Source organism: Streptomyces sp. NPDC050534 (assembly GCF_044457745.1).
Lineage (GTDB): Bacteria > Actinomycetota > Actinomycetes > Streptomycetales > Streptomycetaceae > Streptomyces.
Genome location: NZ_JBITHF010000004.1, coordinates 36,302 through 149,598, shown reverse-complemented (window position 1 = coordinate 149,598; position 113,297 = coordinate 36,302). Strand labels below are relative to the sequence as shown.

Sequence of the window (113,297 nt, the reverse complement as noted above, 5' to 3'; positions counted from 1 at the left end):
GCCAGACCAGCCAGTCGTGCGCCCGCGTGACGACCAGGTCGACGACCCGCCGGTGGCCGCCGTCGGCGACGATCTTCTCCAGCATCTTCCCGATGCCGGGCGCGATCTCCTGGGCGTCCGCGCGCCGGGTGATCGCCTCGCCGACCACCGCCTGGACGTCCGAGTCGCGCAGCACGGTCAGCGCGCCCCGCAGGGCCGCCGACAGCTCCGCCGTGACCCGGTCCGCGTGCTCGGGTTCCGCGAGCCAGGTGCCGAGCCGGCTGCCGATGCCGACGGCGCGCAGACGCTGCCGTACCACGTCCTGCGAGAGGAAGTTCTCGCCGACGAACTCGCCCAGGGAGACGCCCAGCTGGTCCTTCTTCGTCGGGATGATCGCCGTGTGCGGGATGGGCAGGCCGAGGGGGTGGCGGAACAGGGCGGTGACCGCGAACCAGTCGGCGAGGGCGCCGACCATGCCGGCCTCGGCGGCCGCCGCGACATAGCCCGCCCAGGCGCCGGCGCCGGAGTTCTCCGCCCACTTGGCGAGGACGTACACCAGTGCCACGAACAGCAGCAGCCCGGTCGCGGTGAGCTTCATCCGGCGCACCCCGCGCTGCTTCTCCAGGTCGGCGGCGCTGAAGGTGGTCATAGCGCGCGCGGCCGCGGTGGGGGCCTTCCGGCCCCCCGCCACGGCCGGGCGGGCATGCTCTGCTACGGCACGCTCACCCGCTTCTTCACGATTCGTACGTTCCATCCACTCCACCCGTTCGTGATCCCCTGCACACATTGTCCCTTCCTGACCGACTCCTGGAACGAAACGAGAGTTCCCGGCGTCTGTCTGGACGGGGAAGTTCGCCATGAACTCCGGTGGCCCAAAGGGGGGTCCGGTTCAACTACCCCTCATCCCATGACGCATCATGGGGTGATCACATCGGAGCCTCGGGCTCCCACTCGTCCGAGGAGACCCGCACCGCATGACCAGGCGTCACGGTTATGCCCTGCTTTCCGCGATCATCGCCGTGATCGTGGGCCTATCGGCTGCCATATACCTCGGTGTAGCGGCTGACGACGGAAGCAACAGCAGCAACACCCTCACCGGGGGCCGCGCCCCGCACAACTCCGCCGCCCCCGCCTCCACCGGCACCTGGGTCGGCTCCTGGTCGGCGTCCCCGGCGGGCGCCGAGCCCGGCACCGAGACCGGCGGCATGGCGGGACGCTCGGTACGCAACGTCGTGCACGCGAGCGTGGGAGGTACGAGTGCCCGCATCACGCTGTCCAATCTCTACGGCCAGTCACCGCTGACCGTCACGCACGCCTCGATCGCCGTGGCCGTCACCTCCGACACCGCGGCGGCGAACGCCGACACCATGCGGCGGCTGACCTTCGGCGGCAGCCCCGCGGTCGTCATCCCGGCCGGCCGGCAGGTGCTGAGCGACGCGGTCCGCATCGTCGTCCCGCAGGGCAGCGACGTGCTGGTCACCACCTACTCCCCCAGCTCGTCCGGCCCGGTCACCTACCACCCGCACGCCCGCCAGATCTCCTACGTCGCGGCCGGCGACCGGACCGAGGACGTGACCGGCACCGGGTACACCGAGCAGACGCCGTTCTGGCGCTACCTCACCGCACTGGACGTACTGAGCAACCAGTCGGACGGCACCGTCGTCGCTTTCGGCGACTCCCTCACCGACGGCATAACGTCCGGCCTGGGCGCCAACCACCGCTGGACGGACGTCCTTTCGCAGCGGCTGCGCTCGGCGGTCGGGTCCGGCCAGGACCTGCCGCGCTACAGCGTCGTCAACCAGGGCATCAGCGGCAACCAGGTCCTCGCCGACGGTCTTGGCCGCCCCGCCGACAACCCCAGCGGCCTGCTGCGCTTCTCCCGTGACGCGCTCGCCCGGACGAACGTCAAGGTCGTCGTCATAGACCTCGGCGTCAACGACATCCTGCGCAACCCGCAGCTCGCCGACCCGGACAAGATCCTCGGCGGTCTGCGCACCCTGGTCCGCGAGGCCCACGCCCGCGGCATCAAGGTCGTCGGCGCGACCCTGATGCCCTTCCAGGGACACCGGGGCTACACCCCGGCCCGCGAGGCGGTACGCCAGCGGGTCAACGCGGAGATCCGCTCGGGCCGGGTCTACGACGCCGTGGTCGACTTCGACAAGGCGCTGCGCGACCCGTACAACCCGCGCAGGCTCCGCTCCGACTACGACTCCGGCGACCATCTCCACCCGAGCGACGAGGGCTACGCGAAGATGGCGGACGTCTTCGACCTGGACGACCTGAAGGGCTCGGCGCCGGCCGAACTGTAGGGAGGGCGGCGGCCGTTCAGTAGTCGCCGTAGTGGCGCCGGTGCCGTTCCTGACGGCGTTCCCGGTGCCGCTCACGCCGCTCCTCCTGCCGCTCCCGGCGATTCTCCTGGCGGTCGCGCAGCAGATCTCCGTGGCCCTCCAGCATCCTGCGGTGCGCGTCGTGCCTGTCGTCGCCGTAGTCCTCCTCGAGCTCACGCTCGGAGGCCCTGCGGTCCAGCTTCCCCTGGCGGCGCTCCTCCTTCAGCCGGCGCCGCTCCTCCCTGGTCAGCTTGCGCTCGACGCTGACGCCGCCCATCAGGGCGAAGCCGTTGACGATCACGCGCGGCGCCCCGGGCTCACCCGGCACGCCCGACTCCCGGTGGTCGAAGCCGCCCATGATCCCGATGCCGCGCACCACGACCTCGACGCCGGGCGGCACGATGATGTTGACCCCGCCCATGATCGCGACGCAGTTGATCTCGACCTCGCGGTCGGCGAAGTTCGCCTCGCGCAGGTCGAGCTCGCCGCCGCCCATGAAGGTGAAGCAGGTGAAGTGCTTGGGCACGGTCCAGCGGCCCCTGCGCTCGAACCCGGAGAGCACGGCGACCGCCCACGACGAGGACCCCTCGCCGCCGACGATCCGGCTCGCCCAACTCCCGCTCGGCTCGGGCTCCTTGACCAGCGACACATGGGGCGGCGTGCCCCCGCCGACCGGCAGGTCGCGGGTGATCGGCGTCAGCTCGCCGTACGTCCGCGCCTTGTAGGTGGCCTCCAGCCGCTCCTCGAACTCCTCCATGTCGAGACGGCCCTCCGCGAGGGCGTCCCGCAGGACCTCGGCGACTCGTTCACGGTCGGCGTCGGATGCCCGGAGCTCGGGGACTGCGGCGTCATCGGTCATGTACAGCAGCCTACGAGTTCACCCGGCCGGAGGCTACGAGACCGCTTTCTCCGTCCGCCCCGGTTCCGCGCCCGCGTACATCCTGGCGATCACGTCCTCGATGTCCGGTTCCCGCACCGAGAGGTCCGCCAGCGGGTACTCCGCTGCGATCCGGGCGACCAGCGCGGCCGCCGACTCCCCGGCCGGGAACGCCAGCCACTGCCGCGGCCCCTCCACCCTCACCACTCGCGCGGGTGCCGCGTCGATCGGCGGCAGCTCCCGTTCCAGGTCCACCACCAGGGTCCGCTCGCTCTCCCCCACCTCGTGCAGCCCGGCGAGCGGACCGTCGTACATCAGCCGCCCGTGGTCGATGACCATCACGCGCGAGCACAGCTGCTCGATGTCCTGGAGATCATGGGTGGTGAGCAGGACGGTCGTGCCCCTCTCGGCGTTCAACTCCCGCAGGAATCCCCGCACCTTGGCCTTCGAGATCACGTCCAGGCCGATCGTCGGCTCGTCGAGGTACAGCACCTCCGGGTCGTGCAGCAGCGCCGCCGCGATGTCCCCGCGCATCCGCTGGCCGAGCGAGAGCTGCCGTACCGGCACGTCCAGCAGGTCGGCCAGTTCGAGGAGTTCGACGCAGCGGTCGAGGTTCTCGCGGTAACGGGCGTCCGGGATGCGGTACATGCGGTGCATCAGCTTGTACGAGTCGATCAGCGGCAGGTCCCACCACAGCGTCGTACGCTGCCCGAACACCACCCCGATACGGTGCGCGAGCCGCAGGCGCTCGCGGGCGGGGTCGATGCCCGCGACCCGCAGCCGGCCTCCGCTCGGCGTCAGGATGCCGGTGAGCATCTTGATCGTCGTCGACTTCCCGGCGCCGTTCGGCCCGATGTAGCCGACCATCTCGCCGCGCGCGACGGTGAAGGAGAGCGAGTCGACGGCCCGCACCTCGCGCCGCTCCCGTTTCATGAACCCGGTCCTGCGGCGCACGTCGAAGACCTTCTCGACGCGGTCGAGTTCGATCAGCGCCTGCTCCGTCATGCTCAACTCCCCGTACTCCGATACGACCCGAGGCCCGCCCGCCATGCCAGGCCGGCCAGCGCACAGCACAACAGCGCCACCGGCGGCGGCGCGAAGGCCGCCCACGAGGGCAGATCCAGCGGGTACGGCCGCCCCAGCACATAGGAGGCCGGCACCCAGTTGACGAAGGCGAGGGGCAGCAGGAACGTCACCCCGCGCACGAAGTCCTTGCCGAACACCGTCGGCGGGTACTGCAGCAGCGTGGTGCCGCCGTAGGTGAAGGCGTTCTGCACCTCCGACGCGTCCTGCGCGAGGATCTGGAAGGACGCGCCCGCCACGAACACCGCGCAGAAGATCAACGCGCCGCTGACCAGCATCACCGGCACCAGCAGCACCTTCGCCGCACTCCAGTCGACGTCCACCGACGCCAGCGCCCAGCCCAGCACCAGCGTGCCCTGGACGATCCGGCCCAGGCGGCGCAGCGCGAAGTGGTCCGCGCCGATCTGCGCGAGCACCGGCGCGGGCCGCACCAGCAGGGTGTCGAAGGAGCCGTCGCGGATCCGGGCGCCCAGCACGTCCATCGAGCCGAGGACCAGGTCCGCGATGCCGAACGACGTCACCGACAGGCCGTACAGGAAGGCGATCTCGGGCAGCGTCCAGCCGCCGAGCGAGTCGACCTGCGAGAACATCAGCAGGATGCCGACGAAGTCCAGGCAGGTCACCAGCAGGTTGCCGACCACCGTGACCAGGAAGGACGTGCGGTACGTCATGGAGGACCGCATCCACATCCCCGCGATCAGCCCGTAGGCCCGCAGCCCCTCCCGCACGCGGTTCGCCTCAGCCACCCTGCACCACCACCCGCCGCGTCGCCGCCGACTGCATCAGCCGCCCCGCCCCCAGCAGCACCACCGCCCACACCGCCTGGAAGGCGTACGCCCGCAGCGGATCGGTCTCGCCCATCAGCACGTCGGCCGGCATCTGGAGCTGCGCGGCCCACGGCAGCGCCCGGACGATCTCGCCGAGAGCGCCGGGGAAGGCGTTGAGGGGCAGCACCATGCCCGAGAAGAAGATGCCGGTGATCATCAGGACCTGGTTGACGCCCATGCCGTCCAGCAGCCAGAAGACGCTCAGGGCCGCCAGATAGCGGATGCCGAAGCTGACGAGCATCGCCAGTACGAGGGTCACCAGGAACGCCGCCCAGGTGGTGATGTCACGCGGCAGCGCCATCGGGAAGAACAGCGCGCCGAACGTGAACGGGATCACGCCGCGCCCCAGCATCTGGAACACCGAGCGACCCAAGTCGCCCGCCAGCCACCACAGTTGGAGGTCGGCCGGCCGGTACAGGTCGACCGCGATCTCCCCGGTGCGGATGCGCTCCATCAGGTCCTTCTCGAACCCGCCGCCCTGGATGGCGAGCGTCGCGTACAGACACTGGCCGAGCCACACGTACGTGACGGCCTGCGCCTGGTCGTACCCTCCGAGGTGCGGCTTCTCGTCCCACAGCGCCAAATACGTGTAGACGAGGATGAGTCCGAAGACGGTGTTGGTGAACACCCCTGCGGCCGTGGCCGCCCGATACGTCGCGTACCGTCTGAAACCGCCCGCCGCGACGGCCGCGTACAACCGTCCCGAGCCCACGTCAGTCAACCTCCCGGACCTCTCGACACCGAAGCGCAGGAGCCTAGTCCGCTGGTAGTGACGCACGCCATGCATTTATGGGACCGGACGCGTGCCGCGATCCGGGAACGGAACGCATGGTGCGAGAGTCTTCAAGAGGGGGCGCAGAAGGCGTACGAGGGCGTACAGGAACGTACGACGCGAAACAGGAGTCCGGTACACAACATGAGCGACGAGCCGCAGCCGCAGCAGCCTGCCCAGGGCTGGGCACCGAGAGAGCCGCAGGCGGCCGAGGCACCGGGCCCGGGGGCCGGGGACGGCAAGCCGAAGCGTCCGAAGAGGACGGGCTGGCGGCGGCTGATCCCGACCTGGCGCATGGTGCTCGGCACCTTCGTCATCGGCGTCCTGTTGCTGATCGGCCTGTTCTACCTCGGCTACTCCCTGGTCAAGATCCCCCCGGCCAACGCCCTCGCCATGAAGCAGGCCAACGTCTACCTGTACGCGGACGGTTCACAGATCGCCCGCGACGGCGACGTCAACCGGGAGAACGTCTCGCTCGCGCAGGTCTCCAAGGCCGCCCAGCACGCCGTACTGGCCGCCGAGGACCGCGACTTCTACTCCGAGTCCGCGATCGACCCCAAGGCGATGGTGCGCGCCGCCTGGAACACCGCCACCGGCAAGGGCAAGCAGTCCGGCTCGACGATCACCCAGCAGTACGTCAAGAACTACTACCTGGGCCAGGAACAGACCGTCACCCGCAAGGTGAAGGAGTTCTTCATCTCGATCAAGCTGGACCGGGAGAAGTCCAAGGACACGATCCTCCAGGGCTACCTCAACACCAGCTACTTCGGCCGCAACGCGTACGGCATCCAGGCCGCCGCCCAGGCCTACTACGGCAAGGACGCCACCGGCCTCGACGCGGCCCACGCGGCCTACCTCGCCGCGCTGGTCAACGCGCCCAGCGAGTACGACGTCGTCGCACACCCCGAGAACAAGGCCGCGGCGGTGGCCCGCTGGAACTACGTCCTGGACGGCATGGTCAAGAAGGGCTGGCTGACCGAGAGCACCCGGGCCGGCCTGAAGTTCCCGATGCCGAAGCAGCAGACCGCCTCCACCGGCATGTCCGGGCAGCGCGGCTACATCGTCAACGCCGTCAAGGACTACCTCACCACGAACAAGATCGTCACCGCCGACGAGCTCGACAGCGGCGGCTACCGCATCACCACCACCCTGCAGAAGAGCAAGCAGGACGCCTTCGTGAAGGCGGTGAACGACAAGGTGATGTCGAAGCTCGACAAGAAGAACAACAAGGTCGACAAGTACGTCCGCGCGGGTGGCGCCTCCGTCGACCCGAAGACCGGCAAGCTCGTCGCGATGTACGGCGGCATCGACTACGTCAAGCAGTACACCAACGGCGCGACCCGCGAGGACTTCCAAGTGGGCTCCACCTTCAAGCCGTTCGTGTTCACCTCGGCCGTCCAGAACCACTCCGAGACGCAGAACGCCGAGACCATCACGCCCAACACCTACTACGACGGCACCAACAAGCGCCCCGTACAGGGCTGGAGCGGCAGCTACGCACCCGCCAACGAGGACGACCGCTCCTACGGCGACATCACCGTGCGCACCGCCACCGACAAGTCCGTCAACGCGGTGTACGCGCAGATGGCCGTGGACGTCGGCTCCGCGAAGGTGAAGCAGACCGCGATCGACCTCGGCATCCCCTCCGACACCCCGGAGCTGACCCCCACCCCGTCCATCGCGCTCGGTGTCTCCCGGGCCAGCGTGCTGGACATGGCCGAGGCGTACGCGACGCTCGCCAACCACGGTGAGCGCGCCACGTACACGATGATCGACTCGATCACCAAGGACGGCAAGGACGTCGTCGACCTGCCCAAGGCGCAGACCAGCCAGGCCGTCAGCCGCGAGGCCGCCGACACCACCACCTCGATCCTGCAGAGCGTCGTCGACAACGGCACCGCGACCGCCGCCCAGGCCGCCGACCGCCCCGCCGCCGGCAAGACCGGCACCGCGGAGGAGGACACGGCCGCCCTGTTCGCCGGCTACACGCCCGACCTCGCGACCGTCGTCTCCGTGATGGGCCAGGACCCCGTGACGGCCGCCCACAAGCCGCTCTACGGCGCGATGGGGCTGGACCGCGTCAACGGCGGCGGCCCGCCCGCCGAGATCTGGGCGCAGTACACCCGGGACGCCCTGAAGGGGAAGCCGGCGACGGACTTCGACCTCCAGCTCCAGGCAGGCGCCGAGGAGACCGCGCCGCCCGCCACCACCCAGCCGCCGCAGCAGCCGGGCACGGGCGGCCAGGACAACGGCGGCACGACCGGCAGCCCGACGCCCACCACGGGCGGCACCACCGACGGCGGCACGACCGGCGGCCAGTCGCCCAGCACCGGCGGCACCACCGACGGCACCACCACCGGCGGCACGACGAACGGCGGGACCACGGGCGACGGCGGGACGACCACCACGGGCGGCACGACCAACGGGGGCACCACGGACGGCGGCACCACGACCGGCACCACCGACGGGGGCACCACGGACGGCGGCACCACGACCGGCACCGACACCGGCGGTACGACGGTGGGCCCGGGCGGCCCGCAGACGACCCGCAAGCACTGACGCCTCAGCGACGCCTCAGTGCCCTGAGGTCGCCTTCAGCCCCACGACGGCGACCAGCAGCAGACAGACGAAGAAGATCCGGGCGGCGGTGACCGGCTCACCCAGCACCACCATGCCGAGCACCGCCGCACCGGCCGCCCCGATCCCGACCCAGACGCCGTAGGCGGTACCGATGGGAAGGGACTTGGCGGCGTACGACAGCAGCAGCATGCTGGCCGCGATCCCGGCGCCGGTGAGCACGCTGGGCACCAGCCGCGTGAAACCGTCCGTGTACTTCATCCCGATCGACCAGCCGACCTCGAGCAGACCGGCGACGACGAGCAGAACCCAGGCCATGACGGCACCTCCGAAAACGCGCGACTCACTGTCGGGGTGCGTCGTCTTTGCCTGCGTATCCCGGTACGGCGCGTCTCGTCGGGCTCCCTCAAAACTAGCAAAGCAACGACAAAAAGGGCTGGTGACGATGGTCACCAGCCCCTTCGGCCACTGCGTTGGCCGCGCTACAGATACAGGCCCGTCGTGTCCTCGGACCCCTCAAACCGGTCCGCGGCCACGGCATGCAGATCGCGCTCGCGCATGAGCACGTACGCCACGCCCCGGACCTCCACCTCGGCCCGGTCCTCCGGGTCGAACAGGACCCGGTCGCCGGGCTCCACGGTCCGTACGTTCTGCCCGACGGCGACGACCTCGGCCCAGGCCAGCCGGCGCCCGACCGCCGCGGTGGCGGGGATCAGGATGCCCCCGCCGGACCGGCGCTCACCCTCACCCGTCTCCTGCCGCACGAGAACCCGGTCGTGCAGCATCCGGATGGGCAGCTTGTCGTGCTGCGGGGTGCTGTGCTGGTTTCTGTTCGCGCTCACACCCTGAACCTACCTGTCCCCGCTCACTTCCGGCGCCGCCGGGTGCCGAGAGCGAGCAGACCCACGAGTCCGACGGCGACGGCCGCGACCGGCACGATCCGCTCCAGCCGGGGCGCGCCCTTCTCGTCGACGAACTGGGCCTTGACGTCGCTCACGACCTTGTTGACCCCGACGTACGCGCGCCCCAGCGTGTGATCGATGTTGGAGACGACCTTGGCCTTGGCGTCCCCCACGATCGTCTTCGGGTGCACCCGCACCCCGATCTCGTCGAGCGTCTCGGCCAGCACTGCGCGGCGGCTCTTGATGTCCGCCTCGATCTGCGCCGGGGTTCTGGTGTCCGACGTGTCCGCCACCGTAGGGCCTCCGAAGTCAGCTGGTACGTGATGCCGCATGTTCTGGACAGTCTGTCAGTTCCGCCCTCGCCTGCACCGTCAGGACCCCCGGTTACGCTAGCCCGATGAGCGAGCGACTCCAGCCCGGGGACGTGGCCCCCGACTTCACCCTGCCGGACGCCGACGGCAACGGCGTATCCCTGTCGTCCCACAAGGGCCGCAAGGTCATCGTGTACTTCTACCCCGCGGCCCTGACACCCGGATGCACCAAGCAGGCCTGCGACTTCACGGACAACCTCGACGTCCTGGCGGGCGCGGGCTACGACGTCATCGGCATCTCGCCGGACAAGCCGGAGAAACTGGCCAAGTTCCGCGAGAAGGAGTCCTTGAAGGTCACACTCCTGGCCGACCCGGAGAAGACGGTCACCGAGGCCTACGGCGCCTACGGCGAGAAGAAGAACTACGGCAAGACGTACATGGGCGTCATCCGCTCCACGGTGATCGTGGACGAGGAGGGCAAGGTCGAGCGGGCGCTGTACAACGTCCGGGCGACGGGCCACGTGGCGAAGATCATCAAGGATCTGGGGATCTGAGGACCCGACTTCCGCGTGGTGAGCGGCCCGCACCGGGGCGACCTGGCGCGGGCCGCTTCACGTTTCGAGCGTGACTGTCGGACAAGCGGTTCGTTACTCCGTACGAGCTGCGAACGAGCGGCCGAGACGGAGGGGTCTTCATGGGGGCGAGTGCGTACACGAAGGAGCGGCTGGAGGAGGCGGCTCGGGGGGCGCGGACGTTGTCCGAGGCGTTGGGGAAGCTGGGGGTGGATCCACAAAGTTCCACGCGGCAGTACGTGTGGGGGCGGATGAAGAAGCTCGGGGTGGACGTCTCGCACTTCGAGCCGGAGGGGGTCAAGTGGACGAGGGAGATCCTCCAGGCGGCGGTTTCGGCGTCGACGAACATCTGCGAGGTGTTGCGCCACCTTGGGCTCGAGGTGGTCGGCGGGCATCACACGCACATCAGCCGCCGAATCAAGGTGTACGGGATCGACACCTCGCACTTCCAGGTGCCTACCCAGCGAGTCAACGCATGGCGCCCCCGAACGCCAGAGGGCATGCTCGTCGAGCAGCAACCCGACAGGGCTCGACGTATCCCCAGTGATCGGCTCAAGTGGGCCATGGCCTCGACGGGCGTGCCCGAGCAATGCGCGATGTGCGGCGTGGAACCGGTTTGGCGGGGGCGACCGCTCCCGCTGGAGGTCGACCACATCGACGGCAACTGGCGCGACAACCGAATCGGCAACCTTCGGTTTCTGTGCCCCAACTGCCATTCCACGACGGACAGTTACCGAGGCCGCGGAAAGAGGACCGCCCGAGGCGGCGCTTCATGAGCAGCGGTGTGCAGTACACCCGGGAGCGGCTGTCCGAGGCCGCAGCGCAGTGTGCCGACATCGAGGAGGTCATCGCCTTCTTCGGCACCCGCCCATACGGCCAGCTTCGCGGCCATCTCTTTCGACGCTTCGACCACTTCGGGATCGACGTCTCGCACATGCCCCGTCGGAGAAGATCGAGGGCAACGTCTGCAAGACCGACCGCCGATGATTTGCGCCGCGCGGTCGAGGGGTCGACCTCCATCGCAGATACGCTTCGCGCCCTGGGAACGGAGCCGTACAACAGCAGACTGCGCACCCAGCTCCGCCGTTGGATCGCCGAGGACGGGCTCGACACCTCCCACTTCCTCGGACAGGCTCACCAACGAGGCAAGCCAGGCACCATTCCGCCGAGGCGCGCAGTGGACATCCTCATCCAGCACGACGGCAACCGTCGTACGCGAACTCACCTGCTGCGTAGGGCGCTCCTGGAGGTGGGCGAAGCGGAGGAGTGCGCCGAATGTGGAATCGGCCCCGAATGGCTCGGCAAGCCCATGACCCTGGAGGTCGATCACATCAACGGGGACTGGAGCGATGACCGGCGGGAGAATCTGCGGTTGCTGTGTCCCAACTGCCACGCGATCACCAGCACCTGGTGCAGGGGTGGCGACCAGCGGCGACCGCTCGCCGAGGGCCAGTAAGATGTACGCGGGGCCGTAGCCCAATTGGCAGGAGGCACCACTTTTAGGTAGTGGACAGTGCGAGTTCGACTCTCGTCGGCCCCACCTTCAGGGCGCGGCTCCCCACTGGGTGCCGCGCCCTTCGGCCTGCCTCAGCCCAACAGCTCCCGCACCACCGGCACCAGTGCCCGAAACGCCTTCCCCCGGTGGCTGATCGCGTTCTTCTCCTCCGGGCTCAGCTCCGCGCACGTGCGCGTCTCGCCGTCCGGCTGGAGGATCGGGTCGTAGCCGAAGCCGTTCGTGCCTACCGGGGCGTGGCGGAGCAGGCCCCGCAGCCGGCCCTCGACCACGCGCTCCGTGCCGTCCGGGAGGGCGAGTGCGGCCGCGCAGGCGAAGTGGGCCGCGCGGTGCTCCTCCGCGATGTCCGACAGCTGGGCCAGCAGCAGGTCCAGGTTGGCCTTGTCGTCGCCGTGCCGGCCGGCCCAGCGGGCGGAGAAGATGCCGGGGGCGCCGTTCAGGACGTCGACGCAGAGGCCGGAGTCGTCGGAGACGGCGGGCAGCCCCGTCGCCTGCGCCAGGGCATGCGCCTTCAGCAGCGCGTTCTCCGCGAAGGTGACGCCGGTTTCCTTGACGTCGGGGATGTCGGGGTAGGCGTCCGCCCCCACCAGCTCGTGGTTCAGGCCCGCGTCGGCGAGGATCGCCCTGAGTTCGGTGATTTTTCCGGCGTTACGGGTGGCGAGGATCAAGCGCGTCATGAGTTCCAGTATTCCGGTTCCCCGGGCCCGTCTCTCCCGAGCCCGTCCTCTACGAGGTGCACACCTTCGTCAGCTCGCCGGCCGCGTCCGTGACCGGGCTGATGTCGGGTGTGTTGTCGCCGTTCCTGACCGCCTTACGGACGTTGGCCACGGCCTTGTCCAGGTCGTCGACCGCCTTGTTGACGTCGGCGTTGTCGGTCTTGTCGCCGATCTTGTCGAGGTTCTTGTCGATGGAGGTGAGGGACTCGTCGAGCCGGCTCGGGTCGTTGGAGGCGTTCTCCACGGCCTGCTGGAGGTCGGTGACGCTGTCGGCGATGGTGTCGGCGGTCTGGACGCAGTCCAGCGCCTTGCCGACGGCGTCGCACCCGGTGGTGAGTCCCGCGGTCAGCCCGACGGCGGCCACTGCTGCGACGGCGATGGTGATACGGCGGCCTCGGCTCACGGCCATGACTGCGGTCCCTCCTGTCTCCAGGCCCCGGTGAGGCCCCCCGTACTGGTCGGGCGCACGGTGGTGTGCCGTGCGCCCGCATTCGTAGGGACGCGAGGGCGGGCGGCGGGGTTGCCCGCTGCCGCCGCCCCTCTTGGTGCGCCCTTTACCTTTCCAGGACGGTACCAAGTGCCTTCTGCTGGAGGACAGCGAGTTCCGTGCAGCCGGAAACCGCCAGATCCAGAAGGGAGTTGAGTTCGTCGCGGGCGAACGGCTCGGCCTCCGCGGTGCCCTGCACCTCGACGAAGCGGCCGTCGCCGGTGCAGACGACGTTCATGTCGGTCTCGGCGCGGACGTCCTCCTCGTAGCAGAGGTCCAGCAGCGGCACCTTGCCGACGATGCCGACCGAGACCGCGGAGACGGTTCCGGTGAGCGGCTGGCGGCCGGCCTTGATCAGCTTCTTGCCCTGGGCCCAGGCGACGGCGTCGGCGAGGGCCACGTAGGCGCCGGTGATGGCGGCCGTGCGGGTGCCGCCGTCGGCCTGGAGCACGTCGCAGTCGAGGACGATCGTGTTCTCGCCGAGCGCCTTGTAGTCGACGACGGCGCGCAGGGAGCGGCCGATGAGGCGGCTGATCTCGTGGGTGCGGCCGCCGATCCTGCCCTTGACGGACTCGCGGTCGCCGCGGGTGTTGGTGGCGCGGGGCAGCATGGCGTACTCGGCGGTGACCCAGCCTTCGCCGCTGCCCTTGCGCCAGCGGGGGACGCCCTCGGTGACGGAGGCCGTGCAGAGGACCTTGGTGTCGCCGAAGGAGACGAGGACGGAGCCCTCGGCGTGCTTGCTCCAGCCGCGCTCGATGCTGACCGGGCGGAGTTGTTGGGGGGTGCGACCGTCGATTCGAGACATGCCGACGAGCCTAGTCGTAGACGGAGAAGCGGAAAGGACCCCTACCGCGATGGAAGGGGCCCTCGTCCGTGCGCCGGTCCTGGTGGACCGGCGGCTCACATCATGTCTTCGATCTCCGCGGCGATGGGGTCCGCGTCGGTGCCGATGACGACCTGGATCGCGGTGCCCATCTTGACGACACCGTGCGCGCCCGCGGCCTTCAGTGCGGCGTCGTCCACCTTGGAGGCGTCGAGGACCTCGGTCCGCAGACGCGTGATGCACCCCTCGACCTCTTCGATGTTCTCGATGCCACCGAGCCCGGCAACGATCTTCTCAGCCTTGCTGGCCATGACGTCTCCTCACGCACAGTTGGCCCAACTTCACGAGCGATGGCGCCGTGCGTATCCAAAGATGGCGTCACAGCATCCCTATCGATCGTAACTGGTCTACACCACCTTGCAGGCGGTCGCCAACCCATGAGTGCCGACACCGAGATCTCTCCCGCCCGTCGCCGGTGGCAGTCGGCGTTCCAGGGCCTGCAGAAGATGGGCCGCAGTCTGCAGCTCCCGATCGCGGTGCTGCCGGCGGCGGGCATCCTCAACCGGCTCGGCCAGCCGGACGTGTTCGGGAACGACGGGTTGGGCTGGACGAACGTCTCCAAGGTGATGGCGGGCGCGGGCGGCGCGCTGCTGGACAGTTCGCTCGGTCTGCCGCTGCTGTTCTGCGTGGGTGTGGCCATCGGCATGGCGAAGAAGTCGGACGGCTCGACCGCGCTGGCGGCGGTCGCGGGGTTCCTCGTCTACTACGGCGTGCTGCGTCAGTTCCCCGAGGACTGCCCGGGCGGCACGAAGCTGCTCGCCGGGGTGGGCTGCCAGGCGACCGACGAGACGGTGAGCACCCTCACCTATCAGAACCCAGGCGTCTTCGGCGGCATCGTCATGGGCCTGCTGGCCGCGTATTTCTGGGCCCGATTCCACCGTACGAAGCTGGTGGACTGGCTCGGCTTCTTCAACGGCCGGCGGCTGGTGCCGATCATCATGGCGTTCGTGGCGATCGCCGTCGCGTCGCTGAGTCTGTGGGTCTGGCCGCCGGTCGGCGGCGCGCTGGAGAGCTTCAGCAACTGGATGAGCGACCTGGGCGCGTGGGGCGCGGGCGTGTTCGGTGTCGCCAACCGCGCGCTGCTGGTCGTGGGGCTGCACCAGTTCCTCAACGTGCCCATCTGGTTCCAGTTCGGCAGCTTCACCAAGCCGGACGGCACGGTGGTGCACGGTGACATCAACATGTTCCTCGCGGGGGATCCGAACGCGGGCCAGTTCACCTCGGGCTTCTTCCCGATCATGATGTTCGCCCTGCCTGCGGCCGCGCTCGCCATCACCCACTGCGCCAGGCCGCACCGGCGCAAGGAGATCGGCGGCCTGATGCTGTCGGTGGCCCTGACCTCCTTCGTCACCGGCATCACGGAACCGATCGAGTACTCGTTCCTCTTCATCGCCCCGCTCCTGTACGCGGTCCACGCACTGCTGACGGGTGTCTCGATGGCGGTGACCTGGGGCCTCGGCGTCCACGACGGCTTCAGCTTCTCGGCCGGGCTGATCGACTACGTCATCAACTGGAACCTGGCGACGAAACCGTGGGCGATGATCCCGATCGGGCTGTGCTTCGCCGCCGCCTATTACGTCGTCTTCCGCTTCGCGATCACGAAGTTCGATCTGAAGACGCCGGGGCGGGAGCCGGACGAGGAGCGCGAGGACGTCACGAAGGCCTGACAAGGGCCTTACGTCACAAGGGAGTTGGCCTCCGGACCCGCTGGTTCGGGGGCCTTCGTCATGCAACAGCGCGTAGCAAGCCGGTAACAGGAATCGCGGGTTCCTTTATGTCGACTTCATCTGCTACAACAGGTCTACACCACTGAGTGGTGTAGACCACCACCCGATGGAGGAAGTATATGAGCACCGCCACCGCGCCACCGGCGGCCCCCACGAAGAAGTGGAGCTCAGGCCTGTTCCAGGGCTTGCAGAAGATCGGACGCAGCCTTCAGCTTCCCATCGCCGTGCTTCCTGCGGCGGGCCTGCTCATGCGACTCGGCCAGCCGGACGTCCAGGCCAAGCTGCACCTTCCGACCGATGTCGCGAAGGTCTTCGCCGGTGCCGGTGGCGTCCTGTTCGACAGCTCGTTCGGTCTGCCGCTGCTGTTCTGCATAGGCGTGGCCATCGGCTTCGCGAAGAAGGCCGACGGCTCCACGGCGCTCGCCGCAGTGGTCAGCTTCCTGACCTACTACGCGGTGATCCACCAGTTCCCGATCAAGGACGGGCATGACGGCGCCACCTACACGGCCGTCGCCCCCTTCGGCGGCTTCTGGCAGAAGGGCCACGGGGTCGCGGAGGCCGCGACCTTCCAGAACCCGGGCGTGCTTGGTGGCATCATCATCGGTCTGCTGACCGCCGTACTGTGGCAGCGTTACCACCGCAAGAGGCTCAAGGACTGGCTCGGCTTCTTCAACGGCCGCCGGCTGGTGCCGATCATCACGGCCGTCGTCGGCGCCGTCCTCGGTGTCCTGGTCGTCCTCGGCTGGCAGCCCATCGGTGACGTCATCACCAACTTCGGCGAGTGGATGACTGGGCTCGGCTCCGTCGGCGCGGGCATCTTCGGCCTCGTCAACCGCGCGCTGATCCCGATCGGCATGCACCAGTTCGTGAACTCGGTGGCCTGGTTCCAGATCGGCGACTACACCAACTCCGCCGGCACGGTCTTCCACGGCGACCTGCCGCGCTTCTTCGCGGGTGACCCGCACGCGGGTATGTTCATGACCGGCTTCTTCCCGATCATGATGTTCGGTCTGCCGGCCGCCGCCCTGGCCATCGCGCACTCGGCCCGTCCCGAGCGCCGCAAGGCCGTGATGGGCATGATGATGTCGCTGGCGCTGACCTCGTTCGTCACCGGGGTCACCGAGCCGATCGAGTTCTCCTTCATGTTCATCGCCCCGGTGCTCTACGCGATCCACGCGGTACTCACCGCCGTCTCCATGGCGCTGACCTGGGCACTGGGCATGCACATGGGCTTCAGCTTCTCGGCCGGTCTCACCGACGTGTTCATCAACTGGGGCATCTCCACCAAGCCCTGGCTGCTCATCCCCGTCGGCCTGGTCTTCGCCGCCGTGTACTACGTCCTCTTCCGCTTCGCGATCACCAGGTTCAACCTCCCCACCCCGGGCCGCGAGCCCGACGAGGAGGTCGAGGACCTCACCAAGGCGTGAGTCCCGCTCGCAGGGCATGACGAAGGCCCCGGCACCGAGAAGGTGCCGGGGCCTTCGTGCGTGAAGGCGTCAGATCTCGTACGAGTGCCTCGGTGCCGCCAGTTCCACCGGCCCGGAGAAGACCTCGCGGGCGTCACGGAGGTTGGCCCGGGGGTCGGTCCACGGGGGGATGTGGGTGAGGACCAGGCGGCGCGCGCCGGCGCGGGCCGCCGTCTCACCCGCCTCGCGGCCGTTGAGGTGCAGATCCGGGATGTTCTCCTTGCCGTGCGTGAAGGCCGCTTCGCAGAGGAACAGGTCGGTGTCGCGGGCGAGTTGGTCCAGCGCGGGGCTGATTCCGGTGTCGCCGGAGTACGTCAGGGACGAGCCACCGTGCTCGACCCGGATGCCGTACGCCTCCACCGGGTGCACCACGCGCTCCGTGTGCACCGTGAACGGGCCGATCTCGAAGGTGGACGGCTTGACCGTGTGGAAGTCGAAGACCTCGCTCATCGAGGAGGCGGTGGGGGTGTCGGCGTACGCCGTGGTCAGGCGGTGCTCGGTGCCCTCGGGGCCGTAGACGGGGATCGGGTCGCAGCGGCCGCCGTCGTGGCGGTAGTAGCGCGCCACGAAGTAGGCGCACATGTCGATGCAGTGGTCGGCGTGCAGATGACTGAGGAAGATCGCGTCGAGGTCGTAAAGACCGCAGTGGCGCTGCAACTCGCCAAGGGCACCGTTGCCCATGTCGAGGAGCAGCCGGAAGCCGTCGGCCTCTACGAGGTAGCTCGAGCAGGCCGATTCCGCGGACGGGAACGACCCCGAGCAACCGACGACGGTGAGCTTCATGGAGCAGAAACCTCCGCGGGCGGGAACTTTTTCTGGCGGGAGACGGGGGTCGTGCGGTTCGTCGAGCGTAAGGCGCAAAACGCCCGGTCGCTCCTCCGGCAAGGGCTGTTGTGGGCGAACTCACCTGTGGTGTCACCGGTTCGGCTGGACCCTGGGGCGGTGCGGCGCCGGGGAGCGAGCACGGGTTCGACAGAGGGCGCGCGGCGCTCATCGCGCGCCGGTACCGTCGTCCGTATGGACACGTCATGGTGGCTCGCGCTCGCGGCGGTGGTGCTGCTCGCGCTGGTCGCCACGCTCGTCGACGGCTGGGGCCGGGGGCGGCGGCCCGCGGGACGCCGGACACGGCCGCCGGGCCGGCCGGGCGGCCGGAAGGGGACACGGCCGCGGCCGGCGGAGATCTGGTGGGCGAACGTGCCCTACGAGGACGGGCCCGGCGAGAAGGACCGGCCCTGTCTGGTGCTGGTGGTGCACGGGGAGCGGGCGACCGTCGCGAAGATCACCAGCAAGCACCACGACGAACGGTCCGGGGTGATCCCGCTGCCCCCGGGTGCGGTGGGCGACGCGCGGGGGCGCGCCAGTTTCCTGGAGACCGGCGAGCTCCGTGAGGTGCCGGTGTGGCAGTTCCGGCGGAGGGTGGGCGTGGTGGACCCGGTCCTGTGGGACCAGGTCCGTCACCTGGCGACGTGAGAGGGGCTACGCCCAGAGCTGGCCGTGCAGCGTCTCGATCGCTTCCTCCGTGGTCGCCGCGGTGTAGACGCCCGTCGACAGGTACTTCCAGCCGCCGTCGGCCACGACGAACACGATGTCCGCGCTCTCGCCCGCCTTCAGCGCCTTGTTGCCGACGCCGATCGCCGCGTGCAGTGCCGCGCCGGTGGAGACACCCGCGAAGATGCCCTCCTGCTGGAGCAGTTCACGGGTGCGGGTGACCGCGTCCGCGGAGCCGACCGAGAAGCGGGTGGTGAGGACGGAGGCGTCGTAGAGCTCGGGGACGAAGCCCTCGTCGAGGTTGCGCAGGCCGTAGACCAGGTCGTCGTAGCGCGGTTCGGCGGCGACGATCCTGACGTCCGGCTTGTGCTCGCGCAGGTAGCGGCCGACGCCCATGAGGGTGCCGGTGGTGCCGAGGCCCGCGACGAAGTGGGTGACGGAGGGGAGGTCGGCGAGGATCTCCGGGCCGGTGGTCGCGTAGTGCGCGCCGGCGTTGTCGGCATTGCCGTACTGGTAGAGCATCACCCAGTCGGGGTGCTCCGCGGAGAGTTCCTTGGCGACCCGTACGGCGGTGTTGGAACCGCCCGCGGCCGGGCTGGGGATGATCTCGGCGCCCCACATGCCGAGCAGGTCCCGGCGCTCCTGCGAGGTGTTCTCGGGCATCACGCACACCATGCGGTAGCCCTTGAGCTTCGCGGCCATGGCGAGGGAGATGCCGGTGTTGCCGGAGGTCGGCTCCAGGATCGTGCAGCCCGGGGTCAGCCTGCCGTCCTTCTCCGCCTGCTCGATCATGTACAGGGCGGGGCGGTCCTTGACCGAGCCGGTGGGGTTGCGGTCCTCCAGCTTGGCCCAGATCCGGACGTCGGCGGACGGCGACAACCGCGGCAGGCACACCAGAGGGGTGTTGCCCACCGCGGCCAGCGGGGAGTCGTAACGCATCCGGATCAGGCCATGCCGCCGGCCACGGCCGGCAGGATCGTGACGTTGTCGCCGTCGGCGACCTTGGTGTTGATGCCGTCGAGGAAGCGGACGTCTTCGTCGTTCAGGTAGACGTTGACGAAGCGGCGCAGCTCGCCGTTGTCCACGATGCGGGCCTGAATGCCCGTGTGCCGGGACTCGAGGTCGGTGAGGAGTGCGGCGAGGGTGTCCCCGTTGCCCTCCACGGCCTTCTGGCCGTCGGTGTACGTGCGGAGGATGGTCGGGATGCGGACCTCGATGGCCATGGCTGAGGGCTCCTGTCGGTGATTACGTCGGGTCAGTGGGCGCGCGGCGGCGCAGCGTGCGGGGTGTGCGTGGGTGCCGCGGCTCACGGCCGTACGGCGGCAGGGCAGCGTCAACAGATGGCGCTGGCGAGCCTGCACAGGTCGACGTGCAGCCGCGCCACGAGCAGCATGCCCGGCGTCTTGTCGCTCACGTCATGGAGAACCATGGGGTCATCGTATCGATTCCCGGTCGGCTGCCCTGAGTGTGATCTCACATCTCGGACGGTTTCCATCCGGGCTTCGAGATCAGTATGCCTCCACCACCGTGACCTCCTCCTCCGTGACCTCGCCCGCCACGATCCGGAACGAGCGGAACTGGAAGTCACCGAGGCCGTCCGCGTCGGCGGTGGAGACCAGGACGTAGTGGGCGCCCGGCTCGTTGGCGTAGGAGATGTCCGTGCGGGAGGGGTAGGCCTCGGTGGCGGTGTGCGAGTGGTAGACGATCACCGGCTCCTCGTCGCGGTCGTCCATCTCGCGGTAGAGCTTGAGCAGGTCGCCGGAGTCGAACTCGTAGAACGTGGGCGACATGGCCGCGTTCAGCATCGGGATGAAGCGCTCGGGGCGGTCCGAGCCCGCCGGGCCCGCGACGACGCCGCACGCCTCGTCGGGGTGGTCCTTGCGCGCGTGCGCGACGATCTGGTCGACGAGGGCCTGGGTGATGGTCAGCATGTTCGCCAGGATATGCAGAAGGGCCGCCCCGTACCGATGGGTGGTACGGGGCGGCCCGAATGCCGGACGCCGTGAGCGGTGCCGCAGCGGATGCCACGAGTATCCGCCGCGGCCGGCGTCCTCGGTGAGGGCGCGGGGTCGGGGGTCAGCCCACCTTCTCCAGCGTCGGCTCGCGCCGTTCCGTCACTGCGGGGTTGCGGGCCTTGAGCACCGCCCAGCCGATACCGAGGGCGACCGCCCAGCCGGCCATCACGAAGAGGCAGATCCGGGAGTCGGCGTCGTAGGCGATCAGGCCGGTGACGAAGAGCAGGAACGCGATGGCGATGTACGAGCACACCGCGCCGCCCGGGGCCGGGAAGGACGAGGCGGGCAGCCGGCCCGCGTCGACCGCGCGGCGGTAGAGGACATGGCTGACCAGGATCATCAGCCAGGTCCAGATGCCGGCCGCGGTGGCCACCGAGGTGACGTAGCCGAACGCCTTCTCCGGGACGACGTAGTTCAGGACCACGCCGATGCCCATGAAGAGCACGGAGACGGTGATGCCGAACGCCGGGGTCTTGGAGGCGGACAGCCTGCTGAAGACCTTCGGGGCCTCGCCGTTGTCGGCGAGGTTGCGCAGCATGCGGCCCGTCGAGTACATGCCGGAGTTGCAGGAGGACAGGGCCGCGGTGAGCACGACGAAGTTGACGATGCCCGCGCCGGCCGGGATGCCGATCACCGCGAACGCCTTCACGAAGGGGCTGACGCCCTCCGCGAACTGGGTCCACTTCACCACGCACAGGATGACGGTGAGGGCGCCGACGTAGAACAGCGCGATGCGCCAGGGCAGGGTGTTGATCGCCTTGGGGAGGGTCTTCTCCGGGTTCTCGGACTCGCCGGCCGTGACACCGACCAGCTCGACGGCGAGGTAGGCGAACATGACGCCCTGGAGCGTCATCAGGGACGAGCCGACGCCCTTGGGGAAGAAGCCGTCGAACTGCCAGAGGTTGGCGACGGAGGCGGTGTCGCCGGCGGCGCTGAAGCCGAAGGTGAGGACGCCGAGACCGATGACGATCATGCCGATCAGCGCGGTGACCTTGACCATCGAGAACCAGAACTCCAGCTCGCCGAAGAGCTTGACGGAGATCAGGTTGACGCCGAAGAGCACCACCAGGAAGACCAGGGCGGTGGTCCACTGCGGGACGGACGGGAACCAGTAGTTGACGTAGATCGCGGCGGCCGTCAGCTCGGCCATGCCGGTCACGACCCACATCAGCCAGTACGTCCAGGCGGTGAAGTAGCCGAAGAACGGGCCGAGGAACTCGCGGGAGTACTCCGCGAAGGAGCCCGAGACCGGGCGGTACAGGAGCAGCTCGCCGAGCGCCCGCATGATGAAGAAGATGATCACGCCCGCGAGGGCGTACATGAAGATGAGGCTGGGGCCGGCCTTGGCGATGTTCGCCCCGGCTCCCAGGAAGAGGCCGACGCCGACGGCGCCGCCGATGGCGATCATCTGGACCTGGCGGCTGCCGAGTCCGCGCTCGTACCCCTCTTCGGCCCGCTGCGGGGCCTCCTCGTTCTCGACCTGGGCGGAGGTCATGTGTGGTGCGCCTTTCTCCATGCCGACCCGGGCCTCTCGTCGGCCTCGGATCGGGTCTCGATCCCCCCGGATGATGGAGCTGGGCGGGTTTTGCGGACCCGCCCGTGCCTGGCCGGCGATCCGCCGGCTCGGTGGCGCACCCGGCCGAACATGGGTGGTGTTCGCCGGGCGGTCGTGAAGATTTATCACGGCCGCAACATTGATCACTGCTGTGTCATGTGGCACAGAACACAGGGAGAAGCGGACAAAGTTCGCCCGCGAAGGCATAGAAGGCCGCCGCGGTGATGTGATCGTTATCCGGATTTGAGCGTCCTCTGAGCGAACGCCCGAGGGCCTCACATCACGGCATCAGCGTCGAGACGAGCGTCTCCTGGAGGCCGCCCAGCCACAGGTACGCCATCACCATCGGCTTGCGCGGGTCCTCGTCGGGGAGCCGGTAGAGGAGGTCGGTGTCGTCCTCGTCGGTGATCTCCAGCCGGGAGCCGATCGCCAGGCGCAGGTCGTTGAGGGAGCTCAGCCACTGGCGGGACTCCTCCCCCGACAGCTTGAGGACCGCCCCGCCGTCGGCGGCAGGCGTCAGCGCGTCCAGGGAGCGGACGACCGCGAGCGCGTTCTCGCGCTTGCCGGCCCGCAGGTCGTTCTCGGTATAGCGGCGGAACTCGGCGGAGTACTCCCGCTGCTCCTCCGCGTCCTCCGGACGGGCGGGCGGGCCCTCGGGGTCGCTGTAGGCGTCCGGGAAGAGCCGCCGCAGCACCGGGTCCTTGGGGGGCTCGCTGGGGCCCTCGGCGAAGAGTTCGGCCAGCGGGTCGTCGGACGCGTCCTCACCGGGGCCGGGTCCGACGAGCTCGAGGAGCTGCACGGCCAGCGACCGGATGATGGAGATCTCGACGTCGTCGAGGGCGACGGCCGCGCCGCCGCCGGGGAGCGGTTCGAAGTGTCCTGGCATGAAGTGGGTTCGCTACTTCCGGTCCTGCTGGAGGGTGGCCCACAGACCGTAGCCGTGCATGGCCTGCACGTCGCGTTCCATCTCCTCGCGAGAGCCGCTGGAGACGACCGCCCGGCCCTTGTGGTGGACATCGAGCATGAGCTTGGTGGCCTTGTCCTTGGAGTAGCCGAAGTACGTCTGGAAGACGTACGTCACGTAGCTCATGAGGTTGACCGGGTCGTTGTGGACGATCGTGACCCAGGGGACGTCCGGCTCGGGTACGGCGGAGACCTCCTCCGCCGATTCGGTCCGTTCGATCTCAAGGGGAGCGGGTGACGTCACACTGCCCATGCTGCCATGGCCCCCACAAATCGTCACACTGACGCGAAGTGGGGTAGCATCTCCTGCCATGAACACAGCGGACCTAGGGCTGCCGGTGGACGTTCCCTCGACGGCGCTCTTCACGGATCAGTACGAGCTCACGATGCTGCAGGCCGCCCTCAGGGCCGGCACCGCGGAGCGGCGCAGCGTCTTCGAGGTCTTCACCCGGCGGCTGCCCGACGGGCGGCGCTACGGCGTCGTCGCGGGCACCGGGCGTGTCCTGGACGCCGTGGAGAACTTCCGCTTCGACGCGGGCGTCCTCGGCTTCCTCCGGGAACGGGGCATCGTCGACGAGCCGACGCTGGAGTGGCTGGCCGGCTACCGGTTCAGCGGTGACGTGTGGGGCTACCCCGAGGGCGAGGTGTACTTCCCGGGGTCGCCGATCATGCGCGTCGAGGGATCGTTCGCCGAGTGCGTGCTGCTGGAGACCGTGATCCTGTCGATCCTCAACCACGACTCCGCGATCGCCGCGGCCGCCTCCCGGATGTCCTCGGCCGCGGGCACCCGTCCGCTGATCGAGATGGGCGCCCGCCGCACCCACGAGCTGGCCGCCGTCGCCGCCGCGCGCGCCGCGTACGTCGGCGGTTTCGCCTCCACCTCCGACCTCGCGGCCGGCTTCCGCTACAACATCCCGACCGTCGGCACCTCCGCCCACGCCTTCACCCTGCTCCACGACCACGAGCGGGACGCCTTCCGGGCCCAGGTCGACTCGCTCGGCCGGGGCACCACCCTGCTCGTGGACACCTACGACGTCGCCGAGGCCGTCCGCACGGCCGTCGAGATCGCCGGGCCCGAGCTGGGCGCCGTGCGCATCGACTCCGGCGATCTGCTGCTGGTCGCGCACCGGGTGCGGCAGCAGCTGGACGAGCTGGGCGCCACCGGCACGAAGATCATCGTGACCTCGGACCTGGACGAGTACGCCATCGCCTCGCTGGCGGCGGCGCCGGTGGACGCGTACGGCGTCGGCACGCAGCTGGTGACCGGGTCCGGGCACCCGACGGCCTCGATGGTCTACAAGCTGGTCGCCCGCGCGGAGTCCGACGACCCGAAGGCGCCGCTGGTGCCGGTGGCCAAGAAGTCCACCGGCGGCAAGACCTCCGTCGGCGGCCGCAAGTGGGCCGCGCGGCGGGTGGACGCGGACGGGGTCGCGGAGGCCGAGGTCGTGGGCACGGGCGGGGTGCCGGCCGAACTCGCCGACCGGCAGCTGCTGGTCGAGCTGATCAAGGGCGGTGACGTGGTCTTCCGCGAGCCGCTGGACGTCGTACGCGACCGGCATGTGGCCGCGCTGGCCGGCCTGCCGCTCTCCGCGACCCAGCTCTCGCGAGGGGAAGCGGTGATTCCGACGGAGTACGCGACCCGCGGCTCGGGTAGCTGACAGCCAGTGACCGAAGGGGGGTGGCCGGGCGTGCACCCCCCCGCCCTCTCCCGCACCGCCCACGAAGTCTCTAGGCTCGAAGCTCACACACAGTCGAAGGACACCCGCATGCGCCGCGCCTTGATCGTCGTCGACGTCCAGAACGACTTCTGCGAGGGGGGCAGCCTCGCCGTGGCCGGGGGTGCCGACGTGGCCGCCGCCGTGACCGAGCTGATCGGACAGGCGGCAGGCTCCGGCTACCAGCACGTGGTGGCGACCCGCGACCACCACATCGCCCCCGGCGGCCACTTCGCCGACAACCCCGACTTCGTCCACTCCTGGCCCGCGCACTGCGTCGCGGGCACCGAGGGGGTCGGCTTCCACCCGAACTTCGCGCCCGCCGTCGCCTCCGGGGCGATCGACGCCGTCTTCGACAAGGGGGCGTACGCGGCGGCGTACAGCGGCTTCGAGGGGGCCGACGAGAACGGCGTCAAGCTGGCCGACTGGCTGCGCGCCCGGGACGTCGGCGAGGTCGACGTCGTCGGGATCGCCACCGATCACTGCGTGCGCGCCACCGCGCTGGACGGCGTACGGGAGGGCTTCCGTACGCAGGTCCTGCTCGAGCTGACCGCCGGGGTGGCCGCGGAGACCACCGAGCGGGCGCTCGAGGAGATGCGCGAGGCGGGCGTGGAACTCTCCGGAAAGCCCGTCGTGGCCTAGCCGCGGCCCGCCTGAGCCCCTAGCCGCGGCCCGCCTGGGCGGTGGCCGTGGGGCGCCGCAGGAGGGCCCTGATGGGGTGCCACAGCTCCTGGGGGAGCTCCGGTCCGGGCACGACACCGTTGTCAGGGGCCGTTCGCCATATCAGGCCGTCGGGGTGGTGCAGGACCGCGGTGATCTCGTCCGGCGTGGGCGGGGCGGCGTTGCCACGCAGATAGACCGCCCGCATGCCGAGGTTGCGCAGCCTGGTCAGGGCGCGCGCCCGGTTGCGGGCATGGACGAGGACACGGACGCAGCCCGTGCCGTCGGCGGTGGGTCTGGGCAGGTTCAGAGCCACCACCACGCTGCCGGTCGGCAGCTTGCAGAAACCTCCTGCGGCCATGCAGGTCACACCCCCGTGCGAGTCGGTGTCAATAAGCGAAGCACAGGACGCACCTAAACACGATCGGCGGCAACCCGCCAGGGGGTTGCCGCCGATACGCTTCTGACCTGCGGAAATGCCGACTACTTCACCGCGGGGCCGATCTCGACCTTGATCGTCGAGCCATCCTTGGCCTCCCGGACGATCTTGATCTTGGTGTTGGTGTCAGTGATCTTGACGCCACCTGTCGGGTTCGACGCGTCGTAGTAGGTGCTGGCGTGGTCGTCGAAGACCGGCACCCCGGACGATCCCTTGATCTTGGTCGCGACGTCCGCGCTGTGCAGCGTGATGCCGTCGGTCGGGTACCGGCTGAACGGCGAGTCGTAGGCCTGCATGCGGTTGCGCATCAGCTTGCCGTCGGACCACTTGAGCGCCTTCGGGTGCGAGTCGACCGGAAGGATCAGGCCGGTGCCCGGGTGCTCGGACGTGTTGTTGTCCGCCTGGGAGGTGTCCCACTTCCAGACCAACAGGCCGTTCTGGTACGGGTAGTGCTCCACCCAGTCCGGACGGGTCGTCGAGAAGCCGAAGTTGTACGGGCCGCTCTTCAGCGTCTTGTCGTACGACACGTACTGGCGGTTCTCGGCGATGTAGTACTGCTTGTAGTCCTTGGTGAAGGACGCGCCGATGCGGGAGAAGCCGTTCGCGGTCCAACCGGCGTCGGCGGCCTCGGCGTTGTCGGAGAAGACCGTCGCGCCGTCCGCGGTCACCGTGATCTCGTCGGCCGCGAAGCCCTTCTGCGCCACACCGCCGTCGGTCTGGTAGCGGAAGCGCAGCTGGACCTTCTGGCCCGCGTAGGCGTCGAGCGGGTACGACAGCTTCTTGTACGCGTCCACCGTGCCGGTCAACGCGGGCTTGTCGCTGCCGTCGCGCGGGATGGCCTGGCCGTCCACCGTGCCGTCCAGGGCGGTCCAGTTGGCGCCGCCGTCGGTCGACACCTCGGCGTAGAGGTAGTCGTAGTTGGCCTCGATGTCGTACCAGCCGTCGAGCGTGAGGGCGGCCGACTTCTTGCCGGTCAGGTCGACCTCACGGGTCAGCGTGTTCTTCAGGTCGTTGCCGCTGCCGCTCCACCACTGGGTCGAGCCCTGCGCCGGGGCGACGACCTCGGTGGTGACCGCCTTGTCGGGCAGCGAGACCACCAGGCCCTGCTTGTTCTTGGTGTTGTACTCGGCGACGCCCAGCGTCTGCTTCGCCTTCGTGCCGGCCTTCGCGGTGCCGTAGTCGAGCCAGCCGAGCTGGAGCTTGTCCCAGGCGTTCATGTCGCCCGGCAGGTCGCCGATGGCCTGCTTGCCGGTGCCGAGCCAGGAGCCGGAGGACATCAGGGTCCAGAAACCGGTGGAGTTGTCCCCGCCGCTGGTGTCGTACTCGTCGGGCAGGCCGAGGTCGTGGCCGTACTCGTGGGCGTAGACGCCGAGTCCGCCGTTCTCCGGCTGCATCGTGTAGTCGCCGACCCAGATGCCGGTGTCGCCGACCTGGGTGCCGCCGAGCTTGTTGCCCGTGGGGCCGGTGGCGCCGGCGTCGGTGCCGAAGGCGTACCAGCGGTGGGCCCAGATCGCGTCGGTGCCCTGCGCGCCGCCGCCCGCGGACTCGTCCTCGCCGGCGTGCACGATCTGGAAGTGGTCGATGTAGCCGTCGGGCTCGTTGAAGTTGCCGTCGCCGTCGTAGTCGTAGCGGTCCCACTGGTCGTACTGGGCGAGGTCCGCCTTGATGGCGGCTTCGGACTTGCCGGCCGCCTTCTGGTCGGCGACCCAGGTGTTCAGGCCGTCGCGCACCAGGTTCCAGGCGGTGGAGCAGGTGGTGGAGCCGCAGGCGTTGTTACCGTAACGGGCCTCGTTGTAGGGGACCTTGACCCAGTCGCTGACCTCGCCGTTCACCGAGTAGCGGCCCGAGGACTGCTTCTCGTAGTACTTCTTCAGCGACTCGGTCTTCTTGCCGGTGCCGAAGTAGAGGTCCTGGAAGTGCTTCTGGTTGTAGTCCGCCTGCCACGCCGTGGAGTTGTCCTTGGTGCGGTCGGGCGCGGCTATCTGGTTGTGCAGGGGGCCGGCGGTGCCGCCGTACTTCGGGTCCGTCTGGTCGCCGAACTCCGCCAGGATGGTGAAGATCTTGTCGGTCTTCTCCCGGCCCAGTTCGACGTACTTGCTGTCGCCCTTCCTGCTCTTGAGCTGGACGACGTGCGAACCGTTGCGGTCCTTGACCTGGGTCCTGCCCGATATGACTTCGCTCAGCGCCTCCTGGCGCTGAGCCTCCTGGGTCCTGGAGAGCGGGCCGTCGAGGTCGTGTTCCTTCATGCTGCTGACCGCCGCCGGGTCGTGGCGGTCCACGGTGGCGGACTTGGCCGGTTCGGCGGCCTGCGCCATGGCGAACGTCGAGAAGGTGGCGGTTGCCGCCGCGAGCGCGACCCCGATCGCGGTCGCTCTGAACGTCCAAGGTCTATGGGTCACTTGAGTTCCTCTTGGTCAAGGTGGCGAGTCAAGTGACGCAATTTGACTAGAGGTCGGTAAGAAAAGACAGACCTTGACTTGAACAGGACAAGTGCATTATGCGGAAGCGGAGTCCGCTTTGCGAACGCCGCGACCGGCGCGTTCGCCCGTCCACGTGGTGGACTCCATGACTCCGTGCGCCCCCTGTGCACCGGCACTGTTGGTTAGGTCACGCTTACTGTTCGTTCCACTCGGGCACACACGCGATTAGAGTCGGTTGGCGGACAGCCTTGAAACGGCGGAAAGCCAGGCCGACACCCCCGTGGACCCCCACTTCCGAGGACACGATTGCCATGCCTCGTCCGACGCCCTCCCAGCTCGTCTACGGTTCGTGCACCGTGATCTTCTCGACGCTCGCCATGCTGCTGCTGTCGCAGACGAGTTCGGGCGTCGGGATCGCCGTCATCGCCGTCGCCGCACTCGCCCTCGGACTCCTGGTCGCGATGACGGTGCCACTGCCCAGGACCAGGGTCGTCGCCGTGGAGCAGCCGGCCGAGAGGGAGACGCCCGTACCGGCCGCGGTCGGCACGGCGGCGTCCCGGCCGGTGCACGAGCGCGCCGCCTCCTGACGGCGTCCCGACCGGAGTCGCCCCGCACCCGCGTCAACGGATGCTGACCACCACCGTCTTGGCGGCCTTGTCGTGCAGGCCCTGCTTGTAGGGCCGGTCGAAGTAGCTCCAGCCACCGCAGATCGCGGTCCAGATGCAGGCGCAGCAGAACGCGAAGGGGAGCCACAGCACGGCCGCGCGGGCCAGCGAGGTCTGCACGGAGGGCGTGGAGCCGTCGTTGAGGTTGGCCACCCGCATGTTCAGCCACTTCTTGCCGAGCGTCTGTCCCGACGTGCTGGTCAGAAACGTGTCGTAGGCGATGTAGAGGACGGCCGCGACGACGGACTGCGCGAAGGACTTGCCGTACTCGATCTTGTTGCCGTTCACGCTGTACTCGTGCACGCCCATCGGCCAGGTGAGCAGCCAGACGACGATGCCGACCAGGATCATGTCGACGATCCGGGCCAGCGTGCGCTTGCCGCTGTCGGCGAGCGGGGGCATGCCGGCGAGCGGGTCGTTGGGGTAGGCGCCACCGCCGTAGGGATCACCGGCGATGTACGGACCGCCGCCGTGCGGCGGGGGCTGGCCCGGTGGCGGCTGCCCGCCGCCTCCCGGCGCGTCGTAGGGTGAGCCCGACCCCTGGCCAGGCGGGGGCTGCTTCCTGAACGGGTCGTCCTCCGGCGGCTGTCCGGAGCCCGGGGGCGGTTCGGTGCTCATGGCCCGAGTGGACCGCGAACCTCCGCGCCCCGCATCCGGCGAACGGCCGTCCGGAGTACCGAATCAGCTGATGCGTACGCCGTATGCGCTCATCCCGCGACGAACGTACCCGCCGCCTTGTCGTGCCAGCACTGGCGCCAGGGGCGGTCGAACAGGCACCAGGCGACGCCCACGACACCCACCACGAGCAGGCCCGTCACGCTGTACACGAGCCAGCGGCGCAGCGCCCCGCCGAAGGACGGCGGCTCGTGCCCCTCGATGTCCCGCACCTGGAGCCCGAGCAGCTTCTTGCCCAGGGTGCGGCCCCATCGGGCGGTCGGCAGCGCCTCGTAGAGGACGCCGAACAGCAGCAGCACGGCGAGCACGACGCCCAGGTACACCCCGGTCGTGCCGTCCACCAGCCATACGGTCACGGTCCGGCCGGAGAGCTTGGCCGCGTCGATCTTCTCGTCGACGTGGTCGAGCGCCTTGGTGCCCAGCGGTACGGCCGCCACGGCGGTGACGGCCAGGAGGACGACGGTGTCCAGAAGCCGGGCGGCCAGCCGCTTGCCGAGGGCGGCGGGGCGGGCCGCGGACTGACGGCGGGCGGCGGCCGTGAAGATGTCCTCGACGGGCGGCTTCCAGGGGGCGACCGGCTGCTCCTCCTCGGCGCCCGCGAGCCGGTGCACCTGCTGCGCCCAGGAGGACTGACCGCCGCCGGGGCCGCTGGCCATGGGTGCGGGGGCGGGCTGCCCCAAGGGGGCCTGGCCGGCCGGGGGTTGGCCGGCGGGAGGCTGTCCGGTCGCGGCGGGCCGGGCGCCGCCGGACTGCGGCGGGACCGTCGGGGGGGTCTGCTGGGGGCCGGAGAACCCGGGCTGTGCGGGCGGGGCGGCGGAAGGCTGGGCCTGCGACCCGGCGGCACGCTCGGCCGCCGCCTTGCCCGCGCCGAAACCGGGCTTCTGCGCGCTGTGAGCCTGCGCCCCGCCCTGCGCTCCCGTGCGCGGGGACACCGCGCGGAACGTCATGGTGCCCTCGTCACCCGCGGGGCCACCGGGACCGGGGATGCCGGGAGCGGCCGTGCCCTTGGCGCCCGCGGCCCCCGTCCCCGCGGACGGCGCCGTCGGCCGGCGGAAGACGAACGTGCCGCCGGAGTCCACGTCGCCGGAGCCCTGGTCCGCCGGCGGGATGCCGGCCGTGCCGTCCGTGCGGGCGGCCCGGCCGTCCGGCTGGGACGGAGGAGCGGCGGGCACGCGCGGGTCCGCGGCCGGCGGGGATCCCCAGGACACCCGGCGGTCCTGGTCGCCGCCGAAGCCGGACTGGTGGGCGGCGTCGGCGCCCCAGGCGGAGGCGGGTTCGGGACGGCCACCGTGCTGGGCCTCGGCCGGGGACGGTCCGGGCGCGGGGTCCTCGTCGAAGAAGTGCGGCCCCGTCTCCTCCACCGGAGGCGGGTGCGCCCCGGGCGGCGGCGCGAGCGACTCGCCGTCCGTCGGCGCCGGACGGCTGGTGCCCGGTACCCAGGCCGCGCCGTTCCAGTACCGGACATATCCAGGAATGGACGGATCCGGGTAATACCCCTCACGGGGCCTGTTGTCACCGGGGGCCGGGGTTGGGGCACTCATGTCCGTCGTCCCGTATCTGCTCGGGGGTGAATATGGGGGGTCCACATCTATCAGACCCGCTGCTCCCCCACCGCCAGTCCCGCCGGACCCACCCCTTTCCGGGCAACCCCGTGCACGGCCTTCACAGACCCGGAAAAAATAGTTCCCGCAACCCGCGTAATGATCGGGCGGGCTCCCCCTCTCTCCTCGTACGGGCCCACCGCGGGGCCCCGTACAGCTGCCCGAGAGAGGAACCGGACGCCATGCACTACACCGTGGTGGAACGCGAGCTGGAGCTCAGACTGATCCTGTCCCCGGGGCGCGGCGTCCCGGTCCCGGCGCGGCTGAGCTACCGCACCGACGATCCGTACGCCGTCCACGTCACCTTCCACATCAACTCCGAGAGCCCCGTGTACTGGACGTTCTCCCGCGAGCTGCTGGTCGAGGGGGTGTTCCGGCCGTGCGGGCACGGGGACGTGCGGGTGTGGCCGGCCAAGGCGGAGGGGCGCAGCGTCGTCCTGATGGCGCTGAGTTCACCCGACGGTGACGCCCTGCTGGAGGCGCCGGCCGCCCAGGTCTCGGCCTGGCTGGAGCGGACGCTGCGGGTGGTGCCCCCGGGGACTGAGGGCGAGCAGCTGGGGATCGACGACGCGCTCGATCAGCTGCTCGCCCAGTGACCCCACCGGGGCCGGATCAGAACAGCTTGCCCGGGTTCAGGAGGTCCAGCGGATCGAAGACCCGCTTGATCTGCCGCTGCATCTCCACCCCCACCGGGCCGATCTCGCGCGCCAGCCACTCCTTCTTCAGGACTCCCACACCGTGCTCGCCGGTGATGGTGCCGCCGAGTTCCAGGCCGAGGGCCATGATCTCGTCGAAGGACTCGCGGGCGCGCCGGGACTCGTCGGGGTCGGCCGCGTCGAAGCAGACCGTCGGGTGCGTGTTGCCGTCGCCCGCGTGCGCGACGACCCCGATGGTCAGCTGGTACTTCTCGGCGATCCGCTCGGTGCCCTCGAGCATCTCGCCGAGCCTGGACCGGGGCACGCACACGTCGTCGATCATCGTGGTGCCGCTGACGGCCTCCAGCGCGGTGAGCGACAACCGCCGCGCCTGGAGCAGCAGTTCGGACTCGGCGAAGTCCTCGGCGGGGACGACCTGGGTGGCGCCCGCCGCCTCGCACAGCGCGCCGACGGCGGCGAGGTCGGCGGCCGGGTCGGGGGTGTCGAAGGCGGCCAGCAGCAGGGCCTCGGTGGTCTCCGGCAGGCCCATCTGCGCCATGTCGTTGACGGCCTTGACCGTCGTGCGGTCCATCAGCTCCAGCAGGGACGGCACATGGCCGCCCGCCATGATCCGGCACACTGCGTCGCAGGCGGCGGCCCCCGACGCGAACTCGGCCGCCAGCACCAGCTGCTGCGGCGGCTGCGGCCGGAGCGCCAGGATCGCCCGTACGACGATGCCGAGCGAGCCCTCGGAACCGACGAAGAGGCGGGTGAGGTCGTAACCGGCGACGCCCTTGGCGGTACGGCGGCCGGTGGACATCAGCCGTCCGTCGGCCAGCACCACCTCCAGGCCGAGCACGTACTCGGCGGTGACCCCGTACTTCACACAGCACAGGCCGCCCGAGGCCGTCCCGATGTTGCCGCCGATGGTGCACATCTCCCAGCTGGAGGGGTCCGGCGGGTAGTACAGGCCGTGCTCGCCGACCGCGCGGGAGAGGGTGGCGTTGATGACGCCCGGCTCCACCACGGCGACGCGGTCGACCGGGTTGATCTCGAGGATCTTGTCCATCTTCGTCAGCGACAGCACGATGCAGCCGTCGGAGGCGTTGGCGCCCCCCGACAGGCCGGTGCGGGCGCCCTGCGGGACGACCGGCACGCGCAGTTCGGTGGCGGTGCGCATGACGTGCTGCACCTGCTCGACCGTGCGCGGCAGCACGACCACCGCCGGGGCGCCGGCCGGGCAGAAACTGGCCATGTCGTTGGCGTAGGAGACCGTGACGTCCGGGTCGGTCAGGACGGCCTCGGCGGGCAGACCGGCCAGGAGCCGGTCGGCGAGGTTCCCGTTCACCGCTGTGTCCTCGTCGCGACGCGCTTCGATTCGGCTCATGATCACAGGTTCGCACCCGGGGCCATCGGTGTGAACCCCGTCTACGGCACTGGACGTATGCCGGGATGTGCTCGTCGTACTGACGCACAGTGATCGCCATGGAGAAGCAAGCGGAGGCCGCCGGGCGGGCGCGGGGCAGAAGAGGCCGGCGGCTGCTGGTCGCCGCCGTCGCGGGGTGTGCCGTGCTCGGCGGGGCGCTGGCGCTGTGGCCCTGGCAGCGGCCGGCCGTGCGCCCGCCGGTCGCTCCGGCGCCGGGCGCGGAGGCGCTGACGGCGGTCACCGCGGGCGTGCCGGCCGCGCTGCCCGACCTGGCGGCGCTGATCGACGAGCGCGAGGCCCTGGTGCGCGCGCATCCCGGGGACGCGCGGTCGTGGGCGGTGCTCGGGGTGGCCTATGTCGAACAGGGGCGGCGCACGGCGGACGCCGGGAACTACCCGCGGGCCGAGCAGGCCCTGCGCACCTCGCTGAAGGTGCTGCCGCAGAAGAACGCGGCCGCGCTGGACGGCATGGCGGCACTGGCGAACGCCCGCCGCGACTTCCGGTCGGCGCGGACCTGGGGCGAGGCGGCGCTGAAGCTCGGCGCGAAGCGCTGGACGGCGTATCCGCCGCTGATCGACGCCTACACCGGGCTCGGCGACTACAAGGCGGCCAAGCGGACGCTGGACCGGCTGCTTGACCTGCGCACCGGGGCGGCCGTGCAGGGGGTCGCCGCGGCCGTCTACCGCGACCGGGGCTATCGCGAGGACGCGGCGGCCTCCCTGTCCGACGCGGCGGCGGCCGCGGCCCAGCCCGCCGAGCAGGCGGCGTATCTGGAGCGGGCCGGGGAGCTGGCCTGGGAGCGCGGGGATCTGGACGAGGCCCTGCGGCTCTTCCAGGCGGCGGTGCGCCTGGACCCCGACCAGCGGGCGGCGCAGGCCGGGCAGGGGCGGACGCTGGCCGCACTGGGCCGCACCACGGAGGCGCTGAACGCCTACCGGGTGGCCCTCGACAAGCAGCCCTGCCCCCAGTACGCGCTGGAACTGGGCGAGCTGTACGAGTCGCTGGGGCTGGAGCAGGCGGCCCGGGTGGAGTACGACCTGCTGCGCACCCGGGCGGCGGACGACGCCGCGGGCGGGATGGACGACGAGCTGGTGCTCGGGATCTTCGAGGCCGATCACGGGGACCCGCGGGTCGCCGTGCGCCGGCTGCGTGCGGAGTGGCAGCGCCAGCCCGGGATCGAGGTGGCCGACGCGCTCGGGTGGGCGCTGCACCGGGCCGGTGACGACAAGGAGGCGCTGAAGTTCGTCACGATCGCGACGGACCGGGCGCACGGGGGCGGCGTCCGCAGCGCGCCGTACTCCTACCACCGCGGCATGATCGAGCAGGAGATGGACCTGTCCGCGCCCGCGCGACGGCATCTTCAGGAGGCGCTGCGGATCAACCCGTACTTCTCGCCGCTCGCCGTGCCGCTCGCCCGGCAGGCGCTCGCGGCGCTGGGCGGGCCGCCCGACGAGCCGGTGCCCACGGGCACGCCGAGCGAGGACGACGTGGACAACAAGGCGCGCCGGCAGACCCGTTGAGTCAGACCGCGGCGGTGCCGATCAGGGCGTTGCGGGTGACGAGGGCGGCCAGCTGTTCCTCCCCGAGGCCATCCGTGCCCTCCGGGCGGCGCGGCAGGACCATGTAGCGGGTCTCGGCGCTGGAGTCCCACACCGTGATCTCCGTGCCGGCGGGCAGCTCGACGCCGAACTCGGCCAGCACGGCCCGGGGTTCGCGCACCACGCGGGAGCGGTAGGCCTCGGACTTGTACCAGCTCGGGGACGGGCCGAGCAGCCGCAGCGGATAGCAGGAGCAGAGGGTGCAGACGATGACGTTGTGCGTCGTCTCGGTGTTCTCGACGACCCGCAGGCGCTGGTACGAGCCCTCCATGAAGCCGAGTTCGCGCACGGCCGCGGTGCCGTCCGCCAGCAGCCGCGCCCTGAACTCCGCGTCGGTCCACGCCCGGGCGACGACCCGCGCGCCGTTCGCGGGCGACGCCCCGGACAGCGACGCGTCGATGATCTCGTCCAGCCGGGCGCCGGAGAGCACGCCCTTCTCCTCCAGCAGCGTCTCAAGGCGCCGCACCCGCTGCGCGATCGTCGCGTCCCCGTGGTCACCGCTCATCGGCTGCATCCTCTTCGTACGCTTCCAAGTAGCTTTCCCACAGGTCCAGTACGACGTGGTGGTCGCCCTCGCCCCACAGGTCGCGGGCCGCGAACCGGACCGCGTAGATCTGCTCGACCGGCGCGTCCCCGCGGCCCTGCGCGCTGACGTCGGCGAGCTCGGCCGGCCCCTCCGGTTCGACGACGACGCCCCGCTTGCCGCGGGCGTAGCGCGGCAGGCGGGTGTGGTGCGGCGGGTCGTGGAGGAAGGTGCGCACGGGCGTGCCCGGCGGGAAGCGGTCAGTCATCGAGCTCACCCGGCCTGATCACGCCCTTCTGCTCCAGCAGGGTGCGGACCGCGAGGAACCAGCGCTCGTAGTACGACGTCGAGAGGTACTCCGCCGGAGGCATCGACTCGATCGCGTCCCGGAACTCGTTGGTGTTGAAGATCCCCTGGGCGCGCAGGGCGTTGACGAGCCCGACCACGCGCGCCTCCCAGTCCGCGTGGAAGGGCTCCGCGTCGTCGCTGATGTCGATCGCGCCGAAATTCTGGACGCCGCCCACGTCGTTGATCCTGGCCATGCGGCAAGCCTACGGCCGGGCGGCCGCCGCGTCGTCCTTGACGAGGATCGAGAAGCGGCGCGCCCCCACCGCCCCCGACGCCAGGCCGAAGTACACCTTCGGGTCCGCGCCGCCGCGCACGGCCACGCCCTCCGGCTCGCGGTGGCTGAGCTGGTACCCGGCGACGGTGCGCTCCTGCTGGAGGAGCTCGCCGCCGGTCAGGGAGAGGCTGGAGAGGTACGCGTTGCCGCGCCCCGCCGCCGGGTTGGTCCTCGCGTCGTAGGCCGAGCCCGCGACCTGGTAGATCACGTCGCCGTGCAGGGCGTACCCCTGGAACGGGACCGCCGGATCGGGGTGCGCGCCCACCTGGGCGATGTCCGCGACCGGGTCGGCGTAGTGGCCGGCCACGAAGGCGTCCAGGTCCCAGACGCGGTAGCGCGGCCTGTTGGCCCTGTCCCGGTAGCGGACGGCGATGCGCCTCGACGTCATGCACACCGACGGCTGGTTGTTGATCGAGTCCGGCACCGGGCGGCGGACGGCGACCTGCGAACGGGTGCGCACGGCGCCGTTCTTGAAGTGGAAGCGGGCGACGCCCTGGCCGAAGCCGTTCTCGGCGTCGGCCTCGGTCCAGATCCAGGTGCTGCCGTCCTTGGCGTCGCGCTGGACGCCCATGCTGACGCCGTGACCGAACGCCCTCAGATACATATGGCCGAGCAACGCGCCTTTGTAATCGAGCCGGTTGAGACACAGGTCGCCCGCCGCGTGACCGCCGGCGGTGAGCTGAAGGACGTACAGGTGCCTGTTCGGCTCGTCGAAGGCGAACGACTGGAGCACCGTCGGCTCCCTGAGCGTGGCCTTCTGCCAGAGCCACCGCGCGGACGGTACGGCGAGATCGATCGCAGCGGACACTGGGCTCCCCTCGTGTCCTGCGGATGCCCCCGCGGCACCCGCAGGACACGAGGTTGTCAACGTCCGTTCAGCGGTGGCAAGTTCTGCGAACCCACAGGTTCCCCGCCGGCCTCACAGGTTGCCGCGCTTCTCCTGCTCCCGCTCGATCGCCTCGAACAGGGCCTTGAAGTTGCCCTTGCCGAAGCCCATCGAGCCGTGCCGCTCGATGATCTCGAAGAAGACGGTCGGCCGGTCCTGGACCGGCTTGGTGAAGATCTGCAGCAGGTAGCCGTCCTCGTCGCGGTCGGCCAGGATCTTCAGCTCGCGCAGCGTCTCGACGGGCACGCGGGTGTCGCCGACCCACTCGCCGAGGGTGTCGTAGTAGGAGTCCGGCGTGTTGAGGAACTCCACGCCGGCCGCGCGCATCGTGCGGACCGTCTGCACGATGTCGCCCGTGTTGAGCGCGATGTGCTGCACACCCGCGCCGCCGTAGAACTCCAGGTACTCGTCGATCTGGGACTTCTTCTTGGCGACGGCGGGCTCGTTGATCGGGAACTTCACCTTGAGCGTGCCGTCGGCCACCACCTTCGACATCAGCGCGCTGTACTCGGTCGCAATGTCGTCGCCCACGAACTCCTTCATGTTCGTGAAGCCCATGACCTTGTTGTAGAAGCCGACCCACTCGTTCATCTTGCCGAGCTCGACGTTGCCGACGCAGTGGTCGACCGCCTGGAAGGTGCGGTGGGCGGGCGGCGCGACGATCGGTGCCGCGGCGACGAAGCCGGGGAGGTAGGGGCCGTCGTAGCCGGAGCGTTCGACGAGGGTGTGGCGGGTCTCGCCGTAGGTGGCGATCGCGGCGAGGACGACCGTGCCGTGCTCGTCCTTCACCTCGTACGGCTCGGCCACCGAGCGGGCGCCGTGCTCGATCGCGTAGGCGTACGCGGCCCGGGCGTCCGGGACCTCGATGGCGAGGTCGACGACGCCGTCGCCGTGCTCGGCCACGTGCTCGGCGAGGAAGGTGCCCCAGGTGGTGTGGGGCTTGATGACGGAGGTGAAGACGAAGCGCGCCGAGCCGTTCTCCAGCACGTAGCTCGCGGTCTCGCGGCTGCCGTTCTCCGGTCCGGAGTAGGCGACCAGCTGCATGCCGAAGGCGGTGGAGTAGTAGTGCGCGGCCTGCTTGGCGTTGCCCACGGCGAAGACGACCGCGTCCATTCCCTTGACCGGGAAGGGGTCGGCCTGCCGGGCGGTGTCGGGAGTGTGGTGTGTGGTCTGCGTCATGTCGGCAGCCTGACCCCCGTACGCAAGGTGCGCAATAGTTTGCGGAACGGCTGGGCAACCTGCTCAGCGATAGGCCGGTAACCGCGGCCTTTCTGTACAGGATGACCACCCGATCGGGAGGCTGATGTGGCGATCGACCAGCTGGACGGCCGGATCATCGTGCTGCTGGCACGGGAGCCGCGGATCGGGGTACTGGAGATGTCCCGGCGGCTCGGAGTGGCGCGCGGGACGGTGCAGGCCCGGCTGGACCGGCTTCAGTCGAATGGCGTCATCCGCGGGTTCGGGCCCCAGGTGGATCCGGCCGCCCTCGGATACCCCGTCACCGCCTTCGCCACCCTGCAGATCCGCCAGGGTCAAGGGCCGGACGTACGGGCCCACTTGGCGACCGTGCCCGAGGTGCTGGAACTGCACACCACCACCGGCAGCGGGGACATGCTCTGCCGCCTGGTGGCCCGCTCCAACGCCGATCTCCAACGGGTCATCGACCGGGTTGTCGGATTTGATGGCATTGTTCGGGCCGCCACCGCCATCGTCATGGAAAATCCCGTTCCGCTACGGATCATCCCGCTGGTGGAGCAGGCGGCGGCGGAACCGGAGCGGACCTAGCCGACCCTGGGGTGAGCGCACGTGAGCTTCTGGGAGTATCTGAGCAGCCGTCACCAGCAGCTGCTCACGGACGCCTACCAGCACGCCAGCGCCGTCTTCCAGTGCATGGTCGTGGCGACCCTGATCGGCGTACTGATCGGGATCGTCAGCTACCGCACCGAGTGGGCCGCGAGCCTCGCGACCATGACCACCTCGACCATCCTGACCATCCCCTCGCTCGCCATGATCGGTCTGCTCATCCCGCTCGTGGGCCTGGGCGTGGCGCCCACGGTCATCGCGCTGACCCTGTACGGGCTGCTGCCCATCGTGCGCAACGCGATCGTCGGACTGCGCGGGGTCGACCCCTCCCTGGTGGACGCGGCGCGCGGCATCGGCATGTCACGGCTGCTGCGGCTGGTGCGCATCGAGCTGCCGCTGGCCTGGCCGCCGATCCTGACCGGCATCCGGATCGCCACACAGATGCTGATGGGCATCGCCGCGATCGCCGCCTTCGCCTCCGGCCCCGGCCTCGGCAACGAGATCTTCCGCGGCATCGGCTCGCTGGGCAGCAAGAACGCCCTCAACCAGGTCCTCGCGGGCACGCTGGGGATCGTCATCCTTGCGCTGCTGTTCGACGCCGCGTACGTCCTGCTCGGACGGCTGACCATTTCCAGGGGGATCCGTGCCTGACACCTCCGCCGGCCAGGCGGCCACCGGCGCGACCATCGAGCTCGACAACCTCTCCAAGCAGTACCCGGGCAACCCCGCGCCCGCCGTCGACAACGTCTCCATGGAGATCAAGGCGGGCGAGATCGTCATCCTGGTCGGCCCGTCCGGCTGCGGGAAGTCCACCACGCTGAAGATGATCAACCGGCTGATCGAGCCGACCGGCGGCCGCATCCGCATCGGCGGCGAGGACGTCACCGACATGGACCCGGTGAAGCTGCGCCGCAAGATCGGGTACGCCATCCAGTCGGCCGGTCTCTTCCCGCACATGACCGTCGCCCAGAACATCGCCCTCGTACCGAAGATGGTCGGCTGGCCGAAGGCCCGCATCAAGGCGCGGGTCGAGGAGCTGCTGGACCTGGTCGGCCTCGACCCGGCCGAGTTCCACGGGCGCTATCCGCGCCAGCTGTCGGGTGGTCAGCAGCAACGCGTGGGCGTGGCAAGGGCGCTGTCCGCCGATCCGCCGGTACTGCTGATGGACGAGCCGTTCGGCGCGGTCGACCCGATCACCCGCGACCACCTCCAGGACGAGCTGATCCGGCTCCAGCACGAACTGCACAAGACGATCGTGTTCGTCACGCACGACTTCGACGAGGCGATCAAGCTCGGCGACCGGATCGCCGTCCTGCGCGAGCGCTCGCACATCGCGCAGTTCGACACCCCGGAGGCGATCCTCACCAACCCGGCCGACGACTTCGTGTCCGGGTTCGTGGGCGCGGGGGCCGCGCTGAAGCGGCTGAACCTCACCCGCGTACGGGACGTCGAGATCACCGACTACCCGACCGTCACCCTCGACGACCCGCTCCAGGAGATCTTCAACCGGCTCCGCGGCAGCGGCACCAACGAGATCCTGCTGCTCGACAAGCGCCGCCGCCCCTACAAATGGCTCAGACGCGGCGACCTCATGCGCGCCCGCGGCTCGCTCGCGCGGGCCGGCACGCTGGTCAGCAACACGGTGAGCCGCGACGCGACCCTGCGCGACGCGCTGGAGGCGGTGCTGACCGACAACGCCGGGCGCGTCGCGGTCACCGGGCGGCGCGGCGCCTACGAGGGCGTCGTCGACATGGAGACCCTGATCAACTCCGTGCACGAGCTGCTGGAGGCCGACCGGCTCGAGGCGCTGGAGCACCAGCACGACCTGCAGGAGACGCGCTCCGCCCAGACGCACGCCGAGCAGGAGGGCCCCGGAGGGGTGGTGAAGGCGTGACCACCCCCGAGCTGGACGAACCGGAGGCGCGGGAGGAGACCGGCACGGCCGCGCCGCCTCCCCCGAGTCGCCCGAAGGCGCGCATCACCTGGCAGAAGCTGACCTTCCTGCCCAGTGTGATCGTCCTCCTCCTGCTCGCCACCTGGCTGTGGTTCCGCCAGGCCGACCTCGACCCCATCTCCGAGAACGCCCTGTCGAACGGCCAGGTCTCCAAGGCCCTGTGGCAGTCCGTCGAGCTGACCGTGATCTCCACCTTCTTCGTGCTGATCATCGCGATCCCGCTGGGCATCCTGCTCACCCGCAAGGCCTTCCGGAAGGCGACCCCGCTCGCCATGACGATCGCCAACATGGGCCAGGCGACCCCGGCGCTCGGCCTGCTGGCGCTGCTGGTGATCTGGCTCGGCACCGGCACGAAGGCGTCCCTGATCGGCATCATCGTCTACGCGATCCTGCCCGTGCTGTCGAACACCATCACCGGCCTCAAGGCCAACGACCCGTCGCTGCTGGAGGCGGCCCGCGGCATCGGCATGTCCTCGCTCGACGTGCTGAACAGGGTCGAACTCCCGCTGGCCGTCCCGCTGATCCTCGCCGGCGTCCGTACGGCCCTGGTCCTGAACGTCGGCACCTCGACCCTGGCCACCTTCGGCGGGGGCGGCGGCCTCGGCGTGCTGATCAGCACCGGTATCACCACCCAGCGGATGCCGGTGCTGATGCTGGGCTCGATCCTCACGATCGTCCTGGCGCTCCTGGTCGACTGGCTGGCCTCGCTGGCCGAACTCCTGCTGCGGCCACGCGGGTTGGAGGTCGAGGTATGAGACGGGCCACGGGCCTGCTGCTGGCCGGCGTGCTGGTGGCCGCGTCCGGCTGCGGACTGCAGAGCGGCTCCCCCATGGCCGACTCCGTGCAGCCCGGCACCGTCGGCGGGGGCGAGCCCCTCAAGGGCGCCCATCTGACCGTCACCTCCAAGGAGTTCACCGAGCAGCTGATCCTCGGCGCGATCATGGGCATCGCCTTCCAGGCGGCCGGCGCCGACGTCCTCGACCGCACCGGCATCCAGGGGTCCATCGGCTCCCGGGAGGCGGTCAAGTCCGGTGATGCGGACGCCGCTTACGAATACACCGGCACGGCCTGGATCACCTACCTCGGCAACAGCAAGCCGATCACCGACCCGCAGAAACAGTGGGAGGCCGTCCGTGACGCCGACCGGAAGAACGGCGTGACCTGGCTGCCGCCCTCCACACTCGACAACACCTATGCGCTGGCCATGAACCAGGCCAACTACAAGAAGTACGGCACGAAGACGCTGTCCGACGTGGCGGCGCTGGCCAAGAAGGACCCCGGCGCCGTGACCCTCTGCGTGGAGGGCGAGTTCGCCAACCGGGCGGACGGGCTGCCGGGCATGGAGAAGGCGTACGGGATGAGCATCCCGGTCAAGAACATCACCCAGATGGACACCGGAATCATCTACACCCAGGTGGCGAAGGGGAAGTGCACCTACGGCGAGGTGTTCACCACCGACGGGCGCATCAAGTCGATGAACCTCGTGGTGATGGCGGACGACAAGAGCTTCTTCCCCAACTACAACGTCGCACCGGTGATCAACACGAAGGCGCTGCAGAAGTGGCCGGCGATCGCCGAGGTCCTCGACCCCATCACGAAGAAGCTCAACAACAACGTGGCGCAGACGCTGAACGCGAAGGTCGACGTCGACGGGCAGGACCCGCACCAGGTGGCACTGGACTGGATGAAGCAGGAGGGACTGGTGAAGTCCGGCTGAGTCGGCCGGAGGGAACGGTCAAGTCCTGCTGAGTCAGCAGGAGGGAACGGGGCCCTTTCCGGTCTCCAGCGAGACCAGGGCCTTCACCGCGCCGTCCAGCGTCTTCACCGGGACCAGGCGCAGCCCCTTCGGCAGCTCGGACTTGGCGTCGGAGCACTCGGCCCTCGGCACCAGGAACACGGTCGCCCCGTCCCGGCGCGCGGCCTGCGTCTTCAGCGCCACGCCGCCGACGGCGCCGACCGTCCCGCTGTCGCTGATGGTGCCCGTACCGGCGATGGTGCGGCCGCCCGTGAGGTCACCGCCGCTGCCGTTGCCGTCGAGCTTGTCGATGATGCCGAGCGTGAACAGCAGCCCCGCGCTCGGACCGCCGACGTCCGCCAGCTTCAGCGTGACCTTGATCTTGTTGTCGCTGAGGTGCAGATAGTCCAGCGCGGCCTGGGTCGCCGCGTCCTGCGACTCTTTCATCTGCGCGCGGTTGTGCTCCTCGATCTGCTGGGTGGAGTCACCGCTCGGATAGACCGAGTCGCGCGGCAGCACGGTCCGGTCCGTGGCGAACCAGGCGCTGACCACGTCCTCCAGCGACACATGGGTGTCCGGACCGGTGGCCTCGATCGTCGTCATCCGCAGCTCCCCGCTGGTCGCCCGGGTCTTGGCACCCGAGATCGTGATCACCGGAGTGCCCTGGTTCTCTCCGAGCACATTCGCCGTCAAACCGGGCTGCGCCAGCGAGAACGGCAGCGGCGCGAACACCGCCGTGGCGATCAGAGCCACGACGGGAAGCGCGTATACGGCGAGGGCCTGGGGGCGTGTGAGGCGTGAGAGCACGGGATCAATCTAACGTGGCGGCGACATCCGGCCAGGTGCCGGTCGGCTCACGTACAGTCTCGCCGCCGCGCGGCGGTTTCGCTGCACCGCCGGACCCGCCAGTTCCCCCAGGAGCGCGGGGAACTGCGCGGCCGGTCGCGGGTGGCCCGTCGGCAGGAACCTGCAGGAACCTAGCGGAGTGCTTCCGCGACTTCCTTCGCGGCGTCGACCACCCGTGGTCCGACCCGCTCGGGCACCGCGTCGGCCAGCATCACCACACCGACGCTGCCCTCGACCCCCGTGACCCCCAGGAGCGGCGCGGCCGCCCCGCTGGCTCCCGCCTCCAGCTCCCCGTGCGTCAGTGTGTAGCCCGGCTCCGCCACCGGCCTGGCGCGCGCGGCGAGAATGGCCTTGCCCGCGGCGCCCCGGTCGAGTGGATGCCGGAACCCGGCCCGATAGGCCACGTGGTAGTCGGTCCAGGTCGGCTCGACGACGGCCACGGCCAACGCGTCCGCCCCGTCGACGAGCGTGAGGTGCGCGGTCGCCCCTATGTCCTCGGCCAGCGACCGGAGCGCCGGCAGCGCGGCCTCCCGTACCAGCGGATGTACCTGCCGGCCCAGTCGCAGTACGCCGAGTCCCACCCGGGCACGGCCGCCCAAGTCCCGTCGTACAAGGGCATGTTGTTCGAGCGTGGCCAGCAACCGGTACACCACGGTCCGGTTCACGCCAAGTCGATGGGAAAGCTCGGTGACGGTCAGCCCGTGGTCGGTATCGGCCAGCAGCTTGAGGACACGCAGTCCTCGGTCGAGCGTCTGAGAGGTCTCCGCGGTCACGACGCCCACTCCTCCAAGTGGTGAGGTCGGCGGACCTCCGCGCGGCAGTGCGTCACCGAGTCCCGTCAGTGACGCGCACAGAGGCCGCCGATCGGCCGGCGGCCCGGCCTGTACCGAGCCGCGTCGCTTCACGGCTGCGCTCCGCGGCGGCTCTGCCACGGGGCGTTTGCGTAGCGGGACAGTAGCGAAGGGAGTTCGCTCAGCGGAAGGCTCCGTCCAGAATCCGGGCACCGGTAAGGACGGACTACGTCCGTATGTCGTGATTCGTACGGGGCGCAACAAGCGGCTGCACCAGCATCCTGCGCCCCCCCTGACCAGGCGTGCGCCGGGTCAGCGCATCCGCGTGGCCCACTCCTGCACCTTGGCGATCCGCTGCTTCAGCTGCCCCGCCGTGGCCTCGGCGCTCGGCGGTCCGCCGCAGGTGCGCCGCAGCTCGGTGTGGATGACCCCGTGCGGCTTGCCGCTCTGGTGGACGTACGCACTCACCATCGTGTTGAGCTGCTTGCGGAGCTCCATCATCTCCTTGTGCGAGACGACCGGCCGGCGCTCGGCGGGCATCTCCAGCAGATCGGCCTCGGAGTCCGGCTTCTTGCGGCTGTGCGCGATCTGCCGCGCCTGCCGCTTCTGGAGGAGCAGCTGCACCTGGTCGGGCTCCAGCAGCCCGGGAATCCCGAGGTAGTCCTGCTCCTCCTCGCTCCCCGGGTGGGCCTGCATGCCGAACTCGGCGCCGTCGTAGAGCACCCGGTCGAAGACCGCCTCGGACTCCAGCGCCTCGAAGGCGAACTGCTCCTGCTCGCCGGTGTCCTCGTCCTGTTCCTTGTTCGCCTCCTCCATCTCCTGCTCGGATTCGGCGTACGGGTCCTCCTCGCCCTCCTTCTTGGGCTTGTCGAGGGCGTGGTCGCGCTCGACCTCCATCTCGTTGGCGAAGGTGAGGAGGTCGGGGACGGTGGGGAGGAAGACGGAGGCGGTCTCGCCGCGGCGCCTGGACCGTACGAAGCGGCCGACGGCCTGGGCGAAGAAGAGGGGCGTGGAGATGGTGGTGGCGTAGACCCCGACGGCGAGGCGGGGCACGTCGACGCCTTCCGAGACCATCCGGACGGCGACCATCCACCGGTCGTCGCTGCCGCTGAAGTCGTCGATCCGCTTGGACGCGCCGGCGTCGTCGGACAGGACGAGGGTCGCCTTGCTGCCGGTGATCTCGCGGATGAGCTTGGCGTAGGCGCGGGCGGAGTCCTGGTCGGAGGCGATGACGAGGGCGCCGGCGTCCGGGATGCCCTTGCGGACCTCGGTGAGCCGCTGGTCGGCGGCGCGCAGCACGCTCGGCATCCACTCGCCGCGCGGGTCCAGGGCCGTACGCCATGCCTGGCTGATCGCGTCCTTCGTCATGGGCTCGCCGAGCCGCGCGGCGATCTCGTCGCCCGCCTTCGTCCGCCAGCGCATGTTGCCGCTGTAGGAGAGGAAGATGACGGGGCGCACGACGCCGTCGGTCAGCGCGCTGCCGTAGCCGTACGTGTAGTCGGCGGCGGAGCGGCGGATCCCGTCGTTGCCCTCCTCGTACACCACGAAGGGGATGGGGTTGGTGTCGGAACGGAACGGCGTACCGGTGAGCGCGAGGCGCCGCGTGGCGGGCTCGAAGGCTTCGAGGCATGCCTCGCCCCAGGACTTGCTGTCACCGGCGTGGTGGATCTCGTCGAGGATGACGAGGGTCTTGCGCTGCTCCACGCGGTTGCGGTGCAGCATGGGCCGCACGCCGACACCGGCGTAGGTGACGGCGACGCCGTGGTAGTCCTTGCCGAGGGGCCCGGCGCTGTACTCCGGGTCGAGCTTGATCCCTATCCGCGCCGCCGCTTCCGCCCACTGCTTCTTCAGATGCTCGGTCGGCGCGACCACGGTCACCTGCTGCACGACATGGTGGTGCAGCAGCCAGGAGGCGAGGGTCAGCGCGAAGGTCGTCTTCCCGGCGCCGGGGGTCGCGACCGCGAGGAAGTCGCGCGGCTGCTCCTGGATGTACTTCTCCATCGCCCCCTGCTGCCAGGCACGCAGCTTGCTGGCGGTGCCCCAGGGGGCGCGGCCGGGGAAGGCGGGAGAGAGGTGGTGGGAGTGCGAGGCAGAGCTGGCGGCGGTGGTAGTCACGGTCTCCGGGGATATGGGGTCGGGCGGCTCGTTGTGACGAGAGGGTCTCTCGGCTACGGGGTCTTGGCTACGGGGTCTCGGCTACGTATGACAACCGGGCCACCCTACCGGCGGCCCCCCACCACCCACGCCCGGACGGGGCCGGGTCGGACTGGGGTGCGACTTACTTCACACCGCGCCGTACCGGCCGCCCCCTTTCATGAACGGCGTATGGCAGTCCCGTTGCGGCCCCCGCGATTCCCTTGAGCACCCTTCCCGGCCCGCCGTACGGTCGTCCCACCGAGCCCGGAGCGCATCACAACGCTCCGGTTCACCCGGCCGTGTGCCCGAGTGGTTCAGGGACTCGTCTGCAAAGCGAGTTACGCGGGTTCGATTCCCGCCACGGCCTCCGTTCTCAGCCCCAGATGTCGTAGTACTGGAAGCCGTTGCCGACCGAGAGGCGTGCGGCGAAGATGCCGGTGGTCGCCTGGGCGGTGCCCTTGTAGAGGTAGAGCGTGCCGGCGGGGGTGCGGGCCAGGAAGTCGGCGATGCCGTCGCCGCTGATGTCGCCCACCGCGTCGAAGGCGTTGTAGCCGGTCCAGGCGCTGCGCACCTTGATCCGGGAGGAGAAGGCCTCGGAGCCGGTCTTGCCGGTGCCCTTGTACAGGTACAGGTCGCCGGTGCTGGACTGGCGGGCCAGCAGGTCGGCCTTGCCGTCGCCGGTGAAGTCGCCGTGGCCGCGCACGGAGTTGTACTGGTTCCAGCCGGTGCGGACCGAGTAGCGGGTGCCGAAGGTGCCGTTGCCCTTGCCCGGGTAGACCCAGAGCGTGCCGCCGGAGTCCACCGACAGGAGATCGGGCAGGTAGTCGCCGTTGACGTCGCCCGGCGCGATGATCCGGGTGCGGGTCTTCCAGCCGGTGGCGATCTTCGTGTCGGTCCAGGAGCCGCCCGTGCGGGCGCTGTTGAGGACGAAGTGCTCCCAGTACACGTCACCGGTGGAACTCACCCGGTAGAGCAGGTCCTGGAGGCCGTCCCGGTTGAGGTCCGTCTGGACGACCGTGTTGACGCCGCCCCAGTTGCCCCAGGAGGCGCGGGCCCCGAAGGAGCTGCCGCCGGAGTCCTTCTCGTAGCCGGTCGCCGTGGAGTGCTCCCGGACGAAGATGTCGGCCCTGCCGTCGGCCTTCTTGTTGAAGGTGCTCAGGTTGGTGTCGTCGATCTGGGCGTAGGCGGAGCCGACGTAGGTGCTCATCCTGGTGAAGACGCTGTACTTGTCCTTCGCCGCGCAGTCGCCGTAGTAGCCCCAGGAGGCCACGCCGGCGATCCTGCCGCCCACCACGAGCGGGCCGCCGAAGTCGCCGTCGCACACCGCGCTGGTTCCGGTGTCGCTCCCGCTCTGGGTGCCCGCGCAGACCATCTTCCCCGCGACGAACGCGGTGTCGTAGGTGGCGGAGCAGGTGCTGTCGGACCGCAGGGTCAGTGAAGCCGTCCGCAGCGTCTGGGAGATGTCCTGGCCGGTGGAGCTGGTACGGCCCCAGCCGTAGACCTTGGCGCTGGTGCCGGCGGCGTACGAGGCGGTGTCGCCGGAGGTGACCATGCGGATCGGCGTGGCCTTGACCGGGACCGCCAGAGTGAGCACGCCGAGGTCGTCCCCGTCCCTGCCCGACTCCTTGTCCACCGGGTCGTACCCCGGCTGCCACCACTGGCGCAGCACGGCCGTGGCCTGACCGCCGTGCAGGTCCGTGGTGCCGGCGGCGTCGGTGGTGGGCAGCTGGTCGGTGCCGGTGACGACGGCGCCGTAGGACTGCCAGTCGTAGTTCCTGTTCTCGTTCCTGACGCAGCGGGCGGCGGTCAGGATCTTCGTCGGCGCCACCACCGCGCCGCCGCAGAGGAAGCTCACGTCGTCGCCGGTGTCGGTGGTGCCTCTGTCGTCGTGGTACCAGAGCTGAGCCATCCAGGGGGCTGTGCCGATGGTGGTCGTGGTGCCGCCGATGATCTTCGGATCCACGCCCGACGTGCTCGTACCGGAGCTCAGCGCCGACTTCTCGGTCGTCCCGCCCGCGACGGCGTCGCCGGCCAGGGCACCCGCCACGCGTTTCTCCAGAGTGGGGAGCGAGGGCGAGCCGATGACCGGCTTGACCGCCGGCGTCGGCAAGGCGGTGGCCGCACCGGCGGAGGAGGTCATCACCGCGGCGGCGACGGCCGCGGCGACGCCGGCGGCGGCCAGGGGCAGAGCGATGCGTATCCGGCGTCTGTGACGGCCGCCGGACGGGGTCGTGGTCACGAGGGTCCCCCCAGAGGAAACATGAGACGGAAGGGACACGAGGGGCGTCCCTTCCGTGTCAGCGCCGAAAGCCCGATCTTCGTCACCGCTCATTCACCAGGCATTTTCGGAGTGGTCACAGCGGGGTGGACCCCCGAAGGGGCTCAGTGATGTCGACCCTTGCTCGATCTATCGAGATTCGATAGATTCCCATCGTAACTCGATGGGATGGTGGGTCATGGGGAAGCTGGCCGTGCGTGCGCTGCGCGCCGTGCTCGTGGTGGTGCTCGCCGGCACCGTGTTCGTGCAGGCGGGGATGGTCTGGGCGCTGGCCGGCGGGAAGGACCAGGAGGACGGGTCGCTGCCGCTGACCTCGCTGCGCGTGATCACGATCCTGGGGATGGTCTGCGCCCAGGCCGCCCTCGTCTGCGTCTGGCGGCTGGTGACGATGGTGCGGCGCGGAACCGTGTTCTCCCACGAATCCTTCCGCTACGTGAACGGGGTCATCGGTGCGATCGTGGGGGCCGCCCTCGTCTGGTTCGCGGTCACGGCCGTCAATGCGCCGGGCCAGCGGGACGATCCGGGCGTCACCGTCATCATGGCCGGGATCGGCGTGGCCATCCTGGGGGTCGCGCTCATCGTGCTCGTGCTGCGGATGCTGCTCGCCCAGGCCGTCGCGCGCGACGTCGAAGCGGCGCGGATGCAGGCCGAGTTGGACGAGGTGATCTGATGCCGATCGCCGTCGACATCGACGTGATGCTGGCCAAGCGGAAGATGTCCGTGGGCGAGCTCGCGGACCGCGTGGGGATCACGCCGGCCAACCTGGCGGTCCTCAAGAACGGCCGCGCCAAGGCGGTGCGCTTCGCCACGCTCGCCGCCCTCTGCGAGGTTCTCGAGTGCCAGCCGGGCGACCTGCTGCGCTGGGAGGCCGACGGCGCCGCAGCGGGATGACCTGCCCCGGGGCGCGGCCGGGGTGCCGCGCCGCTCCCGTCACAGCACCCCGCACCCCTCGTCCAGGAACGCCCTCGTCCAGTAGTGGTGGGCCGGGGGCGTCGTCGTGGTGGCCGGGTCGATCGTCGACAGGGTGTGGATCATCGTGAGGGCCAGCTGGTCGTGGGCGTCGGTGGTCAGTTCGCCCGACAGGGTCGCGTCCATGGCCTTCTCGCGGTGGAGGAGCCAGAGGGTGAAGGCCAGCGTGGAGACGTCCGTGTTCAGCGGGTACAGGGCGGCTTCGGGCTCGCTCCAGTTGAGGACCTCGCCCGTGTCGCCGTCGACGACCAGGCTGTTGCCCACGACGAGGTGGCCGAGGCGGATCAAGTGCGCGGCCCTGCGCGGCAGCCGGGTGGGGTCGAAGCCCTCGGGGCCCTGGTAGGCGTAGTGCTCGGCCAGCGTCGGCAGGGGCACGTCCGTGTCGAGGTGGAGAAGGGTGTCGTCCTCCGGCAGTCCCGTCTCGCGCAGGAAGCGGCGGGTCGGCTCGTGCGTGAGCGTCGAGGGGAAGTCGACGTCCTCGAAGCGCCACATCCTGCCGGGGCCGAACTCCTGGTCCAGCAGGCGGGAGGGGAGGTCCAGGGCGAGCCCGGGGGCGGCGCCCGGGCCCGCCACCAGGGCGAGGGGGCGGATCAGGGCCGCCGCCTTCCAGAACGGCGGGACCTCGCCGCCCGTGCCCTCCTCGAACACCGCCAGCAGGTGGCGTGAGGCCTCCGCCGCCGCCTTCGGGCCGTAACGGCCGGCGTAGGAGGCGAACTGGCCCCGCAGTCCCGCCAGTTCGTCCGCCGCCGTCGCGAACCGCACCAGCGTGGTGAGGGACGGCGCGAGGGGGCGGCGGTCCATCAGGTCGGGGCGGTCGTACAGGAAGTACGTCGTCGTCACCGCGCCCGTCGCGCCGTCCAGCAGCACCGACTCCCCCGCGGTGCCCCGCGGATCGAGCAGGGCGCCTATGACCAGTTGGTCCCGCAGCTCCGCAGTCAGGCGTCCGCCGGTGTCACCCGTGGAGTCCCCGACCGTCCGCAGGCCCTGCCTGCACAGCTCCTCGAAGGTGAACAGGCGGCTGTCGCCCGGCAGTCCGGGCCCCGTCAGCCGGCGTCGCGTCGGCGTGTGCGTGACGTACGGATCGAGCTGGTCCTCGCTCAGGGTGATCGCCGCCATGGCGGCACCGGTCGTGCTCATTGCGTCCCCCGCGTGTGCTTGCCCACAGTCCCCGTGCGGGTCACGGCCGGGCGCGCGTCGTGACGCCGTACGGCCCGGGCAGCCGTTCCCCACTGCCCAGAACACTACGCCTCGCCACTGACAACGCCCTCTGATCACGGGACGCTCGGGACACCCTCGTCCGTTCCCTGTCGGCAAGGATCACCGGCACCGGCGAAGAGCCCTAGGTGAAGTACACGCCACCCAGCACGACAGCCAGCGCCGCCACCATGAACACCAGGACCCAGACCAGCAACTTGCCGACGCTGGGCGGAGGTTCGTAGCGAGGTTCCTCGGAGCCGGGTCCGGGTTCCGGGTTGGTCATCGATCCGTCACCACCGCTGCCTGGGGCCTTATCGGGAGGCGGTTCACCGGACGTCCCGTGGCGGCACGCACCGCGGAGGCGATCGCCGCCGGGGAGGTGACCACCGGCACGGCGCTGACCGCCTTGGCGCCGAAGGGGGCGACCACGTCGCGCTCCTCGACGAGCTTGACGATCCGGACGTCCGGGGCGTCCAGGGCGGTCGGGAGGGCGTAACCGGTGAGGTCCGGGTGACGGATCAGCCCGCGCGCGGTGCGCAGGTTCTCCGTCAGCGCGATGCCCACGCCCTGGGTGACGCCGGCCTCGATACGGGCGGCCAGCTGGGCGGGGTTGAGCACCCGGCCGACGTCCTGCGCGAGCGCCAGCTCCACGACCCGTACCGAGCCGAGTTCGATGTCCACGTCCACCACCGCGCGGATCGCGCAGAAGGCCATGCCCACGAACGCGTCGCCCTGGCCGGCCTCGTTCAGCGGCTCCGTCGGGTGGGGCCGGCACTGGGCGGTGGCCCACAGCTCCTTGCCGTCCATCGCCTCGGTGACGGTGGTCGACAGGACGCCGTCGTACGACGTGATCTTGCCGTCGGTGATCTGCAGCAGCTCCGTCGACATGCCGAACTTGTGGGCGAGAGGCTGCAGGAGCTGCGTGCGGACCATCTTCGCCGCGCGCTCCACCGCCCCGCCCGACACCCAGGTGTGGCGGCCGCGGCAGCCCGCGCCGGCCGGGGGCTGGTCGGTGTCGACGGGCGCGACGTGCACCTCATCGATGCCGAGGGTCTCCTGGACGATCTGGCGGGCCAGCGTGGTGAATCCCTGGCCGGTCTCGACGGCCGCGCAGAGCACGGTCGCCACGCCGTCCTGGACCTTGACCGTCGCCGTGGACACCTCGTCGGCGCCCTCCGTGCCCAGCATGTGCACCATGCCCAGGCCGTAGCCCACGCCCCGTCGCACGGCGCCCGGCTCACCCGCGCCCTCGGGGCCGCCCGGCAGCAGCCACTCGTCCTCGGGGGTGTCCTTGGGCAGCTCCGGCAGCGGGAAGTCCCGTACCGCCTGGAGGAGTTCGGCGACCGGCGCCGGGCAGGTCACCGTCTGTCCCGTCGGCAGGACGTCCCCGGTGGCCATGGCGTTGCGCAGGCGCAGTTCCGCCGGATCGATGCCCAGCTTCTTCGCGAGCTTGTCCATCTGCGCCTCGTAGGCGGCGCAGACCTGCATCGCGCCCTCGCCGCGCACATGGCCGGAGGGCGGGTTGTTGGTGCGTACGGCCCAGCCCTCGATGAAGGCGTTCGGGACGACGTAGGGACCGCAGGCGAAGGCCACGGCGGCGGCCAGGGCCTCGGCGGAGGTGTCGGCGTAGGCGCCCGCGTCGAGCAGGATCTGCGCCTCGACCTTCACCAGTCTGCCCTCGGCGTCGGCGTGGTGGCGGTAGCGCAGGAGCGTCGGGTGCCGGTGGGTGTGGCCGAGGAAGGACTCTTCGCGCGTCGCGGTGAGCTTCACCGGGCAGCCCGTCCTGAGTGCCAGCAGGCCGAGCGGGAGCTGGAAGCCCTGGTCCTCGCGGTCGGCGGTCGCGCCGGGCACACCGGTGACGACAATCTTGACGCGCTCGGGCTCGAGGCCGAAGCAGGCGGCGGCGGTGTCGCGGTCGGCGTGCGGGTCGGTGGAGGCCAGGTACAGCTCGACGCCGCCGTCGGGGCGGGGCACGGCGAGGCCGGCCTCGGCGCCGATGGGGGCCGGGTCCTGGCGGCCGATGCGGTACTGGCCCTCGACGACGATGTCGCCGGCCGCGTCCGGGTCGCCGTGGCGCAGCGGGATGTGCCGGATCAGGTTGCCGTCGGGGTGCAGCGGCTCGGCCTCGAAGGCCCGCTCGGGATCGATCACCGGGTCGAGCACTTCGTACTCGACGATGACGGCCGCGGCGGCCATGCGCGCGGTGTCGGGGTGGTCGGCGGCGACGGCGGCGATGGGCTCGCCGTGGTGGCGCACGACCTCGGAGGCGAACACGGGCCGGTCGGCGCTGCCGCGGCCGTAGCGTGCGTCGCCCGGCACGTCCTCGTGCGTGACGACGGCCCGTACGCCGGGCATCTCGCGCGCGTGGGTGGTGTCGATGGAGACGATGCGCGCGTGCGGGTGCGGGGAGCGCAGGACGGCGGCCCACAGCAGGCCCTCGGCCCACAGGTCGGCCGCGTACGGGAACGTGCCCTCGGTCTTGGCGCGCGTGTCCGCGGCCGGCAGGGAGACGCCGAGGCCGTGCGGCAGCGGCTCGGGGGCGGGTACCGGCTCCGCCGCGGTCGTCGCGGTCGCGGCTTCGTTGCTCACGCCTGGCCTCCGTCCTGGCCGTACGGCTGGTCGTGCGGTCCCGGCGCCGCCGGGGCACCGGGTGACTCGAACGCCGACGGGTTGACGCCGCCGGCTCCCGGGCCCGCCTGGTGGGGGATACGCGCCTCGTCGCCGTCGTGTTCGGAAGCGTCGCCCCCGGAGTGCGCCTCGCGTTCGGCGACGACCTCCTGGACGGCGTCCACGACGCCCCGGTAGCCGGAGCAGCGGCACAGGTTGCCGCACAGCGCCTGGCGGGTCTCCAGCCGGGTGGGTGCCGGGTTGCCCTCCAGCAGGTCGTGCACGGTCATCGCGATGCCGGGCACGCAGAAGCCGCACTGCACCGCGCCGCACCGGGCGAGCGCCCGCTGCACGTCGGACGGCTGCCCGTCGACGGCGAGTCCTTCGACCGTACGGACCTCGCTGCCGGCGGCGGTCACGGCGGGCACCAGGCAGGAGGCCACGAGCCGCCCGTCGACCTGCACGTTGCACGCCCCGCACTCGCCCTGCGAGCAGCCGTCCTTGGCGCCCGCGAGACCCAGGCGCTCTCGCAGCACGTACAGCAGCGACTCGCCGATCCAGGCGTCCGAGACGGGGCGCTCCACGCCGTTGACGCGCAGCACGTAGGAGGCGAGCGGGTGCTCCTCGCCGGGGAACGGCGGCGGTGAGTCGCCCTCGGCGTCCTGGCCGTCGGCGGACCGCGGGCCGGCCGAAGTCCCGGCGGACTCGGGCGCGTTGGGGGCGGCGGTTCCGGAGGCGGCGTCCGCCGCGGGCTCCGCGCGCCGCTCCACGGCCTCCTCAGGCGCCTCCGCGGGCCCCTCCGCCCCAGCGGCCCCACCGGGCCCGTGCGGGTCCTGTGCGGCCGCTACGTCGGCTTCGGCGGGCGTCTCGGCATAGGGGCCGTCGGCGGGCGCGTCCGCGTAGGGATCGCCGGTGTGCGGCCGCGCGTGGTCCTCGGCCTGGGAACGTGACGGGTCGGCGGTGTGTGACCGCGCGCGGTCCGCCTCGTGTACGGCCGGGTCGGGCTCCGCGGGCGGGCGGGCGGCGGGGCCGGGGCGCTGTGCCGCGTGCTCGTCGGGGCGGCCGCCGGGGTGCGCCGCGGGGCGCTCGTACGGGTGGCCCGCGCCGGTGGGGTTCTCGGCGGGCGCGTGCGCCTGCCCGGATTCCTCACCGGGCGCCACCTGCTCCTCGGCCTGCGGCTGCCCCCACTGCTGTCCCGCGCCGTCCGTCGCCCAGGGGGCGGCGGCGCCGCCCGGAAGCGTGGCGGGCGGCGTGCCGCCCCACTGCTGGACCAGGGACGAAGTGGTGAACTCGCCCGATTCGTCCGGAAGATCACCCCCGGCTACGGGGATCGACCACTGCCCGGTCACGTCGTGTCCGGGGGCGGACGCGGACTCGGCGCCCGTGCCCTCCCCGAAGTTCCACTGCTGGGTGGCCGCGGGGTTGTACGTGAACCGGTCGTCCGCCCCGTCCTGCGGCACGGCGTTCGGGTCGGGCCACCGGGCGCCGTCGGCGGGCGCGCCCCAGGCGCCGCCGGCGTTCGGGTCGGCCTCCGCGGCCGACTCCGGATCGGGCGTTATCTGCGGCGGTACGTAGCCGTGGCCGCGCGCGGCGAGCGGGCTGTCCTCGGCGGCCAGCAGGGCCTCGATGCCGCCCTCCGGGAGTTTCACGAAGGCGGTGGCGCCGTCGTCGTAGTCACCCTGGGGCAGCGGGTCCCAGCGTCCACCGCTGCGGGGCGTGCCCTCTCCGTGCTGGTCGTCGGTCACGACAGCGCCCTCCCCAGTGCTCGTCGGGCCAGCGCGGCGACGGTGCGCCGCAGGTGCAGTACGGCGGGCGGAAGCGGCTGCACGGTGCCGTCCGCCTCGGGGACGGGGTCGGGGATGCAGGCCGCGGCGACGTACTCCCCGAAGGCGTGCAACGCGTCCGGGACGATCGTGCGGCCGTTGTCCCAGTCGATGAGCCGGGCCACCCACTGCTCGGCGTCCAGGGGCCGCAGCGGCATCGGCGCTATGGCGCCCACGGCGCACCGCACTCCGCGCCGGGCGGGGTCGAGGACGAGCGCGATGGAGGCGACCGCGCGCCCGGGCCCGGTCCTGCCGGTCGCCTTCAGGAAGACCTGCGGCGCGTGCAGCAGCGGCACGCGCACGTACCCGATGAGTTCGCCGCCGCGCAGCATGTCCACGCCGGCCAGCAGGTGCGACACCGGGATCTCCCGGCGGGCTCCGCGCGGGCCCGCGATGATCAGTGTCGCCTCCAGGGCGGCCAGCACCGGCAGGGCGTCCCCGGTGGGGGCCGCCGAGGCGATGTTGCCGCCCAGGGTGCCCGCGTTGCGGATCTGCGGCGGGCCCGCGGCGCGTGCCGCGGCGGCGAGCGCCGGGATCAGCGCGGCGAAGTCGGGGCGGCCCATGCGGGCGTGCGTGAGCCCGGCGCCCAGCAGTGCGTGGCCGTCCTGGTACTGCCAGCCGCGGATCTCGCTGATCCTGCCGAGGCCGACCAGTGCGGACGGCCGGAGCTGCCCGGAGTTCACAGCGGCCATGAGGTCGGTACCGCCGGCCACCGGTACGGCGGTGGGCACGGCCGTGAGCGCCGCCACGGCCTCGTCCAGCGTCGTGGGCAGCGTGACGGCCTGCGCCGCCTGCGGTGCGTGTGTGGTCAAACCGGCTGCCCCTTCCCGCTGCCCCACCTGGTCCCACCTGTGTTGCCGTACGGTACGTGCTGACAGGGCGGACGTGGCAACTCTGGCACATCTTCGCAAGGGCCGAAGACAGGGGTCCACTAGGAGGCATTCGCCCACCTCACCAGGGAGATGGTCCGTTTTCGCACGGCATCACCGGTGCGCTCCGATTGGCACTCTTCGGTGATGCTTACGACGCTTTTGCCTTACCTGTTCGGAGGCCGGGTCACCTGTTCGGGGGCGCTCCCTCGATGGGCCGCCCGAGCACCCCGGGGCGCCGCTGCCAGGGCAGCGGACCTGACGGCGGCCGGTAGCCCACTCCCAGGGCGTCAAGTCGCCGGTAGTGCAAGGACATCCGCCGCTCGAAGCCGGCGAAGTCCCGCTCGGCCGGGGCGGGCAGGGCACTCCAGGCCACCTCCGCGAAGGCCGTGAGCCGCGGGTACGCCTGGTAGTCCACGCGCCCTTGATCCTCCATCACCTCGGTCCACACGTTGGCCTGCGTGCCGAGCACATGGCGGGCCTCGTCCTCGGTGAGCTGCGCGGGCACCGGCTCGAACCGGTAGACGTCCTCCAGGGTGCGGACGAAGCCGATCGGCACCGGCTCGTCCTCGCCCGGCGCCTGCCGGTGGTCCAGATACACGTACTGCTCGGGGCACATGACGACGTCGTGGCCCGCCCGCGCCGCGGCGATCCCGCCCGCGTACCCGCGCCACGAGGACACGGCCGCGCCCTTCGCGAGCCCGCCCTCGATGATCTCGTCCCAGCCGATGAGCCTGCGCCCGCGCGCGGTCAGCCACTTGTCGAAGTGTCCGACGAACCAGGACTGCAACTCGTCCTCGTCCGCGAGCCCGAGTTCCCTGATGCGGGCCTGCGCGGCCGGGGACTGCCGCCACTGGTCCTTGCGGCATTCGTCGCCGCCCACGTGAACGAACTCCGAGGGGAACAGCTCCAGCAGTTCCTCGAACACCCCCTCGTAGAAGCGCAGGGTGTTGTCGGTGGGGGCGAGTACGTTGGCGGAGATTCCCCAGTTGTCCCAGACGGAGAGGGCGGTGCCCTCCTCGGTGGATGCGGTGATGACGTCGGTGTTGCCGAGTTCCGGGTACGCGGCGATGGCGGCCTGCGAGTGTCCCGGTACGTCGATTTCGGGGACGACGGTGATATGCCGCTCGGCGGCGTAGGCGACGATCTCGCGGATGTCGTCCTGGGTGTAGAAGCCGCCGTGCGGCTTGTCCTCCCACAGCGGTGAGGCGCGGTGACCGATTTTCGTCCTGGCCCGCCATGAGCCGACCTCGGTGAGCCGGGGGTACCGCTTGATCTCGACGCGCCAGCCCTGGTCGTCCGTCAAGTGGAAGTGGAAGACGTTGAGTTTGTGCGCGGCCATCAGGTCGAGCTGGCGCAGGACGCCTTCCTTGGGCATGAAGTGCCGGGCCACGTCGAGCATGAGGCCGCGCCAGCGGAAGCGGGGGGAGTCCTGAATGTGCGTCACCGGCAGCCGCCAGTGCCGGTCCGGCAGGGGTGCGCGGCGGAAGGCGTCCGGGCCGAGCAGCTGCCGCAGCGTCTGCGCGCCCCAGAAGAGCCCGGCCGGGCCGCCGCCCACCAGGTGCACGGTGTCGTGCCGGACCATCAGGCGGTAGCCCTCCTCGCCGAGGTCCTTGGTGACCATCGGGTGGAGGTACAGCTGTATGGCGTTTGCGGCGGTGTCCCCCGCGTCCAGCGGGAATCCGGTGGCAGCACCGAGCACGCCGCGCAGCCACCGCTCGGTCGTCGCGGTGCCCTCGCCCGCCATCAGGCGGGTCTCGGGTCCGAGTGCGAAGTGGCCCGTGTAGTCGTGCACATGGCGGGGTGCGGGAATCAGATCGCTCACGTCAGTCCTTTACCGCTCCGCCCAGTCCGGAGACCAGCCGTCGCTGTACGAGTACGAAGAACACCAGCACCGGAATCGTCATCACCGTGGAGGCGGCCATGACCCCTCCCCAGTCCGGGTCGTCCGGCTTGTAGAACACCAGCAAGGCCATCGGCAGGGTCGACTGCGAAGTGTCGCTGATGATGAAGGACTTGGCGTACAGGAAGTCGTTCCAGGCGGAGATGAAGGAGAACACGCTCGTCGCCACGAGGCCCGGCAGGACGAGCGGGAAAAGGATCTGCCACAGAAATCGCGCACGGCTCGCGCCGTCGATGTACGCGGCCTCCTCCAGTGCCTCCGGGACCGCCTTCACAAACCCCCGCAGCATCCAGATCGCGAACGGCAGCGAGAAGGCGATGTGCGGCAGGATCAGCGAGCCGAGGGTGTTCAGCAGGCCGAAGTCCCGCATCTGGAAGAACAAGGGGATGGTGAGCGCCTCCACCGGCACCATCTGGGCCACCAGAAACATGATCAGCAAAGTGGTCCGGAAGCGGAAGCGGAATCGCGTCACGGCGGTCGCGGCGAGAAACGCGATGAACGCCGAGACGAGGACGACACTGCCCGCCACCACCAGGCTGTTGACGAAATACCGGCCGAAATCCTGCTGCCCGAACACGCGCCGGAAGGCATCCAGGGAAGGCGCGGTGGTCCACGGCCGCGGCTCGGCCGACTCGATCTCCGAGGCCGGTTTGAAGGCGCTCAGCACCATCCAGTACAGCGGGAAGGCGACGACGACCGCGATCAGCAGCGCCGAGGTCTCCGCCACGAGTCGCCCCGGGCGCCGCACACGCGCAAGCAGGTTCACAGCTCCTCCCCCTGGCGGCGCAGCAGCCGCAGGTACACCAGCGTCACGGCGAGCAGGGTCAGCAGCATCACCACGCCGATCGCCGAGCCCAGGCCGTACTGCGAGGACGCGAACGCCTGCTGGTAGGCGTAGACGTTCAGGACCAGGTTCTGGCCCGCGATGCCGCCGCCGCCCGTCATGACGTAGATCTGCGTGAAGACCTTGAAGTCCCAGATGACCGACTGGATGGTGACGACCGTCAGGATCGGCCGCAGCATCGGCGCGAGCACCGAGCGCCAGATGCGCCACTGCGAGGCTCCGTCGAGCGCGGCGGCCTCCAGCACCTCGGCCGGGACGGCGCGGATACCGGCGTACACCGTGACCATCACGAACGGGAAGGAGCACCACACCACTTCGAGCAGCACCAGGAGGAAGGCGCTCAGCCGCCCGTACGTCCACGAGTGGTCGCCGAGCCCGAGAACGCGGTTCACCGGCCCGAAGTCGGGGTCGAAGAGGAACAGCCAGACCGTCGAGCCCGTCACGGCCGGGGTCGCCCAGGCGCCCAGCGCGGCCAGCATCAGCGCCAGTCGCGGCAGCGCCCGCACCCGTGTGAGCAGCACCGCGAGCGCGCATCCGACGGCGAGCGTCGACACCACGCAGGCCGCCGCGAACAGCACCGTGGCCAGCAGCACCCGCCAGAACTCGCCGTCGGAGAACAGCGCCGAGTAGTTCCCGAACCCCTCGAAAGTGGTCGGCTCACCCCCGCTGACCTGTGCCTGGGTGTACCGGAAGAACGAGATCAGCCCGAGCTGATAGATCGGGTAGAGCAGCAGACCGCCGAGGACGACGAGGGCGGGCGCGAGATAGAGCCACGGAGCCGCCTGCCGCCGCCCGCTGCGGCGCTCCAGGGGGCGCGGGGCTGTGTTGAATGTGCGGCTGCCGCCGCGCGGGCGCGACACGCCACGAACAACCCGCACCCGCGAGCGAACCGCGGCCCCCGAGCTCTCGGGCGCCGTCATCCGGCGGAGCCGAACGCCGCGTCCATCTTCTTCGCCGCCTCCCCAGCGGCCGCGCCCACGTCCTTCTTCCCGCTGATGACCTCCTGGAGCATCGTCGGCAGGACCAGCTGGGAGTCGATCTGGGACCAGCCCGCCGAGGCCGGCACGAACTTGGTCCCGGCGGAGAGCGTCTGCGCGAAGGGCTTCACGTACGGCTGCTCGGCGGCGGCCTTGGCGCGGACGTCCGCGAACGTGGGCAGGAAGCCCATCGCGTCGAACATCTCGGCCTGCGTCTTCTTCGAGGTGAGCTGTTCCATGAGGTCGACGGCGAGCGTGCGGTGCGAGGTGCTCTTGAGCACGCCGATGTTGTTGCCGCCTGCGAAGGCGGGCGCGATCGACCCGGACTTCACCCCCGGCAGCGGCACGACCGCGTACTTGCCCTTGACCTTCCCGGCCTCGACGGCGGTGTGGCTGAAGTCGCCGCCGATCGCCATGCCCGCCTTGCCGGCCGCGAACGCGGTGATCGTGTCGTTGCCGCCCATGCCCGCGCACTTGGCCGCGGGGCAGTTGGCGTCGCCGAAGAGCGAGGTGTACGCCTTGATGCCCTTCTGCGCGGCCGCGCTGTCGATGGCGGAGGCGTACGAACCTCCCTTGCCGGTGGCGAGTTCACCGCCGTTGGCCCAGACGAAGGGCATCGCGCCGTACGTGTACGCGCCGCCGACGACGATGCCGTAGAGACCGGGCTTCGCCGCGTGGACCTTGCGGGCGGTGGACGCCAACTCGTCCATGGTTTTGGGGGGTTGGAGCCCCAGCTCCTTGAAGACGTCCGTGCGGTAGTACAGGGCGCGGACGCCGACGTAGTACGGGGAGCCGTACGTCCTGCCGTCGACGGTGACGGACGTCCTGGCCGTGGGGTCGGTGTCCTTGGACTCGTTCCAGGCGTTGAACTCCTTGGTCACGTCGAGGAGTCCGCCGTCCTTCACATAGCCGGCCGTGTCGGTGTTGCCGTACTCCATCAGGTCGGGCGCGGACTTCGGGTCGTTGAAGGCGGCCTTGACGCGCTGGGCCCGGGTCTCGACCGGGATGTACTCGACGTGGACCTTGGTGCCCCTGTGGGCCTTCTCGAAGCCGGCCACCACCGAGTCGACGGCCTTCTCCTTCGGCTTGTTGCCGACCTCCTGGAAGAGCCAGACCCGCAGCGTGCCGGTCTTCTCGTCCTTCTCGGAGGAGGAGTTGGAGGACGTCTGGGGGGCGCAGGCGGTGACGGCCAGGGCCGTGAGCAGGACGGCGAGACGTGGGGACGGCTTCATGGAGTGACCCTCCGGGCAGGCGTTGCAACATATGCAATGACGGTTTCGCTCTGCACAACACCACGGAGGCTAGGGATCACATGAACATGACCACAAGAGGTCTCAACCACTTCGTGACCGGCCGACGCATCCCCTGCAACGGCGGGCAGCACAAAGGCCCCCGAAGCGCGTCAGAACGCACCCCGAGGGCCTCGCCGTTCTCAGGCGGGAGCGAGCAGGACTACTTGTCGCCGCCCTTGCCCTTGTCGTCGCCGCCACCGGCGCCCATGGACTCGTAGATCTCCTTGCACATGGGACACACGGGGTACTTCTTCGGATCGCGGCCGGGCACCCACACCTTGCCGCACAGCGCCACGACGGGGGTCCCGTCGAGGGCACTCGCCATGATCTTGTCCTTCTGGACGTAGTGGGCGAAGCGCTCGTGGTCGCCGTCGCCGTGGGACACCTGTGGCGTCGGCTCAACGAGGGTCCCCGTACCAGTCCCGCGCTCGGGCTCAAGAGTGCTCATAAGTGCCAAGGGTACTGAAGGTCACCCGGATCAGTTGAGCGATGGGTCGTCCGGGTACGTGGCCACCATCGCCAGCTCGTTGCGCTGACGGCGCAGGACTTCGCGCCAGAGTCTTTCCGGTGACGGCGACGAGACATCGCCGGGCTCCGACTCGACGACGTACCACGCGCCCTCGACCAGCTCGTCCTCCAGCTGGCCGGGGCCCCAGCCGGCGTATCCGGCGAAGATCCGCAGGGAGCCGAGGGCCGAGGCGAGCAGCTCCGGCGGCGCCTCCAGGTCGACCAGCCCGATCGCGCCGTGCACTCTGCGCCAGCCCAGCGGCGCTCCGTCCGCGCCCACTCCGCCGGGGATGACCGCGACCCCCAGCGCCGAGTCCAGCGACACCGGGCCGCCCTGGAAGACGACGCCCGGCTCACCGGCGAGGTCCGCCCAGCCCTCCAGGATGTCGCCGACGTCCACGGGCGTCGGGCGGTTGAGGACGACGCCGAGGGAGCCCTCCTCGTCGTGGTCGAGAAGGAGCACCACCGCACGGTCGAAGTTCGGGTCCGCCAGGGCGGGCGTTGCCACGAGCAACCGCCCTGTGAGCGAGGACACCTCGGTCATGCCAGACATGATCCCGCATCTTGCCGAGGCTCGGGGAGGCAATGCGGGTAAGAAGGGTGATTGCAGCTCAGGGCGGAAGGATGCATCCAGGGCGCACAATGGGCACCGGTGACCCCATGTGCCCGGCCAGGAGCGGTTCGTGTTGTGACGAAGCTATGACGTAGCTGGGTGGGCCTTGGGCTTACAGAAGGGGGGTAGGCGGCGATTACCCTTTCCCTTCCGGCCCCTGTCCCACTCATCGGAACGCGAGATACATGACCGTCAACGGCTCTGACGATGTACTGCTTGTTCACGGCGGAACCCCGCTTGAGGGCGAGATCCGTGTCCGCGGTGCGAAGAACCTCGTACCGAAGGCGATGGTCGCCGCCCTGCTGGGCAGTGGACCGAGTCGGCTGCGCAACGTTCCGGACATCCGTGACGTTCGTGTCGTACGCGGACTCCTCCAGCTGCACGGGGTGACGGTCCGTCCGGGTGAGGAGCCGGGCGAGCTGGTGATGGACCCGTCCCACGTGGAGAGCGCGAACGTCGCTGACATCGATGCCCACGCGGGTTCGTCGCGCATCCCGATCCTCTTCTGCGGACCGCTGCTGCACCGCCTCGGTCACGCCTTCATCCCGGGCCTCGGCGGCTGCGACATCGGCGGCCGGCCCATCGACTTCCACTTCGAGGTGCTGCGGCAGTTCGGCGCGCGGATCGAGAAGCGGGCGGACGGGCAGTACCTGGAGGCGCCGCAGCGGCTGCGCGGCACGAAGATCCGGCTGCCGTACCCGTCCGTCGGCGCGACCGAGCAGGTGCTGCTCACCGCGGTGCTCGCGGAAGGCGTCACGGAGCTCTCGAACGCGGCCGTGGAGCCGGAGATCGAGGACCTGATCTGCGTCCTGCAGAAGATGGGCGCCATCATCGCGATGGACACCGACCGCACGATCCGCGTCACCGGCGTGGACAAACTGGGCGGTTACACCCACCGCGCCCTCTCCGACCGTCTGGAGGCCGCCTCCTGGGCGTCCGCCGCGCTCGCGACCGAGGGCAACATCTACGTCCGCGGCGCCCAGCAGCGCTCGATGATGACGTTCCTCAACACCTACCGGAAGGTGGGTGGCGCCTTCGAGATCGACGACCAGGGCATCCGGTTCTGGCACCCCGGTGGCCAGTTGAAGTCCATCGCACTGGAGACGGACGTGCACCCGGGCTTCCAGACGGACTGGCAGCAGCCGCTGGTGGTCGCCCTCACGCAGGCGACGGGGCTGTCCATCATCCACGAGACGGTCTACGAGTCCCGTCTCGGCTTCACCTCCGCGCTCAACCAGATGGGTGCTCACATCCAGCTGTACCGCGAGTGCCTGGGCGGCTCGGACTGCCGCTTCGGCCAGCGCAACTTCCTGCACTCGGCCGTCGTCTCGGGCCCCACCAAGCTCCAGGGAGCCGACCTGGTCATCCCCGACCTGCGCGGCGGCTTCTCGTACCTCATCGCCGCCCTCGCGGCCCAGGGCACGTCCCGCGTCCACGGCATCGACCTCATCAACCGCGGCTACGAGAACTTCATGGAGAAGCTCGTGGAACTGGGCGCCAAGGTCGAACTCCCGGGCAAGGCCCTCGGCTGATCCCGAACCCGTCACCCCCGGCCCAGGACCGCACCGCTCCCGGCTGGGGGTCCGGGGGTCATCCCCCGGAAAGACACAGCATGGAGAAGCTCGTGGAACTGGGCGCCAAGGTCGAACTCCCGGGCAAGGCCCTCGGCTGATCCCGAACCCGTCAGCCCTGGCCATGGAGAGCGGCTGACCCCCGTTCCTCGCGTACGACGATGGGGCGGCACCCGGAAGGGTGCCGCCCCATTGGCGTTTCTTCGCGCCGTGCATCGTCCGGACGTGCTACGCGCCGTACATCGTCCCGTGATGCACAGACAGCGGGGTCACTTACCCTTCGCGGCTTCCTTGAGCTTGCTGCCCGCGGAGACCTTCACGCTGTAGCCGGCCGGGATCTGGATCGGGTCGCCGGTCTGCGGGTTGCGGGCGGTGCGAGCGGCACGGTGGGTGCGCTCGAAGGTCAGGAAGCCAGGGATGGTGACCTTCTCGTCGCCCTTGGCGACGATCTCGCCGACGGTCTCGGCGAACGCGGCCAGCACGGCGTCGGCGTCCTTGCGGGTCACCTCGGCGCGGTCGGCCAGCGCGGCCACCAGCTCACTGCGGTTCATGTTGTTACTCCCGTGTTCTTCTTGCCGTTGAGGCGTGCCACGCGGCGGAGCCGCGAGTGGGCACGGTGAAGCCGATGCTGCCAGGGCCCCCGGTGAGGCCCCGGACCCGGGTCCGGGGTCAGACCCTCGCGCCCAGAGACGCATCCTGCCCCCACCTGCGGCGCGAAAGCCAATCCGGCACCCGCAGGAGTCGTGAGAACACCCTTGGGAGTCACACGAAAAGAGGGCCTGAGCCTGGCCGACACGATAAACGGCGGTCGCCAGGCCCTGCTTCCACGACGCGCCGGTGCAAGGCCTTGCCGTGGCGATACTCACAGCCTACGCACATCCGCGCCGAAGCCGCGATTACGACGCCGAAGCGGCCTTCGCCGCATCCCGCACCGCACCTGCCACCGCGCCCGCGACCTTGTCGTTGAAGACGCTCGGGATGATGTAGTTCGGGTTCAGCTCGTCCTCGCTCACCACGTCCGCCAGCGCGTTCGCGGCCGCGAGCATCATGTCCGTGTTGACCGTGCGGGACTGCGCGTCCAGCAGACCGCGGAACACGCCCGGGAAGACCAGCACGTTGTTGATCTGGTTCGGGAAGTCGGAGCGGCCGGTGGCCACAACCGCCGCCGTCTGACGGGCGATTGCCGGGTCCACCTCGGGATCGGGGTTCGCGAGCGCGAACACGATGGCGCCGTCCGCCATGGCGGCCACGTCGTCGCCGTCGAGGACGTTGGGGGCCGAGACGCCGATGAACACGTCGGCGCCGCGCACGGCTTCCTTCAGCGTGCCGGTCAGACCCTCGGGGTTGGTGTTGTCGGCGATCCAGCGCAGCGGCGAGTCGGCCCGGGCCGCGCGCAGGTCCTCGCGGCCGGCGTGCACGATGCCGTGGATGTCGGCGACGACGGCGTTCTTCACGCCCGCGGCGAGCAGCAGCTTCAGGATGGCCGTACCGGCCGCGCCGGCGCCGGACATCACGACCCGGATGTTCTCGATCGCCTTGTCCGTGACACGCAGTGCGTTCGTCAGGGCGGCGAGGACGACGATCGCGGTGCCGTGCTGGTCGTCGTGGAAGACCGGGATGTCGAGGGCCTCGCGCAGCCGCGCCTCGATCTCGAAGCAGCGGGGCGCGGAGATGTCCTCGAGGTTGATGCCGGCGAAGCCCGGGGCGATCGCCTTGACGATCTCGACGATGGCGTCGGTGTCCTGGGTGTCCAGGCAGATCGGCCAGGCGTCGATATCGGCGAAGCGCTTGAAGAGGGCCGCCTTGCCCTCCATGACCGGCATGGCGGCCATCGGGCCGATGTTGCCGAGGCCGAGCACCGCCGAGCCGTCCGTCACGACCGCAACGGTGTTCCGCTTGATGGTGAGGCGGCGGGCGTCCTCGGGGTTCTCGGCGATGGCCATGCAGACGCGGGCCACGCCCGGCGTGTAGATCATGGACAGGTCGTCACGGTTGCGGATGGGGTGCTTGGACTGCATCTCGATCTTGCCGCCGAGGTGCATCAGGAACGTACGGTCGGAGACCTTGCCGAGGGTCACGCCCTCGATGCCGCGCAGCTGCTGGACGATCTCGTCGGCGTGGGCCGTGGAACTGGCCGCGATCGTGACGTCGATACGGAGCTTCTCGTGGCCGGAGGCGGTCACGTCGAGACCGGTGACCGAGCCTCCGTGGGACTCCACGGCGGTGGTGATCTGGGAGACCGCGGTGCCGCTCGCGGGCACCTCCAACCGGACCGTAATGGAGTAGGAGACGCTGGGCGCCGTTGCCATGGCCGACTTCCTCTGCTTTCACCGTGACGCTGATATGCCGTCCGATGGTCGCACCTACTGTCGAGTAGGCGGTAGTCGCCCCGGATTGCGAACGTTTTGTTCACGGAACGAAGAGGCCCGCGTCACGTCGTGACGCGGGCCTCCCGCAGTTCAAGTGGCACCGACCCGCCATGCTCGCCTCGCGGCAAGTGGTCGCTCGTAGCGACGAAGGTTGGGCCCGGGGGCTTGGATCGAGCCGGTGCCACACCCAGGCTAACAAACAGATCCCGCAGGGCCATTCCCGTACCGCGACTTCATTCAGTTCTCATCGCGGAGCAGGTCGGGCACCCCTCGCGTGTCCGGCTCGTCGCGGTCGGCCGAGACGATCGTCAGCTGCTGGGTGGCCCGGGTCAGGGCGACGTAGAGCACGCGCAGGCCGGCCGGGGACTCGTCCGCGATCTCCGCGGGCGAGACGACGACCGTCGCGTCGTACTCCAGGCCCTTCGCCTCCAGGCTGCCCAGGGCCGCCACCCGGTCGCCGAGCCCGGCGAGCCAGCGGGCGGCCTCCTCCCTGCGCTGCATGGCGACGACCACGCCGACGGTCCCGTCGACGAGGTCGAGAAGCCGGGCGGCCTCCGCGCGGACGGTCTGCGCGAGGGAGTCCCGTACGGCGCCGGATCCGCCGCCGGTGGTCACGAAGCGCGGTTCGACCCCGGTGGAGCGGACGGCCGTCGGGGACTCGGCGCCCGGCATGGCGAGGGCGAGCACCTTCGAGGCCAGCTCGGCGATCTCGGCCGGGTTGCGGTAGTTCACCGTCAGCTGGAAGCGGCGGCGGGGGCGGGTGCCGAGTGCCTCGTCGCGGGCCTCGGCCGCCTCGTCCACGTCGGACCAGGAGGACTGGGCCGGGTCGCCGACGACCGTCCAGGTGGCGTGCCGGCCGCGGCGGCCGACCATGCGCCACTGCATCGGCGTGAGGTCCTGGGCCTCGTCGACGATGACGTGGGCGTACTCGGTGCGCTCCTGCGCCAGCCGCTCGGCCCGCTCGCGCTGGGACTCCTCGCGGACCGGCATCAGCTCCTCCAGGCCGGTCAGGTGGTCGAGGGGGTCCAGCTCGCGTCGCCTCTTCGGGCGGGCCGGGGCGCCGAGGATCGCCTGGAGCTCGTCGAGCATGGCGATGTCGTGCACCGAGCGGCCGTCGCGTCTGAGCGAGCGGGCCACGCGGCGGACCTCGCCGGGGTTGAGGATCCGGCGGGCCCAGCGGCCGAGGCGCCGCTCGTCCGCCATCGCCTCCAGCACGGCCCCGGGGGTCAGCTCCGGCCACCAGGCGTCGAGGAACTCGATGAAGGGGTCCTCGGAGGAGATGTCGTCGTCGAAGGAGGAGCGCAGTTCGGCGGCGAGTTCCGGGTCGGTGTGACGGGCGGCGGACCCCGACTGCTCCCACAGGGCGTCGAGCAGCAGCTTGCGGGCGCGGGGGCGCAGCAGGTTCACGGGAGCGGTGCCGCCGAGGGCGGCGCGGCGGATGCGTTCCAGCGCTTCCGCCTCCAGCTCCAGGCGGCGCCCGAAGGCGACCACGCGCAGCCGCCGGGGCGAGCCGTTCGCCTCCAGGGCTCCCCGCGCCGCCTTCCGCAGCACCTTGAGCATGCGGTACGAGCCCTTGGCCCGGGCGGTGGCCGGGGAGTCGTAGAGCGTGGCCTCGGCGCCGTCGACGAGCGAGCCGATCGCGCGGATGGCGACCTGGCCCTCCTCGCCGAGGGAGGGCAGGACGCCCTCGGTGTACGCGACCAGCAGCGGGGTCGGGGAGACGATGAGGATGCCGCCCGCGTAGCGGCGCCGGTCCTGGTAGAGGAGGTAGGCGGCGCGGTGCAGGGCGACGGCCGTCTTGCCGGTGCCGGGGCCGCCCTCGACGTAGGTCACGGAGGCGGCGGGGGCGCGGATGACCAGGTCCTGCTCGGCCTGGATGGAGGCGACGATGTCCCGCATGGTGTGGCTGCGGGCCTGGCCGAGCGCGGCCATCAGGGCGCCGTCGCCGATCACGGCCAGCTCATGGCCGTCGAGGACGGCCTTGAGCTCGGGGCGCATCAGGTCGTCCTCGACGCCGAGGACCTTGCGGCCCTTGGATCGGATGACGCGGCGGCGCACGACCCGGCCGGGGTCGACGGGGGTGGAGCGGTAGAAGGGGGCGGCCGCGGGCGCCCGCCAGTCGATGACGAGCGGCGCGTACTCGGAGTCGAGGACGCCGATCCGCCCGATGTGCAGGGTCTCGGCGATGTCGGCCGTGCCGTCCTCGCGCACGGCACCGTCGGCGGGTTCCACGGCGGTGTACGCGCCGTCGGGCCCCTTCTTCCCGTCCTTGCCGAGCAGCAGGTCGATCCGGCCGAAGAGGAAGTCCTCGAACTCGTTGTTCAGACGGTTGAGATGGATGCCGGCCCGGAAGACCTGGGCGTCCCGCTCCGCGAGAGCGCCGGGTGTGCCGACCTGGCCGCGCCGGGCCGCGTCGTTCATCAGGAACTCGGCTTCGTGGATCTTCTCCTCGAGGCGCCGGTACACCCGGTCCAGGTGTTCCTGTTCGACGCTGATCTCCCGGTCGCGACGTGAGTCGTGATCCGAGCCGACCGCGGTTTCCTGCTGAGCCTGAGCGGCCACCGGGCCCCCTTCTGACGTGCTGGGCAGCCGTCAACCGTACGCGAAGGGGACCCGGCAAAGCTACGTACCACTACGCGTCGATCTGCACGAGCTTCTTGCCGTCGAAGGTCATGACCTCGAAGTGGTCGATCTGGTTGGGCTGGAAGGCCGCGCCGCCCTGGGCGTAGAGGGGCAGCTTGGCCTCCGGTGCCTTGGCGTCCGGGATGCCGTAGCCCCACTTCGGGACCGACCAGGAGGACATCGTCTCGCGCTCGCCGTTCTTGCCGACGGCGATGAGCGAGCACTTCAGCGGGCCCTTGACGTTGCTGAGCTCGACGACGCCCCAGGTGCCCCAGTCCTTCTTCTGCATCGCCACGGTCGCCTTGACCTGGGTGGAGGCGTCGGTCGCCGTCACCTTGTCGGAGATGGTGCCGAAGGCCGCCTTGGCGCCGGCCGCCAGCGGGGTGGCCTGGGTGCCCGAGTCGTTGCCGCCGTTGGCCGCCATGACCGTCAGCGGGCCGCCGATGATCAGCGCGGCCGCGGCCGCCACGAGGTAGAAGCTCTTGCGGCGCTTCTGCGCCCGGCGCTCGGAGACCTCGTCGACGAGCTTCTCCGCGAGCCGTGGGCTGGGCCGTGCGGAGAGGGACTCGCCGATCGCGGGTGAACCGGTGCCCGGCAGGTCCGCCAGCGCGGCCATCATGGGCTCCATCCCGGCCAGCTCGTCGAGCTGCTGGGCGCACCATTCGCAGGTGGCGAGGTGAGCCTCGAAGGCGGTGGCCTCGGCGTCGTCCAGGATGCCGAGGGCGTAGGCACCGACCGTCTCGTGCTCGCTCGGGCCCGGAGATCCCATCATGGAGCCAGACATACCCGAACCACCTGTGCCGAATCCCTGGTTACCCCCGTAAACACTCATCACGCCGTCACCCCCCGCTCCTCCAGTGCCAGCTTCATCGACCGCAGGGCGTAGAACACCCGAGATCGCACCGTGCCACTGGGAATGCCCAGCGTCTCAGCCGCCTCATTGACCGTACGCCCCTTGAAATAGGTCTCGACGAGCACCTCCCGGTGGGCCGGGGTCAGGTCGTCCAGCGCGTCCGACAGCGTCATCAACCACAGCGCCTTGTCGATCTCGTCCTCCGCGGGGATGACCTCCAGCGGCGACGGATCGACCTCCTGCGGCCGGGCCTGCCGGCTGCGGTGGCCGTCGATGACGATGCGGCGCGCGACCGTCACCAGCCAGGGGCGTACCGATCCGGTCGCTCGATTGAGCTGGCCGGCATTCTTCCAGGCACGGATTAGCGTCTCCTGAACCACGTCCTCGGCGCGTTGTCTGTCTCCGGCCACAAGGCGGAGGACGTACGCAAGGAGAGGTCCGGCGTGCTCGCGATACAGGGCACGCATCAGCTCCTCATCTGGTTCCGAGGGCTGGGACATGCGATGTCGGGCCCTCGATCCACGTTCATTGGCCACGACGGAATCCTTGCGCACGCCCACCTCCGATGTCCGGGGGTTCCCCCAGCCGGTCGCTCGCCCACACGTACGGATGTGGTGCGCGCCATGTTCAAAGTGGGGTGACAGTTTTCTGCGGCGTGACGTGACGAGGGGGGACATGCGACCACATTCCCCCCGTGCGATCTTTACATTTCCGCCACACTGGCAAGATCCGGGCCGCTGCCCGTGTCACCCCTGAGGCAAACGGTGTGTAATCGAAATCACTTCGACAGCAGTCTCACACAAGCACCTCAGAAGCGACATACGGGGCATCACGCCCGGGCCAGAGCGGCCCTCCGGCGGTGCCGGGCCACCCTTTCGCGGTTCCCACAGACCTCACTGGAGCACCAGCGCCTCCTGCGCCCCCGGGACGAATCGACGTAGACGATCGGGCAGTTGTCGCCCTCGCACTGCCGCAGACCGGCCCGCGCGACGGGGTCGGTGAGCAGCTCCACGACGTCCCGGGCGATCGCTCCGAGCAGCTGCGCGCACTCGGGCGGTGCGTCCAACTCCCGTACGAGTGAACCGTCCTGGGTCCGTACGGCCCGCGGGGCGGGCGGTGCGACGCGGGCGGCCTCGTTCACCCGGGCGAGCGCGATGTCGTAGGAGGGGCGGGGCTCGGCCCCGAACCGGCCGCGGATCAACTCGTCCACGTGTCCCCGCAGTTCACGGAAGCCCACCAGCCATGACGCGTCGGCGTGGGCCAGCGGCGTGCCCGGCGGGGCGAGACCCGCCGCGGTGATCCAGGCGCGCAGCACCTCGAGGGAGTCGAACCGTTCCTCGGGATGGGTGGTCGCGAGGAGATCCAGGCAGATCCGCCCGGCGTCGAACCGCAACTCGTACGCGACCGTGGCCGTACCCAGTGCCATGTGCCTGTCACCGCCTGGCTAGGGGACCCGAGAGGGTGAAGAACCGATCCCTCTTACAGTGCATGCCCGTTCGCGCGGCCGGAACCCCCCGTACCGGCGGGTGGTGGACGGCTGCTGATGCGGGTGCGCGTCTCGGCGGTGTTCCGGGCCGGGCGCCGTCCGTCGACGGTGACCATGACGGCCCACAGCAAGAGCACGGCCTCGTACTGGGCGCGGCCACGGTCACCACGGGCCTGCTCGCCGGGACCTACGAGCGAGATCGTCGTCGAGCGGGACGTTGACGGCGAAGGTGGTGAGGAAGCCGAGGGGGGAACTTCCGAGCACCGGGGACGCGATCTCAGCCCGTCCGGCAGGTGAGGACGACGACCCTCACGTGTCCGCGTACTTCGCGTCCGCCGCCGGGTCCAGCGCCAGCCGATACCCCCGCTTCACGACCGTCTGGATCAGCTTCGGAGCCCCAAGTGCCGTACGCAACCGGGCCATCGCCGTCTCCACCGCGTGCTCGTCGCGCCCGGCACCGGGAAGCGCCCGCAGCAGCTCCGACCGCGCCACCACCCATCCCGGCCGCCGCGACAGCGCCCGCAGCAGCGACATCCCCGCCGGCGGCACGGGCTTGAGCTCGCCGTCGACGAGAACCGCGTGGCCGCGGATCTCCATGCGGTGCCCGGCGACGGGCAGAGAGCGGGCGCGCCCCGGCAGCTCCTGGCAGAGCAGCTGCACCAGCGGCCCGAGCCGGAACCGCTCCGGCTGGACCGTGTCGATGCCGTGGGCCTGCAGCGGCACCGCGGTCACCGGGCCCACGCAGGCCGGCAGCACGTCGTGGTGGAGGGCGGCGAGCAGCTCGGCCGTCAGCCCGCGCTCCTCGGCCCGGTCCAGCAGGGACACCGCGGCGGGCGCGCTCGTGAAGGTGATCGCGTCCAGACCGCGCGAGACGGCGGCGTCCAGCAACCGGTCCAGCGGCCCGAGGTCCTCCGGCGGCATCCACCGGTACACCGGCACCCCGACGACCTCCGCTCCCCCGGCCCGCAGCGACTCCACGAACCCGGGCAGCGGCTCACCGTGCAGCTGTACGGCGACCCGGCGCCCGTCGACGCCCTCCTCCAGCAGCCGGTCCAGCACCTCGGCCATGGACTCGCTCGACGGCGACCAGTCCTCCGTCAGCCCGGCGGCCCGGATCGCGCCCTTGACCTTGGGCCCGCGCGCGAGCAGCTCGACCTCGCGCAGCCGGCCGAGCAGCGCCTCGCCGAGCCCCCATCCCTCGGCGGCCTCGACCCACCCCCTGAAGCCGATGGCGGTCGTGGCCACGACCACGTCCGGTGCCAGGTCGAGCAGGTCCTTCGTCGCCGCGAGCAGTTCGCTGTCGTCGGCGAGCGGCACGATGCGCAGGGCGGGTGCGTGCACGACGGCGGCTCCCCGTCGCTGCAGCAGCGCGCCCAGCTCGTCGGCGCGGCGCGCGGCCGTCACGCCGACCGTGAAGCCGGAGAGCGGCCCGTGCCGGCCGGTGTCGGGTTGCTGCGGTTCGTCGTACATGGCTCTCGTCCCGAAGAGTCGTCGTACATGCAGTACGGCGGTACTGCCTGCATGCCGATCGAGCCTGTCAACGGTCCGTGACAGGCTCGGTTCGGCTTGATGTCGCCGGTGTTACGTCACACCTCGGCATAGCTGAGCTGCGGCTTCGCCTCTGCAGCGGCCGTTGCCGTGCTGCTCGCCGCCACCCTTCGAAGGTATACGGCCCAGGTGACCGCGAAGCAGAGCGCGTAGTAGGCGAGGAAGGCGACGAAGGCTCCGGTGCCGGAGCCGTAGGAGAGGAAGGACTGGCGGAAGGCCAGGTTGATGCCGACGCCGCCGAGCGCGCCGACCGCGCCGATCAGGCCCATCGAGGCGCCGGAGAGCCGGCGCCCGTACTTGGCCGCCTCCTCGCCCTCGAGCCCCTTGGCCAGGGCCTTGGCCTGGAAGATGCCCGGGATCATCTTGAACGTGGAGCCGTTCCCGATGCCGGTCAGCGAGAACAGGACCACGAAGGCGACCACGAACAGCGGCAGCGACTTCTGCATGCTGGCGGCGACCAGGACCGCGGTGGCGGCGGCCATGGCCACGTAGTTGAAGAGGGTGATCTTCGCGCCGCCGTACTTGTCGGCGAGCCAGCCGCCCACCGGGCGGATCAGCGAGCCGAGCAGCGGGCCGACGAAGGTGAGGTAAGTGGCCTGCAGCGGGGTGCGCCCGAACTGGTTCGTCAGCACCTGTCCGAAGGCGAAGCTGTAGCCGATGAAGGAGCCGAACGTCCCGATGTAGAGGACGGACATGATCCAGGTGTGCGGGTCCCTGGCGGCGTCCTTGGCCGCGCCGGTGTCGTTCTTGACGTTCTCGATGTTGTCCATGAAGGACGCGGCGAGGACGGCGGCGACGACGATCAGCGGGATGTAGATCCCGAGCAGTACCCGCGGACCGCCGCCGGCGCCGATGACCGCGAGGGCCACCAGCTGGATCGCCGCCACGCCGATGTTGCCGCCGCCGGCGTTGAGCCCGAGCGCCCACCCCTTCTTCCGCAGCGGGAAGAAGGCGTTGATGTTGGTCATGGAGGAGGCGAAGTTGCCGCCGCCGATGCCGGCCAGCAGGCCGATCCACAGGAAGGTGGAGAAGGAGGTCCCGGGCTCCATGACCGCGAACGCGGCCACGCTCGGGACGAGCAGCAGGCTGGCCGAGATGACCGTCCAGTTCCGGCCGCCGAAGACCGCGACGGCGAAGGTGTAGGGCACCCGGACGACCGCGCCGACCAGGGTCACCATCGACGTCAGCAGGAACTTGTCGGCCGGGGTGAGCCCGTACTCCGGGCCCATGAAGAGCACCAGTACGGACCACAGGGTCCAGATCGAGAATCCGATGTGCTCGGAGAGAACGGAGAAGAGGAGGTTGCGGCGTGCGACCTTCTCTCCGGTCTCCTTCCAGAAGGTCTCGTCCTCGGGATCCCACTGCTGGATCCAGCGGCCAGCGGCTTTCATGGCGCCTCCACGTGCTCCGGGGTGATGTCCCGAAGTTAGGGAGGCAGAGTTTCCGCGCTGTGGCACCGGGTGACCGGAAGGGAACGTTGCTCTCACCCCGCACGGGGGCGGGATGAGAGGTATCGCGCTCGTACGTTACGAACAGCTCTCAGCGCTGGGGCGACTGCCAGTTGGGGTTCTGCTGGGGGTAGGGCTGCTGCGGGGGGTACGGCTGCTGGGGGTGGGGCTGCTGCGGGGGGTACGGCTGCTGGGGGTGGGGCTGCTGCGGGGCGTACGGGCCGGGGGCCTGCGCGGGCGGGCCGTAGGCGGCCTGCGGCTGACCGTAGGGCTGGGCCGGCTGCTGGGGATATCCGTACGGCTGCTGCTGGGGCTGCGGCTGGCCGCCGTACGGCCCGTTCGCGAAGGGGTTGCCCTGGCCCGGCATCTGCGCCCCGGGCATCTGCATCCCCGGCATCTGGCCCGGCATCTGCATCCCCGGCGGCAGATACCGCAGCCGGCCGGTCTCGTCCGTCATCGGCACGAAGCCGGCGGCCTGAAGCCGTCGGGAGAACTTGGCGTTGCGCCTGCGGGTCACCAGCAGGCCGATGCCGAAGATGCCCATGAGGAGGACCCAGACGATGCCCGCGACGACGAAATCGAGGATCTCGCCGCCCGCCCGGACCCCGGCGACCGCACAGGCGGCGGTGACACCCAGCGCCCCGTACCCCATCCGCTTCTCGGCGTTCTTGCCGGTGAGGTCGAACTGGATACGGGCCTTGAGGAGTTCGACGGCGTCGGGAACGAGCGGCGGCAGGGACACCCCGTCCGCGGCGTTCGGATACTGCGCCCAGTTCTGCGCCGCCCGCGCCCGCGCCTGCGGGCTGGGGTCCGGCACGATCATCATCTTCAGCTGGTTGTTGCGCGAGCCGGTGTGCCGGGCGTCCAGGTACTCGTAGCCGAACTGCTGGGCGATGAAGGCGAGTCGGGAGAGTTTCTTCACGGACGCCATCGGACTGGTGAGCTCGACGGGCTCCCCGCCGGCCATCAACCGCAGCATCTTCTGCGTCTGCCGCTTACTCATCGCTCCTGCTCCCCCGTGGGCACGCTGTTCACTTCAGCAACGCGAGCAGTCTCCCACGGGGTTGGGCGGGCGCGACGTCGCGGGCGGTCCGCTTGACCCGGCCTTGACCACTCAGGCCTTGTGCCGGTTCCCGCCCCGCTTCGCCCCGTTCGGCCACAGCCGGGGACTCCGCTTCGCCGCGATGTCCTCGATCCAGCCGAAGGAGATGATCGCCAGGCCGATCAGGGGCCAGACGAGGACGAACATCCAGAGCATGTAGGTGGAGTCGAGGGTCGCGGAGGCCCGTTCGCTCTGCATGAAGGGGAGGTTGTAGGCCTGGTCGATGATCGGGACCGTGGCCATGATCAGCAGGTTGTGCCAGAGGTAGATGGTGACGGCCCGGTTGTTGGCCAGGGTCACCAGCCTGTCCCACTTCGCGAGGCGGCCCGGGAGTTCCTGCCAGGACGGCGAGTACTGGAGCAGGATCACGACGAAGCCGAAGGACCAGGTCGCCTGGGCCAGCGGGATGTCGTTGAGGTCCCAGCCGTCGGGGCCCAGATGGCCCGACGCCCACCACAGGCCGAAGGCCATCACCAACGTCGCGCAGGAGACGGCGACATAGCGCGGGATGCGCTGGAGCATTCCCTCGTGGTGGGCGAAGCCGAGCACCCAGCAGCCGCCGTAGACGGTGAAGTCGGTGATCGCGTTGCCGGTCTCGCCGGGAATGGACACCAGGCCCGTGCCGACGATCGCGGTCAGGCCCAGCGGGGCCAGCAGCGTCGCCCAGGGCACGCGCCGGAACGCCCACAGCAGCAGGGGCGAGGCGACCACGAACCACAGGTACGCCCGCAGGTACCACAGCGGGCCGCACGCCTGCACCGCCCAACTGTCCTCCAGCAGGCCCGACTTGGAGCCCAGGTGCCAGGGGTAGGGCGGAGCGCCGATCGGGACGATGTAGTTGAAGAGGTCGACGATGCCCCAGGTGCCGCCGGTGTCCGGGTCCTTCACCGGGTTGTAGCCGCCCGCGAACATCATCACCAGCACCACCGCGCTGAACGCCCACAGCGGCGGCAGCAGCCTGCGCAGCCTGCCCCGGATCACGCTCGCCGCCGGGCGGCTCAGCGACCGTGCCATCAGCGAACCCGCGAGCGCGAACATCACGCCCATGGAGGGGAACAGCACCGACAGCCAGGCCCAGCCGAACAGGTGGTAGACCACCACGCGGACCAGCGCGATCGAGCGCAGCAGGTCGAGATAGCGGTCCCGGCCCGGCTTCTTCGCAGCAACCGGAGCGGCCGGAGCAGGGGCGGGGGGCGGCGCCCCGGGCCGGGCCGGCCGCTGCTGCTGCTGCTGCTGCGGGACGCCGTACGACGGTGTCGACTCCGGGGTCCCGGTCGTGTATCCGTGGGTCATGCCACGGGCCTCCGATCACTGCTGCGCGTCCGCTGGGACGGCACCGGGCCGCCGGGTGCCTCCACGACACCCGTGCGCCGCAGCTTCTGCCAGCGCAGGCGGCCTCCGGTGAGCGCCGTGATCCAGGACTGGAGCAGCACGACGTACATGAGCTGGCGGTAGAGGATCTGCTGCAACGGCAGCGAGATGAGATGGGTCATGCGTTCGCGGTCGAGGCGGAAGGCGTACGCCGCGCAGACCGCCTGGACGGCCAGCACGCCGAGCCACGCCACGATCGTCTTCTGCGTGGGGCCGAACACGACGCCGTAGATCAGGAAGATGTCGATGAGGGGCGCGAGCAGCGGGGCCACGACCATGAACATCGCGACCAGGGGCAGGCCGACGCGGCCGAAGCGGCCCGAGGGGCCCTTCTCCACGAGCGCCCGCCGGTGCTTCCAGATCGCCTGCATGGTGCCGTACGACCAGCGGTAGCGCTGCGACCACAGCTGCTGGACCGTCTCCGGCGCCTCGGTCCAGGCCCGCGCGTTCTCGGCGTAGACGACGCGCCAGCCGTCGCGGTGCATGGCCATCGTGATGTCGGTGTCCTCGGCGAGCGTGTCGTCGCTCATGCCGCCGACCCGCTCCAGCGCCGAGCGCCGGAAGGCGCCGACCGCGCCCGGGATCGTCGGCATGCAGCGCAGGATGTCGTACATCCGGCGGTCGAGGTTGAATCCCATCACGTACTCGATGTGCTGCCAGGCGCCGATCATCGAGTTCCGGTTGCCGACCTTGGCGTTGCCCGCCACCGCGCCGACCTTCGGGTCGCCGAAGGGCTGCACCAGCTCCCGGACGGTGGCCGGCTCGAAGACGGTGTCGCCGTCCATCATCACGACGATGTCGTGACCGGCGTTCGCCAGGCCGCGGTTGAGGGCGGCCGGCTTGCCCGCGTTCAGCTGGCGGACGACCCGGACGTTCGGCAGGCCCATCGCCTCCACGATGCGCGCCGTGCCGTCACTGGAGCCGTCGTCGACGACGATCACCTCGATCGGGTGCTCGCTCGCCATCAGTGAACGGACCGTGTTCTCGATGCACTTGGCCTCGTTGTACGACGGCACCAGCACCGACACCGGTTCGGTGACCGGCGGCCCCCAGCTGAAGTCCTTGCGGCGTACCCGGCACGCATGGGCCCCCGACAGCAGGAGCATCAGCGCGAAGCGGCCGATGACCGTGGCGCCGATGACCGCGAGGGCGACGGCCATGACGCCGGTGATGTCGTCCGAGGCGCGGACCAGGAAGACCCACGCCTTGCCCTTCCACAGGTCGACGCCGGCGACAGGGGTCAGCGCGCTCGGGGCGTCGAGCGCCTCGGTGAGGTTGTCGAACCGGTAGCCCTTTTCCTGCATCTCGGGCAGGAACCTGTCGAGGGCCTCGACGGTCTGGTGGCGGTCGCCGCCGGAGTCGTGCATCAGCACGATGGCGCCCTTGCCGTCGCGCGGGGTGGCGTTGCTGATGATCTCTTCGACGCCCGGCTTCTGCCAGTCCTCACTGTCGGTGTTGTTGACGACGGTGAGATAGCCCTTGGTGCCGATGTACTCCGTCACCGGCCAGGACTTGTCGTCCATGGCGTCGGCGAAGGAGGAGTACGGCGGGCGGAAGAGCGAGCTGCGGATGCCGGCCGCGCCCGCGAGCGCCAGCTGGTTCTGCGACAGCTCCCAGTCGATACGGCTCTTGGACTGGTAGGAGAGGTCGGGGTGGTTGAAGGTGTGCACGCCCACCTCGTGGCCCTCGTCGACCATGCGCTTGACCAGCTCCGGGTAGCGCGAGGTCATCGTGCCGGTGACGAAGAAGACCGCGTGCGCGTGGTGCTCCTTGAGCACGTCCAGGACCTCGGGGGTCCAGGTCGGGTCGGGGCCGTCGTCGAAGGTGAGGACCAGGCGGTGGTCCGGCACCTTCAGGCTGGTGGTGCGGCCGCTGCGGGTGTCGATGACCGGGCCGCCGTCCAGGATCTTCTCCGGGACCTTCCCGGTGGCGGCCTCCGGCTGGATGCGGTGGTCGGCGAGGATCTCGCTGTGCACGTAGCCGCGCAGCATCAGCATCGCCACCAGGGCGACGAGAAGAAGCATGGGAAGCAGCAGGCGCATGGGCAGGCGGCGGCGCGGGGAGCCGTCACGGGCCGTGGTCGCGGGCCCGTGATGGCGGGTGCGGGATGCCATCAGAGGGTGTTCTCCGGGGACGGTGCGTAGGAGGCGAGGGGCGTGGCCGGGCCCTCGGCGACGGGTGAGGGATCACCGGCGCCGTTGGCCACCGGGACGTTGCCGCCCGAGCCGTCGACCGGGGTCTCGGTGGGCGCGACGGTGCTCTCGGTGGGGGTCGGGTCGGGAGTGGCCGGCTTCGTCGTCTCGGCCGGCGTCGACGGTTTCGGGTCACCCAGGCCGGACGTCGGCTTGCTGGTGGACGTGGTCGGCTTCGCGTCGGGAGCGGTGGAGGCACCCGGCTTGGTGGGGGCGGCGGACGCGCCCCGGGACGCGACGCTCGCGCCCGGCGACGGCGTCGTGCCGACACCGGCCGTCGGCGCCGAACCGGCCGGCAGACCGGCGGTGCCGGAGGGCACCGACGGGACGTCGGGACTCGAGGTGGGCTCGACCCGGCCGGCCGGCTTCTCGTCCTTCTGGCCCGGTACCGGAAGCCACGGCGCGTCGGAGCTGCCGGAGAGCAACGTGGCGACGATGACCACGGCGTAGACCGCGCAGGCGATGCCGATGGCTATGCCCAGCCGGCGGAAGCGGCGGCTGCGGCGGCCCGACTCGTCGACGAAGACCGGCCCGTCGGAGCCCTCGGAGCCGCCGCGCGGTTCGCCGGCGGCCGTGTGCAGCCGGGCGTCCTGCAGGCTCACGGCGTCGAGCTGGACGGTCACCTCGTGCGGATCGTGGGAGTGGGCGGTCTCGGCCACCGGTTCCCACGGGTCACGCAGACCGGCGGCCCGGTCGTGCCCGGCCACGGCTGCGGAGCCGCCGGCCAGCACCTCCGTGCTGCCGGTCCGTACCTGGGTCCGGTCGGGATCGGTGAAGTCCCCACGCCCGGGATCGGCGAAGTCCCCACGAGAGACTCCGCTTGTCCTGGTGTCCGGAAACGACTGAGTGGCCGACTTCCCTCTGACTTCCCCCGACGTCGGGATGACCTGGGTCCCTGATGCAGGCTCAGGCCACTCCAGTTGGGCGTCTTTCCGCCACTTTTTCACGTGCACGCAGATCCCCCCACGGGACTGTTCCGGGTGCGCGTGCGACTCGAGCACCCGTCGACCGAACCCAGCCCCCACTGGATTCGAGCGCCCCCTTTACCACAATGTGCTCAGACGAAGAATGTAGCGCACGGGTGGGTCCTGTGTTGGCCACGTGTCAATTAGAGGGATGAATAACGGCAGCATCGGTGGCTGGAAACCACCCATCAGTGGGTATCCGAAGCCACCCTTCGGCCGCCGACAACTCGCGCGCGGCCCGTCGAAGCGCATCGAATCCGGGGTGGACCAGGCCCTTCCGCCACACAAGCGACACGGGCGACAAAGGAACCGGGTCCACCAGGGGCCGCTTGATCGTCCCGGGCATGGCCGGAAAATCCACCACGGCCAGAATCGGGTTCCGCAGCTTGGCCATGATCCGCTGGAACTCCTCGTCCCCGACGGCCAGCGGAACGGGTGGCGCGACTTCGATGCCATGACCGTCGAACAGCCGCCGCGCCAGATCGGTCCACTCCGTCGTCCGCGGGTTCCCGGCACCCGCGTACACCGTCTCCCCCGCGAGCGCGGCGAGCGGCACCGCCTCCAGCGAGGCCAGCGGGTGGTCCCCGGGCAGCACGATCGCCATCGGCTCGTACCGCACGAGCTGGTGCTCGAGCCCGGCCCGCAGCGCCGGTCCGAGGCCGGCGAAACGCCCGAAGGACGCGTCCAGCCGGCCCGCGAGCAGCTCGCCGGCGGCGCCCGTCAGCCCGCTCTCGTAGCGGGCCATCAGCTCCTGGTCGGGGGCGAGTTCCCGGGCCCGGTGCAGTACGCGGCGCGCGGTCACCTGGTCCCGGTAGTTGAGGTCGACCAGCAGGGGCCGGGCCTGCCCGAGGGCGGCGAGCAGCGCGTCCTGCGCGTCCAGCACCCGCCGCGCGTACGGCAGCAGCCGCTCGCCGTCGAACGTCAGCGCCACCTGCCGGGTGGAGCGCACGAACAGATCGGTGCCCAGCTCCCGCTCCAGCCGCCGCACGTCCCGGCTGAGCGCCTGCTGGGCGACGTAGAGCCGGGCGGCGGCGCGGGTGAAGTGCAGTTCCTCGGCGACGGTGACGAAGGCGCGCAGGAGGCGGGGATCGAGGTGACCGGACGCCGGCATCCGGCGAACTTACAACAGGAGTGCGTCAATCGGTACGCAGAAGGTGTTGGACCCCTTGATCGGGTACGGGCGACGGTGGTGGCCATGCCGCAGCCGACGCCCCGGAAAGACCCGTCCCGGAAAGACCCGTCCCGGACAGACCCCCTGTTCACCGTCACCGCCGACACCCTCGTCGCCGTCGACTTCCGCCCCCGTACCGGCAACCGCCCACCCGGCCCCTACCGCCGCCTCTTCACCGTCCCCGGCGCCCGCGCCTTCACCGCGGGCAACCTCCTGGCCCGCCTGCCCATGGGCATGTTCAGCGTCAGCGCCGTCGTGATGATCGCCGGGGCGCGCGGCTCGTACGCACTCGCCGGAGCCGTCACCGCGACCGGCCTCGCGGCGACCGCGGTGGTGGCGCCGTGGACCGCGCGGCTCGTCGACCGGTACGGCCAGGCGCGGATCGCCGTACCGGCGACGGCCCTCGCCGTGCTCGGCTCCCTCGCCCTCGCCCTGTGCGTGCACCTGCACGCCCCCGCCTGGACCCTGTTCGCCTCGTACGCCGCGACCGCCACGACCCCGAACACCGGCGGCATGTCCCGCGCCCGCTGGGCCCATCTGCTGAAGGGCGACGACCGCGCGCTGCACACCGCGAACTCCTTCGAACAGGCCGCCGACGAAATGTGCTTCATGCTGGGCCCGGTGCTCGCGGCCCTCCTGTGCGGCACGTTCTTCCCGGAGGCGGGCACGCTGGCCGGGGCGGTGCTGCTGCTGACCGGCATGCTGCTGTTCGCCGCGCAGCGTTCGACCGAGCCGCCGGTGCGGCGGCCCGGCGGCGGTGCCGGGTCCCCTTTCCGCGCGCCCGGGATGCCCCCGCTGCTCGCCGTCTGTCTCGCGACGGGCGCGGTGTTCGGCTCCATGGAGGTCGTCGCGATCGCCTTCGCGGACGCGCAGGGGCACCGCTCGGCGGCGGGCGTCGTGCTCGCGCTGCAGGCGGCCGGCTCGTGCGCGGCGGGTCTGCTGTTCGGCGCGCTGCCGCTGACCGGCCCCGCGTCCGCGCGGCTGCCGTGGTGCGTCGCGGCGATGACGGCCGTGCTGACCCTCCCCCTCCTCGCCGCCTCCCTCACCGGTTCGCTCCCACTGCTCGCGGTTGCCCTGCTCATCGCCGGCATGGCGACCGCCCCGACCATGGTCACGACCATGACGCTGGTGCAGCGGCGCACCCCCGAGGGCCGCCTGAACGAGGGCATGACGCTCGCCGTCACCGGCCTGCTCGGCGGCATCGCCTGCGGCTCCGCGACCGGCGGCTGGACGGTCGACCACCTGTCGCCGGCGGCCGGGTTCGGGGTGCCCGCGACGGCGGCGGCCGTGGCGCTGATGATCGCCCTGGCCCAGCGCATCCACACGGTTACGGACAGGAATTCCCGTCCGATGCATTGACGGACCCGCAGCCCCCACCTACCTTCGCCCGTCGAAGCGCTTCGACGTCACGCATCGAATCGATTCGACACGAGGGCAGGATCGCCGCGTGGCGCTCTGATACCTGTCCGGCTCTCCTGGAGGCAGGGATGTTGACGGCACGAAGGCGTGTGATGACGATCACGGCCACGATCCTGGGCGGATCGCTGGTCATGGCGGGTTGCGGCGGCTCGGACGGAGGCTCGTCCTCCGACGCCAAGACGCTCAAGCTCTGGCACTACGAAGGCCCCGACAGCGCGATGGGCGTGGCCTGGAACGAGGCGATCAAGGAGTTCGAGGCGAAGCATCCGGGCGTGAAGGTGAAGTTCGAGGAGAAGGGCTTCGAACAGATCCAGAAGACCGCGCCCATGATCCTCAACTCCTCGGACGCGCCCGACCTCATGGAGTACAACAAGGGCAACGCGACCGCGGGCCAGCTCGCCAAGCAGGGCCTGCTGACCGATCTGACCGCCGAGGCGACCAAGCGCGGCTGGGACAAGAAGCTCAGCGCGGGCGTGGCCACGACCAGCCGGTACGACACGAACGGGGTCATGGGCTCCGGCAAGTGGTACGGCGTGCCCAACTACGCCGAGTACACGATGGTCTACTACAACAAGGACCTCTTCAAGAAGTACGGGATCACCGAACCGAAGACGTTCGACCAGCTCACGGCTGCCATGGACGCCTTCGTGAAGAAAGGCGTCACCCCGCTCGCCAACGCCGGCGCCGAGTACATGGCGCAGCAGTACCTGTACCAGCTCGCCCTCTCCAAGGCCGACCGCTCGTGGGTCGACAAGTACGAGCTGTACAAGGGGAAGACGGACTTCCACGACGCGGCCTGGACGTACGGCGCGACCACCTTCGCGGACTGGGTGAAGAAGGGCTACATCAGCAAGAAGTCCACCAGCACCAAGGCCGAGGACGCGGGCGTGTCCTTCATCCAGGGCAAGGCACCGATCCTGTTCTCCGGCAGCTGGTGGTACGGCCGCTTCCAGTCGGAGGCGAAGTTCGACTGGGACTCCTCCCTGTGGCCCGGCTCGAACCTGACCCCGGGCTCCGGCGGCAACCTGTGGGTGGTCCCCAAGAACGCCAAGAACAAGGACCTCGCCTACGACTTCATCGACATCACCATGTCGAAGAAGATCCAGAACCTGCTCGGCAACAAGGGCGGCATCCCGGTCGCGGCCGACACGAGCGCCATCACCGACCCGAAGTCCAAGGAGCTGATCTCCGACTTCAACACCGTCAGCGGGCGGGACGGGCTCGCCTTCTACCCGGACTGGCCGGTCAACGGCTTCTACGACGTCCTGGTCTCCGAGACGCAGAAGCTGATGACGGGCAGCGAGAAGCCGGACGCGTACCTCGACGCGCTCCAGCAGGCGTACGACAAGGGCGCGCCGAAGCAATGACAGTGACCGTCGAACAGGGCACGCGGGCCGTCGGCAAGCAGCCGGCCGCCGGCCCGCGCCGCCCCCGTGAGCGCGACTCGTACGCCCTCTTCCTGCTGCCCGGCTTCCTCGCGTTCCTGGCGATCGTCATCGTCCCGTTCCTGATGAACACGGGCGTGAGCTTCACCGAGTGGCAGGGCATCGGCAGCCCGAAGTGGACCGGGCTCGCCAACTACCGCGAGCTGATGGACGACGCGGAGTTCTGGGCCTCCTTCCGGCACAGCCTGTTCATGGTCGTCGCCATGGCGGCCGCACCGACCGTGATCGGCCTGGTCCTCGCCGCCGCCCTGTTCGACTACGTCGGCAAGCACTTCGGGTCGCGGTGGGCCGCGGTGCTGCGCGCCTGCTTCTATCTCCCGCAGGTGCTGCCGATCGCGGTCGCCGGCATCGTCTGGAGCTGGATCCTCGCGCCGGACAACGGCTCGCTCAACGAGCTGCTGAAGGCAGTGGGTCTGGGGTCCTGGCAGCAGGACTGGCTCGGCGACCCGGACATCGCGCTCTACAGCGTGATGGGCGTGATGGTCTGGGTGCAGATCGGCTTCCCGCTGGTCGTCTTCATGGCCGGACTCCAGCGCGTGGACCCGCAGTTGTACGAGGCGGCCGAGCTGGACGGCGCCGGCTGGTGGCGCCGCTTCTGGCACATCACGCTGCCGCAGATCCGCCCGGAGATCTACGTCGTCCTGACCTGGTGCACCATCGCCGCGCTCAAGGTGTTCGGCGCGGTGTACGTCCTGACCAAGGGCGGCCCGGGCGGCGCCACCGACGTGCCCTCCTACTTCTCCTTCTCCACCTTCTTCGAGAAGACCCAGGTCGGCTACGGCGCCGCGATCTCCACGATCCTCACCGTGATCATCCTGGTCCTCTCCCTGGTCCTGCTCAAGCTCCAGACCCGCAGCGAGGAAGGGGACCGCGCATGACGACCGCCCTGCGCCGCTACCCGGTGCTGATCGCCCTGTGCATCGCCGCCCTGTTCATGGTCGTCCCGTTCCTGATCGTCGCGGTCAACGCGGTCAAGTCGCCCACCGAGTACTCGCAGAACGGCCCGCTCAGCCTCCCCGACGGCCTCTACCTGGACGGTCTCAAGGACTTCTGGCAGCGCGTCGACTACAGCCAGAAGCTGGTCAACTCCGTGCTGATCAGCGGCTCGGTGGCCGTCCTCGCGGCCGTCCTGTCGGTCCTGAACGCGTACGCGATCGGCATCGGCAGGATCAAGGGCCGCACCTGGGTCCTGGCCTTCTTCGTCCTCGCCAACATGCTGCCGCAGGAGGCGCTGGTCTACCCGATCTACTACCTGAGCAAGCAAGTCGGCCTGTACGACACGAGGTTGAGCGTCATCATCGTCTTCACGGTGATCCAGGCGGCCTTCGGCACGTACCTGCTCTCGTCCGTCCTGGGCCAGTTCCCGCGGGAGATCATCGAGGCGGCCAGGATCGACGGCGCGAACAAGTGGCAGGTGCTGTGGCGGATCGTCGTCCCCGTCAGCCGCCCCACCATCGGCGTGCTGCTGGTCTTCTTCTTCATCTGGACCTGGAACGAGTTCCTGCTCCCCCTGGTCATGCTGATCTCCAACGACAACCAGACGGTGTCGGTGGCCCTCGGCGTCCTCCAGGGCCAGCGCCTGATGGACGCGACGATGACCAACGCGGCCGCCCTGCTCGGCGTCCTGCCCGCGATCGTCTTCTTCCTCGTCTTCCAGCGGACCCTCACCCGCGGCATCGCCGTGGGTGCAGTCAAGTAAGGACTCCCCACGTGAAGTTCTCCGATGGTTACTGGCTGCTGCGCGAGGGCGTCACCGCGGCCCATCCGGTCGAGGTCCTCGACGTCGAGGCGCCGGAAGGCACGCTGGAGATCCACGCGCCGACGCAGCCCATCCGGCACCGCGGCGACCTGCTGAAGGGACCGGTCGTGACGATCAGCGCCAGCGCTCCGATGCCCGACGTCATCGGGGTCACCTTCACCCACTTCGAGGGCGAGCAGCCGCGCGGACCGGAATTCGACGTCCTGCGGGAGGAGTTCTCGCCGCACATCTCCTACGACGAGGAGCGCGCGACCCTCACCTCCGGCGCGCTGTCGCTGAAGCTGGCCCGCACGGGCACCTGGCACCTGGACTTCCTCGCGCACGGCCGGGTCCTGACCTCCAGCGGCCCCAAGGGCATGGGCATCATGCGGGACTCGGCCACCGGGGGCCACTACCTGCGCGAGCAGCTCGGCCTGACGGTCGGCACCTCCGTCTACGGCCTCGGCGAACGCTTCGGCCCGCTGGTCAAGAACGGCCAGGTCGTCGACATCTGGAACGCCGACGGGGGCACGGCCACCGAACAGGCCTACAAGAACGTCCCCTTCTATCTGACGGACGCCGGCTACGGCGTCTTCGTCGACCACCCCGGCAAGGTCTCCTTCGAGGTCGGCTCGGAGGCGGTGTCGCGGGTCCAGTTCAGCGCCGAGACACAGGAGTTGACGTACTACGTCATCTACGGGCCCAGCCCGAAGGAGATCCTGCGCAAGTACACGGCCCTCACCGGCCGCCCGGCCCTGCCGCCCGCCTGGTCGTTCGGCCTGTGGCTGTCGACCTCCTTCACCACCTCGTACGACGAGGAGACGGTGACCTCCTTCATCGAGGGCATGCGCGAGCGTGAACTGCCGCTATCCGTCTTCCACTTCGACTGCTTCTGGATGCGTGAGTTCAACTGGTGCGACTTCCAGTGGGACCCGCGGGTGTTCCCCGACCCGGAGGGCATGCTGGCCCGGCTGAAGGAGCGCGGCCTGCACATCAGCGTGTGGATCAACCCCTACATCGCCCAGCGCTCACCGCTGTTCGCGGAGGGCAAGGCGCTCGGGCATCTGCTGAGACGGCCGGACGGCAGCGTCTGGCAGTGGGACATGTGGCAACCAGGCATGGCACTGGTCGACTTCACCAGCCCGGCGGCCCGCGACTGGTACGCGGCCAAACTGGAGGCGCTGCTCGCGCAGGGCGTCGACTGCTTCAAGACCGACTTCGGCGAGCGGGTGCCGGTCGACGTGGCGTGGTCCGACGGCGCCGATCCGGAGCGGATGCACAACTACTACACCTACCTCTACAACCGCACCGTCTTCGACGTGCTGCGCAAGCACCGGGGCGAGGGCGAGGCCGTGCTCTTCGCCCGGTCGGCGACGACCGGCAGCCAGCGGTTCCCCGTGCACTGGGGCGGCGACTGCGAGGCGACGTACGAGTCGATGGCCGAGTCGCTGCGAGGCGGACTCTCGCTCGGCCTGTCGGGCTTCGGCTACTGGAGCCACGACATCGGCGGCTTCGAGGGCACCCCGACACCGGAGCTGTTCAAGCGCTGGATCGCCTTCGGCCTGCTGTCCTCGCACAGCCGGCTGCACGGCAGCTCCTCCTACCGGGTGCCGTGGCTCTTCGACGACGAGTCGGTAGAGGTGCTGCGGCTGTTCACCCGGCTGAAGCTGCGGCTCATGCCGTATCTGTACGAGGCCGCGCGCACCGCCCACGCCGAGGGCCTGCCGATGATGCGGGCGATGGTGCTGGAGTTCCCGGACGACCCCGCGTGCGCCCATCTGGAACGGCAGTACATGCTGGGCCCGGACCTGCTGGTCGCGCCGGTCTTCGACGACGACGGGGACGTCTCCTACTACGTGCCCGAGGGCACCTGGACCCACTACCTCGGCGGACGGACGGTGACCGGGCCCCGCTGGGTGCGCGAGCGGCACGGGTTCCTCAGCGTTCCGCTGCTGGTCAGGCCGGGTGCGGTGATCCCGATGGGAGCGGTGGAGGACCGGCCCGACTACGACTTCGCGGACGGCGTGACGCTGCGGGCCTACGGACTGGAGCGGGGCGCGCAGGTGACGGTGGAGGTGGGCGACGTGACCTTCACCGTCGTACGCGAAGGGGACACGCTGCGGGCCTCGTGCAGTGATCCGGCGGCGGCGTGGGCACTGGCGGCCGGGGAGCGGACGGCGCGGGCGCAGGCGGGCACCGGATTCCTCTCCCTGGAGCTGGGCTGATGGTGAAGATCACCGATGTGGCGCGGCAGGCCGGGGTCTCCCCGAGCACCGTCTCCTACGCGCTGAGCGGCAAGCGCCCGATCTCCGAGGAGACCCGGCGGCGGGTGGCGGAGGCCATCCGCGAGCTGGGCTACCGGCCGCACGCGGGCGCCCGGGCGCTGGCCAGCAGCCGCTCGAACGTCCTGGCACTCGTGGTCCCCTTACGGGCCGGCATCCATGTGCCGGTGGTGATGCAGTTCGCGGTGTCGGTGGTGACGACGGCGCGCCGCTACGACCACGACGTCCTGCTCCTCACCCAGGAGGAGGGCGACGACGGTCTGCGCCGGGTCGCCGACACGGCGCTGGTGGACGCGCTGATCGTGATGGACGTCCAACTGCACGATGCCCGGCTGGGGTTGCTGCGCTCGCTGGAGAGGCCGTCGGTGATGATCGGCTTCCCCGCCGAGGCCACCGGTCTGACCTGCATCGACCTCGACTTCATGGCGGCGGGCGAGGCGTGTGTGGAGCATCTGGCACGGCTCGGGCACCGGACGTTGGCGCTGGTGGGGTCGCCGCCGGAGGTGTATCTGCGGCAGACCGCGTTCGCCCAGCGGGTGGTGCAGGGGTTCACGGCCGCCGCGGACCGCAGCGGGCTGGCCTCCTCGGTGCATCCGTGCGAGGCGTCGCCCGCGGCCGCCCGTCTGGTCGCCGAGCAACTGCTGCGCGAGCAGCCCGCGTTGACCGGCGTCGTCGTCCACAACGAGCCGATCGTGGAGCCGCTGATCGACGCCTTCGAGCAACTGGGCCTGCGTGTGCCCGGTGATCTCTCCGTCACCGCGATCTGCCCGGACGAGCTCGCCGAGTCCGTCCGGGTCCCCGTCACCTCCGTCTCCCTGCCCTCGGCTGAAGTGGGCGAACGGGCGGTGCAGCTGCTGATGAAGAAGCTGGGCGGCGGCGCCGTGCCCGAGGCCACGCTGCTGCCGCCGAGGCTGACGGAACGGGCGAGCACGGCGCCGCGGACCCTTGCGTGAGGGACCGTGAACACGACGAAGGCCCGGTGGTCTGGGACCACCGGGCCTTCAACATGAGGAGTGGAGATGGCGGGAATCGAACCCGCGTCCAACGGTGCTGAATCAGGGCTTCTCCGTGTGCAGTTCGCTGTGATTTTCTCGGCCCCGGCGATCACGCGAACAAGTCGCCGACGGGCCCAGTCACTGTTGGATTTCCCTCTTCACCCCGTGACCGGGATCAAGGTTTAGTTCCCTAGCTGATGCCAGGATCCGGGTCGGGAACAGCCCCGGGCTGACACTTCGCAAGTCGCTACTTAGGCAGCGAGGGCGAAGGAATCGCGCTTGGTGTTGGCGATTATTTTTTGCGACATATGGTTTACGAGATCATTGCCGCTTCCTCGACACGCTTCCCCTGCTTCGACAGCCGCTGTCGAAACCGATCATCCCCATGTTGTGTTTTCAATGCGTGCACCCTGCTCGGGGTGCGTTGCCATTGTACGTGAACAGCGCACACGGATGCCACCGTATTCCCCGGGGCTACCCGCCCCGCTGCCTGCGCTTCGCCGCGGCGATCGCGCGGTCCGACTCCCGCCGGTCCTGCTGCTCGCGCAGGGTCTGGCGCTTGTCGTACTCCTTCTTGCCTCGCGCCAGCGCGATCTCGGCCTTCGCCCGGCCGTCCTTGAAGTACAGGGCGAGGGGCACGATCGTGTGACCCGTCTCCTGCGTCTTGGCCGCCAGCTTGTCGATCTCCTCGCGGTGCAGGAGCAGCTTGCGCTTGCGGCGCGCGGAGTGGTTGGTCCAGCTGCCCTGGTGGTACTCGGGGATGTGGGCGTTGTGCAGCCACGCCTCACCCCGGTCGATCTGGACGAAGCCGTCGGTCAGCGAGGTCCGTCCCTCACGCAGCGACTTGACCTCGGTACCGGTCAGGACGAGACCGGCCTCGTAGGTGTCGATGATGGCGTAGTCGTGGCGGGCCTTCTTGTTCTGCGCGACGATCTTGCGCTTGCCGCCCTTCTCGCCGTCCTTGGACTTGGCGGCGCCCCCGCCCTTCTTGGGCTGGGCCTCCTTGGGTACGTACATTCCCTTGCTCATAGTGCCGTCCATTTTCGCACTACGGAGGGGGGTGCGGACCAGCCGTTATTCGGAGTCGCCCACACCGGCCAGTACGGTCTCGGCCCGGTCGACGGCCTTCTGGCCCTGAGCGGTGACGTCGAGGTCGGGCGTGATGCCGTGCCCGTCGACGCTGCGGCCGGAGGGGGTGCGGTAGTGCCCGACGGTCAGCTCGGCGACGGAGCCGCCGGGGAGCTTGCTCGGCATCTGCACCGAGCCCTTGCCGAAGGTGCGGGAGCCCACGACGACCGCGCGCCCGCGGTCCTGGAGGGCGCCGGTGAGCAGCTCGGCCGCGCTCATCGTCCCGCCGTCGACGAGCGCGACCAGCGGTCTGGCGGTGTCCCCGCCGGGGTCGGCGTGCAGCACCTGCTGCTCGCCGTTGACGTCGTAGGTGGCGACGAGGCCGCCGTCCAGGAAGGCGGAGGCGGTGGTCACGGCCTCGGTGACCAGGCCGCCGGAGTTGCCGCGCAGGTCGAGGATGATCCCGGCGCCGACCGGGACCTGCCGAACGGCGGCCCGGACGACCTCGCCGGAGCCCTTGGTGAACGCGGCGATCTTGATGACGGTGACCCCGCCGGCCAGCTTGCTGACGCTGACCGAGTCCGTGGACAGCAGCGCCCGGCGCACCGTCTCGGTCCACGCGCGCGTGCCGCGCTGGAGGCCGAGCCGGACCGCCGTGCCGGCGGGCGCGTCCTGGGCGTCGCCGCGCAGCAGGGAGACGACCTCGGTGACCGGCCGCCCGTCGGCCTTCTTTCCGTCGATGCTGCGCAGCCGGTCGCCCGCGCGGATCCCGGCGGCCGCCGCGGGCGAGCCGGAGGCGACCTTCGTCACCTCGATCAGGCCGTCCCGCTCACGCCGCGCCCACAGGCCGACGCCGGTGTACTGGCCGTCGAGGGCCTCCTCGAACTCCTCGTAGTCCCCTTGGGAGTAGACGGCTCCCCAGCGGTCCCCGCTGCGGCTGACCGCGCGCTCGGCGGCCTCCATCGGGGACTTGCCGTCGGCCATGGCCTCCTGGGCCGCCTTGGCCACGTCCTCGTGATGACCGGCGGGGACGGCCGAACGGGCCTCGCCCGCCGCGGATTTCCGGTCGGACTCGGGGAAGGAGCCGGTCGCGGCGCCGGCGACCAGCACACTCGCGAAGACCAATGTCAGGGCGGCCCCGCGGCGGAGACGGCGGGGCTGGGCCAACAGGTCGCGACCTGACATGCCGGTGAGTCTAGGACAACACGAAGGGCCGTACGGCCGGTTGACCGTACGGCCCTCTTGGCATGCGTCACACCTTCAGGTACTTGCGCAACGCGAAGAACGCGGCAAGTGCGGGCATGAGCAGACTTGTCGCGAGGATGAGCGGCAGCTTCGTCAGCACGGCGTCCCAGCCGATGAAGTTGATCAGATTCAGCTTGTGGGACAGGTCGAGGCCGTGGTCGATGATGAAGTACCGGGCGACCACCAGGAATCCGCAGGCGACCGTTCCTCCGATGAGCCCGGCGACCGCCGCCTCCATGATGAACGGCGCCTGGATGTAGAAGCCCGAAGCACCGACCAGGCGCATGATCCCGGTCTCGCGCCGCCGGCTGAACGCCGAGACGCGCACGGTGTTGACGATCAGCATCAGCGCGACGACGAGCATCAGCGCCATGACCGCGCGCGCGGCCCAGTTCATGCCGTTCAGCAGCCCGAAGAGGTTGTCGAGGATGCCCTTCTGGTCCTGCACGGACTGCACGCCGTCGCGGCCGTCGAAGGCGGTCGCGATGACCTGGTACTTCTGCGGGTCCTTCAGCTTGATCCGGTACGACTCCTGCATCTGGTCCGGCGTGAGGGAGCTGGCCAGCGGGGAGTCGCCGAACTGCTGCTTGTAGTGCTTGTAGGCCTCGTCCTGCGACTCGTAGGTCACCTTCTGTACGACCGAGGACATCTTGCCCAGGTCGGACATGATGCTCTTCTTCTGGTCCTCGGTGACCGCGCCCTTGGCGCAGTTGGGGTCGGACTCGGCGTCGCTCTTGTTGCAGAGGAAGATCGAGACGTTGACCTTGTCGTACCAGTAGCCCTTCATGGTGCTGACCTGGTCGCTCATCAGGAGCGACCCGCCGAACAGGGCGAGCGACAGGGCGACGGAGACGATCACCGCGAAGGTCATCGTCAGGTTGCGGCGGAGACCGACACCGATCTCGGAGAGTACGAACTGGGCGCGCATGGCGTCTTCTTCAGGCCTTTCCGTGGACGGTCGCGGTCAGTGCTGGTAGCCGTAGACGCCGCGTGCCTGGTCGCGGACGAGGCGGCCCTTCTCCAGCTCGATGACGCGCTTGCGCATCTGGTCCACGATGTTCTGGTCGTGCGTCGCCATCACCACGGTGGTGCCGGTCCGGTTGATCCGGTCGAGCAGCTTCATGATGCCGACGGAGGTCTGCGGGTCGAGGTTTCCGGTGGGCTCGTCGCAGATGAGCAGCTTGGGCCGGTTGACGAACGCGCGCGCGATGGCCACACGCTGCTGCTCACCACCCGACAGCTCACCGGGCATACGGTCCTCCTTGCCGCCGAGCCCGACGAGGTCGAGCACCTGCGGCACGGACTTGCGGATCTCTCCGCGCGACTTGCCGATCACCTCCTGCGCGAAGGCGACGTTCTCGCCGACCGTCTTGTTGGGCAGGAGCCGGAAGTCCTGGAACACGGTCCCCAACTGGCGGCGCATCTGCGGCACCTTCCAGTTGGAGAGGCGCGCGAGGTCCTTGCCCAGGACGTGCACCTGCCCGTGACTGGCCCGCTCCTCGCGGAGGACCAGCCGCAGGAAGGTGGACTTTCCGGAGCCGGAGGACCCGACGAGGAACACGAACTCGCCCTTCTCCACTTCCAGGGAGACATCCCTGAGTGCGGGGCGGGTCTGTTTGGGGTAGACCTTGGAGACGTTGTCGAATCGGATCACGGATGCACCACGGGTCGCCGGGGGTAGGTGAGCGTGACCATACGCGAGTCAGGTGCACGACCGCAGGCGCCGGTGAGGGTTGCATGGGGCTTGTGCCTTTTTGTACCGCCGAGGTCTTCACAGATGACCTCGGGGCAGCGCCCCAGGGGCGCGGGGAACTGCGCGAGCGACCACAGCCGGCCGGCAGCCGCGAGACAAGCCTCACCCACCCCCTGAAGGCGACCCCCGCGCACCCTCCGGAGGAACCTGGCACAGTAGAGAGGGGAACGTTCGGCGACCCCCAAGCGTTCTTCCCGTGGAAGCAATGTCAAGGAGGGCGAGCGCATGACGTACGACCGGCTGGTGTGCGCTAACTGCGCGGCGCCCGTGAGCGAGGGCCGGTGCCCCGTGTGCCGTGCGAACCGCGAGCGGCTGCAGCAGCAGAACTTCTTCGCGGGGCTCAACCCCATGGCGCTGATCGCACTGCTCGCGGTGCTGATCGCGGCGGTGGCGCTGCTGGCGCACCAGACCGCTTAGAGCGCGGCACAGAGACATACAGACGCCCGAGGGGCCCGGAGCGTGCATCGCTCCGGGCCCCTCGTCGTACGTCGTCGCACACATTGCGTGTACGGGCGGCTACCGTCAGGCAGCCGCACCGCCGCGGCCGCCCATCAGGCGCGGCAGCACCCGGAAGCCGATGCCGCCGGCGATCATCGTCGCGGCGCCGACCAGCAGGAACGTGGTCTGACCGGCACCGGTCTCGGCGAGCTGGGCGCCGTTGTTGTTCTGGCCCTGGGCCGAGGTGTCCGAGCCGGTGTCGGTGAGGGCCGAAGAGCCCTCGTCCTGGGCGGAGTTGTCGTTGCTGCCACCCTCGGGGCTGGTTCCACCGGTGCTGGAGCCGCCGGAGGTGCCGTTGCCGCCGCCGGTGCTGCCACCGCCGGAGGTGCTGCCGCCGCCGGTCGTGTCGCCACCGGTCGCGCTGCCACCGCCGGTGGTGCTGCCGCCGCCGGTCGTGTCACCGCCCGTGGTGCTGCCGCCACCGGTGGTGTCGCCGCCGGTCGTGGTGCCGCCGCCGGTCGTGTCACCGCCCGTGGTGGTGCCGCCGGTGGTGTCACCACCGGTCGTGGTGGTGCCGCCGTCGGTCGTGCCACCGTCTGTGGTGCCACCGTCCGTCGTACCGCCGTCGGTCGTGCCGCCGTCAGTCGTGCCGCCGTCGGTGGTGCCGCCGTCGGTGCAGACGACGATGGGGCAGCCGCCGTCGTCCCCACCGGTGGTGGTACCGCCGTCGTCGCCACCGGTCGTGTTGCCGCCGTCGTCACCGGTGTCGAGGTTCACGCCGACGTTGACGGGACCCGCGTCCACGCCGACGTCGATACCGGCGGCGGAAGCGGCGCCGGCGGCGGTCAGCGAAGCGCCCGCAGCGATCACGGCACCCGCGGCGATCCGTGCGACACGGATCCGCGTCGTCTTGGTCATAAGGTTGCTACCCCCAGTAGCTGAATCGTCAGTTGGGCGGCGCTCGGGGCCGTGATCGACGGAGACAGCCGTGTGAAAGCCCCCCGGTTCACATGCGCCCCAGAGATACGCATGCCACGCTTCACCCTTCCCATTTTTCAAAGCAACGTCAAGGCCATTGCGAGCGCAATGTCCAACTACGAGCCCTATGCCGGACATTGAAGCGTGTGAGTGTGATGTAAAACCCAGACATCGCGCGCGCAAGCGGGCACGAAAAAGGCAACTGCCGCCTCACGGGCGGCAGTTGCCTTGTCGACAAACTTACTTCGCTTGCTGCTTGCGCCAGCGAATTCCGGCCTCGAGGAACCCGTCGATCTCACCGTTGAACACGGCCTCGGGGTTGCCGACCTCGAACTCCGTGCGCAGGTCCTTGACCATCTGGTACGGGTGCAGCACGTACGAACGCATCTGGTTGCCCCAGGAGTTGCCGCCGTCGCCCTTCAGGGCGTTCATCTTCTCCTGCTCCTCCTGGCGCCGCCGCTCGAGCAGCTTGGCCTGGAGGACGTTCATCGCGGTGGCCTTGTTCTGGATCTGCGACCGCTCGTTCTGGCAGGAGACGACGATGCCGGTGGGGAGGTGGGTGAGGCGCACCGCGGAGTCGGTGGTGTTCACGCCCTGGCCGCCGGGACCGGACGAGCGGTAGACGTCCACCCGCAGTTCGGACTCGTCGATCTCGATGTGGTCGGTCTGCTCGACCACGGGGAGGATCTCGACGCCCGCGAAGGAGGTCTGCCGGCGCCCCTGGTTGTCGAAGGGCGAGATCCGCACCAGGCGGTGGGTACCCTGCTCGACGGAGAGAGTGCCGTAGGCGTACGGAACCTGCACGGCGAAGGTGGTCGACTTGATGCCGGCCTCTTCCGCGTACGACGTCTCGTAGACCTCGGTCTTGTAGCCCTTCTGCTCCGCCCAGCGCAGGTACATCCGCTGGAGCTTCTCCGCGAAGTCGGCGGCGTCCACGCCGCCCGCCTCGGCGCGGATGTTGACGAGCGCCTCGCGGGCGTCGTACTCGCCGGACAGGAGCGTGCGGACCTCCATCTCGTCCAGCGCCTTCTTGACCGCGACGAGCTCGGACTCGGCCTCGGTGCGGGTGTCCGGGTCGTCCTCCTCCTCGGCCATCTCGAAGAGCACGGCGAGATCGTCGATCCGCCCCCGCAGCGCCTCGGCCTTCCTGACCTCGGCCTGCAGATGGCTCAGCTTGCTGGTGATCTTCTGCGCCTCGTCCGGGTTGTCCCACAGGGACGGCGCGGCCGCCTGCTCCTCGAGCACGGCGATGTCTGCCCTCAGCTTGTCGAGGTCCAGAACGGCCTCGATCGACTCCATGGTCGAGGAGAGGGACTTGAGCTCTTCGGATACATCGACGACTGCCACGCCCTCCAGCGTAACGGCTCCGCCCGGCGGGCAGCGCCGGGCCGTACCCGGTACCACGGCGGGCCCGGTGCCGGGCGCCGGTGCGGTGCGGGCACGAATCGGAAGGTCAGGGCGACGCCGGCGCCGAGCTGCTCCTGTCCTGAGGGGTCGCCCCCGCGTCGTCCCCCGACGTCGCCAGCCACGTGCCCACGCCCGCTGCCGCCGCCAGGAGCAGGGCCGCCACGCCCAGGGTCAGGCGGCGGCGCCGGGTGACGGCGCGGTGGCGGGCGGAGCCGGGTCTCGGGGCTCCGCTCGCGCGGGGTGCGCGGGCCGTGCCGCGGGCGCCGCCGGCGAGTTCGTCGGGGGCGGGCACACGCATCGAGGTGTGGGTGTCCCGGTTGGAGTCGGCCGGCTTCGCGCCCGGCACCAGCGGCACGGCACCCCGCCGTACCCGTTCGCCTGCGGGTGCCGCGGGCTCCCCGGCCGGGACCTCCGGCTCCTCCCCCGAATCGGTGTCCGGCTCGTCCACGTCCAGCGGCGGCATCCCCTCGACCAGGGGCAGCAGCTCCCGCAGCCGGTCGCCCAGCTCGGACGCCCGCAGCCGCGAGGCCGGCGCCTTGGCCAGGCACTGCACCAGGAGCTGCCAGAGCTCGTCCGGGATGCCGGGCAGCGGGACGACGGTCTCGGTGACGTGCCGCCGCAGTACGGCACCGGGGTGCCCGCCGCCGAACGGCGTGAAGCCCGCCAGGAGCTCGTAGAGGACGGTCGCGAGGGCGTAGATGTCGACGGCCGCGCGCGGGGGCAGTCCCTCCACGATCTCCGGCGCCAGGTAGTCGGGTGTGCCGATGATCTTCGTCGCGCGGGTGCGGCGCGGGGAGTCGATCAGCTTGGCGACGCCGAAGTCGGTCAGCAGGGCCGGGTGCGAGCCGCCCGGGCCCAGCGGGCCCTGCATGTCCAGCAGCACGTTCTCCGGCTTCACGTCCCGGTGCACGACGCCCGCCGCGTGCGCGGCCGCGAGCCCGTCGGCGACGTCGGCCACGATCGCCACCGCCGCCGCGGGCGGGAGCCGCCTCTCGCGGTCGAGGCGGGTGCGCAGGTCGGTGCCGCGGACGAGGTCCATGACCAGCGCGAGGTCGTTCCCGTCCACCACCAGGTCGCGGACGGAGACGACGTTCGGGTGGTCCAGGCCGAGCAGCGCCGTGCGCTCCTGCACGAAGCGGCCGACGAGTTCCTGGTCGGACGCGAGATCCTCACGCAGCAGCTTGATGGCGACGGGCCCCTCGGGTCCCTCGCCCAGCCACACCGTGCCGGCGCTGCCCCGCCCAAGGATCTGGTTCGCGGTGTACCGGCTGCCGATCTTCCGTGCCAAGACTGCTCCTACCGACGCGTGTTAGTCGCTAAAACTACGCGTCCGAGGAGCCAACCTTCACCGCCGAGACCGAAATCACCCGCCGGGTGTCGACAAATCACCAAGCCCGGCTGTCAGTTGCCGCCGCTGCTCCCGACCAGGTCGCCCAGTTTCCCGACCCAGCCGGTCACCGTGTGGAACATGTCGGTCAGCTGCTGCCAGTAGCTCTTGGTCGTCCCGATCCACTCCTGGAGCGGGCTGAGTTCCCAGACCAGCCAGCCCGCGACGAACAGGATGACGATCGTGAACAGACAGCCCTTCAGGCAACCGAGCCCGGGGATCTTCATCGGGTTGGCGCTGCGCTGCCGCGGCGGCCGCGGCTCACGCGCGGGCTGCTGCGGAGGGGCGTACCGCTGGGGCTGCTGGTGCTGCGGCGGGGCGTACCGCTGCGGCTGTTGTTGCTGTTGTTGCTGTTGTTGCTGCGGGTAGCCGTAGCCCTGCTGCGGTCGCTGCTGGGGTCGCGGCTGGTGCTGCGGGCGGGCGACCTGCCGCTGGGGGCGGCGGCGCAGCGGGTCCTCGTTCGGGTCGAGGTACTGCTGGACCTGGGTCTGCTCGTTGCGGTCGCGAGCGGCGCGCAGCTGGTTCTGCCAGGGGTGCGGCTGCTCGGGCTGCTGCCCCGGCTGGCCGGGGGGCACCGGCGGCATGACGGCGGTCGGGTCGGCGGCCCCGGTGTTCGGCAGCACGGCGGTGGGGTCGGCGGCGCCCGCCGGGCCCGGTCCGCCGGTGTGCGGCAGGAAGGCGGTCGCGGCGTTCGGGTCGTAGGAACCGGCGCCGTGCGGCAGGACCTGCGTGGGGTCGCCCGAGCCGGGGACGGTGGCCGGAGCCGGGTCCGGGGCCAGCAGCGCGGCGATGCCCTCCGCGGCGGCGATCTGCGCGGGGTTCGCGTGCACCCCGATGCCCTCGGACACCACGCGCAGGCCGCGCGCGAGGTTCTCGGCGCTGGGCCGTGCGTCGGGGTTCTTGCTCAGACAGCGCTCTATGACCGTCCACAGCGGGTCCGGAACCGTGGACGGGCGGCGCGGTTCGGCGCTCAGGTGCTGGTGCAGGACCTCGAGGGCGGAGCTGCCGGCGAACGGCGGACGGCCGGTGACCAGCTCGTACAGCAGGATGCCGGCGCCGTAGATGTCGACGGCGGAGGTCTGCGGGCGGCCCTCGGCGCTCTCCGGCGCGACGTACGCGGGCGTGCCCACGAACTCCTGCGTGCGGGTCAGGCCCGGGGAGTCGGCGAGCCGGGCGATGCCGAAGTCGGTGAGCATCGGGTGCATCTGCCCGCGGTCCTGGTTCAGCAGGACGTTGGCCGGCTTCAGGTCGCGGTGGACGACGCCGTCGGCGTGGCTGGCGGCGAGCGCGTCGGCGATCTGGGCGGTGAGCAGGGCGGCGGCCACGGGCGTGAACGGGCCGTTCTCGCGCAGGTAGCGGTGCAGGTCGGGGCCCTCGACGAGGTCCATGACCAGCGCCAGCAGATCGCCCTCGACCACCAGGTCGCGGACCCTGACGATGTTCGGGTGGGTCAGCCGCAGCAGGACGGAGCGCTCCCGCAGGAACCGCATCACGATGTCGGGGTCGCTCGCGAGCTCTTCCTTGAGGACCTTGATCGCGACGGTCTCGCCGGGCTGCCCGGGCACGGCGGCCTCGGCCCCCGCGGTCTCTCGCTGGCGGGCCCGCCAGACGGTGCCCGTGGCGCCGCGACCGAGCGGCTCCTCGAGCAGGTACTTGCTGCCTACCGGCCGCACGTCATGTGCTCCCTGCTGCTTGCTTACCGTTCCGACCCACTGTAGTGCCGCCGGGTACGGCGACGACCTGTCGTCGTCCCCTGCGTCTTACGTACACATCCCGGGACATGTTCGAAGGAAAGACGCTCGACCCGGTCCGCCGGTTGCCCGAAGTGGACGTGACCGATCTCAAGCGGCCCCGGCTACGTCACCTGTCAGGCACTTTTGCGGGCAGAGGCGACCAATCAAGATCACCTTTGCCCGAGCGGCGGGCGCGTTGTCAGTGGCAGGTGCGAGGATGCCTGGAGTACTGGCCGATGTGCTCGTGCGGGGTGGGATCCGGTGGGACCCGACCTGCGCCCGCGCAGAAGGGACCGCAGACGGCGATGCAGATCCGGCTGACCGTCGTAGACCCGCGGGGCGTCGCGGGGCAGGCGGGGCTTCCGACACAGCCCCCCGGCCCGCCCGACCGGGCGCGGGGCCGCACCGCGAGCTGCGACGTGCTGGTCACGGCGCCCGCCGGCACGGCCCTGTCCGTGGTGGCCTCCGGACTGGCCTCGGCGGTCGCGGGCGATGCGGGCGCCGCCCAGCCCGAGCGGACCCGCGAGTCCGGCGGCCCGGTGGTGCTGTACGCGGGCGCGGAGCGGCTGGACGACCGGCGGTGCACGCTGGGCGAGCCCCCGCTGATCGACGGCGCCGTGCTCTCCCTGGGCGCCCCGGCCGAGCCCGAACCGCACCCCGAGCTGGACGACGCCCCGACCCAGCTGCATGTGATCGCGGGCCCGGACGCGGGCGGCGTCCACCTGCTGCACGGCGGCGAGATCCGCATCGGCCGCTCCGCCGACGCCGACGTCCCGCTCGACGACCCGGACGTCTCCCGCCTCCACTGCGCGGTCACGGTCGCCGCGGACGGCCAGGTCTCGGTCGCCGACCTCGACTCCACCAACGGCTCGACCCTGGACGGCATCCGTCTGAGCACCCGCCGGGTGCGCTTCGCGCCGGGCGCGCTGCTGCGCATCGGGGAGTCGGCGTTGCGGGTCGCCCCCGCCGGAGGCCCCGGGGCGCGGGTCCCGACCGCTCCGGACGGCGAGGGCCACGTGCGCGTGACGCCCGGGGACGAAGCCCCCGCGCACACGGCGCCCACGGCCCCCGCAGGCGCCGCCACGGCCGCGGTGCCGCCGCCTCACGCGCGCGTGCCCGACGGAGGCGACCCGACCGCCACCCCCTCGCGCGGCCTGCCCACCGCCCACGGACACGGCCCGGCCGAGCAGCCGCTGGTGCCCGAGCAGGGCAGGGCTCCGCACATCGAGAGCAGGGGCACCCAAGCGGGCGGCGACACCCACGCCGGGCGGTACGGCGCGGTCGCATGGGACACGGCCTCTCCCACCACGCCCGGCGATGAACCGTCCGGCGGGCGGGAGGGCACCTCGCTGCGCGACGCCGACGTATCCCAGGGCCCGCGCAGGCGCGGCGGGCTCTCGGCCTGGGCTCGGCGGCTGGCCGGCGGTCGCGGCGAGCCGCTGCCGTCCGGCGGCGTGGCGTACGCCGAGGACGACGGCTCGGGTGCGGCGCCACGGCCCGCGCCGTCCGGCGGTCCCCAGCTCCCGGAGACCTGGCCCGATGCGGCGGCCCTGCTGCTGACCGCGCTCGGCCCGGGGCCGCGGCTGTGGGAACGCGGGCCGGGACACCCGGAGTTGCTCACGGTCCGGCTCGGCACGGCGGACCGGACGACGCCCGACGGCGCCGGGCTGCTGCCCGCGGTGCCGGTGACGGCGGATCTGCGCGAGGCCGGGGCCCTGGGCCTGGCCGGCCCACGCGCGCGGCTGTCCGGGCTGGCCCGCGCGGTGGTGGCGCAACTCGCCGCGCTGCACTCCCCCGAGGCCCTGGAGATCGTCCTGATCAGCGCGGACCGAGCCCGCTCCCCGGAGGAGCGCATGGCCGAGTGGTCCTGGCTGGGCTGGCTCCCCCACCTCCGCCCCGGCCACGGCCAGGACTGCCGCCTTCTGCTCGCCTACGACCGGGAGCAGGCCACGGCCCGCACGGGCGAGCTGCTCCGGCGCCTGGACGACCAGGAGGCGGAGGTGCGCAACGGCACCCGGCCGCCGGCCCGCACGCCCGCCGGTGAGTCCCGCGCCGCCGCCCGCAGGCCCTCCTGGGCCCGCGAGGACGACGGCCCGGAGGAGACGGACGGCTTCGCCGGTCCGCACACCGTCGTCGTCGTGGACGGCGACCCCGGAGGCGCCGCCGTGCGGGAGGCGGTGGCGCGCCTGGCACTGGAGGGCCCGCGGGCCGGGATCCACGTCGTCTGCCTCGCCGAGACGGCGTCCGCGTCGCCCGCGTCGCCGGTGACGGAGACGTACGAGGCGGCCTGCGCGGTGGCACCGGCCTTCCGGGACTGCGGCGCGGTCGCGCTGCTGAGCGGCGACGTGGCGACGGCACTGCGGCTGATGCGGGTGGCACGGACCGCTCCCGGCACTCCCGCCGGAAGGGCACCGGACGGGCCGGCCGACGGCCCGGCCCCCATAGCCCCGGGCGCCGGGGCGCACGCCGCCCCCATAGGCCCCGGCACCATGGCCGTCGTGGACGCCGTGTCGCTGGCCTGGGCCGAGCGGTTCGCGCGGGCCCTGGCACCGCTCAGGACGGACGGCTCCGGAACCGAGCGGCACACGCGCGTCTCCGTGCCGCTGCCGCCGGCGGCGCGGCTGCTGGACGAGTTGGGGCTCGCGCGGGCCACCCCGGCCTCGCTGATGGCGCGTTGGGCGGACGCGGCGGACGACACCCAGGCGCTCGGCGGGCGGGCCTGGGCCGTGCTCGGCGCCGGCCCGCGCGGCCCGGTCTGCGCGGACCTCACGGCCGACGGCCCGCATCTGCTGATCGAGGGCCCGGCGGGCAGCGGACGTACGGAGCTGCTGCGGTCCGTGGTCGCCTCGCTGGCCGCGGCCGAGCGCCCCGACCGGCTGGGCGTCGTCCTGATGGACGGCCGGGACAGCGTGAGCGCCGGAGGTGCTCCCTCCGGGGCGGGCGCACACGGCGACGGCCTGCGCGTCTGTACGGACGTCCCCCACGTGACGACCCATCTCACCGCCAACGACCCCGTCCGCATGCGGGAGTTCGCCCAGTCCCTCAGCGCCGAGCTGAAGCGCCGGTCCGAACTGCTGGGCCGCGGCGGGTTCGCGGAGTGGCACACGGGCCGGGAGCTCTCGGGCCGCATCGTCTCCCAGCGCGCGACCGGCACGACCGCCACGGGCGACCTGGACACCCCGCCCAGCTCGACCATGCGCCTGCGCCCGGGAGCCGCCCGCCGGCAGACCGAGGCGGCACCGCCGCTGCCCCGCCTGGTGGTCGTCGTGGACGACCTGGACGCCCTGGTCTGCCCCGCGCTCGGCTCTCCCGGCCGGCCCGCGGCGGGCTCCGTGATGCGGGCGCTGGAGGCCGTGGCCCGCGAGGGCGAGCGCCTCGGCGTCCACCTGGTGGCCGCGACCGCCCCGGGCGGCCGTACCGCGGACTCCGAACCCGCACAGCGGGCCACCCTGCGCGTGACCCTCGAGGCCCCGGCCACCGGTCCGGACGAACCGGCCCCGGGCCGCGGCCGGCTTACCTGGCCCGACGGCCGGTCGGCCCCCTTCCAGGGCGGCCGCGTCACGGGCCGCATCCCCCGCACGGCGACCCTCCGCCCGACGGTCGTGCCCCTCGACTGGCAGCGCATGGGTGATCCCCCGACCCGCCGTCCCGTACGGGAACTGGGAAACGGCCCAACAGACCTGGCCCTCCTGGCCAGCGCGCTGGAACGAGCGGCCCGGGAGGTCTCGGCGTCGGAGGTGCCCTCACTGCTCTAGCGGTCCGGGGTGTTTTGCGGCGACGGTCACGCCAACACCGGACGCCTGGTCACGAGGCGGTCACGAATGCCCGGTTGACACACGACGCGCACTTGCCGACCCATTCCGACGGGCGTAGACCAGATCCACGGGACAGCGCTCGACGTTCGACGAAGATCGAAGAACGGGGCAGTGATGCGCAGCACGAGCAGCAAGAACCGGACACTCAAGGCCGCCAAACCCGCCGCCGCCCTCCTCGCGGCAGCCCTCGCGCTGGCACTCACAGGCTGTGGCGGCAGCGACAACAAGAGCAGCAACGGCGGCTCCTCGGCGAGCGCCAGCGGCAGCGGAGGCGGCAGCGGCGTGACGCTGCCCAAGCTCGACGGCCAGACCCTGGAGGTCGCCGCCGTCTGGACCGGTGCCGAGCAGAAGAACTTCATGAAGGTCATGGCCGAGTTCACGAAGCGGACCGGCGCCAAGATCAACTTCGTACCCACGGGCAACAACACCTCCACCTTCCTCGGTACCAAGATCCAGGGCGGAAAGCCGCCGGACGTCGCGTTCCTGCCTCAGGTGGGTGTGCTGCACGAGTTCGCGGACAAGGGCTGGCTCAAGCCCATGGGCGCGGACGCCAAGGCCCAGCTGGACAAGAACTTCTCCAAGGGCTGGGTCGACCTGGGCGCCTGGAAGGGCAAGCAGTACGGCGTCTACGCCAAGGCCGCCAACAAGTCCCTGGTCTGGTACAACACCGCGGCGTTCCAGGCGGCCGGCATCACCAGCACGCCCAAGACCTGGCAGACCTTCCTCAGCACCGCGCAGACACTGTCGGACGCCGGCTCCCCGGCCGTCTCCGTCGCCGGCGCGGACGGCTGGACGCTCACGGACTGGTTCGAGAACATCTACCTCTCCCAGGCCGGGCCGAACAAGTACGACGAGCTGGCCGCCCACAAGATCAAGTGGACGGACCCGTCGGTGACGAAGGCGCTCACCACGCTCGCCCAGCTCTGGGGCAAGAACGACCTGATCGCGGGCGGCAACAAGGGCGCGCTGAACACGGAGTTCCCGAAGTCGGTCACCCAGACCTTCTCCGGCAGCAACCCGGCGGCGATGGTCTTCGAGGGCGACTTCGTGACGGCCAACATCAACGCCGACACCAAGGCCGTACTGGGCAAGGACGCCAAGGTCTTCCCGTTCCCGACCATCGGCGGCATCCCGCCCGTGGTCAGCGGCGGCGACGTGGCCGTGGCGCTGAAGGACGGCAAGGGCCCCCAGGCGCTGCTGACCTTCCTGGCCTCCACCGACGCGGCCGCCATCTGGGCGGCGCAGGGCGGCATCCTCTCCCCCAACAAGGAGCTGGACCAGAGCGCGTACAAGGACGACATCACCCGCCAGATCGCGAAGTCACTGCTCGCGGCCGGTGACAACTTCCGGTTCGACATGTCCGACCAGGCACCGGCCGCCTTCGGCGGCACGGCGGGCGTCGGCGAGTGGAAGGACCTGCAGGACTTCCTGCGCAACCCGAAGGACGTCGCCGGCACCCAGCAGAAGCTGGAGGCCGACGCGGCCAAGGCCTACGCCGCAGGCTGACGGCGGCCATGACGTCGGTAGCGAAGACGACAGGGGGCGCCGGCGCACTGCCGACGCCCTCCGTCTCGCCGCGCAAGAGCATCACGGGGACACGGCTGTGGGTGGCGGTGCTGTTCCTGCTGCCCGCGCTCGTTCTCCTCGGGGCGCTCGTGGTCTACCCGATCGTGTACTCGATCTGGCGCAGTCTCTACGACGCCGGCGGCTCCGGTTTCGTGGGGCTGAAGAACTACGGTGACATCTTCACCAACGAGGCCACCCTGACCGCCGTACGCAACACGGCGATCTGGGTCGCGGTGGCACCGGCCGTCGTCACCGCGCTCGGCCTGATCTTCGCCGTGCTGACCGAACGGGTGCGCTGGGGAACGGCGTTCAAGCTCCTCGTGTTCATGCCGATGGCGATCTCGATGCTCGCCGCGGGCATCATCTTCCGCCTCGTCTACGAGCAGGACCCCAACCTCGGCGCCGCCAACGCGGTCGCCAAGGCCGTCCACGACACGTTCGTGTCGTCGTCGGTGTATCCGGGCGCCCGGCCGAACGCGACGGCGAGCGACCTCAAGCCCTCCGGCGGCGGGTCGTTCACGACGACCGGCACCGTGCACGCGGGCACCCCGGCCCTGCTCCCGCTGGTCGGCATCGCGCCGGACAAGCTGCCCGGCAACCCCGGGAACGCGAAGGCGGCCTCGGGCGCCGGCGTGACCGGCACCGTCTGGCTGGACTTCAAGCTGGGCGGCGGCGGCACCAAGGGCAGGATCGACCCGGGTGAGAAGGCGCTGAAGGGCGTGAAGGTGGAGGCGGTGAAGGGCGGCAGCACGGTCGCCTCCGCCACGACCGGTGCCGACGGCACCTTCCGCCTCCCCGACAAGGCCGACGGGGCCCAACTCAAGCTGCCCGCCTCGAACTTCTCGGCCCCGTACAACGGCATCGACTGGCTCGGCCCGACGCTGGTCACCCCGGCCATCATCGGCTCGTACGTGTGGATGTGGGCCGGCTTCGCGATGGTGCTGATCGCCGCGGGACTCGCGGGCGTGGACCGCAACCTCCTGGAGGCGGCGCGCGTCGACGGAGCAAACGAGTGGCAGGTGTTCCGCAAGATCACCGTGCCGCTGCTGGCACCGGTCCTGGCGGTCGTCCTGATCACGCTGATGATCAACGTGATGAAGATCTTCGACCTGGTCTACATCATCGCCCCGCAGCCGAGTCAGCCCGACGCCAACGTCCTTGCCCTGCAGTTGTTCCTGTCGTCCTTCGGCGGCGGCGGCAACGAGGGCGTCGGCAGCGCGATCGGCGTCCTCCTGCTGCTGCTCGTACTGCCGGTGATGCTGGTGAACATCCGCCGGCTGAGGAGGGAGCGCCGATGACCACCCTCGACACGACGGTGCACGGCAAGCGGTCCTTCGCCTCCCGGGTGGCGAGCAGTGCGGGGGGCGGCGTGATGCGGGTCTTCCTGATCCTCGTCGCCGTCTTCTGGCTGGTGCCCACCTTCGGCCTGCTGATCTCATCGTTCCGCGACCCGACCGACATCGCCACCTCGGGCTGGTGGAAGGTGTTCACCGCGCCGAGCCAGCTGACCGCCAAGAGCTACAAGTCGCTCCTGGAGAACGACGCGATCACGCACGCGTTCTTCAACACGATCTGGATCACGGTCCCGGCCACGCTGCTCGTGGTGCTCATCGGCGCGATGGCCGGATACGCCTTCGCCTGGATGGACTTCAAGGGCCGCGACTGGTGGTTCCTGGTCGTGGTCGCGCTGCTCGTCGTCCCCGTCCAGGTGGCCCTGATCCCGCTGGCCGACCTCTTCGGCAAGATCGGCATCTTCGGCGACATCATCGGCGTGGTCCTCTTCCACGTCGGCTTCGGACTGCCGTTCGCCATCTTCCTGTTGCGCAACTTCTTCGCGCAGATCCCGCGTGAACTCATGGAGGCGGCACGGCTGGACGGTGCTGGCGAGACCCGGCTGTTCTTCACCGTCGTCCTGCCGCTGGGCGCCCCGGCGATCGCATCGCTGGGCATTTTCCAGTTCCTGTGGGTGTGGAACGACATGCTCGTGGCGCTGGTGTTCTCCGACTCCCAGTCGCAGCCGCTGACGGTCGCACTCCAGCAGCAGGTACGGCAGTTCGGCAACAACATCGACGTGCTGGCACCCGGCGCGTTCATCTCGATGGTGATCCCGCTGGTCGTGTTCTTCGCGTTCCAGCGGCAGTTCGTGTCCGGCGTGATGGCGGGCGCGGTCAAGTAGGCCCGAAGACAACGGAGCAGAGGGGTCGGGACGTCACGGTCCCGACCCGTTCTGTTCACCGGAGATCCCCCGTATGCCGTAGGAAACGTAACCAAGTCACTCCATCGGCCGTTCCCGGGCAAGGCCCAGTCGTCCGCGCCGACCCATGGATGTGCCTTGCCCAGGTTCAGTGTCATCGTCCCCGCGTACAAGGTTCAGGCGTATCTCCACGAGTGCCTGGATTCGGTGCTGTCGCAGTCGTACCCCGATCTCGAGCTGATCGCGGTCGACGACCGCTCGCCGGACAGCAGCGGCGCGATCATCGACGAGTTCGCGGCCCGCGATCCACGCGTGCGCCCCCTGCATCTGCCCGCGAACCGGGGACTCGGCGGCGCCCGCAACGCCGGTATGGAGCGGGCGAGCGGCGACTACCTGATCTTCCTGGACGGCGACGACACCCTCACCCCGCACGCCCTGCGCTCGATCGCCGACCGCCTGAAGGAGACCGGCGAACCGGACGTCCTCGTCTACGACTACGCGCGCACCTACTGGTCGGGCGAGACCGTCCGCAACGTGGTCTCGGCGCAGCTGACCGAGCAGGGCCCGGCCCCCTTCCGCCTGGAGGACCGCCCGGGCCTGCTGCACCTGCTGATGGTGGCCTGGAACAAGGCCTGCCGGCGGGAGTTCGTCGAGCGCGAGGGCTTCACCTTCCCGCCGGGCTACTACGAGGACACCCCCTGGACCTTCCCGGTCCTGATGACGGCGGAGTCCCTCACGACCCTGGACCGCGTCTGCGTCCACTACCGCCAGCGCCGCCAGGGCAACATCCTCGGCACCAGCAGCCGTAAGCACTTCGACATCTTCGAGCAGTACGACCGGGTCTTCGCCTTCCTCGACGAGCGCCCCGAACTCGCCCGCTGGCGAGCGGTGTTGTTCCGCCGCATGGTCGACCACTTCGCCAAGGTCTTCTCGCACCGCGAGCGCCTGCCGCGCGGCACGCGCGCCGAGTTCCTGCGCAAGGCCCGTGCCCACCACCGCCGTTACCGCGTCCCCGGCCTCCAGCTGCCGCTGCCCGCCCGCCTGCGGCACACCCTGATCGGCTTGGGCCTGCACCGGACGTACCGCTGCCTTCAGCACGCGGGGGCCCTGCACCGCAGGACGGCCAAGTTCGGGATCAAACTCCTGCGCGCCGCACGGGCGTCGGCCCTGCGCCTGCACTACCGCGTCCAGCTCCGCCTCCCGCTGCGCGCCGACCGCGCCGTCTTCACCGCCTACGACGCCCGCGGCCACGGCTGCCACCCGGGCGCCCTGGAGGCGGCGTTCCGCACGCACGCGCCGCACATCCGCACGGCGTGGATCGCCCGCCCCGAGCACCACCACACCATCCCCGCGGCCACCGGGCGGGTGAGCCCCGGCACGGCCGCCTACTGGACGGCCCTGGCCCGCTCCAAGTACCTCGTCGCCAACGCCGAGTTCGAGCGCCGGCTGATCAAGCGCCGCGGCCAGGTCCTCGTCCAGACGCAGGACGGCACCCCGCTCGGGCACATGGGCCTGGACCTCCAGGAACACCCCGCGGCCGCCCGCGACACGGACTTCGCCGAGCTTCTCGACGGCGTCGACAAGTGGGACTACGTCCTGTCCTCCAACCTGCACTCCACGCTGACCTGGGAGCGGGTCTTCCCGGGCGGCTACACCACTCTCGAACACGGCAGCCCCCGCAACGACGTTTTCCAGAAGGCGACTTCGGCGGACGTGGCCCGGCTGCGCGTCCGTCTCGGCATCCCCGAGGACAGCGTCGCCGTCCTGTACGCGCCCGCCCGCCGCGACTACCGCCGCACCCAGCGCTCCGGCCTCGACCTGGAACGCCTCCTGCGCCGCCTGGGCCCCCGCTTCGTCGTCCTGGCGCGCACGCACGACCCCGTGCAGCAGAGCGCGCGGATCATCGACGTCACGGGCCATCCGAGCGTCGAGGAACTCTGTCTCGCCTCGGACGTCCTGCTCACGGACTACGCGCCGATCATGTTCGACTACGCGGGCCTGGACCGCCCGATCGTGATCCACGCCGACGACTGGGCGGCGTACGAGGCGGCTCGGGGCACCTACTTCGACCTGCGTTCCTTCCCGCCGGGCGCGGTGGCCCGCAGCGAGGACGAGCTGATCGACATCTTCGCCACCGGCCACTGGCGCGGCTCCCGCTCCACCCAGCTGCGCACCGCCTTCCGCGAACGCTTCTGCCCCTACGACGACGGGCGCGCCGCAGAGCGCGTCGTACGCCGGGTCGTCCTGGGCGAGACCGGCCTCCCGCCGGTGATCCCCCTGGCCGAACGCCACCCCGTGCCGTCCGCGGTCGCGGCCCGCACACGCGCCCCGCAGGCCACCGTGCCACAACCCGCCGGCCCGGCGACCGTCACCGACAGCCACTGAACGCCGTTCTCACTCCGGGGAGTTCGCATGCCCTCCAGCCCGTCGCGGCCCACACCGAGCAGACCGTCCACCTGGCGTCCCACAGGGCGGCCGGGACGCCTCGGCTGAGCCGCGACCGCCGAGCCCCTCAAGCACCTCGACAGAAAGAGCAGAATGCCCCGCTTCAGCATCATCATCCCGTCCCATGGGGTGACCGGCCGGCTGTCCCAGGCGCTGGACTCCGTTCTGGCGCAGTCCTTCGGTGACTTCGAGCTGATCCCGGTCTGCGACGCGCCCGGCGCACCCGCGGCGGACGTCGTCGCCGGATACGCCGAGCGGGACTCCCGGGTCACCCCCGTGCACGCGCCCCCGTCGGGCGGACTGGCCGGGGCGCGCAACACCGGGATGCGGACGGCGACCGGCGCGTACCTGCTGTTCCTCGACTGCGACGACGTCCTCGTCCCGGGCGCGCTGGCGGCGCTGGACGCCCGCCTCACCGAGACGGGCGACGTGGACGTCCTGTACGTCGAGCACGAGCGCGTCCCCTGGTGGGAGGGCGAGCCGACCAACCCGGCCGCCCTGCTCCTGCCGAAGCATCCGGCGGGTGCCTTCTCCCCCGAGCAGGTGCCGACGCTGACCGGCGTGCAGCTCCCGGCGTGGAGCGCGGCCTACCGCAGGACGTTCCTGGCCGAGCGGCAACTGGTCTTCCCCGACGGCCACTTCACCGACGTCGGCTTCGGCGGCCTGGTCCTGCTGAAGGCCGAGAAGGCCGCCGTCCTGCACCAGGTCGTCGTACGGCATCTGGTGCGCCGGCAGGGCAGCCGGCTCGGCCTGCCCGGTGAGCACCACCTCGAACTCCTCGCCCAGACCGACCTGGTGCTCACCCGCGCCGCCGAGGACGGCCTGTCCCCCGACCGGCTGGGTCAGCTCTTCGAGCAGCTCTTCGCGGCCGTGCTGAAGACCGCCGCCCACCCCAGGCGGCTGCCCGCCAGGCGCCGCGCCTTCTTCCGGCTGGCGGGCAGGCTCTACCGGCGTCACCGGCCCGCCGGGTACCGCACGCCGGGCGGCAGCCTCGGTGTGCAGCACCGGCTGCTGGCGACCGGTGCGTACACCGCCTTCCGCGCCCTGCGCGGCGCCAACCAGTCGGCGGCCAGGGCGGCCGAGCGTCTGCCGCGCCCGCGCATGGTGCGCACACGTCTGCGGTACGCGCGCGGTCTGCGCCGCCCGCTGGACGCCAACCTCGCGGTGTACTGCGCCTATTGGGGCCGTGGCTACGCCTGCAACCCGGCCGCGATCCACGCCAAGGCCCGCGAACTCGCCCCGCACCTGCGCTCGGTGTTCCTGGTCGAACCGGACCAGGTGCCTTTCATGCCGAAGGACATCGAGTACGCGGTCATCGGCAGCGCGAAGTACTGGGACGTGCTGGCTCGCGCCAAGTACCTGGTCAACAACGCCAACTTCGCGGACGCGGTCGTCAAGCGCGAGGGCAGCGTGCACCTGTCGACGCAGCACGGCACCCCGCTGAAGAAGATGGGCGTCGACCAGGCGACGTACCCCGTGGTTGCCGCCGCGACCGGCAGCTTCACCAAGCTGCTGTCCCGTGTGGACCGCTGGGACTACAACCTCTCCTCCAACCGGCACTCCACCCAGATGTGGGAGCGGGCCTTCCCGGCCGTGCACGAGACCCTCGAGTACGGCTATCCGCGCAACGACGTCTACTACACGGCGACCGCGGACGACGTGAGCCGCATCCGGCGCGAACTGGGCATCCCCGAGGGCAAGACGGCCCTTCTCTACGCGCCCACCCACCGCGACCACCACACCGGCTTCGAGACGGGCCTGGACCTCCGGGCCCTGTGCGAGGAGATCGGCGAGGACTTCGTCGTCCTGCTGCGCGCCCACTACTTCTACGACCAGGGCGCCGCGAAGAACACCGGACGGGTCATCGACGTCACCGCGCACCGCTCGTCCGAGGACGTGTGCCTGGCCGCCGACGCGCTGATCACCGACTACTCGTCGATCATGTTCGACTACGCCAACCTGGACCGCCCGGTCGTCGTCTACGCGGACGACTGGGACGTCTACCGGGAGCTGAGAGGCGTCTACTTCGACGTGCTGGAGCATCCGCCGGGCCCGGTGGCACGCACCCCCGGCGAGCTGGCCCGGGTCTTCCACGACGGCTCCTGGGCGGGCCCGGAGTCCACCGAGGCCAGGGCCGCCTTCCGGGAGCGCTTCTGCCAGTTCGACGACGGTCACGCCGCCGAGCGCGTCGTGCGCCGGGTGCTGCTGGGCGAGCCGCCCGAGTCGATCCCGCCCGTGATCCCGCTCGCGGAGCGTGTCCCGGCCCCCGCCGCTTCCACCCTCGTAAGGAGCTGAGCTCAGCAGTGCCCCGCTTCAGCATCATCGTCCCCGTCTTCAAGGTGCAGGGCTTTCTGCACGAGTGCATCGACTCGGTGCTCGGACAGTCGTACCCCGACTTCGAGCTGATCGCCGTCGACGACCGCTCGCCCGACAGCTGCGGCGCGATCCTCGACGAGTACGCGGCGCGCGACGAGCGGGTCCGGGTGCTGCACCTGCCCGAGAACGTCGGCCTCGGCCGCGCCCGCAACGCGGGCCTGGAGCAGGCGCGCGGCGACTACGTCCTCTTCCTCGACAGCGACGACTTCTACACCCCCGGCCTGCTGGCCGCCGTCGCCGACCGGCTCAAGGGCGCCGAGGACCCGGACATCCTGGTCTTCGACCACGTCCGTACCCACTGGTGGGGCCGGGGCGGTCCCAGCGACGCCTCCACCCTGCTGGCCGCCGCGGGGCAGGACGTCTTCAGCCTCCGCGAGAGCCCGCAGTACGCCCATCTGTTCCTGGTCGCGTGGAACAAGGCGTACCGGCGCGCCTTCTTCCAGGAGCACGGCCTGCAATACAGGCCCGGCCTGTACGAGGACGCGCCGGTCACCTACCGGTCGATGGTGCTGGCGGAGCGCATCGCCTGTCTGAACCGCATCGGCGTCGAGTACCGGCAGCGACGGCAGGGCGCGATCACCAAGACCCCGGGACGCCGGCACTTCGACATCTTTCCGCAGTACGAGGGCCTGTTCGCCTTCCTGGAGGAGCACGACGACCTCGCCTGGGCCCGGCCGCTGCTCTTCGAGCGGGCCCTGGACCACATGCTGTACGTCATCGCCCGCGAGGACCGCGTGACCCCCGCGGACCGCCCCGCCTTCCACCGCGAGATGCGCGCCTTCCACGACCGGCACTGCCCCGAGGGCTTCACCCCGCCACAGGGCCCGCGCGGCACCGAGATGCGGCTGCTGGCCTCGTCGCCCTACGTCTCCTACGCGGCACTGCGCGCGGGGCGCGGTCTGCGCAGGCTGGCCGGGGCGGGCAAGCGCCGCACGGTGGACCGGGCCTCGGAGGCGGCCCGGCGCGCGATGTACGGCGTCCGGTCGAAGCTCCCGCTCGACCCGCACCTCGCCGTCTACTCGGCGTCCCACCACGCGGGCGTGCACGGCGACCCGGCCGCGATCCACGCCCGGGCCCGTGAACTCGCGCCGCACATCAGGGGCGTGTGGGTGGTGCGGGAGGACGCGGTGGACTCGCTGCCGCCCGGCACCGACTACGTGACACCGGGTTCGCGGGACCACCACGCGGTGGCGGCGCGGGCCACGTACTGGGTGAACAACGTCAACTGGTCCGGTTCCCTGCCCAAGCGCCCCGGCAGCGTCCACCTCCAGACCCACCAGGGCACCCCGCTCAAGTACATGGGCGCCGACCTGCTGGACAAGCCCGGCGCCCGGCACGGCTTCAGCGTGCCGAAGATGCTGCACCGCGCCGACCGCTGGGACCTGAGCCTGGTCGCCAACCGGCACTCCGAGCTGGTGTGGGACCGGGCGTACCCCTGCCACTTCACCTCGCTGCGGACGGGCAGCCCGCGCAACGACGTGCTGGTCGACGCCCCCGCGGACCGCGCCGCGGCCGTCCGCCGGCGGCTCGGGATCCCCGCCGGGAACACGGTCGTGCTGTACGCGCCGACCCGTCGCGAGTACCGCAGGGGCGGGCACGTCGACCGGATCGACCTGGCCCGGTTCGCGGCCGATCTCGGCGCCGGCCACACCCTCGTCGTACGGCTGCATCCCTCCCTCGCCACCGGCACGGCGCGCGGCCTCGGCCTCGCCGATCTGCACGCGCGGGGGGTGCTGGTCGACGCGACGGACGAGCCGCACGTCGAGGACGTGATGCTCGCCTCCGACGTGCTGGTCACCGACTACTCGGCCCTGATGTTCGACTACGCCAACCTGGACCGGCCGATCGTGGTCCACGCCGACGACTGGGCGGCGTACGCGGCCAGCCGGGGCGCCTACTTCGACATCACCGCCGAGGCGCCGGGCCATGTGTCGCGCTCCTACCGGGAGCTGGCGTGGCTGTTCGCCTCGGGGACGTGGCAGGACGAGGAGTCGGCGGGCCTGCGGGCCGCCTTCCGCGCGCGGTTCTGCGAGTTCGACGACGGGCGGGCCGCCGAGCGGGTCGTCAGGACGGTGCTGCTGGGCGAGCAGCCGCCCGAGCCGCGGACGGCGCCGGCTCTTCCCGCGCCCGCCACCGAGCGGGCACCCTCGATGAACTGACGGGGCGTCACGGGAACATGTGTGAGGCGGGGGGGGGGGGGGCCCCCCGGGGCCGCCCCCCCACCCCGACCACCCGAATAAATCCAGTAAAAGTGGGGCCCCAGAGG

General features: G+C 70.6%; 101 protein-coding genes, 2 tRNA genes, 1 other RNA gene and 1 riboswitch (1 of these 105 cut by a window edge). Of the genes, 37 read left to right on the top strand and 67 right to left on the bottom strand.

Annotated elements, in window-relative coordinates:
- On the bottom strand, window positions 1-766 hold the 5' portion of the coding sequence (locus ACIBN2_RS14990) for a DUF445 domain-containing protein (RefSeq protein ID WP_399134767.1). The gene continues 635 nt to the left of window position 1, outside the view; 766 of the gene's 1,401 nt are visible here — the first part of the coding sequence; the start codon lies at window positions 764-766; its stop codon lies beyond the left edge, outside the window.
- Window positions 767-953: 187 nt separating this feature from the next.
- On the opposite strand from ACIBN2_RS14990, the gene ACIBN2_RS14985 reads away from it, so the two are divergent.
- Entirely contained in the window at window positions 954-2,288 is a 1,335-nt protein-coding gene (locus tag ACIBN2_RS14985) for an SGNH/GDSL hydrolase family protein (RefSeq protein ID WP_399134766.1), read from the top strand.
- Window positions 2,289-2,304: 16 nt separating this feature from the next.
- Here ACIBN2_RS14985 and ACIBN2_RS14980 read toward each other — a convergent pair whose 3' ends face one another.
- The 4 genes from ACIBN2_RS14980 to ACIBN2_RS14965 are packed head-to-tail and all read right to left on the bottom strand — an operon-like array spanning window position 2,305 to window position 5,805.
- Window positions 2,305-3,165, bottom strand: a complete 861-nt coding sequence (locus ACIBN2_RS14980) for a DUF1707 domain-containing protein (protein ID WP_399134765.1) — start codon at window positions 3,163-3,165, stop codon at window positions 2,305-2,307.
- Window positions 3,166-3,198: 33 nt separating this feature from the next.
- Window positions 3,199-4,188: an ATP-binding cassette domain-containing protein gene (locus ACIBN2_RS14975; RefSeq protein ID WP_399134764.1), complete on the bottom strand. Its 990-nt coding sequence runs from the start codon at window positions 4,186-4,188 to the stop codon at window positions 3,199-3,201.
- A gap of 2 nt (window positions 4,189-4,190) precedes the next feature.
- Window positions 4,191-4,955, bottom strand: coding sequence for an ABC transporter permease (locus tag ACIBN2_RS14970; protein ID WP_399135245.1), 765 nt, complete (start codon window positions 4,953-4,955; stop codon window positions 4,191-4,193).
- 49 nt (window positions 4,956-5,004) lie between these two features.
- Window positions 5,005-5,805 (bottom strand): ABC transporter permease, encoded by an 801-nt coding sequence (locus ACIBN2_RS14965; protein ID WP_399135244.1) that lies wholly within the window; start codon window positions 5,803-5,805, stop codon window positions 5,005-5,007.
- Between the two features lie 204 nt (window positions 5,806-6,009).
- Here ACIBN2_RS14965 and ACIBN2_RS14960 point away from each other — a divergent pair, with 204 nt between their 5' ends.
- Window positions 6,010-8,424, top strand: coding sequence for a transglycosylase domain-containing protein (locus ACIBN2_RS14960; protein WP_399134763.1), 2,415 nt, complete (start codon window positions 6,010-6,012; stop codon window positions 8,422-8,424).
- Between the two features lie 15 nt (window positions 8,425-8,439).
- Here the strand turns inward: ACIBN2_RS14960 and ACIBN2_RS14955 are convergent, their stop codons facing one another.
- The 3 genes from ACIBN2_RS14955 to ACIBN2_RS14945 form a co-directional block, all read right to left on the bottom strand.
- Window positions 8,440-8,760 (bottom strand): DMT family transporter, encoded by a 321-nt coding sequence (locus ACIBN2_RS14955; RefSeq protein ID WP_399134762.1) that lies wholly within the window; start codon window positions 8,758-8,760, stop codon window positions 8,440-8,442.
- 35 nt (window positions 8,761-8,795) lie between these two features.
- Window positions 8,796-8,868, bottom strand: a riboswitch (guanidine-III (ykkC-III) riboswitch).
- Window positions 8,869-8,924: 56 nt separating this feature from the next.
- Window positions 8,925-9,284: a GroES family chaperonin gene (locus tag ACIBN2_RS14950; protein WP_399134761.1), complete on the bottom strand. Its 360-nt coding sequence runs from the start codon at window positions 9,282-9,284 to the stop codon at window positions 8,925-8,927.
- 23 nt (window positions 9,285-9,307) lie between these two features.
- Window positions 9,308-9,637, bottom strand: a complete 330-nt coding sequence (locus ACIBN2_RS14945; protein ID WP_399134760.1) for a DUF3618 domain-containing protein — start codon at window positions 9,635-9,637, stop codon at window positions 9,308-9,310.
- 104 nt (window positions 9,638-9,741) lie between these two features.
- Here ACIBN2_RS14945 and bcp point away from each other — a divergent pair, with 104 nt between their 5' ends.
- The 4 genes from bcp (at window position 9,742) to ACIBN2_RS14925 (ending at window position 11,767) form a co-directional block, all read left to right on the top strand.
- On the top strand, window positions 9,742-10,209 hold the full coding sequence (gene bcp, locus ACIBN2_RS14940) for a thioredoxin-dependent thiol peroxidase (protein ID WP_399134759.1): 468 nt from the start codon (window positions 9,742-9,744) through the stop codon (window positions 10,207-10,209).
- A 140-nt stretch (window positions 10,210-10,349) separates the two neighbouring features.
- On the top strand, window positions 10,350-11,003 hold the full coding sequence (locus tag ACIBN2_RS14935) for an HNH endonuclease signature motif containing protein (protein ID WP_399134758.1): 654 nt from the start codon (window positions 10,350-10,352) through the stop codon (window positions 11,001-11,003).
- Window positions 11,000-11,683, top strand: a complete 684-nt coding sequence (locus tag ACIBN2_RS14930) for an HNH endonuclease (RefSeq protein WP_399134757.1) — start codon at window positions 11,000-11,002, stop codon at window positions 11,681-11,683. The genes ACIBN2_RS14935 and ACIBN2_RS14930 overlap by 4 nt, the downstream gene beginning before the upstream one ends.
- A 9-nt stretch (window positions 11,684-11,692) precedes the next feature.
- A tRNA-Leu gene (locus ACIBN2_RS14925) sits at window positions 11,693-11,767 on the top strand.
- Window positions 11,768-11,814: 47 nt separating this feature from the next.
- Here ACIBN2_RS14925 and rdgB read toward each other — a convergent pair.
- From rdgB to ACIBN2_RS14905, 4 genes are all read right to left on the bottom strand, one after another.
- Entirely contained in the window at window positions 11,815-12,417 is a 603-nt protein-coding gene (gene rdgB, locus ACIBN2_RS14920; RefSeq protein ID WP_399134756.1) for an RdgB/HAM1 family non-canonical purine NTP pyrophosphatase, read from the bottom strand.
- Between the two features lie 49 nt (window positions 12,418-12,466).
- Window positions 12,467-12,865 carry a hypothetical protein gene (locus ACIBN2_RS14915; protein WP_399134755.1) on the bottom strand — a complete coding sequence of 133 codons (399 nt, stop codon included), beginning with the start codon at window positions 12,863-12,865 and terminating at the stop codon, window positions 12,467-12,469.
- A gap of 145 nt (window positions 12,866-13,010) precedes the next feature.
- On the bottom strand, window positions 13,011-13,748 hold the full coding sequence (gene rph / locus ACIBN2_RS14910; RefSeq protein ID WP_399134754.1) for a ribonuclease PH: 738 nt from the start codon (window positions 13,746-13,748) through the stop codon (window positions 13,011-13,013).
- A 95-nt stretch (window positions 13,749-13,843) separates the two neighbouring features.
- Entirely contained in the window at window positions 13,844-14,077 is a 234-nt protein-coding gene (locus ACIBN2_RS14905) for a glucose PTS transporter subunit EIIB (RefSeq protein WP_399134753.1), read from the bottom strand.
- A 126-nt stretch (window positions 14,078-14,203) separates the two neighbouring features.
- On the opposite strand from ACIBN2_RS14905, the gene ACIBN2_RS14900 reads away from it, so the two are divergent.
- Together ACIBN2_RS14900 and ACIBN2_RS14895 are read left to right on the top strand one after the other, a co-directional pair.
- Window positions 14,204-15,493 (top strand): PTS transporter subunit EIIC, encoded by a 1,290-nt coding sequence (locus ACIBN2_RS14900; protein WP_399134752.1) that lies wholly within the window; start codon window positions 14,204-14,206, stop codon window positions 15,491-15,493.
- Between the two features lie 179 nt (window positions 15,494-15,672).
- Entirely contained in the window at window positions 15,673-16,980 is a 1,308-nt protein-coding gene (locus tag ACIBN2_RS14895) for a PTS transporter subunit EIIC (protein WP_399134751.1), read from the top strand.
- A 69-nt stretch (window positions 16,981-17,049) separates the two neighbouring features.
- On the opposite strand, the gene ACIBN2_RS14890 is transcribed toward ACIBN2_RS14895, so the two are convergent.
- Window positions 17,050-17,802 carry an MBL fold metallo-hydrolase gene (locus ACIBN2_RS14890; RefSeq protein ID WP_399134750.1) on the bottom strand — a complete coding sequence of 251 codons (753 nt, stop codon included), beginning with the start codon at window positions 17,800-17,802 and terminating at the stop codon, window positions 17,050-17,052.
- Window positions 17,803-18,036: 234 nt separating this feature from the next.
- On the opposite strand from ACIBN2_RS14890, the gene ACIBN2_RS14885 reads away from it, so the two are divergent.
- Window positions 18,037-18,489: a type II toxin-antitoxin system PemK/MazF family toxin gene (locus ACIBN2_RS14885; RefSeq protein WP_399134749.1), complete on the top strand. Its 453-nt coding sequence runs from the start codon at window positions 18,037-18,039 to the stop codon at window positions 18,487-18,489.
- A 6-nt stretch (window positions 18,490-18,495) separates the two neighbouring features.
- Here the strand turns inward: ACIBN2_RS14885 and ACIBN2_RS14880 are convergent, their stop codons facing one another.
- The 7 genes from ACIBN2_RS14880 to clpS form a co-directional block, all read right to left on the bottom strand.
- On the bottom strand, window positions 18,496-19,446 hold the full coding sequence (locus ACIBN2_RS14880) for a PLP-dependent cysteine synthase family protein (protein ID WP_399134748.1): 951 nt from the start codon (window positions 19,444-19,446) through the stop codon (window positions 18,496-18,498).
- 5 nt (window positions 19,447-19,451) lie between these two features.
- A complete protein-coding gene (locus ACIBN2_RS14875; RefSeq protein ID WP_399134747.1) occupies window positions 19,452-19,730 on the bottom strand; it encodes a MoaD/ThiS family protein in 279 nt (92 codons plus the stop codon).
- A gap of 110 nt (window positions 19,731-19,840) precedes the next feature.
- On the bottom strand, window positions 19,841-19,936 hold the full coding sequence (locus ACIBN2_RS14870) for a putative leader peptide (RefSeq protein WP_316754057.1): 96 nt from the start codon (window positions 19,934-19,936) through the stop codon (window positions 19,841-19,843).
- Window positions 19,937-20,015: 79 nt separating this feature from the next.
- Window positions 20,016-20,438, bottom strand: coding sequence for a Mov34/MPN/PAD-1 family protein (locus tag ACIBN2_RS14865; RefSeq protein ID WP_399134746.1), 423 nt, complete (start codon window positions 20,436-20,438; stop codon window positions 20,016-20,018).
- Between the two features lie 145 nt (window positions 20,439-20,583).
- Window positions 20,584-22,017 carry an amino acid permease gene (locus tag ACIBN2_RS14860; RefSeq protein ID WP_399134745.1) on the bottom strand — a complete coding sequence of 478 codons (1,434 nt, stop codon included), beginning with the start codon at window positions 22,015-22,017 and terminating at the stop codon, window positions 20,584-20,586.
- A 340-nt stretch (window positions 22,018-22,357) separates the two neighbouring features.
- Window positions 22,358-22,963, bottom strand: coding sequence for a DUF2017 domain-containing protein (locus ACIBN2_RS14855; protein WP_399134743.1), 606 nt, complete (start codon window positions 22,961-22,963; stop codon window positions 22,358-22,360).
- 12 nt (window positions 22,964-22,975) lie between these two features.
- Window positions 22,976-23,293 (bottom strand): ATP-dependent Clp protease adapter ClpS, encoded by a 318-nt coding sequence (gene clpS, locus ACIBN2_RS14850; protein WP_393866148.1) that lies wholly within the window; start codon window positions 23,291-23,293, stop codon window positions 22,976-22,978.
- A gap of 58 nt (window positions 23,294-23,351) precedes the next feature.
- Between clpS and ACIBN2_RS14845 the strand changes: the two genes are divergently transcribed.
- Both ACIBN2_RS14845 and ACIBN2_RS14840 read left to right on the top strand, forming a co-directional pair.
- Window positions 23,352-24,698 (top strand): nicotinate phosphoribosyltransferase, encoded by a 1,347-nt coding sequence (locus tag ACIBN2_RS14845; RefSeq protein WP_399134742.1) that lies wholly within the window; start codon window positions 23,352-23,354, stop codon window positions 24,696-24,698.
- 108 nt (window positions 24,699-24,806) lie between these two features.
- The gene (locus ACIBN2_RS14840) at window positions 24,807-25,397 is read left to right on the top strand and encodes an isochorismatase family protein (RefSeq protein ID WP_399134741.1); all 591 of its coding nucleotides are present in this window, start codon (window positions 24,807-24,809) and stop codon (window positions 25,395-25,397) included.
- Window positions 25,398-25,416: 19 nt separating this feature from the next.
- Here the strand turns inward: ACIBN2_RS14840 and ACIBN2_RS14835 are convergent, their stop codons facing one another.
- Window positions 25,417-25,776, bottom strand: a complete 360-nt coding sequence (locus ACIBN2_RS14835) for a hypothetical protein (protein WP_399134740.1) — start codon at window positions 25,774-25,776, stop codon at window positions 25,417-25,419.
- Window positions 25,777-25,898: 122 nt separating this feature from the next.
- Entirely contained in the window at window positions 25,899-28,253 is a 2,355-nt protein-coding gene (locus tag ACIBN2_RS14830; protein ID WP_399134739.1) for an immune inhibitor A domain-containing protein, read from the bottom strand.
- Between the two features lie 332 nt (window positions 28,254-28,585).
- Here ACIBN2_RS14830 and ACIBN2_RS14825 point away from each other — a divergent pair, with 332 nt between their 5' ends.
- A complete protein-coding gene (locus ACIBN2_RS14825) occupies window positions 28,586-28,861 on the top strand; it encodes a hypothetical protein (RefSeq protein ID WP_399134738.1) in 276 nt (91 codons plus the stop codon).
- A 33-nt stretch (window positions 28,862-28,894) separates the two neighbouring features.
- Here ACIBN2_RS14825 and ACIBN2_RS14820 read toward each other — a convergent pair whose 3' ends face one another.
- Together ACIBN2_RS14820 and ACIBN2_RS14815 are read right to left on the bottom strand one after the other, a co-directional pair.
- The gene (locus ACIBN2_RS14820) at window positions 28,895-29,557 is read right to left on the bottom strand and encodes an RDD family protein (protein WP_399134737.1); all 663 of its coding nucleotides are present in this window, start codon (window positions 29,555-29,557) and stop codon (window positions 28,895-28,897) included.
- An 89-nt stretch (window positions 29,558-29,646) separates the two neighbouring features.
- On the bottom strand, window positions 29,647-31,155 hold the full coding sequence (locus ACIBN2_RS14815) for an RDD family protein (protein WP_399134736.1): 1,509 nt from the start codon (window positions 31,153-31,155) through the stop codon (window positions 29,647-29,649).
- Between the two features lie 242 nt (window positions 31,156-31,397).
- On the opposite strand from ACIBN2_RS14815, the gene ACIBN2_RS14810 reads away from it, so the two are divergent.
- The gene (locus ACIBN2_RS14810; protein ID WP_399134735.1) at window positions 31,398-31,811 is read left to right on the top strand and encodes an SsgA family sporulation/cell division regulator; all 414 of its coding nucleotides are present in this window, start codon (window positions 31,398-31,400) and stop codon (window positions 31,809-31,811) included.
- A gap of 16 nt (window positions 31,812-31,827) precedes the next feature.
- On the opposite strand, the gene ACIBN2_RS14805 is transcribed toward ACIBN2_RS14810, so the two are convergent.
- Window positions 31,828-33,243: an FAD-binding oxidoreductase gene (locus ACIBN2_RS14805; RefSeq protein ID WP_399134733.1), complete on the bottom strand. Its 1,416-nt coding sequence runs from the start codon at window positions 33,241-33,243 to the stop codon at window positions 31,828-31,830.
- A 92-nt stretch (window positions 33,244-33,335) separates the two neighbouring features.
- Between ACIBN2_RS14805 and ACIBN2_RS14800 the strand changes: the two genes are divergently transcribed.
- Window positions 33,336-34,796, top strand: coding sequence for a tetratricopeptide repeat protein (locus tag ACIBN2_RS14800; RefSeq protein WP_399134732.1), 1,461 nt, complete (start codon window positions 33,336-33,338; stop codon window positions 34,794-34,796).
- 1 nt (window position 34,797) lies between these two features.
- Here ACIBN2_RS14800 and nthA read toward each other — a convergent pair whose 3' ends face one another.
- The 5 genes from nthA to hppD all read right to left on the bottom strand — a co-directional run bounded on the left by nthA (window position 34,798) and on the right by hppD (window position 38,084).
- Window positions 34,798-35,379: a nitrile hydratase subunit alpha gene (nthA, locus tag ACIBN2_RS14795; protein WP_399134731.1), complete on the bottom strand. Its 582-nt coding sequence runs from the start codon at window positions 35,377-35,379 to the stop codon at window positions 34,798-34,800.
- On the bottom strand, window positions 35,369-35,665 hold the full coding sequence (locus tag ACIBN2_RS14790; protein ID WP_399134730.1) for an SH3-like domain-containing protein: 297 nt from the start codon (window positions 35,663-35,665) through the stop codon (window positions 35,369-35,371). The genes nthA and ACIBN2_RS14790 overlap by 11 nt, the downstream gene beginning before the upstream one ends.
- Window positions 35,658-35,939, bottom strand: coding sequence for a hypothetical protein (locus tag ACIBN2_RS14785; RefSeq protein WP_399134729.1), 282 nt, complete (start codon window positions 35,937-35,939; stop codon window positions 35,658-35,660). Before ACIBN2_RS14785 ends, ACIBN2_RS14790 begins: the two co-directional genes overlap by 8 nt.
- A gap of 9 nt (window positions 35,940-35,948) precedes the next feature.
- The gene (locus ACIBN2_RS14780) at window positions 35,949-36,827 is read right to left on the bottom strand and encodes a Teichoic acid biosynthesis protein C (Precursor) (RefSeq protein WP_399134728.1); all 879 of its coding nucleotides are present in this window, start codon (window positions 36,825-36,827) and stop codon (window positions 35,949-35,951) included.
- A 111-nt stretch (window positions 36,828-36,938) separates the two neighbouring features.
- Window positions 36,939-38,084 carry a 4-hydroxyphenylpyruvate dioxygenase gene (gene hppD / locus ACIBN2_RS14775; protein WP_399134727.1) on the bottom strand — a complete coding sequence of 382 codons (1,146 nt, stop codon included), beginning with the start codon at window positions 38,082-38,084 and terminating at the stop codon, window positions 36,939-36,941.
- A 126-nt stretch (window positions 38,085-38,210) separates the two neighbouring features.
- Between hppD and ACIBN2_RS14770 the strand changes: the two genes are divergently transcribed.
- Genes ACIBN2_RS14770 through ACIBN2_RS14750 form a run of 5 tightly spaced genes read left to right on the top strand, consistent with a single transcriptional unit; the run spans window position 38,211 to window position 42,379 of the window.
- Window positions 38,211-38,690 (top strand): Lrp/AsnC family transcriptional regulator, encoded by a 480-nt coding sequence (locus ACIBN2_RS14770; RefSeq protein ID WP_399134725.1) that lies wholly within the window; start codon window positions 38,211-38,213, stop codon window positions 38,688-38,690.
- 21 nt (window positions 38,691-38,711) lie between these two features.
- Window positions 38,712-39,359: an ABC transporter permease gene (locus ACIBN2_RS14765; RefSeq protein ID WP_399134724.1), complete on the top strand. Its 648-nt coding sequence runs from the start codon at window positions 38,712-38,714 to the stop codon at window positions 39,357-39,359.
- Entirely contained in the window at window positions 39,352-40,602 is a 1,251-nt protein-coding gene (locus ACIBN2_RS14760) for a betaine/proline/choline family ABC transporter ATP-binding protein (protein WP_399134723.1), read from the top strand. Before ACIBN2_RS14765 ends, ACIBN2_RS14760 begins: the two co-directional genes overlap by 8 nt.
- Window positions 40,599-41,417, top strand: a complete 819-nt coding sequence (locus ACIBN2_RS14755) for an ABC transporter permease (RefSeq protein WP_399134721.1) — start codon at window positions 40,599-40,601, stop codon at window positions 41,415-41,417. Before ACIBN2_RS14760 ends, ACIBN2_RS14755 begins: the two co-directional genes overlap by 4 nt.
- A complete protein-coding gene (locus ACIBN2_RS14750; RefSeq protein ID WP_399134720.1) occupies window positions 41,414-42,379 on the top strand; it encodes a glycine betaine ABC transporter substrate-binding protein in 966 nt (321 codons plus the stop codon). Before ACIBN2_RS14755 ends, ACIBN2_RS14750 begins: the two co-directional genes overlap by 4 nt.
- A 33-nt stretch (window positions 42,380-42,412) precedes the next feature.
- On the opposite strand, the gene ACIBN2_RS14745 is transcribed toward ACIBN2_RS14750, so the two are convergent.
- The 3 genes from ACIBN2_RS14745 to ACIBN2_RS14735 form a co-directional block, all read right to left on the bottom strand.
- Entirely contained in the window at window positions 42,413-43,204 is a 792-nt protein-coding gene (locus ACIBN2_RS14745; RefSeq protein WP_399134719.1) for a PDZ domain-containing protein, read from the bottom strand.
- Between the two features lie 170 nt (window positions 43,205-43,374).
- Window positions 43,375-44,016: an IclR family transcriptional regulator gene (locus ACIBN2_RS14740; protein WP_399134718.1), complete on the bottom strand. Its 642-nt coding sequence runs from the start codon at window positions 44,014-44,016 to the stop codon at window positions 43,375-43,377.
- Window positions 44,017-44,346: 330 nt separating this feature from the next.
- Entirely contained in the window at window positions 44,347-46,149 is a 1,803-nt protein-coding gene (locus tag ACIBN2_RS14735) for a DEAD/DEAH box helicase (protein WP_399134717.1), read from the bottom strand.
- A gap of 316 nt (window positions 46,150-46,465) precedes the next feature.
- Between ACIBN2_RS14735 and ACIBN2_RS14730 the strand changes: the two genes are divergently transcribed.
- Window positions 46,466-46,537: transfer RNA gene (locus tag ACIBN2_RS14730), tRNA-Cys, on the top strand.
- Between the two features lie 6 nt (window positions 46,538-46,543).
- Here the strand turns inward: ACIBN2_RS14730 and ACIBN2_RS14725 are convergent.
- Window positions 46,544-48,310 carry a trypsin-like serine protease gene (locus tag ACIBN2_RS14725; RefSeq protein ID WP_399135243.1) on the bottom strand — a complete coding sequence of 589 codons (1,767 nt, stop codon included), beginning with the start codon at window positions 48,308-48,310 and terminating at the stop codon, window positions 46,544-46,546.
- 316 nt (window positions 48,311-48,626) lie between these two features.
- Between ACIBN2_RS14725 and ACIBN2_RS14720 the strand changes: the two genes are divergently transcribed.
- Together ACIBN2_RS14720 and ACIBN2_RS14715 are read left to right on the top strand one after the other, a co-directional pair.
- Window positions 48,627-49,118 carry a DUF2975 domain-containing protein gene (locus ACIBN2_RS14720; RefSeq protein WP_399135241.1) on the top strand — a complete coding sequence of 164 codons (492 nt, stop codon included), beginning with the start codon at window positions 48,627-48,629 and terminating at the stop codon, window positions 49,116-49,118.
- The gene (locus ACIBN2_RS14715; protein WP_399134716.1) at window positions 49,118-49,339 is read left to right on the top strand and encodes a helix-turn-helix domain-containing protein; all 222 of its coding nucleotides are present in this window, start codon (window positions 49,118-49,120) and stop codon (window positions 49,337-49,339) included. The genes ACIBN2_RS14720 and ACIBN2_RS14715 overlap by 1 nt, the downstream gene beginning before the upstream one ends.
- A gap of 39 nt (window positions 49,340-49,378) precedes the next feature.
- Here the strand turns inward: ACIBN2_RS14715 and ACIBN2_RS14710 are convergent, their stop codons facing one another.
- From ACIBN2_RS14710 to ACIBN2_RS14660, 11 genes are all read right to left on the bottom strand, one after another.
- Window positions 49,379-50,554 (bottom strand): SUKH-4 family immunity protein, encoded by a 1,176-nt coding sequence (locus ACIBN2_RS14710; protein WP_399134715.1) that lies wholly within the window; start codon window positions 50,552-50,554, stop codon window positions 49,379-49,381.
- A gap of 202 nt (window positions 50,555-50,756) precedes the next feature.
- Complete coding sequence (locus ACIBN2_RS14705) at window positions 50,757-50,897, bottom strand: hypothetical protein (RefSeq protein ID WP_393866181.1); 141 nt, start codon at window positions 50,895-50,897, stop codon at window positions 50,757-50,759.
- A complete protein-coding gene (locus ACIBN2_RS14700) occupies window positions 50,894-53,203 on the bottom strand; it encodes a xanthine dehydrogenase family protein molybdopterin-binding subunit (protein ID WP_399134714.1) in 2,310 nt (769 codons plus the stop codon). Before ACIBN2_RS14700 ends, ACIBN2_RS14705 begins: the two co-directional genes overlap by 4 nt.
- Window positions 53,200-54,966 carry a 2Fe-2S iron-sulfur cluster-binding protein gene (locus ACIBN2_RS14695; protein WP_399134713.1) on the bottom strand — a complete coding sequence of 589 codons (1,767 nt, stop codon included), beginning with the start codon at window positions 54,964-54,966 and terminating at the stop codon, window positions 53,200-53,202. Before ACIBN2_RS14695 ends, ACIBN2_RS14700 begins: the two co-directional genes overlap by 4 nt.
- Window positions 54,963-55,856 (bottom strand): FAD binding domain-containing protein, encoded by an 894-nt coding sequence (locus ACIBN2_RS14690; RefSeq protein WP_399134712.1) that lies wholly within the window; start codon window positions 55,854-55,856, stop codon window positions 54,963-54,965. The genes ACIBN2_RS14695 and ACIBN2_RS14690 overlap by 4 nt, the downstream gene beginning before the upstream one ends.
- Window positions 55,857-56,100: 244 nt before the next feature.
- On the bottom strand, window positions 56,101-57,738 hold the full coding sequence (locus ACIBN2_RS14685) for a beta-N-acetylhexosaminidase (RefSeq protein ID WP_399134711.1): 1,638 nt from the start codon (window positions 57,736-57,738) through the stop codon (window positions 56,101-56,103).
- A gap of 1 nt (window position 57,739) precedes the next feature.
- Window positions 57,740-58,582 (bottom strand): carbohydrate ABC transporter permease, encoded by an 843-nt coding sequence (locus ACIBN2_RS14680; RefSeq protein ID WP_399134710.1) that lies wholly within the window; start codon window positions 58,580-58,582, stop codon window positions 57,740-57,742.
- Window positions 58,579-59,580 carry a carbohydrate ABC transporter permease gene (locus ACIBN2_RS14675; protein WP_399134709.1) on the bottom strand — a complete coding sequence of 334 codons (1,002 nt, stop codon included), beginning with the start codon at window positions 59,578-59,580 and terminating at the stop codon, window positions 58,579-58,581. The genes ACIBN2_RS14680 and ACIBN2_RS14675 overlap by 4 nt, the downstream gene beginning before the upstream one ends.
- Window positions 59,577-60,869, bottom strand: coding sequence for an extracellular solute-binding protein (locus ACIBN2_RS14670; protein ID WP_399134708.1), 1,293 nt, complete (start codon window positions 60,867-60,869; stop codon window positions 59,577-59,579). The genes ACIBN2_RS14675 and ACIBN2_RS14670 overlap by 4 nt, the downstream gene beginning before the upstream one ends.
- A 220-nt stretch (window positions 60,870-61,089) precedes the next feature.
- The gene (locus ACIBN2_RS14665) at window positions 61,090-61,377 is read right to left on the bottom strand and encodes a DUF3039 domain-containing protein (RefSeq protein ID WP_384250112.1); all 288 of its coding nucleotides are present in this window, start codon (window positions 61,375-61,377) and stop codon (window positions 61,090-61,092) included.
- A 30-nt stretch (window positions 61,378-61,407) separates the two neighbouring features.
- A complete protein-coding gene (locus tag ACIBN2_RS14660; RefSeq protein WP_393866269.1) occupies window positions 61,408-61,980 on the bottom strand; it encodes a YqgE/AlgH family protein in 573 nt (190 codons plus the stop codon).
- 254 nt (window positions 61,981-62,234) lie between these two features.
- On the opposite strand from ACIBN2_RS14660, the gene murA reads away from it, so the two are divergent.
- Window positions 62,235-63,581, top strand: coding sequence for a UDP-N-acetylglucosamine 1-carboxyvinyltransferase (murA, locus tag ACIBN2_RS14655; protein ID WP_399134707.1), 1,347 nt, complete (start codon window positions 62,235-62,237; stop codon window positions 63,579-63,581).
- Between the two features lie 308 nt (window positions 63,582-63,889).
- Here the strand turns inward: murA and ACIBN2_RS14650 are convergent, their stop codons facing one another.
- The 13 genes from ACIBN2_RS14650 to ACIBN2_RS14590 form a co-directional block, all read right to left on the bottom strand.
- Window positions 63,890-64,171, bottom strand: coding sequence for an HU family DNA-binding protein (locus ACIBN2_RS14650; RefSeq protein WP_007382399.1), 282 nt, complete (start codon window positions 64,169-64,171; stop codon window positions 63,890-63,892).
- Window positions 64,172-64,516: 345 nt separating this feature from the next.
- Window positions 64,517-65,929, bottom strand: coding sequence for an NAD-dependent malic enzyme (locus ACIBN2_RS14645; RefSeq protein ID WP_399134706.1), 1,413 nt, complete (start codon window positions 65,927-65,929; stop codon window positions 64,517-64,519).
- Window positions 65,930-66,226: 297 nt separating this feature from the next.
- Entirely contained in the window at window positions 66,227-68,551 is a 2,325-nt protein-coding gene (locus tag ACIBN2_RS14640) for a HelD family protein (protein ID WP_399134704.1), read from the bottom strand.
- Window positions 68,552-68,621: 70 nt separating this feature from the next.
- On the bottom strand, window positions 68,622-69,443 hold the full coding sequence (locus ACIBN2_RS14635) for an anti-sigma factor family protein (RefSeq protein WP_399134703.1): 822 nt from the start codon (window positions 69,441-69,443) through the stop codon (window positions 68,622-68,624).
- Window positions 69,443-69,964, bottom strand: coding sequence for a sigma-70 family RNA polymerase sigma factor (locus tag ACIBN2_RS14630; protein ID WP_010039908.1), 522 nt, complete (start codon window positions 69,962-69,964; stop codon window positions 69,443-69,445). Before ACIBN2_RS14630 ends, ACIBN2_RS14635 begins: the two co-directional genes overlap by 1 nt.
- Before the next feature lie 329 nt (window positions 69,965-70,293).
- The gene (locus ACIBN2_RS14625; RefSeq protein ID WP_399134702.1) at window positions 70,294-70,890 is read right to left on the bottom strand and encodes a CGNR zinc finger domain-containing protein; all 597 of its coding nucleotides are present in this window, start codon (window positions 70,888-70,890) and stop codon (window positions 70,294-70,296) included.
- Between the two features lie 369 nt (window positions 70,891-71,259).
- Entirely contained in the window at window positions 71,260-72,420 is a 1,161-nt protein-coding gene (locus tag ACIBN2_RS14620) for a uroporphyrinogen-III synthase (protein ID WP_399134700.1), read from the bottom strand.
- A gap of 116 nt (window positions 72,421-72,536) precedes the next feature.
- Window positions 72,537-73,889 (bottom strand): nitrate/nitrite transporter, encoded by a 1,353-nt coding sequence (locus ACIBN2_RS14615; RefSeq protein WP_399134699.1) that lies wholly within the window; start codon window positions 73,887-73,889, stop codon window positions 72,537-72,539.
- Between the two features lie 148 nt (window positions 73,890-74,037).
- Window positions 74,038-74,949 carry a hypothetical protein gene (locus ACIBN2_RS14610; RefSeq protein ID WP_399134698.1) on the bottom strand — a complete coding sequence of 304 codons (912 nt, stop codon included), beginning with the start codon at window positions 74,947-74,949 and terminating at the stop codon, window positions 74,038-74,040.
- A gap of 111 nt (window positions 74,950-75,060) precedes the next feature.
- A complete protein-coding gene (locus ACIBN2_RS14605; RefSeq protein ID WP_399134697.1) occupies window positions 75,061-76,341 on the bottom strand; it encodes an acyltransferase in 1,281 nt (426 codons plus the stop codon).
- Entirely contained in the window at window positions 76,338-78,533 is a 2,196-nt protein-coding gene (locus ACIBN2_RS14600) for a glycosyltransferase (RefSeq protein ID WP_399134695.1), read from the bottom strand. The genes ACIBN2_RS14605 and ACIBN2_RS14600 overlap by 4 nt, the downstream gene beginning before the upstream one ends.
- Window positions 78,533-79,318 carry a hypothetical protein gene (locus ACIBN2_RS14595; RefSeq protein WP_399134694.1) on the bottom strand — a complete coding sequence of 262 codons (786 nt, stop codon included), beginning with the start codon at window positions 79,316-79,318 and terminating at the stop codon, window positions 78,533-78,535. Before ACIBN2_RS14595 ends, ACIBN2_RS14600 begins: the two co-directional genes overlap by 1 nt.
- Window positions 79,319-79,715: 397 nt before the next feature.
- A complete protein-coding gene (locus tag ACIBN2_RS14590) occupies window positions 79,716-80,687 on the bottom strand; it encodes a LysR family transcriptional regulator (RefSeq protein ID WP_399134693.1) in 972 nt (323 codons plus the stop codon).
- Between the two features lie 84 nt (window positions 80,688-80,771).
- Here ACIBN2_RS14590 and ACIBN2_RS14585 point away from each other — a divergent pair, with 84 nt between their 5' ends.
- From ACIBN2_RS14585 to ACIBN2_RS14560, 6 genes are all read left to right on the top strand, one after another.
- Window positions 80,772-82,106, top strand: coding sequence for an MFS transporter (locus ACIBN2_RS14585; protein ID WP_399134692.1), 1,335 nt, complete (start codon window positions 80,772-80,774; stop codon window positions 82,104-82,106).
- Between the two features lie 128 nt (window positions 82,107-82,234).
- Window positions 82,235-83,533, top strand: coding sequence for an ABC transporter substrate-binding protein (locus tag ACIBN2_RS14580; RefSeq protein WP_399134691.1), 1,299 nt, complete (start codon window positions 82,235-82,237; stop codon window positions 83,531-83,533).
- Complete coding sequence (locus ACIBN2_RS14575) at window positions 83,530-84,489, top strand: carbohydrate ABC transporter permease (protein ID WP_399134690.1); 960 nt, start codon at window positions 83,530-83,532, stop codon at window positions 84,487-84,489. The genes ACIBN2_RS14580 and ACIBN2_RS14575 overlap by 4 nt, the downstream gene beginning before the upstream one ends.
- On the top strand, window positions 84,486-85,310 hold the full coding sequence (locus ACIBN2_RS14570; RefSeq protein ID WP_399134689.1) for a carbohydrate ABC transporter permease: 825 nt from the start codon (window positions 84,486-84,488) through the stop codon (window positions 85,308-85,310). Before ACIBN2_RS14575 ends, ACIBN2_RS14570 begins: the two co-directional genes overlap by 4 nt.
- Window positions 85,311-85,321: 11 nt before the next feature.
- Window positions 85,322-87,574, top strand: a complete 2,253-nt coding sequence (gene yicI / locus ACIBN2_RS14565) for an alpha-xylosidase (protein ID WP_399134688.1) — start codon at window positions 85,322-85,324, stop codon at window positions 87,572-87,574.
- Complete coding sequence (locus ACIBN2_RS14560) at window positions 87,574-88,584, top strand: LacI family DNA-binding transcriptional regulator (RefSeq protein WP_399134687.1); 1,011 nt, start codon at window positions 87,574-87,576, stop codon at window positions 88,582-88,584. Before yicI ends, ACIBN2_RS14560 begins: the two co-directional genes overlap by 1 nt.
- 58 nt (window positions 88,585-88,642) lie before the next feature.
- Here ACIBN2_RS14560 and ssrA read toward each other — a convergent pair.
- The 5 genes from ssrA to ftsE form a co-directional block, all read right to left on the bottom strand.
- Window positions 88,643-89,011, bottom strand: a transfer-messenger RNA (tmRNA) gene (ssrA, locus tag ACIBN2_RS14555).
- Between the two features lie 89 nt (window positions 89,012-89,100).
- A complete protein-coding gene (gene smpB / locus ACIBN2_RS14550; RefSeq protein WP_399135240.1) occupies window positions 89,101-89,643 on the bottom strand; it encodes an SsrA-binding protein SmpB in 543 nt (180 codons plus the stop codon).
- Window positions 89,644-89,700: 57 nt separating this feature from the next.
- The gene (locus ACIBN2_RS14545) at window positions 89,701-90,879 is read right to left on the bottom strand and encodes a S41 family peptidase (RefSeq protein ID WP_399134686.1); all 1,179 of its coding nucleotides are present in this window, start codon (window positions 90,877-90,879) and stop codon (window positions 89,701-89,703) included.
- 67 nt (window positions 90,880-90,946) lie between these two features.
- Complete coding sequence (ftsX, locus tag ACIBN2_RS14540; RefSeq protein ID WP_399134685.1) at window positions 90,947-91,867, bottom strand: permease-like cell division protein FtsX; 921 nt, start codon at window positions 91,865-91,867, stop codon at window positions 90,947-90,949.
- Window positions 91,868-91,903: 36 nt separating this feature from the next.
- Window positions 91,904-92,593, bottom strand: a complete 690-nt coding sequence (gene ftsE / locus ACIBN2_RS14535) for a cell division ATP-binding protein FtsE (protein WP_399134684.1) — start codon at window positions 92,591-92,593, stop codon at window positions 91,904-91,906.
- 324 nt (window positions 92,594-92,917) lie between these two features.
- Here ftsE and ACIBN2_RS14530 point away from each other — a divergent pair, with 324 nt between their 5' ends.
- Complete coding sequence (locus tag ACIBN2_RS14530) at window positions 92,918-93,109, top strand: hypothetical protein (protein WP_393866212.1); 192 nt, start codon at window positions 92,918-92,920, stop codon at window positions 93,107-93,109.
- Between the two features lie 105 nt (window positions 93,110-93,214).
- Here the strand turns inward: ACIBN2_RS14530 and ACIBN2_RS14525 are convergent, their stop codons facing one another.
- The 4 genes from ACIBN2_RS14525 to ACIBN2_RS14510 form a co-directional block, all read right to left on the bottom strand.
- A complete protein-coding gene (locus ACIBN2_RS14525) occupies window positions 93,215-94,048 on the bottom strand; it encodes an LPXTG cell wall anchor domain-containing protein (protein ID WP_399134683.1) in 834 nt (277 codons plus the stop codon).
- A gap of 300 nt (window positions 94,049-94,348) precedes the next feature.
- On the bottom strand, window positions 94,349-95,455 hold the full coding sequence (prfB, locus tag ACIBN2_RS14520) for a peptide chain release factor 2 (protein ID WP_399134682.1): 1,107 nt from the start codon (window positions 95,453-95,455) through the stop codon (window positions 94,349-94,351).
- A 106-nt stretch (window positions 95,456-95,561) separates the two neighbouring features.
- On the bottom strand, window positions 95,562-96,803 hold the full coding sequence (locus tag ACIBN2_RS14515; protein ID WP_399134681.1) for a serine/threonine-protein kinase: 1,242 nt from the start codon (window positions 96,801-96,803) through the stop codon (window positions 95,562-95,564).
- A gap of 113 nt (window positions 96,804-96,916) precedes the next feature.
- Window positions 96,917-98,575 (bottom strand): serine/threonine-protein kinase, encoded by a 1,659-nt coding sequence (locus ACIBN2_RS14510; protein WP_399134680.1) that lies wholly within the window; start codon window positions 98,573-98,575, stop codon window positions 96,917-96,919.
- Window positions 98,576-98,940: 365 nt separating this feature from the next.
- Here ACIBN2_RS14510 and ACIBN2_RS14505 point away from each other — a divergent pair, with 365 nt between their 5' ends.
- From ACIBN2_RS14505 to ACIBN2_RS14475, 7 genes are all read left to right on the top strand, one after another.
- Window positions 98,941-102,390, top strand: a complete 3,450-nt coding sequence (locus tag ACIBN2_RS14505; protein ID WP_399134679.1) for an FHA domain-containing protein — start codon at window positions 98,941-98,943, stop codon at window positions 102,388-102,390.
- A 174-nt stretch (window positions 102,391-102,564) separates the two neighbouring features.
- Window positions 102,565-103,956, top strand: coding sequence for an ABC transporter substrate-binding protein (locus ACIBN2_RS14500; RefSeq protein ID WP_399134678.1), 1,392 nt, complete (start codon window positions 102,565-102,567; stop codon window positions 103,954-103,956).
- Window positions 103,957-103,964: 8 nt separating this feature from the next.
- Complete coding sequence (locus ACIBN2_RS14495) at window positions 103,965-105,314, top strand: carbohydrate ABC transporter permease (protein WP_399134677.1); 1,350 nt, start codon at window positions 103,965-103,967, stop codon at window positions 105,312-105,314.
- A complete protein-coding gene (locus ACIBN2_RS14490; protein WP_399134675.1) occupies window positions 105,311-106,192 on the top strand; it encodes a carbohydrate ABC transporter permease in 882 nt (293 codons plus the stop codon). Before ACIBN2_RS14495 ends, ACIBN2_RS14490 begins: the two co-directional genes overlap by 4 nt.
- Window positions 106,193-106,348: 156 nt before the next feature.
- Window positions 106,349-108,595 (top strand): CDP-glycerol glycerophosphotransferase family protein, encoded by a 2,247-nt coding sequence (locus ACIBN2_RS14485; RefSeq protein ID WP_399134674.1) that lies wholly within the window; start codon window positions 106,349-106,351, stop codon window positions 108,593-108,595.
- Window positions 108,596-108,748: 153 nt separating this feature from the next.
- Window positions 108,749-110,950 carry a CDP-glycerol glycerophosphotransferase family protein gene (locus ACIBN2_RS14480; protein WP_399134673.1) on the top strand — a complete coding sequence of 734 codons (2,202 nt, stop codon included), beginning with the start codon at window positions 108,749-108,751 and terminating at the stop codon, window positions 110,948-110,950.
- 8 nt (window positions 110,951-110,958) lie between these two features.
- Window positions 110,959-113,190, top strand: coding sequence for a CDP-glycerol glycerophosphotransferase family protein (locus tag ACIBN2_RS14475; RefSeq protein WP_399134672.1), 2,232 nt, complete (start codon window positions 110,959-110,961; stop codon window positions 113,188-113,190).
- Window positions 113,191-113,297: the final 107 nt, after the last annotated feature.

Bases quoted from the DNA above. Each gene is read 5' to 3' on its own strand.
- ACIBN2_RS14720 (WP_399135241.1), top strand. From the start codon at position 48,627: ATGGGGAAGCTGGCCGTGCGTGCGCTGCGCGCCGTGCTCGTGGTGGTG.
- ACIBN2_RS14750 (WP_399134720.1), top strand. From the start codon at position 41,414: ATGAGACGGGCCACGGGCCTGCTGCTGGCCGGCGTGCTGGTGGCCGCG.
- ACIBN2_RS14900 (WP_399134752.1), top strand. From the start codon at position 14,204: ATGAGTGCCGACACCGAGATCTCTCCCGCCCGTCGCCGGTGGCAGTCG.
- ACIBN2_RS14660 (WP_393866269.1), bottom strand. From the start codon at position 61,980: ATGACCGAGGTGTCCTCGCTCACAGGGCGGTTGCTCGTGGCAACGCCC.
- ACIBN2_RS14500 (WP_399134678.1), top strand. From the start codon at position 102,565: ATGCGCAGCACGAGCAGCAAGAACCGGACACTCAAGGCCGCCAAACCC.
- ACIBN2_RS14825 (WP_399134738.1), top strand. From the start codon at position 28,586: ATGCCTCGTCCGACGCCCTCCCAGCTCGTCTACGGTTCGTGCACCGTG.
- ACIBN2_RS14970 (WP_399135245.1), bottom strand. From the start codon at position 4,955: ATGTGGATGCGGTCCTCCATGACGTACCGCACGTCCTTCCTGGTCACG.
- ACIBN2_RS14625 (WP_399134702.1), bottom strand. From the start codon at position 70,890: ATGGCACTGGGTACGGCCACGGTCGCGTACGAGTTGCGGTTCGACGCC.
- ACIBN2_RS14820 (WP_399134737.1), bottom strand. From the start codon at position 29,557: ATGAGCACCGAACCGCCCCCGGGCTCCGGACAGCCGCCGGAGGACGAC.
- ACIBN2_RS14670 (WP_399134708.1), bottom strand. From the start codon at position 60,869: ATGAAGCCGTCCCCACGTCTCGCCGTCCTGCTCACGGCCCTGGCCGTC.
- smpB (WP_399135240.1), bottom strand. From the start codon at position 89,643: ATGTACGTACCCAAGGAGGCCCAGCCCAAGAAGGGCGGGGGCGCCGCC.
- ACIBN2_RS14715 (WP_399134716.1), top strand. From the start codon at position 49,118: ATGCCGATCGCCGTCGACATCGACGTGATGCTGGCCAAGCGGAAGATG.
- ACIBN2_RS14585 (WP_399134692.1), top strand. From the start codon at position 80,772: ATGCCGCAGCCGACGCCCCGGAAAGACCCGTCCCGGAAAGACCCGTCC.
- ACIBN2_RS14575 (WP_399134690.1), top strand. From the start codon at position 83,530: ATGACAGTGACCGTCGAACAGGGCACGCGGGCCGTCGGCAAGCAGCCG.
- ACIBN2_RS14985 (WP_399134766.1), top strand. From the start codon at position 954: ATGACCAGGCGTCACGGTTATGCCCTGCTTTCCGCGATCATCGCCGTG.
- ACIBN2_RS14930 (WP_399134757.1), top strand. From the start codon at position 11,000: ATGAGCAGCGGTGTGCAGTACACCCGGGAGCGGCTGTCCGAGGCCGCA.
- ACIBN2_RS14705 (WP_393866181.1), bottom strand. From the start codon at position 50,897: ATGACCAACCCGGAACCCGGACCCGGCTCCGAGGAACCTCGCTACGAA.
- ACIBN2_RS14835 (WP_399134740.1), bottom strand. From the start codon at position 25,776: ATGGCCGCAGGAGGTTTCTGCAAGCTGCCGACCGGCAGCGTGGTGGTG.
- ACIBN2_RS14600 (WP_399134695.1), bottom strand. From the start codon at position 78,533: ATGGCATCCCGCACCCGCCATCACGGGCCCGCGACCACGGCCCGTGAC.
- ACIBN2_RS14895 (WP_399134751.1), top strand. From the start codon at position 15,673: ATGAGCACCGCCACCGCGCCACCGGCGGCCCCCACGAAGAAGTGGAGC.
- ACIBN2_RS14480 (WP_399134673.1), top strand. From the start codon at position 108,749: ATGCCCCGCTTCAGCATCATCATCCCGTCCCATGGGGTGACCGGCCGG.
- ACIBN2_RS14505 (WP_399134679.1), top strand. From the start codon at position 98,941: ATGCAGATCCGGCTGACCGTCGTAGACCCGCGGGGCGTCGCGGGGCAG.
- ACIBN2_RS14610 (WP_399134698.1), bottom strand. From the start codon at position 74,949: ATGAGTAAGCGGCAGACGCAGAAGATGCTGCGGTTGATGGCCGGCGGG.
- rdgB (WP_399134756.1), bottom strand. From the start codon at position 12,417: ATGACGCGCTTGATCCTCGCCACCCGTAACGCCGGAAAAATCACCGAA.
- murA (WP_399134707.1), top strand. From the start codon at position 62,235: ATGACCGTCAACGGCTCTGACGATGTACTGCTTGTTCACGGCGGAACC.
- bcp (WP_399134759.1), top strand. From the start codon at position 9,742: ATGAGCGAGCGACTCCAGCCCGGGGACGTGGCCCCCGACTTCACCCTG.
- ACIBN2_RS14615 (WP_399134699.1), bottom strand. From the start codon at position 73,889: ATGAAAGCCGCTGGCCGCTGGATCCAGCAGTGGGATCCCGAGGACGAG.
- ACIBN2_RS14955 (WP_399134762.1), bottom strand. From the start codon at position 8,760: ATGGCCTGGGTTCTGCTCGTCGTCGCCGGTCTGCTCGAGGTCGGCTGG.
- ACIBN2_RS14635 (WP_399134703.1), bottom strand. From the start codon at position 69,443: ATGAGTGTTTACGGGGGTAACCAGGGATTCGGCACAGGTGGTTCGGGT.
- ACIBN2_RS14525 (WP_399134683.1), bottom strand. From the start codon at position 94,048: ATGACCAAGACGACGCGGATCCGTGTCGCACGGATCGCCGCGGGTGCC.
- ACIBN2_RS14980 (WP_399134765.1), bottom strand. From the start codon at position 3,165: ATGACCGATGACGCCGCAGTCCCCGAGCTCCGGGCATCCGACGCCGAC.
- clpS (WP_393866148.1), bottom strand. From the start codon at position 23,293: ATGGGCAGTGTGACGTCACCCGCTCCCCTTGAGATCGAACGGACCGAA.
- ACIBN2_RS14845 (WP_399134742.1), top strand. From the start codon at position 23,352: ATGAACACAGCGGACCTAGGGCTGCCGGTGGACGTTCCCTCGACGGCG.
- ACIBN2_RS14530 (WP_393866212.1), top strand. From the start codon at position 92,918: ATGACGTACGACCGGCTGGTGTGCGCTAACTGCGCGGCGCCCGTGAGC.
- ACIBN2_RS14875 (WP_399134747.1), bottom strand. From the start codon at position 19,730: ATGGCCATCGAGGTCCGCATCCCGACCATCCTCCGCACGTACACCGAC.
- hppD (WP_399134727.1), bottom strand. From the start codon at position 38,084: ATGACGCAGACCACACACCACACTCCCGACACCGCCCGGCAGGCCGAC.
- ACIBN2_RS14880 (WP_399134748.1), bottom strand. From the start codon at position 19,446: ATGCGTTACGACTCCCCGCTGGCCGCGGTGGGCAACACCCCTCTGGTG.
- ACIBN2_RS14935 (WP_399134758.1), top strand. From the start codon at position 10,350: ATGGGGGCGAGTGCGTACACGAAGGAGCGGCTGGAGGAGGCGGCTCGG.
- ACIBN2_RS14710 (WP_399134715.1), bottom strand. From the start codon at position 50,554: ATGAGCACGACCGGTGCCGCCATGGCGGCGATCACCCTGAGCGAGGAC.
- ACIBN2_RS14630 (WP_010039908.1), bottom strand. From the start codon at position 69,964: ATGTCCCAGCCCTCGGAACCAGATGAGGAGCTGATGCGTGCCCTGTAT.
- ACIBN2_RS14675 (WP_399134709.1), bottom strand. From the start codon at position 59,580: ATGACGGCGCCCGAGAGCTCGGGGGCCGCGGTTCGCTCGCGGGTGCGG.
- ACIBN2_RS14870 (WP_316754057.1), bottom strand. From the start codon at position 19,936: ATGGTTCTCCATGACGTGAGCGACAAGACGCCGGGCATGCTGCTCGTG.
- ACIBN2_RS14545 (WP_399134686.1), bottom strand. From the start codon at position 90,879: ATGTCAGGTCGCGACCTGTTGGCCCAGCCCCGCCGTCTCCGCCGCGGG.
- ACIBN2_RS14975 (WP_399134764.1), bottom strand. From the start codon at position 4,188: ATGACGGAGCAGGCGCTGATCGAACTCGACCGCGTCGAGAAGGTCTTC.
- ACIBN2_RS14495 (WP_399134677.1), top strand. From the start codon at position 103,965: ATGACGTCGGTAGCGAAGACGACAGGGGGCGCCGGCGCACTGCCGACG.
- ACIBN2_RS14785 (WP_399134729.1), bottom strand. From the start codon at position 35,939: ATGGCCAGGATCAACGACGTGGGCGGCGTCCAGAATTTCGGCGCGATC.
- ACIBN2_RS14665 (WP_384250112.1), bottom strand. From the start codon at position 61,377: ATGAGCACTCTTGAGCCCGAGCGCGGGACTGGTACGGGGACCCTCGTT.
- ACIBN2_RS14725 (WP_399135243.1), bottom strand. From the start codon at position 48,310: ATGACCTCCTCCGCCGGTGCGGCCACCGCCTTGCCGACGCCGGCGGTC.
- ACIBN2_RS14840 (WP_399134741.1), top strand. From the start codon at position 24,807: ATGCGCCGCGCCTTGATCGTCGTCGACGTCCAGAACGACTTCTGCGAG.
- ACIBN2_RS14815 (WP_399134736.1), bottom strand. From the start codon at position 31,155: ATGAGTGCCCCAACCCCGGCCCCCGGTGACAACAGGCCCCGTGAGGGG.
- ACIBN2_RS14580 (WP_399134691.1), top strand. From the start codon at position 82,235: ATGTTGACGGCACGAAGGCGTGTGATGACGATCACGGCCACGATCCTG.
- ACIBN2_RS14860 (WP_399134745.1), bottom strand. From the start codon at position 22,017: ATGACCTCCGCCCAGGTCGAGAACGAGGAGGCCCCGCAGCGGGCCGAA.
- ACIBN2_RS14915 (WP_399134755.1), bottom strand. From the start codon at position 12,865: ATGGCCGTGAGCCGAGGCCGCCGTATCACCATCGCCGTCGCAGCAGTG.
- ACIBN2_RS14800 (WP_399134732.1), top strand. From the start codon at position 33,336: ATGGAGAAGCAAGCGGAGGCCGCCGGGCGGGCGCGGGGCAGAAGAGGC.
- ACIBN2_RS14790 (WP_399134730.1), bottom strand. From the start codon at position 35,665: ATGACTGACCGCTTCCCGCCGGGCACGCCCGTGCGCACCTTCCTCCAC.
- ACIBN2_RS14960 (WP_399134763.1), top strand. From the start codon at position 6,010: ATGAGCGACGAGCCGCAGCCGCAGCAGCCTGCCCAGGGCTGGGCACCG.
- ftsX (WP_399134685.1), bottom strand. From the start codon at position 91,867: ATGCGCGCCCAGTTCGTACTCTCCGAGATCGGTGTCGGTCTCCGCCGC.
- rph (WP_399134754.1), bottom strand. From the start codon at position 13,748: ATGTCTCGAATCGACGGTCGCACCCCCCAACAACTCCGCCCGGTCAGC.
- ACIBN2_RS14855 (WP_399134743.1), bottom strand. From the start codon at position 22,963: ATGCCAGGACACTTCGAACCGCTCCCCGGCGGCGGCGCGGCCGTCGCC.
- ACIBN2_RS14885 (WP_399134749.1), top strand. From the start codon at position 18,037: ATGGACACGTCATGGTGGCTCGCGCTCGCGGCGGTGGTGCTGCTCGCG.
- ACIBN2_RS14865 (WP_399134746.1), bottom strand. From the start codon at position 20,438: ATGCTGACCATCACCCAGGCCCTCGTCGACCAGATCGTCGCGCACGCG.
- ACIBN2_RS14560 (WP_399134687.1), top strand. From the start codon at position 87,574: ATGGTGAAGATCACCGATGTGGCGCGGCAGGCCGGGGTCTCCCCGAGC.
- ACIBN2_RS14590 (WP_399134693.1), bottom strand. From the start codon at position 80,687: ATGCCGGCGTCCGGTCACCTCGATCCCCGCCTCCTGCGCGCCTTCGTC.
- ACIBN2_RS14810 (WP_399134735.1), top strand. From the start codon at position 31,398: ATGCACTACACCGTGGTGGAACGCGAGCTGGAGCTCAGACTGATCCTG.
- nthA (WP_399134731.1), bottom strand. From the start codon at position 35,379: ATGAGCGGTGACCACGGGGACGCGACGATCGCGCAGCGGGTGCGGCGC.
- ACIBN2_RS14490 (WP_399134675.1), top strand. From the start codon at position 105,311: ATGACCACCCTCGACACGACGGTGCACGGCAAGCGGTCCTTCGCCTCC.
- ACIBN2_RS14620 (WP_399134700.1), bottom strand. From the start codon at position 72,420: ATGTACGACGAACCGCAGCAACCCGACACCGGCCGGCACGGGCCGCTC.
- ACIBN2_RS14890 (WP_399134750.1), bottom strand. From the start codon at position 17,802: ATGAAGCTCACCGTCGTCGGTTGCTCGGGGTCGTTCCCGTCCGCGGAA.
- ACIBN2_RS14570 (WP_399134689.1), top strand. From the start codon at position 84,486: ATGACGACCGCCCTGCGCCGCTACCCGGTGCTGATCGCCCTGTGCATC.
- ACIBN2_RS14650 (WP_007382399.1), bottom strand. From the start codon at position 64,171: ATGAACCGCAGTGAGCTGGTGGCCGCGCTGGCCGACCGCGCCGAGGTG.
- ACIBN2_RS14645 (WP_399134706.1), bottom strand. From the start codon at position 65,929: ATGGCAACGGCGCCCAGCGTCTCCTACTCCATTACGGTCCGGTTGGAG.
- ACIBN2_RS14905 (WP_399134753.1), bottom strand. From the start codon at position 14,077: ATGGCCAGCAAGGCTGAGAAGATCGTTGCCGGGCTCGGTGGCATCGAG.
- ACIBN2_RS14605 (WP_399134697.1), bottom strand. From the start codon at position 76,341: ATGACCCACGGATACACGACCGGGACCCCGGAGTCGACACCGTCGTAC.